The organism is Streptomyces sp. NPDC030820 (assembly GCF_055572075.1).
Genome location: NZ_JBVIEB010000007.1, coordinates 168,387 through 281,844, shown reverse-complemented (window position 1 = coordinate 281,844; position 113,458 = coordinate 168,387). Strand labels below are relative to the sequence as shown.

The window sequence follows — 113,458 nt, the reverse complement described above, 5'->3', positions numbered from 1 at the left end:
ACTCGCCCACGGCGCATTCGCCGGCACCGTACTGGTCAACATCCTGCTGCCCCTGGTCCATCCCCGGATGGGCACCCCCCTCACCAGCGCCCCCGATGTGGCGCTGCTCGAACCTCCCGGTTTCCTTATGCTCAACTACGGCCTGGTCACCCCGATCGTCACCCTCGTCGCGCACCTCGCCTACGGCGCCGTCGTTGGCGCCTTCACCTCCCTGAGCGCGTAGCCTGCCCGGGCTCGGCGTGGCCACAGCGTCGCTACGCCTCCCGACCTACGTGCCTGGCGACAACCTCAGGCCGAAGGCCTGGCGAAGACGGTGGAACACCAGCCGAGGGAATCTGCGACCGCGAGCGGCAAGCAGGGGCGCGGCTCACCGCTCGCAGGCGCCACCCCTCTGCGATTCGCCGCCCGCCGTGTCGTCGCCGCGTAGTTCGACGCAGCATGCGCCGGGCCTCGGGGCGAGTACCGCTGTGGTCTTGTCGCTTCCCAGACCGTGCAGGTAACCGGCCAGGAAAGCCTGGTTGACGGCGCAGACCAGGTCGGGGGCCTTGGCCGCCATGGGGTGGAAGGGGCAGTTACGCAGGCGCATCAGAGTGGGCCCGATGCGCTCCGGCTCGTAACCGAACTCCTCGAGTGTCTCGGCCGCTACGGTCAGTCCGCGCTCGGCGCCAAGGCGCCCGGGACGCACCCGCTCACGTTCGGCGGTGCCCAAGGCCTCCCCGCGCCGGTATGCCACGCGGAGCGCGGCCTCGCGAGCCGACTCCTCGTCCGTCTCGGTGAGCACGGCCTCGGTGAGGACGTCGGCCAGCATGCCGTAACGACGCTCGGGAATGGTCACCCCGATCGCCTCGTCCACCGCCTCGTACACCTTGGGCCTACGGCCGACCTTACGAATGCCCCCGGGCGATTCGACGCGAGCCTGGAGCAGACCGGCCGTCACCAGCTTGTCCAGGTGGAAGGCCGCAAGCTTGCGGGAGATGCCAAGGCTGTCGGCCATCTCCTCACGCGTCACCGGCCGCCGTTCTTGCCGGATCAGCTCGAACATGCGGCGCCGCGTGGCGTCGCCGAGGACGGCCAAGCTGGTCAGCGAGGCATGGTCAAGTCCCACTGAATCAGTATATCGACCATAAACATTTGCAGAACTTCTCGATGACGCTGTTGGTTTTGCGCCTCCTGTGAATTCATACGGAAATGATGTTCGTCGGAGTGCGGGTCCGGCTCGTCGGTCGTCTGAAGCTGCTGGGGACGGAGCATGACGACACCGTATTGCTCGGTACCGGTGATGAGGGGCAGGGGCCCGAATGCAGTGATGGCGTACCCGTCGGCGAGCCGGTGGTAGAGGGTGTTGGGGTGTCGGCCTGCACGATGCGGCCGTCCCGCATCACGGCGATGGTGTCGGCGAAGGCGAGTGCTTCGTCCACGTCGTGGGTGACCAGGATCGCGGTGGCGCCCGCCCGGCGCAGGGCGGCATCGGTCAGGTAGCACGTCACGTTCGATGCACGGCCAGGCTCCCCCAGGTAGGTCCGTACGGCGCTCCGGCCCTCGGAGATGGGCCCCAGCACGCCTTCAACCCGGTCGCACCTTGGTCATCTGAGGACCAGCCGCCGACCCGGTGAGGAACCGAGCCAGCCACCCGCGTAGGCCTGCGCCGGCCGAAGGACGACACTGCCGGAGTGCTCGACTCCTGGCCTATAGCGCTGAGTTATGGATTTCTGACGTCTCCCCGATGGTATGGGGATGGCCGAATACTCGTTCTTACGTGAACCGGTTACCGGAGTGCATGGCCGACGCCCCATGGCGCTGCGGTCGTTCGAGCCCTGACCACTCCTGCGACCGAGTAACAGTTTCCCCGCGCGAGTTGTCGCGCCAACCCTCACCAACCCACACATCCGGGTGCCGGCCGCATTTCGACGCTGTCCCGATCCCCGCTCCCCGTCGCCTGTCTCCGGAGGCACCATGCGCTTTCCAGCCACAACGAGACGCACGTCCCACGCAGCATCACTCGTGATCGTCCTGTCCGCCCTGCTCACCCTGATCACCCTGATCACCGGCCCCGCCCATCCCGCCCACGCGTACAACGGGAGTTCCTCGGCGTGTGCGCTCCAGGGGACGACCGGGTACACCGACGAGGGACAACAGACCGACTACACACGGTTCCAGAACCCGGTCGGCACCAAGCACGTGGCCGTGATCTACGTGGACTTCCCCGACGCCGCCGGCACCACCCTGCCCCTGACCCCCTACTACAACCAGTTGTCGGGCGCCGCCAACTGGATGTGGAACGCCTCCCACGGCAAGACATGGCTCGACCTGGAAGCCCCGTACGGCAACTGGGTCCGCATGCCGAAGAACTCCACCGACTACAACTGGGAACGCGGATTCTCCTGGACCACGCACCAGACCTATGTGGAAGACGCCCTCACCGGTGCCGCCGATGCCGGCGTCGACCTGTCCCAGTACGACATGTTCTACATCGTGCCGACCGGCACTGCGGCCGCGATCGGTCACTCCCCCACCTTCGTGCAGGACCCGGCCCAGCCGACCCAGGTGTGGAACGGGGCGACCCAGAGCTGGGTGACGATCCACTGGGCGGTGACCTTCGGCCAGGACATGTGGACCTGGGGCTACAAGGTCGCCGATCACGAGACCAGCCACACCTTCGGCCTGCCGGACCTCTACGCGTTCAGCGGCGATCAGAACCAGTACGTCGGCGGTTGGGACCTCATGGGCCTGATCTCGGGTCCGGCGCCGCAGTACCTCGGCTGGGAGGCGTGGAAGTTCGGCTGGATCACCGACTCCCAGGTCTCCTGCCTGTCCGCGGCGAACACGTACTCCACGACCCTCAACGGGGTGGAATACGGAGGCAGCGGCTACAAACTGGCGGTGATCAAGACCAGCGACACCACCGCCTACGTCGCCGAGTCCCGCAAGGCCGCGGGCAACGACTCCGGCGCCTGTGCCACCGGTGTCGTCATCTACAAGGTCGACACCTCGACCGCCACCGGCAGTGGGCCGATCCGGGTGGTCACCAACCCCGATGCCGCCGCCCCCACCGGGAACTGCACCACGCTGGACATGCAGACCTGGAAGCCCGGCCAATGGTTCGAGGACAGCACCGCCCGTATCCGGGTCTACGTCAACAGCTCCGACGCGTACAACGACACCGTCTGGACCTACAAGTGGTGACCGCCTAGCGCGAGATGCCTCCGATCGAAGGCGGTGTGGTCTGCGCATCATGCGCCGGCCGCACCGCCCCTGCGTCTCTTCGGCACGTATCGGCAGCGCTTCATGCCCCCGGGAGCAGCGTCCATAACCCGATGTTCTGGGAATCCGGGAGCTGGCCGTGTGGGCCTGGTCACGTACACCCTTGGCGCACGGCCGCAGTGAAATGTCACATCACATAGGAGTCACCGTGAGAGCACGACGTTCCGGGATGGTCATGGCTGCCGCCCTCGGACTCGTCACCGTCGCCGGCTGCGGGGGAGCCGACGGCGGCGACGGGCAGGGCGCGTCAGCGAGCAAGGGGGGCACGCTTCACGTGCTTTCCAGCCTCGACCTGGAGCACCTCGACCCCGCCCGCAACTACGTCACGTCCTCCGAGGACGTGGGCCGCCTCATCTACCGGACGCTGACGACGTACGTGGCGGCACCAGGGCCGGCCGGGGGAAAGATCGTGCCAGACCTGGCAACGGACACCGGCCGCCCGAGCGACGGGGCCCGCACCTGGACCTTCACGCTCAAGGCAGGGGTGAAGTTCGAGGACGGCCGGCCCATCGCCAGCCGGGACATCAAGTACGGGGTCGAGCGGAGCTTCGCCGCGGAACTCCCAGAAGGGCCGCCGTACGCACGCATGTGGCTTGCAGGGGGGCGGAGTTACAAGGGCCCCTACAAGGACAAGCAAGGGCTCGCCTCGATCGAGACCCCGGACGACCGGACGATCGTCTTCAAGCTCAACCGGCCGGTGGCCGACTTCGGTTCCGCGGTGTCGCTGCCGATCTTCGCCCCGGTTCCGCAGGACAAGGACACCGGGGTCCGCTACGACAGCAGGCCCTTCTCCTCCGGCCCCTACAAGATCGGGGACTTCGCACCCAAGAAGCAGCTCACACTGCTCCGCAACACCCACTGGAGCCCTGTCACCGACACCGTGCGCAAGGGGCTGCCGGACAAGATCGTGATCGATCTCAACCTCGACCCGGCCGTCGTCGACCAGCGGCTCATCGCCGCCCAGGGGCAGGACGCGGACGCCGTCGCCTTCGAGCCGGTCGGCCCGGCCTCGGTCGGGCCGGTGATGGCCAACCCCGCAGTGCGCAAGCGACTGGTCACCGGTGAGTCGATCAACACGCGGTACCTGAGCATCAACACCCGGCACAAGCCGCTCGACGACGTCCGGGTGCGGCAGGCGATCGCCTACGCGCTGGACAAGGACGCCCTGCGCACCGCCCGGGGCGGACCGATCGCCGGCCAACTGGCCACCACCCTGCTGCCGCCGTCCCTGCCCGGTGCCGTTACCGACGATCCCTTCCCCAGCCCGGACGGCAAGGGCGATCCGGCCAAGGCCAAGGCGCTGCTCGCCCAGGCAGGCCACGCCTCGGGCCTCAGCCTCACGCTCGACACCCCGGCCACCGCCGGCGGACAGGCGCAGGGCGAGGCCGTGCAGGCATCCCTGGCCAAGGCCGGGATCAAGGTGAAGATCAACGCGATCAGCTCGTCGGTGTTCTACAGCACCGTGGGCAACACCGCCCAGGAGCACGACCTGGTGATCGACGGCTGGACACCCGACTGGCCCGGCGCCTCCACCTACCTGCCCCTCGTTTTCGACGGCCGGCTGATCACCCCCGAGGGCAACAACAACCACGCCCAGTACGACTCCGCCGAGGTCAACGCCCGTATCGACGCGATCGCCCGGATGAAGGACCCGGCGGCCGCCGCGACCGCCTACGGCTCACTCGCCCAGCAGATCATGCGTGACGCTCCGGTCGTGCCGTTCCTGTGGGACAAGGCGGCGGTCCTGGTCGGCCCCCATGTCACGGGCGCCTACGGGCACATCGCCTACGTCGGCCGCCTGGACCTGGTCTCCCTGGGGCTGCGCAAGTGACCGCCACCCTCCCCGCCCCCGTGCCGTCGTCGGACACGCCACCTCGCCTCGGCCCGGACGAGACGTCCCTGCTGCGCCGGCTGCTGGCCCAGCGTTCCGCCACGGTGGCGCTGGCGGTGGTCGTGCTCCTGGTGCTCATCGCCCTCGCGGCCCCGCTGATCGCCTGGGCCGCCGGCTCATCCCCGACCGAGTTCCACTCCGACGCGGTGGATCCCGCGCTCGGCGGGCTGCCGCGGGGCACCGGAGGCGGTATCAGCGCCCAGCACTGGCTGGGCGTCGAGCCCGGCAGCGGCCGGGACATTCTCGCCCGTGTCGTCTACGGCGCCCGGGTCTCGCTGCTGATCGCCCTGCTCGCCACCGCCGTGTCGGTGGCGCTCGGAACGGCGCTCGGACTGGCCGCCGGGTTCTTCAGCGGCTGGACCGACACCGTCGTCGGCAGGCTGATGGACCTGCTCATGTCCTTTCCCGCCCTCATCTTCATGATCGCGCTGATCTCCGCGGCGCCGGGCGTGAACCGGCAGCTGCTGCTGGTCGTCGTGCTCGGCTTCTTCGGCTGGCCGTACGTCGGGCGGATCGTGCGCGGGCAGGCGATGGTGCTGGCCCGCGGCGAGTTCGTGGCCTCGGCCCGCGTGCTGGGTGCCTCCAGGCGCGCACTGCTGGTGCGGGAGGTGCTGCCCAACCTGAGTGGGCCGGTCCTCGTGGTGGCGACCATGTCGATCCCCAGTTACGTCGCCACCGAGGCGGGCCTGTCCTTCCTCGGCGTCGGGGTGCGCCCGCCGACCCCCTCGTGGGGTCAGATGATCGCCGCCGCGGTGCCGTGGTACGCCGCCGACCCCGTCTACTTCCTCATCCCAGGCGGCTTCCTGTTCGCGACCGTGCTCGCCTTCAACGTGCTGGGCGACGCGGTACGGGACGCACTCGATCCCCGGAGCCGACGCCGATGATCCTCTATGTCCTGCGCAGACTGGCCGCGACGGCGCTGATCCTGCTGGTGATCTGCGCGGCCACCTTCGCCATCTTCTATCTGATGCCCGCCGACCCGGCCCAGGGCGCCTGCGGCAAGGCGTGCAGCCCGGAGCGCATTGCCGAGATCCGCACCACGCTCGGCCTGAACCACTCGGTGGTCGTGCAGTTCCGTGACTACCTCGTCGGCATCGTGGCCGGTCGTACGTACGGCACAGGTGCGCAGGCCGTGCACTGTCCCGCTCCGTGCCTGGGATTCAGCTTCCAGACCGACCAGCCCGTGTGGCTGATGCTCACCGACCGCCTGCCGGTCAGCGTCTCCATCGCCCTCGGCGCGGCGGTGCTGTGGCTGCTGGTCGGCGTCACGGCCGGGGTGATCTCCGCGCTGCGCCGCGGCAGCCTGTGGGACCGGGCGGCGATGACGGCCGCACTCGGCGGCGTCTCGCTGCCGGTGTACTTCACCGCCCTGGTGCTGCAGTACCTGCTCGTCGTCAAGCTGGGCCTGTTGCCCTATCCGCAGGCGATCCCGCTCACCGCGGACCCGGTCGGGTGGGCTCAGTCCATGGTCATGCCGTGGATCACGCTGGCCATGCTCTACGCCGGCATCTACGCCCGGATCACCCGCGGTGAGATGCTCGACAGCCTGGGCCAGAACTACGTCCGCACCGCCCGCGCCAAGGGTCTGCCCGAGCCGACCGTGCTGCGCCGGCACGCGCTGCGGCCGGCGCTGATGCCCATCGTGACGATCTTCGGCATGGACCTCGGTGCGCTGCTCGGCGGCGCCCTCATCACCGAGTCGGTCTTCGGCCTGCCCGGCGTGGGAAAGCTCGCGGCCGACGCGATCAACAGCGCCGACCAGCCGGTGATCCTCGGCGTGACGTTGTTCGCCGCGGCGTTCGTCGTGATCGCCAACGTTGCGGTGGACCTGGTCTACGCGCTCCTTGACCCGAGAGTGAGGGCCGTGGGATGACCCTGCTGACCGTACGAGACCTGACCGTGGACTTCGCGAGCGGCGCGCGCGCCGTCGACGGACTCGAACTGGACGTGGCCGCCGGGTCGGTGCTCGGCGTGGTGGGCGAGTCCGGCAGCGGCAAGTCCGTGACAAGCCTGGCCATCATGGGTCTGCTGCCCGATGCCCGCGTCACGGGTGAAGTCCGCTTCGACGGACAGCAGTTGACCGGTCTGAGCGGGCGGGCGCTGCGCCGGCTGCGTGGTGACCGGATCGCGATGATCTTCCAGGACCCGCTGTCCTGCCTGAACCCCTACTACCCGGTGGGCTTCCAGATCGCCGAGGCCTACCGTGCACACCGCCGGGCCGGGCGCCGCGAGGGACACCGGGTCGCGGTACGGATGCTGGACCGGGTCGGCATCCCCGAGCCCGAACGGCGCGCCCGCGCCTACCCGCACGAGTTCTCCGGCGGCATGCGTCAGCGCGTGATGATCGCGATGGCCCTGTGCCTGGAGCCCGACCTGCTCATCGCCGACGAACCGACCACCGCGCTCGACGTGACCGTACAGGCCCAGATCCTGGAACTGCTGCGGGAACTACGGGAGCAGTCCGGCACCGCGATCATGCTCATCACCCATGACATGGGCGTGGTCGCCGGCCTGGCCGAGGAGGTCGTCGTGATGTACGGCGGCCGCGCGGTCGAACGAGGCCCGGTCCGCGAGGTGTTCTACCGCCCGCGCGACACCTACACCAAAGGCCTGCTCGCCTGCGTACCCCGCCTCGACGGGCCACTGCCCGATCGCCTGCCCACTCTGTCGACGCCGGAGGTGACCGCGTGAACGCGCCCCTGCTCGAAGCACGCGACCTGGTCAAGCGGTTCCCCGTACGGCACGGCCTGACCCGGCGGCTCGCCGGACACGTCAGGGCGGTCGACGGGGTGTCACTGCGAGTGGACGCGGGGGAAACGCTGGGTCTGGTCGGCGAGTCCGGCTGCGGCAAGTCCACCGTCGCCCGGCTGTTGACCCGGCTCATCGAACCCACCTCAGGAACGATCAGCATGGCCGGACGCGAACTCACCACGATGGACGAGCCGTTGCCGCGGCCCGTGCGCCGCGACCTGCAGATGATCTTCCAGGACCCGTTCTCCTCGCTGAACCCCCGCCAGACCGTCCGGCAGATCCTGACGGCCCCGTACCGCTATCAAGGGCTGACTCCCGACGAGCCGGTGGAGGATCTGCTGGTGCGGGTGGGCCTGCGGCCGGAACACGCCGCCCGCTATCCCCACGAGTTCTCCGGCGGCCAGGCGCAGCGCATCGGCATCGCCCGGGCGCTGGCACTGCGGCCGAAACTGGTGGTGTGCGACGAGCCCGTCTCGGCGCTCGACGTGTCGGTCCAGGCGCAGATCCTCAACCTGCTCAAGGACCTGCAGCAGGAGTACGGACTCGCCTACGTGTTCATCGCGCACGACCTCGGCGCGGTGCGTCAGATCAGCACGCGCGTCGCCGTGATGTACCTGGGCACGGTCGTGGAGACGGCCGACCGGGACACGCTCTACGGCAGCGCCGCGCACCCGTACACCCACGCCCTGCTCTCCGCCGTACCACTGCCCGATCCGGACGCCGAACGGGCCCGGGAACGGCTCGTGCTCCGCGGCGACCTGCCCAGTCCGCTCACCCCGCCCAGCGGCTGTCCGTTCCGCACCCGTTGCCCGAGGGCGGCCGACCGCTGCGCCACCGAACGGCCCGCGCTCAGCCCGATCGCCCCGGGCCACGAAATCGCCTGCCACTACCCCGAGCCGCTGACCGAGCAGATGTCCGTGCCGCTTTCCGAGTCGTCTGCCGAGGAAAGGACCTCATGAGCCGCAGCTACCGCCTGCCCGGCCTCGCCGTCACCGACCGCACCTTCACCGTGCCGCTCGACCACGCCGACCCTGCGGGACGCTCGATCCAGGTTTTCGCCCGGGAAGTGTCCGACCCGGCCCGCGCCGGAGAGCGTCTGCCCTGGCTGTTGTACCTGCAGGGCGGACCGGGCGGGAAGTCGCCGCGGCCCCTGAACGCCACCACCGGCTGGCTCGCCCGTGCCCTGAGGACCCACCGGGTGCTCCTGCTGGACCAGCGCGGCACGGGCCGCAGCACCCCGGTCACGGCCCGGTCGGCCGGACAGTTCTCCGATGCCCGGGAACTGGCGGCCCATCTCGCCTTCTTCCGCGCGGACTCGATCGTCGCCGACGCGGAGCTGATCCGGCACCAGCTGTGTGGCGACGAGCCATGGGAGACGCTCGGCCAGAGCTATGGGGGCTTCCTCACCCTCACCTACCTCTCCCAGGCCCCCGAAGGACTGCGTGCCTGCTACATCACCGGCGGCCTCCCCGGCCTGTACGCCACCGCCGACGACGTCTACACGGCCACCTATCCCGAGGTCAGGGAGAAGGTGACCGCCTTCTACGCCCGTTACCCCGGCGACCGGGAGCTGGTCCGGCGGATCGCCGACCTCCTCGACCGCCGCACGGTCCACCTGCCCGACGGCGACCGTCTCACCGTGCGGCGACTGCGCACCCTCGGCCTGATGCTGGGCATGGGGGACGGAGCCGAGCGCCTGCACTGGCTGCTGGACGAAGCCGTCGGTACCGACGGCGACCTCTCGGCGACCTTCCTGCAGCAGGTGATGAACCTGACGGGGTTCGTCGACAACCCCCTTTTCGCCGTTCTGCAGGAATCCATCTTCGCGCAGGGCGGCAAGCCCACCGACTGGGCCGCCGCCCGGGCGCTCACCGATCGCCCGGAGTTCGGTGAGGACGCCGACCCGCTGCTGTTCACAGGCGAGATGTTCTATCCCTGGATGTTCGAGGAGATCGCCGGGCTACGGCCGTTCCGCGATGCGGTCCGGCTGCTGGCCGAGCGAGCCGACTGGCCCGCGCTGTACGCACCGTCGCGGCTGGCGGCCAACCAGGTGCCGGTGGCCGCCGCGATCTACCACGACGACATGTACGTACCCGCAGAGCTGTCCCTGGCAACCGCGTGCTCGGTCGGCGCGCTGCGCGCCTGGGTCACCAACGAGTGGGAGCACGACGGGGTGACCGCGTCCGGCGAAGGCGTGCTGTCCCGGCTGATGGACATGGCCGTCGACCGGGCCTGACGTCCTCCCCCGCACCCACCTGCTTGACGTCCTTCCCCCCCAACCCGAAGGAGAGTAGAGGAGACATGTCCGGATCCATCAAAAGCCTCAGAGCCCTTGCCGCGGGCGCCGCAGCGACGGCGTTCCTGTCGCTCACCGCCGCCGCCCCGACCGCGACCGCGGCGCCGGCGCACAGCACCGCTCCCGCCACCGACTGTGCTCTCCCCGGCAGGACCGGCTGGACGGACGAGGGCCACGCCACCGACTACACCCAGTTCCAGCGACCTCTCGGCACCAAGCACGTGCTCATGCTGTTCGTCGACTTCCCCGACGCTCAGGCTTCCGGTTCCACGTCCGACTACTACCGGGAACTGGCCCCGGCCGGCGACTGGATGAGGAGGGACTCCTACGGCCGGACCCGGCTGGACATCACCCCGCTGGCCCGTTGGATTCGGATGCCGCAGGACTCCACCAGCTACGGCTTCCAACGCGGGATCACCTTCGAGCAACACGAGACGTACGTCCGGCAGGCGGTGGCTGCGGCAGATCCGTACGTCGACTTCTCCCAGTACGCCATGGTCTACATCGTCCCGGCCAGGTCAGCCTCCGCGATCAGCTTCTCACCGACGTACCTGTACGACCCCACCGCCGCGGGCGTCACCGCCGACGGCACGCGCATCAAGTGGGCCGTGACCTTCGGGCAGGACATGTGGCACTGGGGCTTCAAGGTCGCCGACCACGAGACCAGCCACACCTTCGGCCTGCCCGACCTCTACGCGTTCACCGGCACCGACTACCACCGCTTCGTCCGCGGCTGGGACCTCATGGGCAATATCGCCGGCGCCGCCCCGCAGCACCTCGGCTGGGAGCGGTGGAAGTTCGGCTGGATCGACGACAGCCAGGTCGCCTGTCTCCCCTCGACCGGAAGCCGCACCGCCCTCCTCAAGGCCGTCGAAAGCCCCGGCGGAACGAAGATCGCGGTGATCCGTACCGGCGAGACCACCGCCTACGTCGCGGAGTCCCGCAGGGCCGTCGACGCGGACAGCAACGCCTGTTCCACCGGCGTGCTCATCTACAAGGTGGACTCCTCCACCCAGACCGGCTACGGCCCGGTCCAGGTCGTGAACGGCAACGCCGACGCCACCCCGCCCTCGGGCTGCCAGGCCCTGGACATGGCGGCCTTCCACAGCGGGCAGTCCTTCACCGACCCCGACGCCGGCGTCCGGATCGACGTGGATGGCAGCGGTCCTCTTCACGATCGGATCACGATGACCAAGCAGTGATTCCCCGGCGGTCACAACGCCTTGCGGGCAAGCCCGTCACGGACGCCCTCCCTGGTGACGCCGAGCTTGTCGAACCTCCTGCCCAGGGGGAGAGCTGGTCGCCGTAGCCGAGGCGGCCGGGGAGCGCGCGCCGGTCGGGGCCCAGTTCGCGCAGCGCGTACCGCCGCCTCGTAGGGACGGGCCGGGGGGCAGGGTGCGCGGATGCCGTTCCATGGCACGGGCGACGTCGTGCGGCGGCCGATGCGGTGCCACAACAGGCGGGCGCTCTCGAAGGGTTCGGCCGCGGCGACCAGGCTGTTGCTCCTCGCCCAGGCACAGGTCCGGCGCAGAGCGTCCACGGTGGGCGACGCGGTCGCCCAGTTGTCCGGGTAGATGTACGCCTCGGGCAGCCGAGACCGCGCGGCGCACACCGGAGCAGGGCCATGACCGGGAAGGTCCGCTTCCGCCCCCCTCACGGTGGATGTCCCTGGACGACACGGGAGTCCATCAGGCTCGCGTCCAGCTCACAGTGCCGATCATTTCGGCACGTCACCTGCCGCGCGGTGATTCACTCGGGCAGGCGCAGCAGCTCCGGATGGCGCCCGCACCATCGTGCGTAGGCCGGAGTGCCGGCACAGGTGGCGAGATATCCCTCGGCGACCCTCCGGACGATCTCGTCGCCGTGTGCGGCCAGCGGCCCGTCATGGCGCCAGGCGAGCACGTGGCGGTACCAGAGCGGATTGCCGGCGAGCGGCCGCACGGCGACGCCGGGCACCTCGATGAAGGTCGCCTGACACAGGCTGACCGCCAGGCCCGTCCGTACGAGGTCGATCAGTTGCCGGCCTTCCGCCTCGTAGGGCGTGCACGGCTGACGGCCCGTCCGGGAGAAGACGGACGCCCAGTACTCCCGCGTGCGATCGCTGTCCGGGTGGGGCATGGCCCAGTCATCCGCGATGAGTTCCTTCAGGCTCACCTCATCACGGACGACCAGCGGGTGGGTGGACGGGAGCAGGGCGAAGACCGGCTCGGTGACGACCGGGCGCAGGACTACTCCCTCGCGGGGCGGGAGCTCGTGGCCGGGGTTGTCTCCGAGGACCGCCGCTTCCAGGCGTCCTGCCGCGAGGTCGTCGAGCAGCGGCGACGGGGAGTACTGGCATCGGGTCGTCACGTCCGAGCCAGGGACCAATTCGCTTGTGGCCAGGACGAGATCGGCGAGCAGCGGCCCGCCCACCGCTCCCAGGCGGACGCGGCCGGGGGCGCTTCCGCAGCGGGCGGCGCGGGCGGTGTCGGCCAGCAGGCCGTCGATGCCCGGCAGGATGGCCCGCGCCCGGGTGAGCACCAGCTCACCCAGCGCGGTGGGTTCGGCACCCGTCTGCCCGCGGTCGAAGATCGGCCCGCCCAACATGGCCTCGATGCGCCGCAACTGGGCGCTGAGCCCGGGCTGGGTCATGCGCAGCGTCGCGGCGGCACGGGTCAGACTTCCGGCCTCCGCGATCGCGCAGATCACTCGCAAATGCCGCACCTCCAGATCCATGGCGCGGATGGTAAGGAGCGGCACGCGCTTTCCGGCAGGGGTCGGGACCCCAGTCCCATATGAAATGTCACACATGACCTGACACCGATAGGGACACCCCGCTCAAGGCCTTGGCAGCCGCAGTGCAATGTGAAATATTACTGCCCGTGCCTACGAGAGATTCCTCGGACGTCATCGTCGTCGGAGCGGGAATGGTCGGTGCAGCCTGCGCCTACTACGCCGCCCGCGCCGGTCTTTCGGTCACCGTGATCGACCGCGGCGCCGTCGCCGGCGGAACCACCGGCGCAGGAGAGGGAAACCTCCTGGTCTCCGACAAGGAACCCGGGCCGGAACTTGAACTCGCCCTGCTGTCCGCGCGGCTGTGGCAGGAGCTGACGGCATCCCTTCCGCCGCAGATCGAGTACGAGACCAAGGGCGGCTTGGTCGTCGCGTCCGACGCGGCAGGGATGGAGGCCCTGCGGGACTTCGCGGCAGGACAGCACAAGGCCGGAGTCATGGCGGAGGAGATCCCGTGCGACCGGCTCGGCGACCTGGAGCCGCACCTCGCCCCCACACTGGCGGGCGGCTTCCACTATCCCCAGGACGCCCAGGTCCAGCCCGCCCTCGCCGCGGCTCACCTGCTTCGCGCCTCAGGTGCCCGGATCCGCCTCGGTGAGGAGGTCACACACCTCCTCACCGAGGCGGACGGCGAGGTGACCGGCGTGCGGACGGCTACCGGCACCCTCCACGCCCCGCGGGTGGTGAACGCGGCCGGCGCATGGGGCGGCGAACTTGCCCGACGTGCTGGTCTCGACCTGCCCGTCCTGCCCCGCCGCGGCTTCGTCCTGGTCACCGAACCCCTGCCGCGCATGGTGCGTCACAAGGTGTACGCGGCGGACTACGTCGCCGACGTGGCAAGCGGGTCGGCCGCCCTACAGACCTCAGCCGTGGTGGAAGGAACCCCGGCGGGTCCCGTGCTGATCGGCGCCAGCCGGGAACGGGTGGGCTTCGACCGCACCCTGTCGGTCGAAGTGCTGCGCCGCCTCGCCGCCCAGGCCACCACCCTGTTCCCCGTGCTGGCCGGGGTACGGGCGATACGGACCTACGCCGGCTTCCGCCCCTATCTCCCCGACCACCTGCCGGCGATCGGCCCCGATCCCCGCATGCCAGGACTGCTGCACGCCTGCGGCCACGAAGGCGCCGGCATCGGACTGGCCCCGGCCACCGGACTGCTCATCGCCCAGCTCCTGACCGGGAAGCAACCTGGTGTGGACGTTGGCCCGTTCAGCCCCGGCCGCTTCACATCCGTCTCCTGACCCGTCCGCTCTTCGACTCTTCGAGAGGAGGCCGAAGTGGCCCGTACCCCCCGTGAACTGGTCGGGGCACGCCCCGGCACGCCGTTCGAGATCACCGTCGACGGCCGCACCGTCACCGCGCTGCCCGGGCAGTCCATCGCCGCCGCCTTGTGGGGGGCCGGAATTCTCGCCTGGCGCACCACGCGGAACACCGGCCGCCCACGCGGTGCCTTCTGCGGCATCGGGCAGTGCTACGACTGCCTGGCCACCGTCAACGGCGAGCCCAACAGAAGAGCCTGCCTGCTGCCCGCGCGTCCCGGTGACGCGATCACGACCCAGGAGGGACACGGCCATGCCGGACTCGGCGTCTGAACCGTACGACCTGGCCGTGATCGGCGCAGGCCACGCCGGAATCGCCGGTGCCGTCGCCGCATCGGAACGGGGCTTGTCCGTCGCCCTGTTGGATGCCGCGGGACAGCTCGGCGGCCAGTTCTACCGACACCCGGCCCCGGCCCTCGGCGCCGTACGGCCGCAGGCCCTGCATCACGACTGGGCCGCCTTCGACGGCCTGCGTCGACGTCTGGAGAAGAGCGACGTAGGGCAGTTCCTCGGGCATCACGTGTGGAGCGTGGTGCGGGAGAGCGGGGAGCAGTGGGCGGTGCACGCCGTCACGGGCGCCGACGGTGGGGATGAGCGCCCGGTACGGGTGCGGGCTCGCGCGCTCCTGCTGGCGACCGGTGCGTACGAGCGGCACCTGCCCTTTCCCGGCTGGACGGTGCCCGGGGTGGTGGGTGCCGGGGGCGCCCAGGCGATGCTCAAGTCCGGGCTGGTGCTGCCGGGGAGACGGATCATCGTCGCGGGCAGCGGGCCGCTGCTGCTCGCCGTGGCCTCCTCGCTGACCGCGGCCGGGGCGCGTGTTCCCGCCGTCGTGGAGGCGTCCGGCTATCTCGGGTATGCCCGTCACCCGCATGTCCTCGCCGTCAATCCACGCAAGCTCGCCGAGGCCGCGGTACACGCTTCGGCCTTGCTGCGTCACCGCGTGCGGTTGCGTACCCGCAGCGCGGTCACCGAGGTGCACGGCACCGACCGGGTGGAGGCCGTGACCGTCGCCCGCGTCGATCCGCGGTGGCGACCGGTTCCGGGAACGGGGCGACGCATCGCGTGCGACGCGCTGGCCGTGGGACACGGGCTGGTCCCGCAGATCGATCTGGCCACGAGCCTCGGCTGCGCGACCCGGCGAACACCCGACGCCACCACGGCCCTTGTGCTGGACGACCTGCAGCAGACCTCGGTCCCCGGCATCTGGGCAGCGGGCGAGACCGGCGGCATCGGCGGTGCGCAACTGGCCGGTACGGAGGGAGAGTTGGCCGGCATCGCGGTCGCCGCCCGGCTGCACGGCAAACCGTTCCTCACCGAGCACGGACGAGTCCGCGCCCTGCGCCGTCGCCGTGACCGGATGCGTGCCTTCGCCGACGCCATGGCAGCCGCGCACACTCCCGGCCCCGGCTGGAGCGAGTGGCTGACGGACGACACGGACGTGTGCCGATGCGAGGAGGTGACCGCCGGCCGCATCCGGGAGGCGGTCACCGACTTCGGTGCCCGCGACGCCCGTACGGCGAAGCTCCTCACCCGAGCGGGCATGGGCTGGTGTCAGGGCCGCGTGTGCGGGACCGCCGTGGCCTGCCTCGCGGCACGCGGCGACGACGGCACGGTGCCGCCGTCCGTCGAGCGCCGGCCGCTTGCCGTCCCGGTGCCGCTCGGCGCACTCGCCTCGCTCGACGAGCCCGACGACTGAATCCACATGACTCCGCTCGTCACACATCATGGACTGAGCGGCCGAACAAGTAAAATGTCACACTCTACTAAAGGATCAACCGACGTGACCTCCAGTTCCTGGAACCCCGATCGCCCCTGGCGCGGCATCATGGTCGCCACCGCCCTCCCGCTGCGGCCGGACCTCTCCGTCGACTACGACGCCTATGCCGAGCACGTCCGCCGGCTGATCGCGAACGGCTGTGACGGCGTGGTCCCCAACGGCTCGCTCGGCGAGTACCAGACCCTCACCGCCGAGGAGCGCGCCCGCGTCGTGCGCACGGCCGTCGAAGCCGCCGGGGACGGCGCCCGGGTCATGCCCGGGGTCGCCGCCTACGGCAGTGCTGAGGCTCGCCGCTGGGCCGAGCAGGCGGCCGAAGCGGGCTGTGGGTCCGTGCTGCTGCTGCCTCCGAACGCCTACCGCGCCGACGAGTACGCCGTACGCGCCCACTACGCCCAGGTCGCCGAGGCAGGGCTGCCTGTCGTGGCGTACAACAACCCGATCGACACCAAGGTGGACCTCAGCCCGGCGCTGCTCGCCCGGCTGCACGGCGACGGCAGCGTGGTCGCGGTCAAGGAGTTCACCGGCGATGTGCGCAGGGCGTACGAGATCGCCGAACTCGCCCCCGAACTCGATCTCCTGATCGGGGCGGACGACGTCCTGCTGGAGCTGGCGATCGCCGGCGCCGTCGGCTGGATCGCGGGCTACCCGAACGCCTTCCCCGCCAGCTGCGCCCGGCTCTACCACGCCGCCGTCGCCGGGGACCTGGAGACGGCGCTGCCCCTTTACCGGTCGTTGCACCCGCTGCTGCGCTGGGACTCGAAGACGGAGTTCGTGCAGTCGATCAAGCTCTCCATGGACATCGTCGGCAGGCACGGCGGTCCCACCCGTCCGCCGCGTTCCCCGCTCACCGGCGAGATCGAGGCCGGGGTGCGCGCGGCCACCGAGAAAGCCATCGCCGAGGGCCATCGGTGACCGGCTCCTGACCGGACCCGAGACCCGTCCTCCATACCGATCCGCGAAAGGAGGGACGCCGGTGCGTACCCGTCACGTCTTCCATGCCGTCGACTCGCACACCGAGGGCATGCCGACGCGTGTCATCACCGGCGGCGTCGGGATGATCCCCGGCGCCACCATGGCCGAGCGCAGGCTCCACTTCATCGAGCACCTGGACCACATCCGGACGTTCCTGATGTACGAACCGCGCGGCCACGCCGCCATGAGCGGCGCGATCCTGCAACCCCCGACCCGCCCCGACGCCGACTTCGGGGTCCTGTTCATCGAGGTCTCCGGCCTGCTGCCGATGTGCGGGCACGGCACCATCGGGGTGGCCACCGTCCTGGTCGAGACCGGGATGGTACCGGTCGTCGAGCCGGTCACCACGGTGCGGCTGGACACCCCGGCCGGGCTGGTCTCCGTCGATGTACACGTCGAGGACGGCCGGGCGAAGGCGGTCACGCTCACCAACGTGCCCGCGTTCTGCGTGGGCCTGGGTCGCAAGGCCGAGGTCCCCGGGTACGGCACGGTGACGTACGACCTCGCGTTCGGCGGGAACTTCTACGCCTTCGTCGAACTCGACGCACTCGGGCTGCCCTTCGACCGGGCCCGCAAGGACGACCTTCTCGCCGCCGGCCTCGCCGTCATGGGCGCGATCAACGCCTCGCCGGACCGCCCCGTCCACCCCGAACACCCGGAGATCAGCGGCGTCAAACACGTCTACCTCGCCGCGCCGGGGTCCGACGCACACCACTCGCGGCACGCCATGGCCATCCACCCCGGCTGGTTCGACCGGTCGCCGTGCGGCACCGGCACCTCGGCCCGCATGGCCCAGCTCCACGCCCGCGGCGAGCTCGCGCTGAACCGCGACCTCGTCAACGAATCGTTCATCGGTACGCGGTTCACCGGCCGCCTGGTCGATGAGAGCCGGGTCGGCGGGGTCCCGGCCGTCATCCCCACCGTCACCGGTCGCGCCTGGATCACCGGCACCGCCCAGTACTTCCTCGATCCGGACGACCCCTTCCCCGGAGGCTTCCTCCTGTGACCGAGACTTCTCCCGTTGTCTCCCGCAATCCGGCCGACCCTTCCGATGTCGTGATGCGGATCCCGACCCCCGGCGCCTTCGGCGCGGCCGACGCGGTGGAGCGTGCCCGCGCCGCCCAGCCCGACTGGCTCACCGGCGGCGCGGCCGCCCGCTCGGCAGCCCTGACCGCGGTCGCCGAGAGCATCGAGGCCCTCGCCGAAGAACTGTCGGCACTCGCCGTACGCGAAGTGGGCAAGCCGCTCACCGAAGCACGGGCCGAGGTGGCACGCACCGCCGCGATCTGGCGCTACTACGCCCAGGCCCCCTTCGAGTCCACCGGCGCCGTCCACGAAACCGCCCATGGTGAGGGGCTGTTGCTGACCCGGTGCCGCCCACACGGCGTCGCGGGGCTGATCACACCCTGGAACTTCCCCTTCGCCATCCCCAGCTGGAAGGCAGCACCGGCGCTGGCGGCGGGCAACTCGGTCGTCCTGAAGCCGGCCCCCGAGGCCACCGCGTGCGCCCGGCGTCTGGCCGAGATCCTCCAAAAGGCCCTGCCTTCAGGGGTGTTCACGATGATCCCCGGCGGCGCCGCCGAAGGCAAGGCCGTCATCTCCACCGCCGACGTGGTGTCCTTCACCGGCTCCACCGAGGTCGGCGACGCGGTCGTCAGCGCCGCCACCGCCCGGGGCATCCCGGTCCAGGCCGAGATGGGCGGGCTCAACGCGGCCATCGTCCTGCCCGACGCCGACGTCGGCCGGGCCGCCGCGCACATCGCCTCGGCGATCGCCGGTTACGCCGGGCAGAAGTGCACCGCCACCAGCCGCGTGATCGCTGTCGGCGCCGCCCTCGACCCGATGCGCGAGGCTCTCACCGAGGCACTGCGCACGCTCCCCGTGGGCGACCCCGCCGACCCGGCCACGGTGTGCGGCCCCCTCATCAGTGAGCACGCCCGCGATCAAGTGGAGGGGGTCTCCTACGGCCTCCCGGTGCTGGTCGGCGGCCCCGCTGCCCCCGATCACGGCTGGTACACGTCACCCACCCTGGTGGAAAAGGTCCCGCCGGACCACCGGCTCCTGCGGAAGGAGGTCTTCGGTCCCATCGCGGCCCTGCTGCCCGCGGACGACCTGTCCCACGCCGTACGGATCACCAACTCCAGCCCCTACGGCCTGGTCACCTCGGTTCACACGGCCGGCCTCGACGCGGTGCTGCACGGGCTCGACCACCTCGGCACCGGCATGATCCGCGTCAACGCACCGTCCACCGGTGTCGACTTCCATCTGCCCTTCGGCGGCACGAAGGCATCCAGCCACGGCCCGAGGGAGCAGGGCAGGGCCGCCCTGGGCTTCTACACCACGAGCCGCACGTACACCCTGACACCCGGCAGAACAACGTGACATTGTACGCTGGCGCTCCGGTGAGGGCACGGAGGAAACAGCATGGGGCATCTGAATGCACGCAACCTCGTCACGGCCCACGAGCGGCTGCGCGACCAGGTCGCCCATGCCCTGCGCGCTGCCCTCATCTCAGGTGAACTGCGCCCCGGCGAGGTCTACTCGGCGCCCGCGCTCGCCGAGGACTTCGGCATCTCCGCCACCCCCGTCCGCGAGGCGATGCTCGACCTGGCCCGCGAGGGCCTGGTCGAGCCCGTCCGCAACAAGGGCTTCCGAATCACCGAGGTCAACGAGCGCGACCTCGACCAGTACACCGAGATCCGCACCCTGATCGAGGTGCCCACGGTCGGCCGGATCACGAAGACCGCGTCGAAGGCGGATCTCGAAGCACTGCGTCCGATCGCCGAGGAGATCGTGCGCGCCGCGCACGACCACGACCTCATCGGCTATCTGGAGGCCGACCGCCGTTTCCACCTCTCGCTGCTGGCGCTCGCCGGCAACGACCGCCTCGTCGAAACAGTCGGTGAGCTGCGCAAGCGATCCCGACTGTACGGCCTGACCGCCCTTGACCAGCGCGGCGAACTGATCCCCTCGGCCGAGGAACACCTGGAGCTGCTGGAGCTCATGCTCTCCGGGGACACCGAAGCCGCCGAGCAGTGCATGACCCGGCACCTGGGGCATGTGCGCTCGCTGTGGGCCGAGGGCAAGGCCGACGGGGAGCCGACCCGGCAGCAACGCTGATCTTGATTGAGGGGCCAGTGGAGAGCAGTGGCGGCAGCTGTTGCGGGCGGTGGGTGCGGGGGTGCTCGTCGGGCGTTGGTGCTGCTCGCCCACCGAGGGCGGCAGTCGATGCTCGGCATTACGCGCAACAGCGGGTCATGGTCGTGCTGCGTCGACCGCTGGGAGCCTTGGGAGCCAACCCGCTCCCCGCTGCAGTCCCGTCACATGCATCAGCCAAGGAAGCTCAGCCGCACCTGACGGCTCGGGTTGTCCCTGTTGGTGTCGACCAGGCAGACCGACTGCCAGGTGCCCAGCTCCAGGCGGCCGGCGATCACGGGGAGGGTCGCGTGGGGCGGGACGATGGCCGGAAGGACGTGGTCGCGGCCGTGGCCGGGGCTGCCGTGGCGGTGCTGCCAGCGATCGTCGGCGGGGAGCAGGGTGTGCAGGGCGGCGAGGAGGTCCTCGTCGCTGCCGGCGCCCGTCTCGATGATGGCGATTCCGGCGGTGGCGTGCGGGACGAAGATGCTGAGCAGGCCGTCGCGGCCGGCCGCCGCCTCGCGCAGGAAGTCCTCGCAGTCGGCGGTGAGGTCGACGACGCGTTCCCGGGAGCCGGTGGAGACGTGCAGCATTCGGGTGGTGAAGGCATCTGGCATGCCCCCATCCTGGCCCATACGCCGGGTTGCGCACCCTGTGGCACGAGGACGTCCTGAGACGGCGGGTCCACACGACGAGACACAAGGCCGCCGTCATCAAGGACTACCTGGCCCCGTTGGGCCGCGGCGATGCACATCGGTGCGGTGTCCGCGCCGACGACCACCAGTTACCCACGGGCCAAGGCGTCCACGGTGGAGGTGATGGCGTCGGAGTTCCGGGCGGTGGCCGGGCGGAACTGCGCCGCATGCCGTTGAAGACGGTCTTGGCCCGCCTGGTCAAGATCTGGCTCCGGTGCCATGAATCACGACCTACAGCCGGCTCCCGGGAAGATCCGCGCCCGGAGGCCGGTTGGTAGAAGCGTGAACGAATTGCGTGAGGTCGCGGTGGTCGTCATCGGCGCTGGTCAGGCCGGGCTGTCCAGCGCCTATCATCTGCGGCGCACCGGTTTCGAGCCGGACCGCGACTTCGTCGTCCTCGATCACTCCCCCGCCCCGGGCGGCGCCTGGCAGTTCCGGTGGCCCTCGCTGACGTACGGCAAGGTGCACGGGATGCACGCACTGCCCGGCATGGAGCTGACGGACGCCGATCCCATGCGGCCCTCGGCGGAGGTGATCGGTGAGTACTTCGACCGGTATGAGCGCACCTTCGACCTGCGCGTGCGACGGCCCGTCGACGTACGGGCGGTACGGGAGGGCGGCGGAGGGCGGCTGCTCGTGGAGACCTCGGACGGCACCTGGTCGACGCGTGCTCTGATCAATGCGACCGGCACCTGGGACCGGCCGTTCTGGCCGCGCTATCCCGGTCAGGAGACCTTCCGCGGGCGGCAGTTGCACACCGCGCAGTACGCCGGACCCGAGGAGTTCGCCGGCAAGCGGGTCGTGGTCGTGGGCGGTGGCGCCTCGGGCACCCAGCACCTGCTGGAGCTGGCCCCGTACGCGGCCGCGACCACCTGGGTCACCCGGCGACCTCCGGTGTTCCGCGAGGGACCCTTCGACCAGGAGGCGGGCCGCTCGGCCGTCGCGCTGGTGGAGGAGCGGGTGCGCCAGGGGCTGCCCCCGCGCAGCGTGGTCTCGGTCACCGGGCTGCCCCTCAACGACGCCATCCGGCAAGGGCTCGCGGACGGCGTCCTGGACCGGCAGCCGATGTTCGACCGGATCACCCCGGACGGCGTGGCATGGGACGACGGACGGCACATCACCGCCGATGTGATCCTCTGGGCGACCGGGTTCCGCGCCGCGCTGGACCATCTCCGTCCGCTGCGGCTGCGCGAACCGGGCGGCGGTATCCGGGTCGAGGGCACCCGGGCGGTGGCCGATCCGCGCGTCCATCTCGTCGGCTACGGCCCGTCGGCCAGCACCATCGGCGCGAACCGGGCGGGTCGCTCGGCCGTCCGGGACATCAGGCGACTGCTGGCCGAGGACCAGCCGGTCGCCGCGTGACGTCCCGCCGGCTCAGCGGACCGAGGGCCGCGCGGAGGCCGGACTCGGGCTCGGTTCCGGAGCCCTGCCCTGGTGGAGGGAGTTGAAGTCCGCCACGTTGCGCATGTGTGTCGCGTAGTCGGAGGTGAAGCGGGTGTCCCCGGGCTTGACCGTGACGAAGTACAGCCAGTTGCCCGGCGTCGGGTTGAGCGCGGCGCGCATCGCGTCCTCACCGGGGTTGTCGATCGGCGTGGGCGGCAGGCCCATGCGCTGGTAGGAGTTGTAGGGGCTCTCGATACGGGTGTCGTCCCGGCCGGTGCGGAGGGCGCTGCGGTTCAGCGCGTAGTTGATCGTCGAGTCCATCTGCAGCGGCATCCCGCGCTCCAGCCGGTTGAAGACGACGCGGGCGACCTTGCCCATGTCCGCCTTGGTCGCGGCCTCGGCCTGGACGATGCTGGCGACGGTGACGGTCTGGTAGACGTTCATCGCGTTGCGCTGCGCTCCGGCCGCGATGGGCGCCGCGTTGAACTTGCTGTCGGCGGTGTCGACCATGAAGCGCAGCAGGGATTCGGGGGTCGCTCCCTTCTCGACGGGATAGGTCGCTGGGAAGAGATAGCCTTCCGGGTTGCCCGCGGCGTCGCCCGGCAGCTTCAGACCGGCCTTCCCGACGGACTTGCGCGTGCTTCCGGGCGGCAACTGAAGGGCCTTGTCGATCGCGTCGTACACCTGGCTCGCACGCCAGCCTTCAGGGACGACCAGCGCGGCGGGCGGTGGCTGTTCGGGCCCGCTGTTCAGCGTCAGCAGCGGCACCGCCACGGCGGTACCGGCCACGACGGTGCCGGCCACGACGAGGGCGATTTTGCCCCGGCCTGTCAGTCGAATCGTGCTCCGCGGCGGATTGTTCGTCTGCATGCGGGAACGGTAATACGCATATCTCCGTAAACCCGGCATATGTTCAGTCTGTCGGCCGCAGCGTCAGCGCATCGGTCTCTGCCGCGTTCAGCTCGTCGGTTCCAGTTGCGCGTCCCGGCGAACCAGTGCGGCGTACCGCCCGTCGAGTTCCAGCAGTTCCTCGTGGCTGCCGCGTTCGGCGACCCGTCCGGAGTCGAGGACCACGATCTGGTCGGCGCCCCGGATCGTGGACAGCCGGTGGGCGATGGTGATCGTGGTCCGGTCGGCCGACAGGGCGTCGATCGCCTCCTGGACGGCGGCCTCCGTACGGGTGTCGAGCGCGCTGGTCGCCTCGTCGAGGATGAGGACCGGCGGATCGCGCAGAATGGTGCGGGCGATCGCGAGGCGCTGCTTCTCACCGCCGGAGAAGCGATGGCCGCGTTCGCCGACGACCGTGTCGTAACCGTCGGGCAGCGCGGCTATGTGGTCGTGTATCTGCGCCGCCCTGGCCGCCGCCCGCAGTTCCTCGTCCGTGGCGTCCGGCTTGGCAAAGCGGAGGTTCTCGGCGACCGAGGCGTGGAAGAGGTAGGTCTCCTGCGAGACGACGCCGACCGCGCGGGCGAGGGTGTCGAAGTCGAGGTCCCGGACGTCGACGCCGTCGATGGTGACGCGGCCGCCGCTGACGTCGTAGAGGCGGGGCACGAGATAGCCGAGCGTGGACTTGCCGGCGCCGGTGGGGCCGACGACCGCGAGGCTGCCGCCCGTCGGCACGGTGACGTCGACGCCGTGGAGGACGGGGCGGGTCCTGTCGTCGTTGTCGTAGCGGAACTCGACGTCCTCGAAGCGGACTTCGCCCTTGACCTGGTCGAGATGGACGGGCCGCTCGCGCTCGGTGATGTCGATGGGCAGGTCCAGATACTCGAAGATGCGCTGGAAGAGCGCGAGGGAGGTCTGGATCTGGACACCGGTGGCGAGCAGGCTCACGGCCGGCCGGAACAGTCCCTGCTGGAGCGAGACGAAGGCGACGATGGTGCCGAGCGAGACCTTGGGGCCGCCGAACTGCAGGGCCAGGCCTGCCGTCCAGTAGATGACGGCCGGCATCGCGGCCATGACGATCGTGATCACGGCCATGCGCCAGCGCCCGGCCATGTTCGACTTGACTTCCAGGTCGACCAGGCGCTCGGACTCCTCGGCGAAGGACGCGGTGAGCGAGTCGGAGCGGCCCATGGTACGGCCGAGCAGGATGCCGCTGACCGAGAGCGACTCGGTGACGGTGGCCGCCATCGCGGCCATCTGCTTCTGCCGCTGTGTGGTGATCTTCTTGCGTTCGTTGCCGACGCGGCGGCTGATCCAGACGAACACCGGGAGCAGGAGCAGCGAGACGATCGTGAGCCGCCAGTCGAGGGCGACCATCGCGACGACCGTGGCGACCACGCTGGTGGCGTTGGAGACCAGGGAGGTGGCCGTCGAGGTGACGGTGGCCTGCATGCCCCCGATGTCGTTGGCGATCCGGGACTGCACCTCGCCGGTACGCGTGCGCGTGAAGAAGGCGAGCGACATCCGCTGCAGCCGGCCGTAGACGGCGGTGCGCAGGTCGTGCATGACCCGCTGGCCGACGGTGGTCGAGATCAGCGTCTGGAGCACACCGAAGACGCTGGAGAGGACGGCACTGAGGATCATGCCGAGTGCGAGCAGGCTGAGCAGGCCGGTGCGGCCCCGGGGGATCGCGACGTCCAGGGTCTCCTTGAGCAGGAACGGCGTGGCCACCGAGACCAGCGAGGAGGCGCCGACCAGCAGGCCGACGATCGCGAGCCGCCCGCGGTAGGGACGGAAGAGCTTCAGGATGCGGCGCACCTGCCGGGGCTGTTCCTTGGCGTCGGCAGGCGGGGTCCAGGACGGTTCTCGGTCGGGATGCATGGGCTCCTACGGAGGTGAACGAGCGCCGGTCGGGAGGCGGCCGACGATTGACGGACGGATCGTAGCTCATTGTTACCTATACTCACAATGAACGGCATCCTGATATTGTTCCCGCATGACCACCCCCGATTCCGACGGCCTGCTCGCCGAGCAGTTGCTGCGGCTGACCCGCCGGGTGCACCGCATCCAGAAACGCCATCTGGAACGGCACGACCTGGGCGTCACCCCGGCCCAGTCCCGGCTGCTGCGCACCCTCGCGCACTACGCTTCACCCCCGCGCATGGCCGACCTCGCCGAACGTCTGGAGGTGGTGCCGCGCGCGGTGACAACACTGGTCGACGGGCTGGAGGCGAGCGGGAAGGTGCGACGGGTACCGGATCCGACGAACCGGCGGGTGACCCGGATCGCGCTCACGGACGACGGGCGTACGACCCTGCGCGAGCTGCGCGGCGCACGCCGCTCGGCGGCCGAGGAGATCCTCGCTCCGCTCACCGAGAAAGAGCGTCAGGTGCTCGGCGTGCTGCTGGACACACTCATCGAGGGGGACGGCGACAAGAGCTGCTGAGTCACACCGGCCGCGGTGCACGACAAGACGCGTACAGCGCGGAGGGCCGCACACCGATCCCGGTGCGCGGCCCTCCGCCAAGCGGTCAGCCCCGCGGGCTCCGGCTCCGGCCCCTCGTCGGGTACGAACGCGATCTCCCCGTCCAGCCATGTGAATCACCCCGCGAGCGGCGCTCTCCACATCGCCGTGCTCAACAGCGGTCGCGATCCTCCGTCAGCACTCCCTGAACCGTGGTCAGCGAGCGGTCGTAGCAACCGTCGGAGCCGTACAGCCGATAGCGCTCGCTCGACGTGCCGACCGCGTGCCGCTGGTCGCGCGGGACGTTGATGGTGTACGTCGCGTCGCCGCTGTAGGTGTCGTCGAGCCGCGACCACGCGGTGCGCCGTCCGTCCCGCAGCTCCACGACCGACGCGCGGTCGCCGAGCGTCAGCACGGTGCGCAGCCGGTCGTCCGCACCGATGGTCGTCTCACCGTTCATGGTGTACGTACGATCGGTGTGTGTCGTCCGCACGGGACCGTCGCCGCCGACGCTGACCGCCTGACCGTCGGACCAGGTCGCGTCCAGTCCGTCCGTGTTCTCGCCGTCGGTCCACCGGTGGACGGAGGTGTTGGCGAGTGTCCGGGTGACGGTGGTGGTCACGCGGCCGTGCGAGGTGTCGAGGTATCCGGACACGATGAGCCGGTGACCGGCCTCGGTGTTCACGCGGTTCTCCGACCCGGGCGTGTAGCTGGAGGAGTTGACGATGTCCGTGGCCTTGTCCTCGGTCAGCGCCCCCGTCACGTGGGCCCGGTGCGCGTCCTGCCAGACCAGGACGTTCACCGGCGCGCTCCAGCCCGACTGGCCCGCGGGCACACCGACGACGGAGACCTCGACGCGGTGCGGACGCCCGTCGTCGAGCAGGCCCGCGAAGGGGGTGAGGTCGTATTCGATCGGCCGGACGTCGAAGGCGCCCGGCGCCGGAATGACGTACCAGAGGAAGGGGTCGGACCAGCCGCCGGTCCAGACGTTCGGGAACGGCGCGGCGATTCCGGCGAGTTGGCCGTCGACGTTGATCTGCACCTCGCGGTAGGGGCCGTGGTCGGCCTTGCAGGAGTACGACGCCGGGTCGGCCACGGTCAGGTACCAGAACTCCTCGCAGCCGCCGCCCGAACCGGTCGCATAGACCTCGGCGACGATCCGCTCGCTGTTGCGCGGGGTGGTGAGGGTCGTACCGTCGGGCGTGTCGGCGAGGGTCAGCACGCGGTCGGGCGTCCGCTGTGCGGGGCGGCCCGCGTAGAAGGTCAGGGTGACGTGTACGTCGATGACGCCGGTGTAGGTGTCGTTCACGACGTTGCCGATCAGCATCTCGACGTCCTGCGGGCTGCGGAAGGTGTCGCTGTAGCGGGTGACGTCCTTCTCGACGTGCCATTCGATGCCGTCGGGCGAGGGCTCCGGAGTGGAGGTGCGCAGGATCTCGACCCCGCCGACGTGCAGATAGCCGAGGCGATCGTACTGACGGCCCTTCACCTTGCCGTCGAGCCGCAGGACGACCTTGCTCCAGTGGTCGCCGCAGCCCTCGGGCGGGGTGTACCCACCCCGGTACGGCGTGAAGTCGCGGAACTGGGCGTCGGCGAGGGTGACCTGGCACGACTTGGAGTGCGGCCGCTCGACGGGCGGCGCCGCGGTGACCGGGTCGTGCCAGTCGGTACCGAACTCGGCCGGGACGTCGGCCGCTTGGGCTGCAGCGGCTCCGGTGCCGAACAGCGCACTCGCCAGGAGAGCCGCTCCGGCAAGCATGGACATGACTATCCGTCTTCTCATGGCCGGTGTTCTACGGCCAGTCGGGGCGGACCCGCAATGACGCCTCGGGGAGAACGGCGCGATCGGACGTCGGGCGGGCCGTGCCGAGTCGCCCCTTCGGGGCGTCGATATCGCGATCGGGTTCGGCTTGTCATGGCCGCCGGACCGCTTCCGTGTCGGTGCGTCAGGCGCGTGGTTCCGCCCGGTCTCCCATCACCATGACCGGATGCCGGCCCGGGTCGAGCGTGCGCAGCAGGAACTCCATGGCGTCCTCGACACGCTGACGCACACGGACGTCGACTGGACTGCGCTCATCGCCCAGGTGACGGTCCGTGCTCCAGCCGTTCCTGCCGTTGTGCGCAAGCCAGCTGGTCACCGGCCGCCACTCCGGGCCCTCCCGCGCGTACAGCACGACTGGAGTAGGCCGAGTCCTCACCCTCGCCGTAGACCACGACGAACTGGCCGGAGTCACGGGAGATCTGGCCGCGGGAGCCGGTCGCCCCGCCGACGCGGGCCGGCCGGAGATGCCGGTTGCGCACGCCGCCAGCGTCGCCACAAGAGTTACAAGGGCCGTCACCGCCGGCCCGGATGCACGCGGTCGACCTGCCGGTCACCTGCCCGATCAGAGCCGGCCGCGGCCACCCAGGCCGACACCGGGCCTACGGCCAGTGGCCGGAAGCCGGTGGATTTCGCTGCTCCGTCAGAAAAACCGTTTGAAATTCACCACTCAGCGACGCGAACCTTTCACGGCTTGTCACCGCTTTTCGCCGCCTCCCCACTTCACCCCGATCCTCCCACCATCCCTCCCCTCCTGACACGAGCCACTGGGACGTCATGCAGATTCAAGACCTTCCATACTCCGATCCGGGCGTCCCGGACGCACGTTCGGGCCCCCGATTCCTGTGGTGGCTCGGGCGGAACCAGCTGGGCGGACAACTGAAGTCGCTCGCCTGGGGCCTGTTGCACTTCGTCTCCGTCTCCGCGCTGCCCTTCTGTGTCGGCCGTGCCGTAGACGCCGTCGTCGAGCGCTCCGGCACCGAACTCGCCCTGACGGGTGGTCTGATGCTGCTGTGCGGCACGGGCATCGCGGTCGGCGACACCTTCCTGCACCGGGCCGCCGTCACCAACTGGATCACGGCCGCCGCCCGCGTCCAGCAACTGCTGGCCCGCAAAGCCGCCCATTTGGGCTCCGCCCTGACTCGGCGGGTCGCCGCCGGCGAGGTGGTGGCGGTCTCCACCGGCGACGTGGAGAAGATCGGCTGGTTCGTCGAGGCGGTCTCCCGGTTCACCGCGGCCGCGCTCACAGTCCTCGTGGTCTGTGTCGGCCTCCTCGTCTACCAGCCCGCCCTGGGCGTGGTCGTCGCCGTCGGACTGCCCGTCGTGGCGCTCGCGGTGCTGCCGCTGCTGCCCCGGGCGACGCGCCGCGCCGATGTACAGCGCGAGAAGGCGGGCCGGGCCACCGAGCTGGCCTCGGACACGGTCGCCGGGCTGCGGGTGCTGCGCGGCATCGGCGGCGAGGAGCTGTTCCTCGACCGCTACCGCCGCGCATCGCAGGAGGTACGGCACGCCGCGGTGCGCAGCGCCCGGATGTGGTCGCTGATCTCCGCAGTCCAGGTGCTGCAGCCCGGGCTGCTGCTCATCGCCGTCGTCTGGCACGGCATCCACCTGGCCCGCCAGGGCCGAATCACCGTCGGCGAACTCGTCACCGTCTACAGCGCCGTAATGGTCCTCAATTATCCGTTGCGCCATTTCGAAGAGATCGCGATGGCCTACTCCTTCTCCCGTCCCTCGGCCAAACGGGCGGCCCGCGTGCTGTCGCTGGAGCGGTCCACGGCCACCGACGGCACCCGCGAGGTGGAGGCGCCGGGCGGCGACCTGTACGACCCCGCCACCGGTCTGCTGGCTCCGGTCGGCCGTCTCACCGCCGTGGTCTGCGGCGACCCGGACGCGGCGGGCAGGCTCGCGGAGAGGCTGGGCGGCCATCCCACCGAGCCGGGCCGCTCGGTGCTGCTCGGCGGGGTCGCCCTGGACGACCTCCCCCTGGACAGCGCGCGCACCGCCGTCCTCGTCCAGGACAAAGACCCGGTGCTGCTGTCCGGCACCCTGCGCCAGCTGCTCGACGTGCCCGCCTCGGGAGCCGTACGGGCCGCGGACGCACTGGCCGCGGCGCAGTGCGACGACGTCCTGGACGCCCTCGTCCAGGGATCACTGGACGCCGCCGACCCGATGGACGCCCGCATCACCGAGCGCGGACGGTCCCTGTCCGGCGGCCAGCGCCAGCGGCTCGCGCTGGCCCGGTCGCTGATCACCGACCCCGAGGTGCTGGTGCTCGACGAACCGACCTCCGCCGTCGACTCGCACACCGAGGCACGGATTGCGGACGGACTGCGCCGGCTGCGTTCGGGACGCACGACCGTGGTGTTCACCTCCTCGCCGCTGCTGCTCGACCACGCGGACCGGGTCGCCCTGGTCCACGAGGGCGAGGTCGTGGCGGTCGGTGTGCACCGCGAACTGGTCGACAGCGAGCCGCGATACCGGGCCGTGGTGACCCGGGAGACGGACGACGAACTGGCCGGCGCCGACGAGACCGCCCTGGTGGGCGCGCGTCCGGAGCTGGAAGAGATCGAGGAGAGCGCATGATCGGCGTTGCGCCACCGGCGTACGACCCGGCGGCCCCGACGACCGCCACCACCCTGCCCGTCGGCGCGGCCGCGACCGTGCGCGCCTACGTCGCCGAGCTGTTCCGCCGGCACCGCCGGGCGTTCCTGCTGCTCATCGGCGTCAACACAGTGGCCGTGATCGCCTCCATGGTGGGTCCGTACCTGCTCGGCGGCCTGGTCGAGCGGGTGTCCGACCGGTCGCGGGAGCTGCATCTGGGCCTGACCGCCGGGTTGTTCCTGCTCGCGCTGGCCGTGCAGGCCGTGTTCACCTGGCAGGTGCGGCTGCGGGGCGCGATGCTCGGCGAGCGGATGCTGGCCGACCTGCGCGAGGACTTCCTCATCCGGTCGGTCGGGCTGCCGCCTGGCGTGCTGGAACGGGCGGGCACCGGCGATCTGCTCTCCCGCATCACCACCGACATCGACCGCCTGGCCAACGCGATGCGCGAGGCCGTGCCGCAGCTGGCGATCGGTGTGGTGTGGGCCCTGCTGCTGCTCGGCGGGCTCGTCGTGACAGCTCCGCCGCTGGCTGCCGCGGTGCTGCTGGCAGTGCCGGTACTGGTGGCCGGGTGCCGCTGGTACTTCAAGCGGGCGCCCTCCGGCTACCGCTCCGAGGCCGCCGGGTACGCCGCGGTCGCCGCCGCGCTCGCCGAGACGGTGGACGCGGGTCACACCATCGAGGCGCACCGGCTCGGCGCCCGCCGCGTCGCCCTGTCGGAGCGGCGGATCAAGGAGTGGACCGCCTGGGAGCGCTACACGCTCTGGCTGAGGTCCGTGCTCTTCCCGGTCATCAACGCCGTGCACGTCATCGTGCTCGGCTCGGTCCTCATGGTCGGCGGGGCGTTCGTCCTGAACGGCTGGATCGGGGTGGGGCAGCTGACCACGGGCTCCCTCATCGCGCAGATGCTCGTCGACCCGGTGAACCTGATCCTGCGCTGGTACGACGAGGTGCAGGTCGCCCAGGTGTCGCTGGCTCGCCTGGTCGGCGTGCGGGACATCGAGCCGGACGCCGGGGACACCTCGCTGGCGCCGGACGGACGGGACGTACGGGCCGACCGGGTCCACTTCGGCTACCGCGAGGGCGTCGACGTGCTGCGCAAGGTGTCCCTGGAGGTCTCCCCGGGCACCCGGCTGGCCCTGGTCGGCCCCTCGGGCGCGGGCAAGTCCACCCTGGGCAGACTGCTCGCCGGGATCTACGCACCCCGCGACGGCCGGATCACCCTGGGCGGCGCCGAGCTGTCCCGGATGCCCGCGGAACGCGTCCGCTCGCACGTCGCCCTGGTCAACCAGGAACACCACGTCTTCGTCGGCTCCCTGCGCGACAACCTCCTGCTGGCCCGCACCGTCGCGACAGACGCCGAGCTGTGGGCGGCGCTGGGCGCGGTCGACGCGGACGGCTGGGCACGGGCGCTGGACGACGGCCTGGACACCGAGGTCGGCTCCGGCGGTCTTGCGCTGACCCCGGCGCAGGCCCAGCAGATCGCGCTGGCCCGGCTGGTGCTCGCCGATCCGCACACGCTGGTCCTGGACGAGGCGACCTCGCTGCTGGACCCGCGCGCGGCCCGGCATCTGGAACGCTCCCTGGCCCGGGTGCTGGACGGCCGCACGGTGGTCGCCATCGCGCACCGCCTGCACACCGCCCATGACGCGGACGTGATCGCCGTCGTGGAGGACGGCCGCATCAGCGAGCTGGGCAGTCATGACGAGCTGGTCGCGGCGGACGGCGCGTACGCGGCGCTGTGGCGGTCCTGGCACGGGTGAGGATCCGGCGAGCGCACGGGCGACCGGTCCTGCGGCGCAGTGCCTACGGGCAAGGCCGGTCCCCGCGATCGCGGCGGCGCTGCCCACGGTGACCCGGGGAGCACCGCCGGGTGCCCTGGCCACGGCTGTCGGTTCCCGCGACGACCTGTCCCCCGTGGACGGGCGCCCGGCGGGGAACCGGGACGCGGTGAGCGAGCGCTCTGTGCTGATCCGGGTCGCGGCGAGTGGGCACTCTGTGGAGTAGGACCCGTGCCGGTACCCGGGCGCGGGCACTGACCGGTGCTCGTGCCGTTGCGCGGTCCCGAGCAGGGGTGGAAGTCTGGAGAACGGCACCGGTGCGGGGAACGCCCCGGAACCACCCGGTTCGCGATATGTGACCCTCGTACCAGGCGTGCCGGCGGCCCGCCGCCCATTGCGGTGGCACCCGGCCGTCCTCACCATCTGGAGGTACTCGTGGACAGCGTCGACGGCTGGGGGGACGACGTCTACCAGCCCGATCCCTCGGAGATCCGGGAGGACTCGGGGGTGCTCGACGTCGAGGACACACTGGATTTCGATGGCGTCAACGACCCGCTCGACCGTGGCTGGTCCCCGCCCGAGCGCCCCTGGGCGGTGGAGCACACAGGGGTGACGGCGGCCGAACGCCAGGCGGGCGAGACCCTCGACCAGCGGCTCGCCGAGGAGCAGCCCGACCTCGTCGCCCGCGACGGTGACGACATCGGTGACCACGACACCGACGGGGAACTCCTCGACAACGAGGTCGGCAACCTCCGCTCCGGCCGCCTGGTGGCACCGGACGAAGGGGCGCACGAGGATGAGGAGGCCGCCCTCGTCGCCAACGATGTCGGCATCGACGGAGCCGCCGCCTCCGCCGAGGAGGCCGCGATGCACATCGTCGACGAGGACTCCCTGCCAGGCTGACCCGACCGCTCCGCACGAGGAGCCCCCATGCAGCGGGACAAGCACCCCGAGTACCACCCCGTGGTCTTCCGTGACCGCGCCGCCTGCTGCGCGTTCCTGACCCGCTCGACCGCGCGGCGCGCGCAGACCATCGAGTGGGACGACGGTCATACCTACCCGGTGATCGACGTGGAGATCATCGCCCGCTTCGAGCGCCGGTACGGCGGGGCGGAGGCCGGCGAGGCGACCTGAGCCACCGCTCAGCCGACCGATCAGGGGCAGGCGGCTCGGCCGACCGACCCAGGGCGGGCGCCTCAGATCACGTTGAGGGCCGCGGCGCAGCCCACCCCGCCGAGCAGCATGAACACGGGCATCAGCACCTTCAGCTCCACCCAGCTCCCGGCCCGGAACCGCATCACCTTCGGCGGCCCCACGGGGTACCAGCGCTTGCGGCCCAAGGGGATCGGCCACAGGATCGGGCAGCCGGACACCGTCAGCGCGTCCCCGATGTCGTGCACCAGCGCACCGAGCACGATCGGCAGCCCCAGCCAGAGATACTCCTGGCCCGGTGCCGTGAACAGCCAGTCGGAGCCGTTGCCCGGCTTGTCCAGGACGCCGGCGAGAATCCACGCGGTGGTCGCTGCCAACAGCCAGACCAGGACATCGCTGCTGGAGCCACGCGCCGCCCGCCACAGCAGCCCCTCGATGGCCAGCACCATGTGCACGAAAAGGATCGCCAGCACTGCCCAGCGGCCCCCCGCGATCGCCGCCCCCGAGCACCCGGCGCCGATCAGGACCGCCCACAGCCAGGTGTGCGTCAGCGTCCGGTGACCTCCGGAGCGACGCGGGTCGCCCTTCATCCGGGTCGCCTTGTAGACGGCGTACGACAGCTTGTCCACGATCTCGCAGATCCAGCGCGAGATCGGCCCGAAGGCCCGCGAGATCGTGGCCGCCTTGTGGTCGAGGTCCGGGGCAAGCGCGGCGCCGGCGCAGATCAGGGCGCCGACGAGGAGGACCGGCCAGGGCATCGGGTGACCTGCCGCGGCGGCTGCCGCTCCGACGCCGAGCCAGGCCGCGGCCCCCGACAGTGAGTGTGCTGGTCCCATCATGGCCGCTTCCCGCCCCATTCCTCGTGTTCCGCTGTCCAGTTGACCTGGTGCGCTGACCAGTCGTCGGCGCCACAGCGTAGCGGTCGTGATCTTCCTGCCCGCAGCCGATTCCCCTCTCGGGGTCGAGGCCAGGCAAGATGGGTGCGTGACCCTCATCGATCAGCTGCCGCCGACCGCCGACCCCGACGCCCTGTACGAAGCCTTCGAGTCGTGGGCGCAGGAGCGCGGCCTCACCCTCTACCCCCACCAGGAGGAGGCGCTGATCGAGGTGGTCTCCGGGGCGAACGTGATCGTCTCGACGCCCACCGGCTCCGGCAAGAGCATGATCGCCGCGGGCGCGCACTTCGCCGCGCTGGCCCGGGACGAGGTCACCTTCTACACGGCCCCGATCAAGGCCCTGGTGTCGGAGAAGTTCTTCGAGCTGTGCAAGCTGTTCGGCACCGAGAACGTCGGCATGCTCACCGGCGACGCCTCCGTGAACGCCGACGCGCCCGTGATCTGCTGCACCGCCGAGGTCCTGGCGTCGATCGCGCTGCGCGACGGCAAGGACGCGGACGTCGGCCAGGTCGTCATGGACGAGTTCCACTTCTACGCCGAGGGCGACCGCGGCTGGGCCTGGCAGATCCCGCTGCTGGAGCTCCCCCAGGCGCAGTTCATCCTGATGTCGGCCACTTTGGGCGATGTGTCGTTCTTCGAGAAGGACCTCACGCGCCGCACCGGCCGCCCCACGTCGGTGGTCCGCTCGGCGACCCGCCCGGTGCCCCTCTCCTACGAGTACAAGCTCACCCCGCTCACCGAGACGCTCACCGACCTGCTGGAGACCAAGCAGGCCCCGGTGTACATCGTGCACTTCACACAGGCGCAGGCCGTGGAGCGGGCGCAGGCGCTGATGAGCATCAACATGTGCTCGCGCGAGGAGAAGGACCAGATCGCCGAGCTGATCGGAAACTTCCGCTTCACCACCAAGTTCGGCCGCAACCTCTCCCGTTACGTACGGCACGGCATCGGCGTCCACCACGCCGGCATGCTGCCCAAGTACCGCCGCTTGGTGGAGAAGCTCGCCCAGGCGGGCCTGCTCAAGGTCATCTGCGGCACGGACACGCTCGGCGTGGGCGTCAACGTGCCCATTCGCACGGTGCTGTTCACGGCTCTCACCAAGTACGACGGCAGCCGGGTGCGCACACTGCGCGCCCGGGAGTTCCACCAGATCGCGGGCCGGGCCGGCCGGGCCGGTTTCGACACGGCGGGGCTCGTCGTGGCTCAGGCGCCGGAGCACGTCATCGAGAACGAGAAAGCGCTGGCCAAGGCGGGCGACGACCCGAAGAAGCGGCGCAAGGTGGTGCGCAAGAAGGCGCCGGAGGGCTTTGTCGGCTGGACGGACAACACCTTCCAGAAACTGATCGAGTCGGAACCGGAACCGCTGACCTCGCGTTTCCGGGTGACGCACACGATGCTGCTGTCGGTGATCGCCCGCCCGGGCAACGCGTTCGAGGCGATGCGCCACCTCCTGGAGGACAACCACGAGCCGCGCAGGCAGCAGCTGAGGCACATCCGACGGGCGATCGCGATCTACCGGTCGCTGCTCGACGGCGGGATCGTGGAGAAGCTCGACAAGCCCGACGCCGAGGGCCGGATCATCCGGCTCACGGTCGACCTGCAGCAGGACTTCGCGCTCAACCAGCCGCTGTCCACGTTCGCGCTGGCCGCGTTCGAACTCCTCGACCCCGAGTCGCCGTCCTACGCCCTCGACATGGTCTCCGTCGTCGAATCCACTCTGGACGACCCGCGGCAGATCCTCGTCGCCCAGCAGAACAAGGCGCGCGGCGAGGCCGTCGCCGCGATGAAGGCGGACGGGGTCGAGTACGAGGAGCGCATGGAGCGCCTCCAGGACATCACCTACCCGAAGCCGCTGGAGGAGCTGCTCTTCCACGCGTACAACACCTACCGCAAGAGCCACCCCTGGGTCGGCGACCACCCGCTGTCGCCGAAGTCGGTCATCCGGGACATGTACGAACGGGCGCTGTCCTTCACCGAGTTGGTGTCCTTCTACGAACTGGCGCGCACCGAGGGCATCGTGCTGCGCTACCTGGCCAGCGCCTACAAGACCCTCGACCACACCATCCCGGACGACCTGAAGTCCGAGGATCTGCAGGACCTGATCGAGTGGCTCGGCGAGATGGTGCGGCAGGTGGACTCCAGCCTGCTGGACGAATGGGAGCAGCTGGCGAACCCGGAGGAGATGACCGCCGAGGAGGCCCAGGAGAAGGCCGACGAGGTCAAGCCGGTCACCACCAACGCGCGCGCCTTCCGCGTCCTCGTCCGCAACGCCATGTTCCGTCGCGTGGAGCTGGCCGCCCTCGACCAGGTCGAGGAGCTCGGCGAGATGGACGCCGACTCCGGATGGGACGCGCAGGCCTGGGGCGAGGCGATGGACAAGTACTGGGACGAGTACGACGACCTTGGCACCGGCCCCGATGCCCGTGGCCCCAAGCTGCTGGTCATCAACGAGGAGCCGGAGAACGGCATCTGGCGCGTCCGCCAGATCTTCGACGACCCGAACGACGACCACGACTGGGGCATCAGCGCCGAGGTCGATCTCGCGGCCTCGGACGCCGAGGGCCGTGCGGTCGTCCGCGTCACCGACGTGGGCCAGCTGTGAGCGGTTTTCGACCAGTTGTGGCCCAAGGCGTGAGCCAAGGAGAATCCCACCGATGACGAACCCGGCCGAGCGACTGGTCGACCTCCTCGACCTGGATCAGATCGAGGTCAACATCTTCCGTGGCCGAAGCCCGCAGGAGTCGCTCCAGCGGGTCTTCGGCGGCCAGGTGGCGGGCCAGGCACTGGTCGCCGCCGGCCGCACCACGGACGGCGACCGCCCGGTGCACTCGCTGCATGCGTATTTCTTGCGCCCGGGCCGCCCCGGCGTGCCCATCGTGTACCAGGTCGAGCGGGTCCGCGACGGCCGGTCGTTCACCACGCGCCGGGTCACGGCCGTGCAGCAGGGCCGCACGATCTTCAATCTGACCGCCTCCTTTCACAAGCCCGAGGAAGGACCGTTCGAGCACCAGCTGCCGCCGGCCCGGGAGGTGCCCGACCCGGAATCTCTGCCGACGGTCTCCGAGGAGATCCGCAAGCACCTGGGCGCGCTGCCGGAGCAGTTGGAGCGGATGGCGCGCCGCCAGCCCTTCGACATCCGCTACGTCGACCGGCTGCGCTGGAACACCGAGGAGGTCAAGGGGGCCGAGCCGCGCAGCGCCGTGTGGATGCGTGCGGTCGGACCACTCGGTGACGACCCGCTGGTGCACACGTGCGCGCTGACCTACGCCAGTGACATGACCCTCCTGGACGCGGTCCGCATCCCCGTCGAACCGCTGTGGGGGCCGCGGAACTTCGACATGGCCTCGCTGGATCACGCCATGTGGTTCCACCGGCCGTTCCGCGCGGACGAGTGGTTCCTGTACGACCAGGAGTCGCCGATCGCCACCGGTGGCCGAGGCCTGGCCCGCGGGCGCATCTACGACCTGCAGGGGCGTCTGCTCGTCTCGGTTGTCCAGGAGGGCCTGTTCAGGTCCCTATAGCGAGCCGCCGGCAGGCACTGCGGCCGGTGGGTCAGGCCCGCGCGGTCCGGGGGCTTCTCCGCCGCAGCCAGGCACGCAGGCCGCGGTCGGTCCGCGTCCGGGCTTGCTCGGCCCGGCGGTGTCCCCGGCGCGTCGACGACGACGCGGCCGCCGGCACCGTCGGCGTGCGGTGCCACTCGAAGGCTCGGACCACGGGCTCGTCCTTCGGCTCAGGCGGCCCGGGCAGCAGGCCGCCGTTCGCGCCGGACGCCGCTGTCACCCGCCCGCTGACCGGCTCGGGCGGTCCGAGCAGTGTCTCGCGAGTCCGGGCCACGGTCGGCTCCGCTCCAGGCACCGTCGGCTCCGTGGGCCGCGTGACCGTGCGGGCCATGGGCGGGACGGGCCGTGCCACAGCTCGCATGGTCGGCGCGGCGCGCCGGGCGGCCGGGCGCGGGGCCGGCGAGAGGGCGCGCGCCTCTTCGAGCACCCGGGCCAGTTCGCTGCGGAGCCACTCGATCTCGTCCGCGTCCTGCGCGATCGCGATTCGCTCGGCAAGGTGCGCGGCAGGCGATCCCGGAGTGCCGGGGGGCGCGGGCCGGAACCGATGCAGATAGGCACGGTCGTACGGATCCTTGACGAGATCGGCGATCTCGACGGGCGAGAGGAAGGCCGCCACGGCGCCGGCCCGGACCCACGGATCCTCTGCTCGCCGCAGCAGGAACCCCAGGTGGCGTCCGCGCCAGTTGCGGGCGCGCAGGTCCACCCCGGCCTCCAACTGGCCCCGCAGATTCTCGGGGGTGCGCCCCTTGAGCAGGTGGGCGTTCTCGGCTTCCGAGATGAAGTTCCGCAGGTCTTCGGCCAGATACAGCCAGACCACGGCTCGGTACCGGTTCAAATACCACTTCACCGGCACGAACAGACCCAGGCGGGCGAGGCGGGTGAACCGCCCGGCCGGGATCTTCATGAGCGAGGCTCCCTCGGTGGTGCCGACCACCCGCACACGCTCGTGGAGGGTGTCCGGGTAGCCCTCCTGCGCGCGGAGGCGGTCGATCTCCGCGCGCTCCACCCTGCGACCTCCTCCCCCGCCCTCGTCGGGCACGGTCCGGATGTGGCCGAGGTGCACGGCGAGGTCGAACTCGCTTCGTTTGAGGCCCAGTTCCCGGGCGGCTTGGCTCGGGGTGCAGATGGTGGGCCGGGGCGGGCTGAAGGTGGTTGCCGACATGGTCGCACTCCCCCGTGGAGTCGTTGGCTCACGCCCTGTGCGTTCGCCGTGCACACACCGTAGCCAATTCGGTCCAGGGCGTGGTGGCCCTGTGGATAACTCCGCGACGCGAGAAGAAACCGCAGGTCATGCGTCAGCGAGAGGGGGGCGCTCCGGTTTCCTGGCCTCCACGCCGAGGTGCTCGCCGACGCGGTTGACGAGCAGGGTCATCTCGTAGGCGATCTGGCCGATGTCGGCCTCCGCGCCGCTGAGCACGCACAGGCTGCTGCCGGTGCCTGCCGCGGTCACGAACAGCACCGCGTCGTCGTACTCGATCATGGTCTGGCGTACCCTGCCGGCGCCGAAGTGGCGTCCCGATCCCTTGGCCAGGCTGTGCAACCCGGATGCCACGGCGGCCAGATGCTCGGCGTCCTCGCGGCGTAGACCCGTGCTCGCGCCCGTGACCAGTCCGTCGTTCGACAGGACCAGCGCGTGCCGCACGTCGTCCACTCGCTCGGTCAGATCGTCCAGGAGCCAGCCGAGTCCCTGGTTCTGCGCCATCTCCGTCTCCCCGTGTGGTGTCTCCCCCCTGACTGGAGGAACTCCCCGTCAGCCTTCCCCACGTCCGGCGTACGGGCAAGGAGGATGGGCGCATGGCACAGAAGATGACCGACGAGGAATGGCGGGTGTTCGTCTCGCACGGCACCCGGACCGGCAAGCTGTCCACCGTTCGCGCCGATGGGAGCCCTCATGTGGCCCCCATCTGGTTTCTGCTGGACGGGGACGACCTGGTCTTCAACACGGGCAAGGACACGGTGAAGGGGCGCAATCTCGCCCGGGACGGGCGGGTCGCCCTGTGTGTGGACGACGATCGGCCGCCGTTCCACTTCGTGGTGCTGAACGGCCGGGCACGGCTGTCTGAGGACCTGGACGAGGTGCGTCACTGGGCCACCCGGATCGCCGCCCGGTACATGGGGGAGGACCGCGCCGAGGAGTACGGCGCCCGCAACGGCGTTCCGGGCGAGCTGCTGGTCCGGGTCCCGGTCGACCAGGTGGTGGCCGTGAAGGATCTGGCGGCCTGAGCGGCGGGGTCAGCCGACCGAGTCCAGGAGCCGGGCGGTGTGCATCCGCCCGGCGTACTCGACGAGCCGGATCAGGACTTCCTTGCCGGAGTCCCGGTCACGGGCGTCGCACAGCACCACGGGGGTGCCGCGGTCGAGGTCGAGGGCACGTGAGACGTCGTGGGCGCCGTAGGTGCGGGCGCCCGCGAAACAGTTGACGGCCACCACGAACGGGATGCGCCGGTGCTCGAAGTAGTCGACCGCGGGGAAGCAGTCCTCCAGACGCCGGGTGTCGGCGAGGACGACGGCGCCGAGGGCGCCCTGGGACAACTCGTCCCAGAGAAACCAGAAGCGGTCCTGTCCCGGTGTGCCGAAGAGGTAGAGAGACAGGCCGGAGCGGATGGTGATGCGGCCGAAGTCCATGGCGACGGTGGTGGTGACCTTCTGGTCCACGCCGTCGGTGTCGTCCACCAGCTGCCCTGCCTCGCTGAGGAGTTCCTCGGTGCGCAGCGGCCGGATCTCGCTGACGGCCCCGACCAGGGTCGTCTTGCCGACGCCGAACCCACCGGCGACCAGTATCTTCAGCGCCAGGGCGGCGGTGTCGTCGACGGCTTCGGAGTGCTCGGTGGCCATGATCACTTCTCTCGGGAGGGCCGGCTGCGGTCGGCGTCCGTCTGCGGGCGCGAAGGCAGCATGATGACAACGGAGTGGCACCTCCGGGCTGTTGGACCGGAATGCACCTGATGTGACTGACTTGCGTCCGGTCGGAGGCGGAACCCGTACGGATCGGGACGCTGCGCGGCGTACGGCGGCTTGGGAACGTTCATCTACAGCGCTCGCAGTCCCTCGATGACCTCGCGCAGAATCCGCTCGTCGGGCAGGTGGGCCGGCGGCACGGGACGGCTGATGACCACGCAGCCGAGTTCCAGGAGGTCGCCGAGGAGCACCCTGATGACGCCGACGGGAAGGTCGGCGTCCGCCGCGAGTTCGGCGACGGACTGTGTCTCCGTGCGGCACAGCTCGATCAGGGTCCGGTGCTCGGGGCCGAGCGCGGCGTCCTCGAGCGCCGGTGCCGCGGGGTCGAGGGTGACGAGGGCGATCAGGTCGAAGCGCACCCCGGTGGGACCCGGCTGGGTGCGCCCGCCCGTCATCGCGTACGGGCGCACGAGTGGTCCGGCCTCGCCGTCGTACCACTGGCTGCCCGGCTCCCACGGACCGGCGCTCTGGTTCTCGGTCATCTGCGCCGCCTGTTCCGGGTCATCCGGCTGCGGGCGGCTGTGCGGCGACCCGCGGGGGCGTGTACAGGTGCTCGCCGACCCGTTTGACCAGGCGCGCCATCTCGTAGGCGACCAACCCGATGTCGGCGGTGACGGCGGTGAGCACCGCGAGGCAGGAACCGTCACCGGCTGCGGCCACGAAGAGGAACGCGTCGTCCATCTCGACCATGGTCTGCCGCACGCCGCCCGCTCCGAAGTGCCGTCCCGCGCCCTTGGCGAGGCTGTTGAACCCGGAGGCCACGGCGGCGAGGTGCTCGGCGTCCTCCCGCGCGAGGCCGGTGGAGGCGCCGACGGCCAGGCCGTCGTTGGAGAGCACGACGGCGTGCCGTACCTCGCTCACGCGCATCACCAGGTCGTCGAGCAACCAGTCCAGTTCGCCGGAGCGCTGACCGGCACTCGTGTTCGGGTCCTGGATCATGCCGGGTCTCCTTCGCTGCTGTCACTGCCCGTTTCGGGTTCCGGGGCGGCGCCGCGCCCGGGCTGTCTGCCGCCGCCGCGCGTCCAGCCGTCGCGGTAGGCGGCCATGCGGTCCCGCACCAGTTCGGGGGTGCGCCGTTCGTCGTCGTGCCGTGCGGTGTCCCCCGTAGGCGCTTCGGGACGCTGCTGCCGGAGCTGGGGCGCGAGGCTCGCCTGGCGCACACGGCGTGGGAGGTTGTCGGATCTCTCGGAGTCGTTCGGCGGTCGGTGCAGCCTCAAGGCGGTGACTCCGGGGGGTGGGGTTTCGTCTCCGGTTCCATGGGAGGCCGGCTCGTCGACGGCGCCGTGCGGGCCGGGTCCGGTGGCCGCGAGGGCCGGCCGGTCCGACCGCGGGGCGACGGCCTCTTGATGTGGACTTGTCCCGGGCACGCGCGCGTACTCGCGTTCCGGCTCCTGACGGGACTGCTCGCCTTGCTGGGATGGACGTTCCGCCGCGCCACCGTGCAGCAGGGCGGTGGGCAGCAGGACGACTGCGGTGGTGCCTCCGTAGGGGGAGGTCCGCAGATGCACCTTCACGTCATGCCGGGAGGCGAGCCGGCTGACCACGAACAGTCCGAGCCGGTCGCTGTCGAACAGGTCGAGGGCCTCGGACTGTTCGATGCGGCGGTTGGCCTTTGCGAGGGTCTCGGTGCCCATGCCGAGTCCCCGGTCCTCGATCTCCAAGGCGTAGCCGTTGCCGACGGGTTCGCCGGTGACGCGCACCCGCGTGTGGGGCGGCGAGAACTGGGCGGCGTTCTCGACGAGTTCGGCAAGCAGGTGGGTGAGGTCGGCGACGGCGGCGCCGATGACACGGGCCTCGGGGAGCTGACGCACCTCCACGCGCGCGTAGTCCTCGACTTCCGACACGGCGGCCCGTACGACGTTGGTCAGGGACACCGGCATGCGCCAGGCCCGGCCGGGGGCGGCGCCGGAGAGGATGATCAGGCTCTCGGCGTGCCGCCGCATGCGCGTGGTGAGGTGATCCAGGCGGAAGAGGTCGCTCAGTTCGTTGGGGTCGTCCGAGCGGCGCTCCATGCTGTCCAGGAGGCTGAGCTGGCGGTGGACCAGTACCTGGCTGCGGCGGGCCAGGTTGACGAAGACGCCGGAGATTCCGCTGGCGAGTTCGGCCCGTTCCACGGCGGCGCGCAGGGCGGCGCGGTGGACGGTGGTCAGCGCTTCCGAGACCTGCCCCGTCTCGTCCTCGGCGGGTGGTCCAGCGGGCGCCTCCGCCTGGATGTCGATCTCCTCGCCCGCGCGCAGTCTGCGCATCGCTTCCGGGAGTTTGCGGCGGGCGATCTCCAGGGCGTCGTTGCGCAGGCTCACGAGTTCGACCACGAGACCGCGTCCGATGCGGACGGAGATGACGAGTGAGGCGGCGACTGCGGCCAGGCCGAGCAGCACGGCCGCGCCCGCCGGGCTGAGCAGGCCGCGGGTGAACGGGTCGGCCCGGCCCGCGACGGCCCGGCCCGTGTCCGCCGCGATGCCCTGCATGCCGTCCTGCACACGCGCGTGGGCGGCGTTCCAGGCGGCCTGCGGTGCCGCGTCAGCCGGCTTGCCGCCGGGCCCGACCGCGATGATCTTGTCCTCGGTGGCACCGAGGGCGGTGTAGCTGTCGCTGTGGGCCAGATCCTGCCAGGCGGTGCGCTGGGCGGCGGGCAGATCGGCGACCGCGGCCTCGGTGAGGGTACGGCGCGCGGCGACCGCGGCGCCGAACAACCGCAGGCGCTCGCCCTGCAGTTGCCCGGCGGTGCGTGTGCTGCCGAGCAGGGTGTCCTCCTGGGCCAGTGCCTCGGCGGCCCGGCTGAATTCGAGCAGCACGCGCGCGTCCGAGCCGACGTCGTCCCGCTGGATGCCGGTGAGGGCGCCGTCCACGGCGAAGGCCGCGCCGATGGTCTTGGTGTACTGCGCGTACACCGTGTCCCAGCCGGTCTTGCGGTCGAGTACGGCCGTGCGCAGGGCGCTCAGGTGCTCGGCACCGGTGACGAAGGTGTCGAGGCGCCCGGAGACACCGGTCGGCAGTTCCTCGCTGTCGGCGACGGTGTTCCTGTCGCCGAGCCGCAGTTCGGCCACCGCGCGGTCGGTGCGGGCGGCCAGGCTTCGCAGGTCGGTGCCGTCGCCCGCACCCGGCGTGGTGGCGTAGCGCACGGCTGCGGTGCGCTCGGCCTGAAGGGCGGTGACGGCCGCGGCCAACGGGGTGCGTATTTCGGCGTCGACCCGCTGGGACTGCCGTAGCCGGGCCACGTCCTGGGCGGTGGTGACGGTGGCGTACGCCCACAGGGCGAGCAAGGAGACGACCGGCACCATCAGCAGGCTGACCACCTTGGCGCGCACGGTACGGGGGCGCAGGTGCCGGCGTTTGCCACGCGCGCGTGCCTTGACCGGTGGGGTGCCGAGGGGGCGGTCGGCCTCCTCGGCGGCGGGCGGTCCGGCGTGTGCGCGGCGGCCGCGCCGCGGATGCGCGGGAGTGCCGGCTTTCGGGGTGGTACGGGGTGGGCGCATGGCCTCCTCGCTCGGAATGTGGGTCGGGGCGCTCGGGCCGGGCTCCCGCTAGCGGGCGATGCTCTCGACGGGCCGCTGGGCGAAGGCGGATGCCTCTCGCTCGTCGGCCGTGGGCGAGAGGGCGACGAAGGCCGAGGTGATGAACAGGTAGGACCCGAGGCCGACGGCGAGGGGGAAGATGAACTGCATCGCCGTGGCCCCGGGCAGGGTCTCGCCGGAGGGGTTCACATGCACGCTCACCGCGAACATCCCGGTGTAGTGCATGCTGCTGACGGCCGCTCCCATGACGAGCGAGGCGACGGTGACCGCGAGGGGCGACTTGATGTTGAGCCCGGCCCACAGGGCAGCGGTCGCCGCCACGACGGCGATCAGCACCGACACTCCGACGAGGACGGGGTCGTACCTGATGTCTCCGTGCAGCCGGACCGCCACCATGCCCAGGTAGTGCATGCTGGCGACGCCCACCCCGGTGGTGAGGCCGCCGAGCAGGAGCGCCCGGTTGCGGTCGCGGCTGTAACCGACGGCGAAGACGCCGGCGCAGACGACGACCATGGCGACGAGGAGGCTGAGGATGGTCAGCGGCACGTTGTAGCGGATGTCGGTGCCGCTGACGCGGAAGCCGAGCATGGCCACGAAGTGCATGGTCCAGATGCCCGTCCCGATGGCGGAGGCCGCGGTGACGAGCCAGTTGCGGCGCGAACGGCCGGTGGTGGCGAGCGCGCGGACGGTACAGCGCAGTCCGAGCGCGGCGCCCACGCAGGCCATCACGTACGACAGCACGGGGGTCAGCCAGCCGAAGGCGGCGTGGTCCAGGTGTCCCATGGCCAAGGGACGCTAGGGGGCACGGTCGCACAAAGGGGGCGCATTTCGAAAGGTGATGGAATATGACACACAGATGCGACGGAACGATCGCGTCCGGCTCGAACATGTGCGCCTAGGTATCCCCCACGACGGTGAGGAATCATGCGGAACATGAGCGACGACCACACACACGTTCAGGATTTCTTCACCGCCCGCGCGGCCGACTGGGACAGCAGGTTCCCCGACGACGGTCCCGCCTACGCGGCCGCTGTGTCCGGTCTCGGACTGCGGCCGGGCGACCGGGTGTTGGACGCGGGCTGCGGCACGGGGCGCGCCCTGCCGCCGCTGCGGGCCGCCGTGGGACCCTCCGGTGTGGTGCTGGGCGCCGATCTGACGCCGGCGATGCTCGAGGCCGCGGTGCGGGCGGGGCGCGACCGGAACGGGCACCTGCTGCTCGCGGACGTCGCCGCGCTGCCGCTGCGGTCCGGGGCGCTGGACGCCGTGTTCGCGGCCGGCCTGATCGCCCATCTGCCACGCCCGGAGGAGAACCTGCGGGAGCTGGTCCGGGTGGTGCGGCCCGGCGGCATGCTCGCGCTGTTCCACCCCATCGGTCGCGCGGCCCTGGCGGCACGTCAGGGCCGGCGGATCACAGCCGACGACCTGCGCGCCGAGGCCAACCTCGGTCCGCTGCTGGCCCGGTCGGGGTGGAACATGACGTCGTACGTCGACGAGGACGCCCGTTTCCTCGCGCTCGCGGTGCGCGAGCACGAGCGCGAGAACTGAACGTCGTATTCAAGCCAGCGAGTTTCTCCTACGCCGGCGACCGGCCGCTGCGCGCCGAGGAACTGGACGACCCGTTCCGGCGTGGTGGCCTCACCATCGCGTGTGTCACGAGCCGGGCCGAACCGGCGTGGCTGCCGGGGACCCTCGCCTCACTCGACGACGTCAGCCGCTGAGGTGTCCCGGCGCCGCACGGGGCAGCCGCGCAGCCCGGGCACCGGGCGGGTGCCCAGGTCCGCCACCCGGTAGCCGTCCGGGTAGCCCTTGATCTCCCGGTTCTGGCGGGCGAAGTGCGGGGCACGGCGCGGCGGCAGCAGCCGGACGAGCCGGCCACGCGCGCGTACGGCCCGACGCACGAACGCCGAGGTGGCCGCGCCGGGCGGGGAGTAATCGAAGGCGCGCAACAGCGGCTCGTCGAGCAGAGCGAGCGTCGCGGTGCGCAGCAATGGCGCCAGAGGCCGCGGATACCAGGACGCCATCAGGTCGAGTGTGGCGTCGGAGACCCGCCGGAACTGCTCGTCCCAGCCGAAGTGTTCCTCCTCGTACGCGTCGAGGAGCGCCTCGAACTGCTCGTACGTCTCGGGAATGCCGGGAATCCCCATGTGCCGGCCGAGGGTGCGGTAGTACTCGGTGGCGGCGACGATCTCGTGACGCGACAGCCGCCGCCAGCCGTAGGCGTCGATCCAGCGCCTCGGCATCACGACGAAGGTGCTCAGTACGTACCGCATGTCGTCGTCGCTGATGTCGTAGCTGCGGTGCATCTGGTTGATGCGGCGGATCGCGGTACGGCCTTCCTCAGTGGCGAAACCGTGCTCGACGACGGTGTCGAGGAGTAGCACGGTGTCGTCGTACCGCTTCTGCGGGCGCTCGGTCAGCTCCGCCGTCCGCGCGAGCAGCCGCCCGATGCTCGGCACGGCGTACGTGCGGTACAGGGCCAGCTCCAGGGCGCGGGTGTAGTCCCAGGGGAACTCGAACGCCACACTGAGCCGGTAGATCTCCAGGGCGTCCGCCACCGGGTCCAGCCGGCGGATCTGGCCGAGCCGCTCGAAACGCTTCACCGCGTCGTCCCCCTTCTGCCGCAGAAAGTCCAACTCTACGTTGAAATAGAGCAGATGAACGATCGATGATGACCCCGTTCGGGGGAAGGGTAGTCCGCATGTTCGGTCAGATACGCAAGTACGCCGCCAGACTCCGCACCTCCACGCACCCGCAGCCGACAGGCGCTCCGGAGAGACGTGCGCACAACTTGTTCGAAGCGGCGGCCACTTATGTCGCGGCGCGTGCGGAGGACGATCAGGACCGCATGGAGGAGGCGGCGGCCTGGGTGTCGCCGGAGGCGCTGTCGTTCGGGGTGAGCGAACTCGCCTGCCGGGCCGTCCTCGCGTTGGCCCGCGAGCGCGACGAGTCGCCCGCGGCGGTGGCCCGTGATCTCCTCGGGCTGCGCACGGGCTGAGCGGACGCTCCCCGTGCGCCGTGGTCGTTTCGCCCCCGTCCAGGCGGAAACCTGCAGGTCCGCGTGGTGTGAGCAGTCGTGACAAGCGGCTTCCGCTCGCACTAGGGTGCGCGCCGTTGGACGAACCACTGGGAGGCTGGGATGGCCGGAACCGACGACGAGGCCGTCGCCGCCGCAGACGATGCGCTGTACGTGCTGACGGCGGTGCTGCTGACGCCGGCGCAGTTTCCGAGCGTGCTGGGCGACGACTATCCGGAGGCGTGTGCGGCGCTGGGACTCGCCCCCCTCGCCGACGGGTACGGCCTGGTGCTGGGCCAGGACGGCGGCGGTGCGCGCTGGACGGTCGTGATCGACGACGTCTCGCTGGTCGCCGTGGCGATCGCGTCCTGGGACTGCGGCATGGAGTACGAGCTGTCCCCGGACGAGCGCGCCGTCGTGGCCGCTCTGCCGGGCTGGCCGCTGGCGGTCGCCGTCGCGGCTCCCGGTGTGCCCGCCCCGCACGACCCCGATCCCGAGGTGGCGAACCGGCCCGCGCTGAGCCCGCCGGACACCAGCTCCTGGGGACCGGCCCAGCGCCGCCTGGGCGCCGACGAGATAGCCCTGCAGTGGGCGACGTGGCGGGCGCAGATCAACGACGAGGAATTCTCCATGCCCGACGGGCAGGCGAAACCGGACGGGCCTGAGAAGCCTGCCGAGCCGGAGAAGGCCGAGGAGCCGTCGCCGCAGGGCGGGCAGGGCGTGCCGCAGGGCGGCCACCGGGGAATCAGGCGCGTGCTCGCGGAGGCTCGTGCCTACGTCGAGTCGCCGCCGCCACTCGGCCGGGTGCGCTCGTCGTTCGCCCCCGGTGACGCCCGTACGCTGCGCGCCGACGGCCCGGGCTGGTCGATCGTGGCACGCACCGACGACATCGCCTTCGTCCTGCTCGACGACGAGCCCGGCGAGGTCCTTCCGGTGGGCCGGGGCCCCGAGCTGCCGGGCCTGCTGGAGGCACTCGACAAGATGGCCGTACGGCCCATCTGAGGCCGGACGGCGGCGGGACCGGCACGACGAGGCGGGGCACGCCCCTACGACCCACCACCTGATGCCGTGCCTTCCCACGGCCTGCCGCCTGTCGCCTGTCGCCTGTCGCGCATACCGTCGCCGCTTGGGGGGGCAACAAGCGGCGGCAAGCGCGCCATCCAGGCCCGGACGACCGCAGGCCCGCCACCACCCGAGTCTCGATGCCTGCACCGCGCAAGCGGTGTCCAGAGTCGGACGACCACCGCACCGCCCACGCGAGGACTCGGGGCGGCCCGGACCGCCGCCCAGCCTCCGCCGTTCCGCGACGGCCGTATGGCCGGTGCTGAGCCCTGGGTGGCCGCGCGCGGTGCGAGGCCCCCGGCACGTACGCAACGCCGCCTCGGGGGCCGGGTGCGCCCCGAGGCCCGTCCGGCCTCCGCGGTCAGCTCCGCGCGCCTCCTGACGGCGTCCGCGGGCGGGAAGCCGGCGGCTCTGGCATCTCAGCGGCCGGATCCGTCCGCGGCGCGCGCGGTCCCGTCAGCGGCCGAGTTCCTTGCGCGTGACCCTGCGGAGCCTGCGCCGCTGTGAGGGGTCCAGCGCCAGATACGCGGCCACCGGAACCCCGACCACGATCAGGAACGCCACCCACCAGGGCAACCAGATCAGCAGGATCAGCCCGACCGCCACACCCCCGACAGCGATCTTCGCGTTGTTCGACATGAGCGTCGCCTCCTTCGCGGCCACTGCCGCTCTCTGCTCTGAAAACGGCCCCCCGCTCGCCGCAGTTCCAGAGCCGGACCCTGAGACATCCCTGAGCCCCACCCCTAGTGGATGAGGTTCACTGCCGTCGTGAACCGACCCGTGGCCTCACCGACGCCGTTCAGGACCGTGATAGCACTCCATGCCCCATCGTGCTCCTGGGCGGGAGAGTTCCCCGGCGTGCAGTGCCCACGAGCGCCACGATCATTGGCCACCACTCGAACAGATTGTGAAGTGGCCCCGATCACGACGCCAGGGTGCCGGGGCGGCCTTCGGCGTGCTGTACCCTCGGCGGCTCCGACCAAGTAGTCAAATTTGAGGAGTGCGGCAGAGCTGTGCAGACCATTCCCACGGCACCACCCTCCCAACTCTCCGAACTGGCCCACTGCTGCGCCGTGCTCCTGCCGGCCGACCCGGCGCGCACCGGCCGGATCGCCTTCTGGCGACCGGACGGCGAGGCCCCTCCCGCCGTAGCCGGTCCCGGCGGCACCGACGGCTCATCGGTGGTGGAACTGGACATAGTGCTGCCCACGACGGACGGCGGCGTCGAGCCGGTCCGTACGCCCGCGCTCCTGCTGCCCGTGCATCGCGCCCTGCCGTTGCTCACACGCGCGCGTGTACTGCGCCAAGGGCATCGCTCGACCGGCTTCTGGGGCGCCGCCCACCACCTGGCCCTGCATTTCCTGGCGCGCGGTCTGCTGCTGCCGGGACTCTCCCCCGGCGATCACGACGCCTGGCGGGTGGGCCCGCTGTCCGCGCGGGACGCGGAGCTGGTCCGCGAACTCGCCGCCGCCATGCCCCCGGAGGCCCATGCGGTACCGCTCGCAGCCCAAGGGCGGCCCCGCCTGCCGGACCTGGAGTGGCTGCTGCGCGCTTTCCTGGACGCTGTCGCCGACGTGCTCCCGCGCTCCCCCGCGGCCGAGGCGGTGACCGGTGGCCCCGCTTACGCGGCGCCCGAGCCGCAGCGGTTGCCCGCGCTGCGGGCATGGGCCGACGACATCGCCGCCGGCCACGACGCGGGCATGCGGCTGTCGCTGCGCGTGGAGGCCCCCGGGCTCCACGAAGCCCAGCAGGACGACACGCTCGTCCGGTTCCGTGCGGTGCTGCAGGTGCACGGCGTGAGCGGAACGGCGGACGTCGTGGATGCCGCCGCCCTGTGGACAAGCCCGGGAGACGTCCACGCATCGGTCGGTCCACGCGCGCGTGCCGACGCGTTGCTGGCGCTGCGCCGCGCCGCCCACGCCTGGCCGCCGTTGACTCCGCTGCTCTCGGCCGCCGTACCCGACGCCGTGGACCTCGCCGACGACGAGATCGCCGAGTTGTCGGGCGAGGGCGCACGGTCCCTGGCGGCGGTGGGAGTCGAGGTGCACTGGCCGAAGGAACTGTCGCGCGGCCTCACGATGCACGCGACCGTCGGCCCGCCCGACGGCGGTTCGGCCGCCCCGCGGGACGCGGCGGCACCCGCGTCTCTGCTCTCGTCGGACGCCATGGTCTCCTTCAGCTGGTGGTTCGCACTGGGCGGGCGGGAGCTGTCCCGTGCGGAGCTGGACCGGCTCGCGGAGGCCAAGCGCCCCCTGGTCAGGCTGCACGACGGGTGGGTCCTGGTCGATCCGCGGCAGGCGCACCGCGCCCGGACCCGTGAGGACCGCGCGCTTACCCCCGTCCAGGCGCTGGCCGCCGCTCTGACGGGTTCCGCGGAGGTCGACGGCCACCAGGTGGACGTACGCTCCTCCGGGTGGCTGGACACGCTCCGGGAACGGCTCACGGACACCGGTACGGCACGCAGCATCGGGCAGCCGCCCGGGCTGGCCGCCACGCTGCGCGACTATCAGCGCCGCGGTCTCGACTGGCTGGCCGGCATGACGTCCCTCGGCCTGGGCGGCTGTCTGGCCGACGATATGGGCCTCGGCAAGACGGTCACGCTGATCGCGCTGCATCTGCACCGGCAGACGGACTCCTCAACGGCCGGTCCCACGCTCGTCGTCTGCCCTGCATCGCTGCTCGGGAACTGGCAGCGCGAGATCGAGCGGTTCGCTCCCGGTGTGCCGGTGCGCAGGTTCCACGGTCCCGGACGCGCTCTCGGCGCCGTCGCGGACGGGGAGTTCGTCCTGACCACGTACGGCACGATGCGCCTGGACGCCGAGCGGCTCGCCGCACTGTCCTGGGGCATGGTGGTGGCCGACGAGGCGCAGCATGTGAAGAACCCCTACTCGGCGACCGCGCGGGCCCTGCGTTCCATCGGAGCACGCGCGCGTGTGGCGCTCACCGGCACCCCGGTGGAGAACAACCTCACCGAACTGTGGGCCGTCCTGGACTGGACGACTCCCGGCCTGCTCGGCGGCCTCGGCACGTTCCGCGCGCGCTATGCGCAGCCGGTCGAGGGCGGCCTCGACCCGGCCGCCGCACAGCGGCTCGCGAGGCTCGTCCGGCCGTTCCTGCTGCGGAGGCGCAAGTCGGACCCCGGTATCGCCCCCGAGCTGCCACCCAAGACCGAGAGCGATCACCCGGTGGCCCTCACCTCCGAACAGGCGGGGCTGTACGAGGCGCTGGTCCGCCAGACGCTGGACCGGATCGCGGCGGCGGACGCCATGGCCCGCCGCGGCCTGATCGTGCAGTTGCTGACCGGCCTGAAGCAGATCTGCAATCACCCGGCGCAGTTCCTCAAGGAGGACGAACCCCGGCTCGCGGGGCGCTCGGGGAAGCTGGAGCTGCTCGACGAACTTCTCGGCACCATTCTCGCGGAGGGTTCGGGTGTACTCGTCTTCACCCAGTACGTGCGCATGGCCCGGTTGCTCGAACGACATCTGACGGCCCGTGGGGTGCCGTCGCTGCTCCTGCACGGCGGCACTCCGGTCATCGTGCGCGAGGAACTGGTTCGGCGTTTCCAAGGCGGCGAGGTACCGGTGTTCCTGCTGTCCCTGAAGGCCGCCGGGACGGGCCTGAACCTCACCCGGGCCGAGCATGTCGTGCACTACGACCGCTGGTGGAATCCGGCGGTCGAGGCCCAGGCCACCGACCGCGCGTACCGCATCGGGCAGACCCGCCCGGTGCAGGTCCACCGGCTGATCGCCGAGGGAACCCTGGAGGACCGCATCGCGCATCTGCTCGGCCGCAAGCGGGAGCTGGCGGACGCGGTGCTCGGCACCGGCGAGGCGGCACTGACGGAACTGAGTGACGCGGAACTGGCCGCACTGGTGGAACTGCACGGGGAGGCACGATGAGCCGCTACGACGACGAGCGTGGGCAAGGCCGTGAGGCGGGGCGCACATTCGCCGCACTGCCACCGGCACGCGGGCGTGCGTTCACCCAGAGCTGGTGGGGCCGCGCCTGGCTGCGAGCCCTGGAGGACGCCGCCCTGGACGCGGCGGCGGTCAAGGCGGGCCGCCGACTCGCGCGGGCGGGCGGAGTGGGCGCGGTGACCGTGCGGCCGGGCCGGGTCACCGCCGTCGTGCGTGACCGCGGCGGCGCGGCCCACCGGGCCGACGTCCTCGTGCCGGCGCTTTCCGAGCAGGAGTGGGGACGGTTCCTGGACGTGACCGTGGAGCAGGCCGGGCACATGGCCGCGCTGCTCGACGGTGAGCTGCCGACGCATCTGATCGAGGACGCCGCGGTCGTCGGTGTCGAGCTTCTGCCGGGCCTGGGTGATCTAGAGCCCGAGTGCGACTGCGGATCGTGGGACCACTGCGGTCACACCGCCGCACTGTGTCACCAGGTGGCGCGGCTGCTGGACGCGGACCCGTTTCTGCTTCTGCTGCTGCGCGGGCGCGCGAAGGACGCCTTCCTGACGGAGCTGCATGTGCGCAGTACGGCGCCCCGCTCGGAGCCCTCCACGCCCGCCGTCGGGGGCGTGGACGCGGCGGAGGCGTGGGCGGCCGGGCACATCCTGCCTCCGCTGCCCGAGCTGCCGGGTCTCCCGCGGACGCCGGGGACGCCGCCGTCCCTCGCCGCAGGGACGGCACCGGCGCCCGGTATCGACCCGTTGGCGCTGGAGCACCTTGCGGGCCGCACCGCGGTGGAGGCGTACCGGCTCCTTACGGAGGTCCTCGGCTCGGATCCTGGGGACGGCAGTGCTCTGACGTCCGCCCAGGACGCCGTGCGGCTCGCGTGCGAAGCACCCTCCGGCGCCGTGACCGAGCGGCTCGCGGAGAGGTCGGGCCGCGGTCGCGAGGGACTGGTGAGGGCTGTCCGCGCATGATGTGCCGGGGGCGTGGCGGCGCTGGCGGTGCTCGACGAGGAGTGGCGGGTGGAGGGCGTGTTGTTCGCACGCGCGCGTGCGGCGCTCGAAGCTGCCTGGGAGGAGGACGAGCGGCCGCCGTTCGACACACGCGGCAATCGGTGGACGGTTCCGGGCGAAGGGGTCCAGCTACGCCTCGGCCGGGACGGCCGCTGGTGGCCGTATCGCGACGAATCCGGTCAGTGGGTTCCTGCGGGCGGGCCGGACGGTGATCCGGCGACGGCACTGGCGGCGGCACGGATCTGCGCCGAATCGGAGGTCGCAGATCGCATCTGACGACCCGTCATCACCGAAGACCATCGCGATCCGATGAGCGGCGGACGCCGGCTGTTCACCCCGGGGTCGTACGGCGTTCCTCATGGGGCCCAACTCTGGCCGCTGTCAACGAAGTTGTTCCCAGGAGGCCAGATGTCCCCGCATGATGCCGGCCGGCGCCGCGTCCACCGTTCCGTCGCGACGGGCCTGCCGCTGGCCCTGGCGGCCGCTCTCGTGGCCGCGGGTACAGCCACGGCTGCGCCGGCCCGGGACGCCCGCGTCATCCGTACGGCGACGCTCGGCGAGATCCCGCTCGGCGCGTTCAGCAACGCACTGCTGCCCGGCAGCGTCGACGACGACCACGGGGTGAAGCTCGGCGGCATCGGCAGTGACATCTATCCGGCGGGCCGCACGGGCGAGTACTGGACGGTGACCGACCGCGGCCCCAACGGGCAGATCAAGGTGGACGGCAAGAAGCGCCGCACCTTCCCGGTGCCGGGATTCGACCCCGCGATCGTGAAGATCCGGGTCTGCGGAGACACGGTCCAGGTCATCGACGCGATCCCGCTGACCACCTCCTCCGGGAAGGCCGTCACCGGGCTGCCCGATCAGCAGAGCCGCGACGAGGCGCCGTACACCTACGATGCGAAGACGCCGCTCTCGTACAACCCGAACGGGCTCGACACCGAGGGCGTCGTGCGCGCCGCAGACGGTACGTTCTGGGTCGTCGACGAGTACGGCCCCTCGCTGATCCACGTCTCCGCGCGCGGGCAGGTGCTCACCCGGTACGTGCCCAAGGGGCTCGGCCTGACGGGTGCCGACTACCCGGTGGTGGAGGCACTGCCGTCGATCTTCCTGCACCGCAAGGTCAACCGCGGTTTCGAGGGGCTGGCGCAGCTTCCCGACGGTGACCTGGTGATGGCCCTGCAGAGCCCGCTGTCGCTGCCGGACGCGGACGCCGGGAACGCCTCGCGCACCACCCGGCTGCTGCGCTTCTCGCCACGCGAGCAGGCGGTCACCGCCGAGTACGCCTACCGGTTCGACCCGGTGAACGTGGTCGACCCGAGCGAGGACGACACCGCCGAACTCAAGATCTCCTCGATCGTCGCAGTGGGCGGTGACCGGCTGCTCGTCGAGGAGCGCACGGACAAGGCGGCCCGGCTGCAACTGGTCCGGCTGGGGCGCGAGTCGAGCATTCTCGGCGGACCCTGGGACGCCGACACGACCTCGCCGTCCCTGGAGCAGTTGGCCGATCCGGTCGCCGCCGGCGTGCCGGTGCCGGCCAAGCGGCTCGTGGTCGACCTGAACAAGGTCGACGGCGTGCAGCAGAAGATCGAGGGAATCGCGCGCGTGGACCACGACACGCTCGCCCTGATCAACGACAACGACTTCGGGATGACCGACGGCCCGGGCGCTTTCGACGCACAAGGCCGACTGGTCGACAGCGGGATCAAGACGACCGTCGTGTACGTCCGGCTGCCCGAGGCACTGTGAGGTTCCTCGACCAGACAGTCCGGAAAATGGACTGACGGAGGGCCGGGGGGGGGGGGGGGGGAGCCCCCCCCCCCCCCCCGGCCCTCCGTGCGTTCAGCCCCGCGCGCCCAGCAGGTGGTCCATCGCGAGCTGGTCGAGACGCTCGAACGCCATACCGCGCGCGGCAGCGGCCTCGACATCGAACTCCTCGAAGGCCGAACTGTCCGCGAGCAGCGCCTGCAGGCCGTCCGCCGCGGTCGGCTGGGCCAGCTGGTCCAGCCGCGACGCACGCAGCGCCTCCTGGACCTCCGGATCGGCGCGGAAGGCCGCGGCGCGCTCCTTGAGGATGAGGTAGTTGCGCATGCAGCCGGCCGCCGAGGCCCAGACCCCGTCGAGGTCCTCGGTCCGCGGCGGCTTGAAGTCGAAGTGCCGCGGACCGTCGTAGCCGGCACTCTCCAGCAGGTCGACCAGCCAGAACGCCGCCCGCAGGTCGCCGGCGCCGAACCGCAGGTCCTGGTCGTACTTGATGCCGGACTGGCCGTTGAGGTCGATGTGGAACAGCTTGCCCGCCCACAACGCCTGCGCGATGCCGTGCGGGAAGTTCAGGCCAGCCATCTGCTCGTGGCCCACCTCGGGGTTGACGCCGTACAGCTCGGGGCGCTCCAGGCGCTCGATGAACGCGAGCGCGTGGCCGACGGTGGGCAGCAGGATGTCGCCGCGCGGCTCGTTCGGCTTCGGCTCGATCGCGAACTTCAGGTCGTAACCCTGCGCGGTGACGTACTCGCCGAGCAGGTCGAAGGCCTCCTTCATCCGGTCCAGCGCTGCGCGCACGTCCTTGGCGGCGCCCGACTCGGCTCCCTCGCGGCCGCCCCAGGCGACGTACGTCTTCGCGCCCAGCTCGACGGCGAGGTCGATGTTTCGGATGGTCTTGCGGAGTGCGTAGCGGCGCACGTCGCGGTCGTTGGCGGTGAACGCCCCGTCCTTGAACACCGGGTGCGTGAACAGGTTGGTGGTGGCCATCGGCACGGTCATGCCGGTGGCGTCCAGGGCCTGGCGGAACCGCTTGATGTGCGACTCGCGCTCGGTCTCCGACGACCCGAACGGGATCAGGTCGTCGTCGTGGAAGGTCACCCCGTAAGCCCCCAGCCCGGCCAGGCGCTGCACCGTCTCGACCGGGTCCAGGGCGCGGCGGGTGGCGTCGCCGAACGGATCCCTTCCCTGCCAGCCGACGGTCCACAGGCCGAAGGTGAACCTGTCCTCGGGGGTGGGCTGGTAGTTCATGCCGCGGCTCCTTGCTGCGTTGCGACTATTTCGTCATGGCCGTTTACAAATTAGTATGCGCTCGCGCCTCTGGGAAGAGACAAGATGTCTTTGTCCCGCAGAGTCGCGGAAAGTCACGGAAATCGCGGAACGTCGCGGAAAAGGGAGAGCCCGATGTCAGCAGCCGAGGGTCCGCTCGTCGTCGGCGTGGACACATCCACCCAGTCCACGAAGGCACTGGTCGTCGACGCGGCCACCGGCCAGGTGGTGGCGAGCGGCCAGGCACCGCACACCGTGTCCGCCGGCGCGGGCCGCGAGAGCGACCCGCGTCAGTGGTGGGATGCGCTGTGCGAGGCACTCAGCCAGTGCGGTGACGCGGCGCACGAGGCGGCCGCGGTGTCGATCGGCGGCCAGCAGCACGGCCTGGTCACCCTGGACGAGCGAGGCGAGCCGGTGCGTCCGGCACTCCTGTGGAACGACGTCCGCTCGGCGCCGCAGGCCCGCAGGCTGGTGGAGGAACTGGGCGGGCCTAAGGCCTGGGCGGAGCGCACGGGCAGCGTGCCCGGGGCGTCCTTCACGGTCACGAAGTGGGCCTGGCTGGCCGAGCACGAGCCGGAGTCGGTCCGCGCGACCAAGGCCGTACGGCTCCCCCACGACTACCTCACCGAGCGCCTGACCGGGCAGGGCACGACCGATCGCGGCGACGCGTCCGGCACCGGCTGGTGGGCGTCCGGCACGGAGACGTACGACGCGGAGACCCTCGCGCACGTCGGTCTCGACCCGGCGCTGCTGCCCCGGGTGGTGCGGCCGGGCGAGGTCGCCGGCACCGTGCGCGACAGCCATGACCTGCCGTTCTCCAAGGGCACGCTGGTCGCCCCCGGCACCGGCGACAACGCGGCGGCGGCGCTCGGTCTCGGCCTGCGGCCCGGTACCCCGGTGCTCAGCCTCGGCACGTCCGGCACGGTGTACGCCGTCTCCCGGCACCGCCCGGCCGATCCGACCGGCACGGTGGCCGGGTTCGCCGACGCGCACGGGGCCTGGCTGCCGCTGGCCTGCACCCTGAACTGCACGCTCGCCGTGGACCGCGTCGCGACGCTGCTGGGCCTGGACCGCGAGGCGGTGGAGCCCGGCGGCTCCGTGACCCTGCTGCCGTACCTGGACGGCGAGCGCACCCCGAACCTGCCGAACGCCTCCGGCCTGCTGCACGGCCTGCGCCACGACACCACCGCCGGGCAGCTGCTGCAGGCCGCGTACGACGGTGCCGTGCACGCGCTGCTGGGCGCGCTCGACCTGGTACTGGACGAGGACGCGGACCGCAGCACCCCGCTGCTGCTGATCGGTGGCGGGGCACGCGGGACGGCCTGGCAGCAGACGGTACGGCGGCTGTCCGGGCGGCCGGTCCAGGTCCCCGAGGCCCGGGAACTGGTCGCCCTCGGGGCCGCGGCGCAGGCCGCCGGCCTGCTGACCGGCGAGGACCCGGCCGCGGTGGCCCGCCGCTGGAACACGGCCGCGGGGCCGGTGCTGGACGCCGTGGAGCGGGACCAGGAGACGCTGGAGCGGATCACCGGGGTACTCTCCGACGCGGCCCCGCTGCTGGAGCGGGGGACCGAGACCACCCCGCGCGCATGAGCCGGGCGGCAGACACCGAGGACTGACTTCAGGCATGACCGCACCGCTGCACGAGGCCCGCCCGCCGGGCGCCGGCCGCGCCCTGCCGGACACCCAGCAGGGCATGCGCCGGCGCAACCTGGCCCGTGTGATGCACGCCGTCAGCGCGGAGGGTTCGCTGTCGCGGGCCGCGGTCGCCTCACGCATCGGGCTGACGCGGGCGGCCGTGTCGACGCTGGTGGACGAGCTGATCCGGTGGGGTCTGCTGGAGGAACTGGGTCCGGAGCGGCCGGGCCGGGTGGGCCGGCCGGGGTCGGCGCTCGCGGTGAGCGGCCGCGGGCCGGCGGGAATCGGCGCCGAGATCGGCGTCGACCACCTCGCGGTGTGCGCGGTCGATCTGCGCGGGGCGGTCCGGGCGCGGGCCCTGCGGCACGGGGTGAACCGGGGCCGGGCGCCCGCACCGGTGGTCGAGGAACTGACCGAGCTGGTGCACCGGGTCGTCGCTCAGGCGGAGCGGGAGGCGCTCTGGCCCGCCGGGCTCGCGGTCGCCGTGCCCGGACTCGTGGCGCGGGACGGCCGTACGGTCGTACGCGCCCCGAACCTCGACTGGCACGACACCGACCTCGGAACCCTGCTGCCCGACGTGTGGCCGCTGGCCGTGGACAACGAGGCCAACTTCGGTGCGCTCGCCGAGCTGTGGCTCGGCGAGGGCACTCCGCGCGACTTCCTGCACGTGTCGGCCGAGATCGGCATCGGCGCCGCGGTCGTCGTGGACGGCGGTCTGCTGCGCGGCACCCGCGGCTTCGCGGGCGAGCTGGGTCATGTACCGGTGCGGCCGGACGGGCCGCCCTGTCCGTGCGGTGGCCGGGGCTGCCTGGAGCAGTACGCGGGCGAGGAAGCGGTGCTGCGCGCGGCGGGGCTGGAGCCGCGCGAGGACCTGGTGGGCCTGCTCGCGGGGCGCGCCGAGCAGGGCGACGTCAGCGTACGGACGGCCCTGCGGGAGGCCGGTACGGCGCTCGGTATCGCCCTCACCGGGGCGGTGAACCTCCTCGACCCCGAGACGGTGGTCCTGGGCGGTGCCCTGGCGGGCCTCTCCCCCTGGCTGCTGCCGTCCCTGGAGACGGAGCTGACGAGCCGCACGGCGGGCCCGCCGTGCCCGGTGACGGTCTCCCGGCTGGGCCCGGAGGGTCCCCTGCTGGGCGCGGCGCACTCGGTCGTCCGGGGTGTGCTGGACGATCCGGCGGTGGTGGCGGAACGTTCCTGACGGCTCGGAGCGACTCGCCAGGGGCTCCCGCTGCCGGGAATCGGGGCGTCGGGGCTGCCGGTGTTCGCCCGATCGGGTGGCCGGGTTTTCCACAAGTCGAGGCTTCTCCACAGATGTGGTGTGCGCTCTTCTGCCCAACCCACCCGCGCCGTACCGTGATTCACGCGAGGCACGGCCGACGGGGCGTCAAGGTCGTCGGGGTGCCGAACGGTTCACGGTATTTCACACGCGTCCGGGTGACAGTGGGCTGACAGGCATCGGGGGACACACATGCACGAGGAGAGGACCGGGGCGCTGCGGCGCGACGCCGTCGGGCTGCGCGAGGTGCTGTTCCAGAGCGTCACGGCGATGGCGCCGGCGGCCGCCGTGGCCGCGTCGATCCCGGCCGGTGCCGCCTTCGCGGGCGGCAGCCTGCCGCTGGCGGTGCTGATCGCCCTGGTGGCCTGTCTGTTCACGGCGTCGTGCGTGGCCGAGCTGGCCCGTGAGCTGCCGGCCGCGGGCTCGGTGGCCACCTATGCGGCGCGGGGGCTGCACCCCGCCGTCGGGTTTCTCGTCGGCTGGGGTTACGTCTTCGTGGAGATGCTGGTCCCCCCGCTATTGCTCCTGCAACTGGGCTTCACGGCGGCGGGCACACTGCACGAGGAGTGGTCCTCGTATCCGGCGGACCTGTGGTGGCCGTGGTCCCTGGCGGGCGCCGGCGTCATCGCCGTCGCCGGTTACCTGGGGGTACGCGCATCAGCTCGCTTCGGCACCGTCCTCGGCGTCTTCGAGATCCTCGTCTTCCTGGTGTTCGCGGTCCTGCTCATCGGCAAGGCGGGCGACGCCAACACCCTGTCCGTCTTCGGCACTTCGCACACCGCCGACGGTTACGCCGGAATCAGTGGTGTGTTCGCCGGGTCCGTGTACACGGTGCTGGCGTTCGCAGGGTTCGAGGCCGCGGCGCCGCTCGCCGAGGAGACACGCGATCCCCGGCGGACGATGCACCGCGCGGTCCTCGGCGCGGCCCTGGGCATCGGGCTGTTCTATGTGATCACGACGTATGCGATGACCGTCTACTTCGGCCCGGACCGCTTCGCGAAATTCGGCGCCTCGGGCGAGGCCTCCTGGGACGGCGTCGCCCGGTCCTCCTCCGGCCTCTTCTGGGTGCTGGTCTTCCTGGCGGTGATCAACTCCACCATCGCCAACGCCAACGCGTGCGCCAACGTGTCGACCCGTACGGCCTTCGCCCTGGCCCGTATCCGGGTCCTGCCCCGTCTGCTCGCCACGCTCCACCCTCGGCACCGCTCCCCCGTGGCCGGTATCGCACTGCAGACCCTCGTGGCGGTGGGGGCGGTCCTGGGGCTCGGTTTCGGCTACGACCCCATGACCGCGTTCCTGTTGCTGGCCACGGTGATCGTCACGGTCGTCGTCGGTGTCTACATCGTCGTGAACCTCTCCTGCGCGGGCTACTTCCTGCGGGCCGGCCGGGCCGCCCTCAAGCCGGTAAGGCATCTGCTGTTCCCCGTGCTCGGCATCGCGGCCTTCGTCCCCGCGCTGCTGACGGCCGCCGGCCTCCCGGTCTTCGACTTCGTCACCGAACTGACGGCCCCGGTGTCCTACGCCGGCCCGATCGTCGGCGTCTGGATGGCGGCCGGGGTGGTGGTGCTGCTCCTGCTGATACGGCGGCACCCCGAGCGCATAGCCGAGACCGCTCGGGTGCATCTCGACACGCACGAACCGGCCGGTCCCCGGCAGGACGGGACCGTACTCCGCTGACCCGCCGCGCCGCGCGGAGGGCCACCCCGCCGGCCTGCGCAAGCCCCCTTCCCACGACCGCTCCCGTCAGAAGGGACCACCTCCACGATGACCGACCCCCGGATCCTCACCGTGCGCCCGGAACCGGACGACTACGCCTGGACGTTCGGCGGCGCACCGCCGGTGGCGCGGATCGCACCCGGCACGGTTCTCGACCTGTACACGGAGGACTGCTTCGCCGGCCGGGTGCGCTCCGAGAAGGACCTCGTCTCCGAGGTCTGCGAGTTCCCTTTCCTGAATCCGCAGACCGGCCCCTTCCACATCGAGGGCGCCGAGCCCGGCGACACGGTGGCCGTGCACTTCGTGTCGATCGAACCGGCCCGCGACTGGGCGGCGTCGACGACGGTCCCGCTCTTCGGCGCGCTCACCTCCACGCACACCACGGCCACCCTGCAGCCCCCGCTGCCCGAACGCGTCTGGATCTGGCAGCTGGACCGCGCGCGGCGCACCGCCCTCTTCCAGGCGCAGGACAGCGACATCGAGGTGGAGCTGCCCATGGACCCCATGCACGGCACGGTGGGCGTGGCCCCCGCCAATCTCGAGGTGCGCTCGGCCCTGGTGCCGGACGCGCACGGCGGGAACATGGACACACCCGAGATGCGTGCCGGCGTCACCTGCTATCTGGGCGTCAACGTCGAAGGTGCTCTGCTCAGCCTCGGCGACGGGCATGCCCGGCAGGGCGAGGGCGAGACCTGCGGCGTGGCCGTGGAGTGCGCGATGAACACCGTGGTGGTCGTCGAGCTCCTCAAGGACCTCGCCACGCCCTGGCCCCGGCTGGAATCGGACACCCACATCATCTCGACCGGCTCTGCCCGCCCGCTGGAGGACGCCTTCCGGATATCGCAACTGGACCTGGTGCGGTGGCTGGCGCGTGACTACGGGTTCAGTGAGCCGGACGCGTACCAATTCGCAACCCAGGCGGTGGAATCCCCGTTGGCCAACGTGTGCGACACGAACTACACGTGCGTGGCCAAGCTCCGCAAGGAGTGGCTGCCGGCCCGCGAGACGTACCGGGGCGTACACGCGCGGCTGCGGGAAACCGCGCGGGCCCTGCGGGCCTGACAGCGACCACGCCCCGGAGACGTACTCCGGACTTGTGGCGTCCCCACTCCCCCAACAACTCCTGAAACCCCCCACACCGAAAGGCACCCGCCGATGGACATGGACATGGACCCGGCCGGACCTGCACGGCGAAGAGAACCGGTGCACCCGGTGAGCCAGGGCAAGCCGCGCCTGAGCAGACGACGGCTGCTGAAAGGTGCGGCGCTCGCCGCCGTCCCCTATGCGCTGCTCCCCGACCCACGCGCCGGTGCACAGGCCGAGACCGTCGACTACCCGCCCGCCGAGTGGCAGTCGGCGAGCCCCTCCAACTACACCGCGTCCGACCGCCCCGGCAGCTACGCCATCGACCGTGTGATCATCCACGTCACGCAGGAGACCTACGCCAACACGGTGGCGATCTTCGCCAACCCGCAGAAGAACGTGTCCGCGCACTATCTGGTCCGCTCGGCGGACGGACATGTCGCCCAGTGCGTGCACGAGGCCGACATCGCCTGGCACGCGGGCAACTGGGACTACAACACCCGCAGCATCGGCATCGAGCACGAGGGATGGGTGGACCGGCCGGCCTACTTCACCTACGCCCTCTACGAGCAGTCGGCGCAGCTCACGGCGGCGATCTGCGACAAGTACGGCATCCCGAAGGTCAGGGAGCACATCATCGGCCACTACCAGGTGCCCGGCACCGATCACACCGATCCGGGTCCGTACTGGGACTGGGTCCGCTACCTGAGGCTGGTCAACTTCGCCTAGCCGGAAGACGATGGTCGCGGGACCGATGTCACTGTTTCATCGTCCGGGAGGCCGAGTTGACCGATCCGTGGGTGGCCCTGGAGCCGGGGGCCGACCCCGCCGAGCGGGTCCGTGTGCTGCGCCGGGCGCACGAGACGTTCACCACGGCGGGCACGGTGCCGCGTCCGGTGCGGTCGGTGGTGGCGGAGTCGTGGCGGCGCAGCGCGCGGGCCGGTGTCGGGCCGGACGGCACCGCCAGCGTGGAGCTGACCGACGGTGACCTCGGCGCGTACCGGGCGGAGCACCCGCTGGCGAGGGTGATGCCGCTGTTCCGGGAACTGCTCGGCACGTTCGCCGCCGACGGCGAGCATCTGCTGGCGGTGTGCGACGCGCACGGCAGGCTGCTGTGGGTCGAGGGGCACCGGGCGACCCGGCGCCGGGCGGACGGGATGAACTTCGTACCCGGAGCGCGCTGGTCGGAGAGCGCGGTCGGGACCAACGCGCCGGGGACCGCGGTCGCCGTGGACCGGCCGGTGCAGGTGTTCGCCGCGGAGCACTTCATACGGCGGGTCCAGCCGTGGACGTGCGCGGCGGCACCGGTGCACGATCCGCGCACCGGGCGGGTCCTGGGCGCGGTGGACATCACCGGCGGGGACGGGTTGGCGCATCCGCACAGCCTCGGGTTCGTGCAGGCGGTGGCGCGGGCCGCGGAGGCGCAGCTCGCGCTGCTCGATCCACCGGGGAGCGCGGTGGACACGCCGCTGCTCGGCGCGCTGGGCCGGGACGAGGCCGAGTTCGTCCTGGACGGCAACCGGATCCGGCTCAGCCGCCGGCACAGCGAGATTCTTGTGCTGCTGGCCCGGCATCCCGAGGGGCTGAGCGGTGACGAGCTGCTGTGCGCGCTGTACGCGGACGAGTCGGTGACGCCGGTGACCCTGCGTGCCGAACTGGCGCGGCTGCGCAGGTTGTTGGGTCCCGGCCTGCTCGCCTCGCGGCCGTACCGGCTGACGGCCGCGGTCGAGTCGGACGTCACCGTGGTGGAGCGGCGGCTCAGGGCGGGCGCGGTCACGGCGGCGGCGGAGGCGTACACCGGTCCGCTGCTGCCCGGTTCACAGGCGCCGGCGATCGTACGGCTGCGAAACCGCCTCGCCGCCGAGCTGCGGACGGCACTCGTCGCCCACCGCGACCCGGACCTGCTGGCGGACTGGGCGCACGCGCCCTGGGGCGAGGACGACCTGGAGGTGTGGCGGGCGCTGGCAGCGGTGCGGCCCACCGCGCCGGTTCAGTCGCGGCTCGCCGCGCTGGAGGCCGAGCTGGCGGCCTCGGTCGGCCGGACGCGGGGGCGGGCCCGTGGCGCAACGTGGTTGCAACGTCCGCCCGCCTAGCCTCGCGCCCGAGAGCTGCCCAACGGCGGGCAGCGCTGCACCGGGAGGCAGACCAGCATGACTCGTTACGCGGCGCCGGGCACCGAAGGCGCGATCGTCTCCTACCAGGCGCGCTACGACCACTTCATCGGCGGGGAATACGTGCCGCCGCTGCGCGGGCAGTACTTCGAGAATCCGTCGCCGGTCAACGGACAGCCGTTCACCGAGATCGCGCGCGGCACCGCGGAGGACGTCGAGCGGGCGCTGGACGCGGCGCACGAGGCCGCTCCGGCATGGGGCCGTACGCCGGTGGCGGAGCGCAGCGACATCCTGCTGAAGATCGCCGACCGCATGGCGGCCAACCTCGAAGCCCTCGCGGTGGCCGAGAGCTGGGAGAACGGCAAGCCGGTCCGCGAGACGCTGGCGGCCGACATCCCGCTGGCGATCGACCACTTCCGTTACTTCGCGGGCGCGATCCGCGCGCAGGAGGGGTCGCTCGGCGAGATCGACGACGATACGGTGGCCTATCACTTCCACGAGCCGCTCGGGGTCGTCGCGCAGATCATCCCGTGGAACTTCCCGATCCTCATGGCGGCGTGGAAACTCGCGCCTGCGCTGGCCGCGGGCAACGCCGTCGTCCTGAAGCCGGCCGAGCAGACCCCGGCCTCGATCCACTACTGGGTCGGCCTGATCGCGGACCTGCTGCCGCCCGGTGTGCTGAACATCGTCAACGGCTTCGGGGTGGAGGCGGGCAAGCCACTGGCATCCAGTCCGCGTGTGGCGAAGGTGGCGTTCACCGGGGAGACGACGACCGGGCGGCTGATCATGCAGTACGCCTCCGAGAACATCAAGCCCGTCACCCTGGAGCTCGGCGGCAAGTCGCCCAACATCTTCTTCGACGACGTGTGGGCCCACGACGACGACTTCCGCGACAAGGCGCTCGAGGGCTTCACCATGTTCGCGCTCAACCAGGGCGAGGTCTGCACCTGCCCGTCCCGGGCGCTGATCCAGCGCGGTCACTACGCGGAGTTCCTCCAGGCGGCGGTCGAACGCACCCGGCAGATCAAGCCGGGCCACCCGCTCGACACCGACACGATGATCGGCGCCCAGGCCTCCAACGACCAGCTGGAGAAGATCCTCTCCTACCTGGACATCGGCCGGCAGGAGGGCGCGAAGGTCCTCACCGGCGGTGAGCGCATCGAGTACGACGGCGAGCTGAAGGGCGGCTACTACGTCCAGCCGACCATCTTCGAGGGCGACAACCGCATGCGGATCTTCCAGGAGGAGATCTTCGGCCCGGTCGTCTCGGTGGCCTCCTTCGACGACTTCGACGACGCCATCAAGATCGCCAATGACACGCTGTACGGCCTCGGCGCGGGCGTGTGGACCCGGGACGCCAACACCGCCTACCGCGCGGGCCGCGCGATCCAGGCGGGCCGGGTGTGGACCAACTGCTATCACGCCTACCCCGCGCACGCGGCGTTCGGCGGCTACAAGCAGTCCGGGATCGGCCGGGAGACGCACAAGATGATGCTGGAGCACTACCAGCAGACCAAGAACCTGCTGGTGTCGTACTCGCCGAAGAAGCTGGGCTTCTTCTAGACGCGAGAAAAGGGCGCCTGACCAGGGCAAGTGCCCGGCAGGCGCCCTTGCCGTACGCGCCCTGGGCGCGAGACGAAACATCTGTGCTTCGGGGTGGAGGCGCACACCGTCACCGGCTGCGTCCCGCGCCCCCGTTCAAGCTCAGTCTGCCGCCGCGACCGCGTCCCTGATGAGGCGGCGGGCGGCCGCGTCGGTACGGGCGACGTCATGGGTCACCAGGCGGTCCTGGCACAGACCGCGCAGACCGGAGACGAGGAGCGTGGCCCCTGTCCGCGCCTGCTGTGGCGGGTGACCCAGCCGGACGTAGGCCGCGGCGATGGGGCCGATCATGACCTCGACGGTCTCGGCCGCGATGTCGCCGTACTGCTCGGGATCGGTGGCGGCCAGGCTGAGCAGCTGCAGCAGCATGCGGACCGGGCCGGACTGCTCCCCGACGGTCATCGCTTCCCACAGGGTATGAGCCGCCTTGCGCAGTCCCGCGCTGTCCTGGACGTCGTCGAACATCGCGTGCGCGTCGGGACGGCAAGCGGCCAGTGCCTGGGCCAGCAGGTTCTCACGGCTGCCGAAGTAGTACAGAAGCATGCGCTTGGTGGTGCCGATCGACTCGGCGAGCGGAGTCAGCGACATCTGCGCGACGCCGTGGTGCTGCAGGTGGTGCACCACCTGCTTCAGCAGCTCGGCACGCTTCTCGGCATTGACGGGGCGCGGCACCCTTTGACTGTACCGCTCGGTACACGTAAGGTCCAGGCAGACGTAGATGTGCCGATCGGTACATTAATCGAGTGGCGCCATGGCGACGGTCGGGCGCGGTGCAGCCGAGAGGGGCGCTGTGAAACTGGTTGGACCGCGATCAGTGAAGGATCACCGGTACCGGAGTGGCGGCCATGGGGTTACCGGGCATCCGGTCGGCCGTGTGCCGCGCGGCCTCTGCGGCATGGCTCGCCGTGGCGGCCAAGGGGTGGTCCTGTGAAACACCGGATCGAGCGCCCCCGGGGCATATCCGTGGCCAGAGTCCTCGTCGAGACCCTCACGATCCCGGCACTGCTCTTCCTCGGCCTGCTCTTCTGCTTCCCCATGGCCTTTCACCAGCCTCAACCCCACCACGCCAAGCTCGTGATCGCCGATCCCGCAGTGGAACGCAACATCGACACCGCCCTGCAGCGGCAGCATCCCGGCTGGTTCGACGTCACCGCCGTCACAGACGCCCGAGAAGCCCGCCGGGCGGTGCTGGACCGGGAGGCCGTGGCAGGCTTCGCCGCCCAGGGCGGGCATGCCGTGCTGTACGTGGCGAAGGCCAACGGCGCGGCCCTCGAGCAGGCGCTGACCAAGGGCTTCACCCAGCTTGCGGCGCACAACCACCAGAAGCTCACCGTCACGGACGTGGCCCCCACGGTCGGCAAGGACGGGCCTGGCACGATCCTGGTCTACTTCGGGATCGCCTGGAACGTCCCCGGCTACATACTCGCCACGACCCTGCTGCGGGCGGTGACCTTCAACCGGCGCAAGAAGCTCATCACGATCGCGGGCGTCACAGGCCTCTTCAGCTCCGTGGGTTTCCTCGTCGGCGCGGGACTGGGCTTCTTCCCCAACGGCCCCATGGCCCTGGCGATCGCCTTCCTGCTCACCACGGCCGTGGCCACGTTCTCCCTCGGCATGGCGCCCTTCGTCAAGCACTTCTTCCCACTGGCGGGTCTGGGCCTGTTCGTCGTGCTGAGCGTTCCCTCCAGCGGCCTGCTCCCCGTCCAGCTGCTGCCGGGGTTCTTCCAAGCCCTGCACGCCGTCATGCCGCTGGGCAATGCGGTCGACGCGCTGAGAGGAGTGCTGTACTTCGACGGCGCCGGGGTGGTGAAGCCGGTCCTCGTGCTGTGCGGGTGGATCACCGCGGGTGCGGCACTGCTGGGCCTCGACGCCTGGCACCACCACATGGCCGTACGACGGGGAGCGCAGGACGAGCCGCAGGACGTTCCCGAACCTCCTGTCGAGGACCCCTCCGTGGAGGCGCCCACACCCACCGCGCTCCCGGTCCACCCGCACCACTTCGGCGAGCCGTTGCCGATGCTGGAGGGCTCCGTCCGCGACGGCGAACAGCAGCCCGTCCGCCATGCCGCGGTGACCGTCATGGACACCGGCGGCCGGCAGTTGGTGCGGACCGCGACGAACGCGCGGGGCGAGTACGCCGTGACCGGTCTGCCCGAGGGATACATCAGCGTCGTCGTCTCGCACCCCGGCCGAGACCCCCTGGTCCACCAGAAGCTGCTGCAGTCCGGTGTGGCCGTCCGGGCCGACTTCACTCTGCATGACCGGCGCAGCGGGACGTAGGTTCGCGCGGGCGTTCAACGCCTCGATCCCGGACACGCGAGACACGGATCTTGAGACGCGCGGCCTGCTTCGAGTGGCGGCCGCCGGCGGTCCACAGAACGCTCGATGAACTTCCGTGGAAGTATGAAGCGGATTATTACTCTCCGGTATAGGAGGCGGCTATAAGAACCCTGTGAGCATCTCCCGTAGACGACTGATCATCGGAGCCGCAGCCGCGACGGCGACCGCCCCCCTCGTCACGGAAGGTCTGGCCGACGCCGGTCAGACCTTCCCCTCCACGCGGCAAGCGCCCTCCCTTCCCGCACCGGAGGACTCCGGCATCGACCACATCGTGGTCGTGATGATGGAGAACCGTTCCTTCGACCACTACCTGGGCTGGCTGCCCGGCGCCGACGGCAAGCAGGCCGGGCTGACGTACACCGATCGCGACGGCGTCGCACACTCCACTCACCACCTGGACACCGCCCAGGGCTGCCAGTACAACGACCCCGACCACAGCTACGAGGGCGGCCGGATCGAGTACAACGACGGCGCCTGCGACGGCTGGCTGCGCGCCGGGACCAACGACGTGTTCTCGATCGGCTACTACCTGCCGGAGGACCTCGACTTCTACGGCAAGGCGGCGCCCGCCTGGACGGTCTGCGACCGCTACTTCTCGGCGATCATGGCCGAGACGTACCCCAACCGCTTCTACCAGCACGCCGCGCAGACCGACCGCATCCACAACTCCACGGACACATCGACGCTCCCCACCATCTGGGACCGTCTCGCCGACGCGGGTCTGCAGGGCAAGTACTACTTCTCCGACGTACCGTTCACGGCGCTGTGGAGCACCAAGCACCTCGGCATCTCGCACCCGTACACGGAGTTCCTCGCCGACTGCGCCGCCGGCGCCCTGCCCCAGGTCTCCTTCGTCGACCCCAAGTTCCTTGACGAGGGCAGCGGCACCTCCGCCGACGACCACCCGCACGCCGACATCCGCGCCGGCCAGCACTTCCTCAACGAGGTCTACCACGCCGTCACCACGGGCCCCGCCTGGGAGCGGACCCTCCTGGTCATCAACTACGACGAGTGGGGCGGCTTCTTCGACCACGTGGCCCCCACCACCGCCCCCGACGCCCACCCCGACTGGGGCCTGCGCGGCTTCCGCACCCCGTGCCTGGTGATCTCCCCGCGGGCGAAGCGCGGCCATGTCGCGCACGGCGTGTACGACCACACCTCGGTCCTCAAGGCCATGGAGTGGCGCTGGAACCTGCCCGCCCTCACGCCCCGGGACGCCGCGGCGAACAACATCGTCGAGGTGCTCGACTTCACCAACCCGCCGAACACCGACGCCCCGCAGTGGTCGGTGCCCGGCGTCGTCGGACTGCCCTGCCCGCCCGCCGTACTCCCCGACTACGAGCAGTGGCACGCGCTGCGCGACCTCGCCCTCTCCCTCGGATGGAAGCTCCCCTCGTCATGAAGCACCGTCTCCTGCGCGGCAGGCGCCGTCTGACGATCCTCGCCGCCGCCTTCATCACCCTCGTGGCGGGCGGCGGCACGCTGCTGGCGCTGCAGGCCGAGGCCGCGCCCGCCGCGGACCCGCACCACGTCTTCGTGATCAACCTGGAGAACAAGGGGTACGACGAGACCTGGGGAGCCGGCTCCAAGGCGCCGTATCTGAGCCAGACGCTGCGATCCCAGGGCGTGCTGCTGTCGCAGTACTACGGCATCGGCCACAACAGCCTGGACAACTACATCGCGCAGGTCTCCGGACAGGCCCCGAACCCGGACACCCAGTCCGACTGCCAGACCTTCGCGCCGTTCGTCCAGGCCGGAACCGTCTCCCCCGGCCAGGCCGTCGGCCAGGGCTGCGTCTATCCCTCCGGCGTGCAGACGCTGGCCGACCAGATGGGCGCCTCGGGGCACACCTGGAAGGGGTACATGGAGGACATGGGCACCCCGTGCCGTCACCCCGCGGTCGGAGCGGTGGACGACACCCAGAAGGCCAGGACCGGCGACGAGTACGCCACGCGCCACAACCCGTTCATGTACTTCCACTCGATCATCGACCAGCCGGAAAGCTGTGCCGAGCACGTCGTCGACCTCTCGGCGCTCAGCACCGACCTGCGGAGCACCACCTCAACCCCCGATCTGAGCTACATCACGCCCAACCTGTGCGACGACGGCCACGACTCCCCGTGCGTGGACGGCCGTCCGGGCGGGCTGGTCTCCGCCGACGCCTGGCTGAAGCGATGGGTCCCGGTCATCACGTCGTCCCCGGCCTTCAAGAAGGACGGCATGCTGGTGATCACCTTCGACGAGTCCGACGGCCCGCAGGAGGACGCGAGCGCCTGCTGCGGCGAGGGCCCGGCCCCGAACACGCCGCTGCCCGGCATCACCGGCCTCGGCGGCGGCCGTACGGGGGCGCTCGTACTGTCTCCCTTCACCAAGGGCGGCACCTGGAGTACGACGCCGTACAACCACTACTCGCTGCTGGCCAGCATCGAGGACCGGTTCGCACTGCCGTACCTGGGCTACGCCGGGCAGAAGGGCCTGAGCCGCTTCGGCACCGACGTGTTCAACGCGGGGATCTGACGACCCCTGGCCGGAACCCCGCGTTTCGGTGGCAACGCTTTCCATCACCACATGCCACGGGAAACGCGCGAGAATTGAAGAGTCACACCACACCGACTCCGTGAAGGGAGGAGGGGGATGGCCAAGACAGCGGAGACACCGCAACAGCAAACCCATGAGGGCGACGGCGCGGGTCTGCACCTGCGTATGCGCACGCTGCATCCTCCGGTGCCGATTCCGTACCTCAGCAAGGAGGAGATGACGAGCACGGCCCGGGCGGCGACGGCCCGCATGCCCGGTACGCCCACAATGAAGGATCTCGCCTTCTACGGCGGCCTCGGCGCACTGGCTGTGGCGGGGGCTCTGGAATGGCCCGTCGCCCTCGCCGTCGGCGGAGCCACCTGGCTGGTACGCAGCGGGCGGAAGGAGAAGAAGGAGGAGGAGCAGCAGGCGGCAGGCGCCCAGACATAGGCGTCCAGGCGTGGGGTAGTGCGCGGTGGCGTGAGCGCTGCCGGGTGGAGGGGGGTTATGCGGTCGGCGCTGAGGCCCTGCGCAGATACGGTGAGTAAGCGGACAGGAGCTGCCACACGAGGCGCAGGACGAGCGCCTCGACGAGCCCGACGAGGATCTTCGTTGCCACGGCTGCCAGTATCTCGGCCATGTTGGCTGACTTTCTGTTCTGGATACGGATGTCCGAAACCAGACAATGCAGCCTTTTCCTGCGCCGCGGGTGCCGTCGGGACGTACTTTCGATGGATCCCAAGTGAACATACGGTGCCCTGGCCGGAACCCGTCCCGAAGGGGTGCCGTCACGGGCGGGGCGGCACGCCAGGCCCGGGTGCAAACCGGCTGAGGCGGGACAGCGCGCCGCTCAGCCAAGCGAGCGGGACCGCGGCGAGGGCGCCAGTGGCCGACGGCAGCGGCGCTGACTCCTTGTTCTCGTCGACGCCATCGGCCATGGAAGGGAGCCGGCCCGTGGCGGCCAGGCGGCACGAGAGCGGCTTCAGCGCCGGGTGGAGGAGGGTGGCGGTGGTGATGGCCGCCAGGACGATGCCCCAGCCGATGGGGCCGAGAGGTGTGGAGCCGAAGAACTGGCTGACGCCCGGGGTCTGAATGACGCCGACGAGCACGGCGGCCGATCCGAAAGTGGCGGCGAGCACCTGGCGGTCCGCGCCACCACTGGTGAGTGTCTGAGCGAGCTGGGTTCCCACCACGGCGGCCAGCGCGGCGGTCGCGGCGCGGCGTTGGGTGCCGGTGAAACGGGCGGCCGTCCAGGCCAGCCCCGCGCCGAGGGCGGTGGTGAGCCCGCGTTGCAGCATCTCCTCGGTCAGTGCGGTGCCCAGCGACTGGTGGGGGCCTTCCTGGAGCAGCTGTTCCCCGGTGCTCTCGGCCGGAGTGCGTACGGCGATGGAGAGCGCGGGGGCGAGGTCGGTGAGGAGGTTGACCAACATGATCTGCCGGGCGCTCAACGGTGAACTGCCGGCCAGCGCGGAGGCGACGACGCTGAAGGTGACCTCTCCGAGGTTGCCGCCGATCAGGATGGCCAGCGCGGTCCGGACGGAGGTCCACATCGCCCGGCCTTCGGTCAGGGCGGTGACGATCGTCTCCAGACGGTCGTCACCGATGACCAGATCGGCCGCGGCCGTGGCCGCGGGGGTGCCACGCCGCCCCAGGGCGATGCCGACGTCGGCGAGGCGGATGGCGGGGGCGTCGTTGGCGCCGTCGCCGGTCATCGCCACGACCCGGCCCAGCCGCTGGAGTGCCTCGACGATGCGGACCTTGTGGCGCGGAGTGCACCGGGCGACCACACTCACCGTCGGTAGCAGCGCGTCGAGTGCGTCGTCGTCGAGTTCGTCCAGCTCCGGCCCGGTGCACACGGTCTGGTCCGGGTCGCCGGTGACCGAGGCCGCGATGGCCTCGGCGGTGGCGGCATGGTCCCCGGTGAGCAGAAGCGTGTGCACCCCGGCCGCGCGCAGCTGGGCGGTGGCCGGCGCCGCCCCGGGGCGCACCGGGTCGGCGAGCACGAGGAAACCGGTGAAGACCAGGTCCTGCACCGTGTCATCGGCAAGTTCCTCGCCGGGACGCAGGGTTCGTTCGGCGATGGCGAGGACGCGGCGGCCGGCCGCGGCGAGCTCCTCGGTCGCCAGGGTGAGCGCCTTGTGCCCGGCGTCGTCCAGCACGGTCTCCGCCCCGTTCAGGCGTCTGCGGCCGCAGCGGGCCAGCACCGTCTCGGGTGCGCCCTTGACGCTGAGCAGGGTGGAGCCTGCGGTGCGGCCCGTCGTGGCGTGGTAGGCGCGGGACGGGTCGAAGGGCAAGGTGCCGGTGCGCCGCCAGCGGGGCGCACCGCGGCCGGGCGACACCCGTGCCCGGCGGGCCCCCTCGTCCACCGCCCGGTCGGTCTGGTGGGCCAGGGGTTCGGATTCCCGGGCAGCGGGGGTGGCACGGAGCGCCGCGGCCAGGACCGCCTTGTGCCCTGGACCGAGCCGGTCGAGGGGGAGGGTCCGCTCCCCGTCACCGACGGCGACGAGCCGGAGATGGCCTTCGGTGAGGGTGCCGGTCTTGTCGAAGCACAGCACATCGGCCCGGCCCAGCGCCTCGATCGTGCGCGGATTGCGCACCAGCGCGCCGTGCTCGGCCAAACGCCGCGCGGAGGCCAGCTGGGCCGCGTTGACCAGAAAGGGCAGCCCCTCGGGGACCGAGGCGACGGCCAGGTTGACCGCAGAAGTCAGGCTCTCCGCCAGCGGGCGCCCGTGCAGCAGCCCGGCCCCGGCCACCGCTGCCGCGGAGGCCGCCGCCACGGGCAGACTGGCCCTGGTCAGCGACGACAACCGTGCCTCGACACCGGTCACCGGTGCCGACTCCCGCGCACTGGCCATGGTGCGCCCGACCTCGGTGGCTGCCCCGGTGGCCACGACCACGGCGACCGCCTTGCCGGCCGAGACGGTGGTGCCCTCGTAGAGCATCGAGCGGCGGCCGGTGAGCTGCGCGGCGACCACCGGAGCCGGGTCCTTGGGCACGGGCAGGGACTCGCCGGTCAGTGACGACTCGTCGACCTCCAGTCCCTCGGCCTCCAGCAGGCGGCAGTCGGCGGGCACCACGTCCTCGGGCCCGAGCAGGACGACGTCCCCCGGCACCAGTTCCTCGGCGGTGACCAGCCGTACCCCTCCCCCGCGTCGCACCCGTGCCCCGACCGCGGAGCGGGCGGTCAACTCGGCGAGAGCGCGCTCGGTCCTCACCCGCTGAACTCCGCCGACCAGCGCCGAGGCCCCGGTGATCAAGGCGACCAGCGCTGCGTCCGCCCTGGATCCCACGGCGGCCGCCAGGGCCGCCCCGCCGGCGAGAACGGGGGTCAGCGGGTTGGCCAGCTCTTCGATGAACGCCGACGGCAGGGTGGTCTGCGGTGCGGCGGCTTGCCACGGACTCTTGGCCCGTGCAGCCACCTCCTTCTCCGTCAGCCCGTCGCTGCTGGAGCGCAGGCGGTCCAGGACCCGCGCGGGTGGCATCAGATGCCAGGGCACGGTCTCCACGGACGGAGTGACGGGGCGCGAGCACAGCTGCCGGGCGCGCCAGGCCCCCAGGCAGAAGGCGATCCCCCCGGCGGTGTTGCACGCAGTCTGTCCCCGCGAGCAGGCCTCGGCGGCCGGTGCCCGCAGCGCCGCGACCGCGCCGATGCCGCTGCCGCCGGCGGCCAGCAGCGCACTGTCCCGGTCGACCTGGCGGGCCACGCCGACTCCGGTGAGGATCAGCGCGACCGTGTCCAGGTCGGTTCCGACGAGCAGGTGTGCGCCCCAGGCGGGCGGCTCCCCCTCTGCGTGGACCCCGATGCCGCAGTCGGACGCCCCCAGGGCACGGCGGTTCCCCGACACCAGCAGCACCACAGCGCCGTCCGCCTGCAACGCGCGCACCGACGCCACCAGGTGGCCGCCCGCGGGCACCATCGCGTCGACGAATCCGAGCTCCGGACAGGGCTGGTCGCCGGCGAGGACCACACGGAGACCCGAACGGCGGGCTGCCGCCGCCAGAGCCTGGGCGCCCGGAAGTGTCTGCATCACCACCCCCGCCACGGCAACCAGGCGGCGCCGGACGGCCAGGCCCAGTACCCGTTCACTGCCCCGGTGCCGCAGCCTTTCCGCGGCCCGGCGCCCGGTGCGGCCGGTCAGATCCAGGTCCTCCAGCGGGCCGAGCACCCAGCCTTCGCCGTCGCGGTGGACCTGCGCCGACGCGGCCGGGTCGAACAGGGTGAAGAGCCGGTCGGACACCTGCTCGGGTCCGGCGCCGTCGAGCAGCACCAGTTCGGTCAGCTCGTAGCGGCGGCTGCGCAGCACGTCCGCGTCCAGGAGCACGGTGTCCACCTGCCCCAGGCGGCGCAGCGCGCTGCGGTCCATGGCCACGGCGCCACGCAAGGCGAGGTACCGGCCCAGGCTGGTGGCGAAGCCTTCCCGTCCGGCGTGCGGCGCCTTCGGCATGCTGGACAAGGCCACCGCGAGCGCGCGCCGCGGCCCCGCGTACGGCACGGTCAGGGCGCCCACGGCCATGCCGGCCCCCATGGCCTGTCTGGCATAGCGCACCGTCACGTCCTCGTGGGCCTGCGGCCGTTCCACCACGATCGGCTCGGCCTGCGCATGCTCCGGCCCCGGCACCAGCCGCGGCTCGGCCCGGGACCATGCCTCGAGGGCCGCGTTCGCCTCCCGCCACTGCGCCACGCGCTGCACGACGTCGAGCACCAGCCCTCCGCCGCGCGTGGTCACGCCCTGGATCACCGCGTTCAGTACCGGCAGCACGGGCTCCGTGCGCTCATGCCCGGTGAGTGCCGATGTCGCCAGTCTGCGCAGCCACGGTTGGCTCACGGCAGCACTGGCCAGCGCCCCCACCTCCGCCGGCAGCGGCGTCCACGGCGACAGGCGCGTGGCCGCCGTGAGCAGGAGCCCGGCGATGTCCGCGGCCAGGACCGGAACCGCCGACCGCCGGCGCGGACCCTCGCACGGATGGTGCGGTTGGGGGCACGGTTCGTCGAACGCTCCCGGCTCGGTGGGAGCGGCGGCCTCATGGGCCTCCGACCGGGCGATGATCTCGATCAGCTCCCGCTGTGGCGGTGGCGGTGCGGCCAGCTCCACGACGACCCGCTCCGCCGCGGCATTCACTCGCGCCCACAGCACACCGGGATGTTCCTCGAGTGCGCGCTCGATGCTCCGGCCCACCCCCATCCCGCGGGGACCCCCGACCCCCCGCACCTCGATGTGGCAGCGCCCCGGACGGGACCACGCGTCCCGGCGCTCCAGTCCGAGCAGCATGGCGGCCACATCCGCGGCCGCGCGCGCACCGGCGGTCACCCGGCCCCCCACGCTCCTGGTGAGCGGCGCCGAGAGCGGCAGCGGCAGACGCACGTCTGACAGCAGCGACATCCGCTTTGCCACCTCCGGAGCAGGCCGATCCCTCGTCCTTTGCGCTCATCCTCACCCGCCCCGGCCCCACCCGCCCGGCGGGCTGATCCGAACGGCGTCCTGTGGCTCGCAGGGGCATGTGCCCGCCGGTAGCGTTTGCCGTGCTGGGGGGCCGAAGTCCAGGACCCACGAACGGATATGAACCGTGACCACCCCGAAGACCGCTGGGAAACGCCCGAGCACGCGGGCCACAGAGCCGTCGCGCCCCGCCCCCCGGACCAAGGCGACGCGGCGGTCCGACGCCGAGCCGGCCACGAAACGACCGCAGAAGACCTCCGCCGCGGTGTCGGGCGGACGGACGATCACCATCACCCTGCCGGCGCTCGGCGAGGCGGCCACCAGGGTGGTGACCGCTGCGACGGTCCCCCTGGCCACCGCCCGCCGTCTGCTGCCCGCCAAAGGCGGCCTGCCCCTGTACGCCGGCCTTGGTGTTCTGGCGGTCGCGGGCGCCCTGGAATGGCCGGTCGCGGTGGGCGCCGGCATCGGCTACGCCGTCCTGCGGTCCAACGGCCTGCTCACACGGCCCGAACCCACCGGGTGAGGTGCCGCGCGGCACCTCATATGATCCTCAGTCACCGCGGTCCTGGCACCAGTCGCACACCGGGCCGATTCTCAGCGCCCGTCCCCTTAGCCGATGATCTCCTTGAAGAACAGCACGGCCGTGGCTGCGGTGCCGCAGCCGAGACTCACGGCGACCGGCCACACGTCGCCGGCCAGGGCTGACAGCACGGTGGCGCCGACACCGGCCAGCGCGGCCAGCAGGAACACGATCGCCGCACGCTGGGTCAGGAGCGGCCCGTCCCCCTCGGGCCGCTCGCGTTCGCTCCGGCTCACGCTCGCCACCTACCGGGCGTCGCGGGCCGGCACGGCCACCGGTTCGAGGTCCGCCACGACCACGCCGTCGTGCCCGGGCACGTCCCACGGATCCTCGGCAGGACGCAGGAGCGTGAACCGGATCCGGCCGTCCGCGTCGACCCGGACGCCGTGCACCGCGGGTTCGGGAAGGCTGTTGTAGTGGAACGGCGTCGAGAAGTAGTAGGCGCCGGTGTCCGGTACGACGACGAGGTCGCCGGGCTCGAGCAGCGGCAGCGCGCGGTCGCCGGCCAGCAGGTCCCCGGCGAAGCAGGCGGGACCCGCGACGTCCTGGCGCACGAGCGGCCCCCGCTTGGCTCGGCCGGACGCGTCATGCGCCTCGATCCGCAGTGGCCAGGCGTCCGGCGCGAACACGGTCCGGGTGGCGACCTGGACACCGGCGTGGGTGAGGGCGATCGGCCGGTCACCGGAGGTCTTGGTGTACTCGACGTACGCGGCCATGAACCCGTTCTTCGCCAGCACGGATCGCCCGAACTCGGTGACGATCCGGTAGCGGCGGTCAGCGAAGAGCCGGGGCACTGACGCCTTCAGCTGCTCGGCATACGCGGCGAACGACGGCGTGACCTCATCACCGGCGAAGTTCACCGGGAGCCCGCCGCCGATGTCGATGCCGACAATCCGGCCGGCTCCGTACCTCGCGTCCACCTGCTCGGCGAACCCGACCGCCTGCGCCACCCCCTCCGCGATCAGAGGGAGCGGGCAGCCCTGCGAGCCGGTGTGCGCGTGCACCCAGGTCAGCCACGGGTGCTCGCCGAACGCCCGCACCAGCCGCTCGCGGCTGCCCGGGTCCGCCAGCGGCACACCGAACTTGGAGGTGCTCGTGGCCGTGCTCATCGCGGCGATGCTGCCACCACCCACCTGCGGGTTCACCCGCACCCCGATCTGCGAGCGGGAAGGGCGGCGTCCGAGGATCCGGTCGATCCGCTCCAGCTCCTGGAAGCTGTCCACGTTGACGGCCACCCCGAGCGCCAGCGCCCGCCGAAGCTCGTCGTTCGTCTTGGCGGGCGAGTCGAACACGATCCGCTCGGGCCGGAATCCGGCCGCCAGCGCCCGGGCCAGCTCCCCGGCGGTGGCGACCTCGCAGCCCATACCGAGACCGTTCAGCTCCCTCAGCACCGGCACCAGGCAGTTGGCCTTCGCGGCGAAGGCGTGCAGGGCGCCGGGCGAGTCGGCGAAGGCGTTGTACAGGTCCGAAACGGTCGCGGCGACACCGTCGAGGTCGACGAACGCGACGAGCCGGGACGCCTCGGGGTCCAACAGCCCCTGCTGCACGGCCTGCTGGAGGATGCGTTCGCGCCGTGCGGCGGCGGAGGAGGACACAGCGGTCATGACGAGCCTTCCGGAGTCGGTCACGGAGTCCGGGCGGGGCCCGGCTGATGTCCAGGCTGCTCGTCGCGCACCGGCCGTGTCTTCGTCGCGTCGGCAGGAACAGGGCCGCCGCCACGGCGGCCGGGCCGGTCGATCGCACGTTCCGGGCCGCGTCGTTGTGCGTGCTCACGAAAGGGGCGCCCCACGATGGTGCGCGCACACGAAGGCGGCGTCCGCAGTGGTGCACGCGCGCACGGGTGGCAGCGGGGCGCCGCCTTCACTCCTTCCCCGTGCCGTGCTCCTGCAGCCGTAACTCCAGCTGAGCCAGCAGACGTGCGTCCGCACTGCCCAGGTCGAGCCCGCAGACCTCGGTGATCCGGCGCAGCCGGTAGCGCAGGCTGTTGGGGTGGATTGCGAGCGCACGAGAGGCGGCGGCCACGTCACCGAAGTGGTCCAGGTAGGCGCGCAGCGTCTCCACCAGTCGCCCACCGCTCTCCGCGTCGTGCGCGGCCAGCCGCGCCACCGACGTCCCCCGCGCCAACGCCACGTCCCGCAGTGCCTCCAGGACCTGCATGACGCCGACCGTGTCCGCGACGTCCGCGGTCCGGCCAACGGCACGCGGCCCCCGGGCGTACGTCAAGGCCCGTAGGGCCAGCTCGGCCGACCGGCGGGACTCGGCCGCCCGCGCCAGCCCTGGCACCACCTCGCCGAGCCCCACGCGCAGTTGCGTGCCGGTGGCCGCCGAGGCCCGCGCGACCAGCGAGGTGCCCAGCCGCTCCACCTCGCTGTCGGCCCGCTCCGGGTCGGGGTCGAGCGAGCTGACCAGCACCAGCAGCCGGCCGCCCGCCGGTACCACCACGGCCCGGTGCCCGAACGCGGCGCAGTGCAGCCCGAGCAACGCGTGCCACCGGGACGGGTCGCCGTCCGTGGCCGCAGCGGCCACGGCCAGGGCGGCGCACGGCGCCTGGGCCGTCAGCGCGGCCCGCTCCGCCAGCACCTCGGGCGATCCGCGGCCCTCCAGCAGAGCGCGCGCCGCGTCCTCCACCAATCGGCTGTCCGCACCGCGGGTGCGATGGTGAAGCAGGTGCCCGGCGGCAGTCCGGGCAGCCGCGCGCAGCACCTCGGACGCGTCCGGGGCCAGGGGCCGGCCCATGACCGCGGCCACCCACAAAGACCCCAGGACCTCACCGCCCGCCCGCACGGCGCACACCAGGCGCTCGGGATCCTCCCCCTGGGCCCGTCGGTACAGGACGTCGTCCGTCCCCCACAGGGCGGCGAAGAACCCCGCCTCCCGCATCGCCGACACGCGCCAGGGCGGCACACGGCGGCCGAGGATGGTCAGCCGGCGGATGTCGTCCACATCCTCCTCGGTCGAGGAGTACGCCAGCACGCGTGACTCGGTGTCCTCGACGGTCACCGCGCCACCGACGAGCGCGGCCACCGCGTCGGCGAGCCCGTTGAGGTCACCCGGGGCCAGGTCCGGGGCGGCGGGCAGCGGCGGCACCCCGGCCGAGGCGAGCCCGGCCCGCAGCACACCGACCAGCTGGGCCCAGGAGCACCAGGGGGTGCGGAACAGCACCGCCGTACCGGTCTCCCCGGCGGCCGAGCGCAGCGCCTCCGCGGCCCCACCGCGTCGGTCCGGCCCGAACACCACACCCGCGGCGCCGGCCTCACCGGCCCGGCGCAGCACGTCCACCGCATGGGCCGAGTCCGCGTCCACACCGACGGCGAGCAGCAGTTCGCGCGGCCGGACACCGGGGTCCAACGCATCAAGTACGGCGACACCCGTGACGGCCGCCGAGAGTCCGCCGGGTGCCGTGTCCAGTTCCACGGCGCCGGAGCCGACGACGGACAGCAACTGCTCCAAGGTCACCCGTAACTCGGCGGCGGCGCTCCACCCCGAGGACGCCCGAAGATCCGGCACGGTCCCCCCTTTCCCGCGCGCGTCCGCGCACGGACCGGCACACGCTGTCGGGAGGTACGACACCACACACCAGGTCTGCGCTCAACAGCGCACGCAGGCACGGGCAGGGGAACGGGCGCCCGTGCCCACCGCTACCCACACTGCGCCACGCCCTTGGTCCGAGGGCGACCGGGTGGGGCGTCAGATCACGGGACCACCGCCAACGGTTCCGGCTCCGGCCGGGGGTTCAGGCGGCCGGATCGTGCGAGCAGCGCGACACAGCCGGCGCAGAGCGCACCCGTCGACGCCAGCACCCACCACGTCAGCTCCGGGTGACCGAGGCGATGGGAGGCGTCCCACACCGCGCCTGTCGTCAGGTTCCCCACGGTGATGCCGAGCCCCGAGACGGTGTTGTAGAGCCCGTAGTGCGTGGCGACGAGCCGGCCGCCGGCGAGCGAGACGACGGTGTCCATCTCGAACGGGTACACCACGGCCGTGCCCAGCCCGAGCAGGGCCACCGCGGTGAACAGCGGCACCAGCGCCAGGGTCCGGTCCAGGAGGCCGGACCTGCTGCCCACCACCATGTCCGTCAGCACCAGGGGCAAGAAGGCCGCGCCCATGACAGCGATGCCGTAGACGATCGCACGCTGCGGGTGCCAGCGGCCCCGGGCCCATGCGGTGATCCTCAGCTGTCCGGCCACGGCCACGGCGGCGGACACCGCGAACAGAGCCGTGGTCACCGCGTCGCCGCTGCCCGGCGCCACCCGGTGAGCCTGGAGCGGCAGCGCCAGATAGACCTGGAAGGACAGGACGTAGGAGCCGATCATGGCCAGCGAGAACAGCAGGAAGGGACGGTTGCGGACGACGGTGCGCCAGTTGGCGAGCACTCCGCCCGGTTCGTCCGACGCGGTGGCCCTGCGGCCGGGCAGGAAGCGCAGCTGGACGACCGTCAGGGCGAGGAACAGCGTCGCCGCCACCGAGCAGACCAGCCGGAAGTCGGTGGCCAGCAGTGCCAGCCCGACGAGGGGGCCGACGAACATGCCGGCCTGGTAGAAGACATTGAAGGCGGCGAACGCCTCGAGCCGCCGCTCCCCCGCTTCCTGGGCGAGATAGGCCCGTACGGCGGGGTTGAACAGCGCCCCCGCGAATCCGGTCGCGGCCGAGGCCACGACGAGTGCGGGCAGGGCGTCGACGAAACCGAGGAGGCCGAAACCGGCGGTGCGCAGCAGGCACCCGGCGATGATCGTGGGCTTGTAGCCGAGCCGGTCGGCGAGCGTGCCGCCGACGAGGAACATGCCCTGCTGGGTGAAGTTGCGCACCCCCAGCACCAGGCCGACCGCCCAGGCGGCCATGCCCAGTCCGTCCGCCAGATGCACGGCCAGGTAGGGCATGAGCATGTAGAAGCCGGTGTTGATGGTGAACTGCTGGACCATCAACAGCCGGACGCACCCGTTGAAGGAGCGGAACTGCGTGACGAGGAGCCTCATCGGGCGACTCCCTCCGGCACCGTGACGTTCGTGCACCGGGTCCACCGCTCGACCACCCGGTCACCGCTGTGCGCGATCTCGTCCGGGTCGGCTGCCGGCCGGCTCCCCAGCAGGTCACGGGCGCGGCAGTAGTCGTCGCTGTAGACGGTGTTCCAGTAGCGGTGCACACCGTCGGGGAAGATCGCCACGATGCGGGTGTGCTCCGGCTGCGTACGGGCGATCCAGTTCGCCACGAGGGCGACCGCTCCCACGCTCCAGCCGCCGCTGGCGTAGTGGCCGCGGGCCAACCGGCGGCAGGTCCACACTGCCTCGCCGGGGCTCACCCAGTGCGCCTCGTCGAAGGCCGCGTGGTCGACGTTCCCGGGATGGATGCTGCTGCCCAGACCGCGCATGAGGCGCGGGCCGGCAGGCTGGCCGAACACGGTGGAGTGCACCGAGTCGACGCCGACGAGCCTCAGCTGCGGGTTGAACGTCCGCAGCGTGCGGGCGATGCCGGCCGAGTGGCCGCCGGTGCCGACGGCGGCCACCAGGACGTCGACCCGGCCGAGCTGGACGATCAGTTCGAGGGCGAGGGCGGCGTACGCGGCAACGTTGTCGGGGTTGTTGTACTGGTCGGGGCACCAGGCCGCGGGGGTGCGCGCGAGCAGTGCGCGGACCCGCTGCCGGCGCGCCTCCTGCCAGCCGCCCACCGGGTGCGGCTCGGTGACCGCCTCGACACGCGCCCCGAGCGCGCCCAGCTGGTGCACCATCAGCGGCTCCATGCCGGGGTCGGTGACCAGGGTGACCGGATGACCGTAGGTGATGCCGGCCAGGGCGAGACCGAGGCCGAGCGTGCCGCTGGTGGACTCGATCACGGGTGCGCCCGGTGCGAGATCGCCGCGCTTGCGGGCGGCGGCGACCATGTTGAGGGCCGCGCGGTCCTTGAGGCCGCCGGGGTTGGCGCTCTCCAGCTTGGCCCAGAAGCCGCGTCCGGGCGGATTGAAGGGCTCGCCCACCCACAGGACGGGGGTGTTGCCGACCATGCCCGCAGGCGACCGGCGCGGGGCTCCGGCCGGTTCGGGGAGTTCGTGCGCTGCGAGGAAGGAGCTGATGTCGCGCGAGGAGATGCCGCGCAGAGCTGTGCTCATGGAGTCGTCCTTCTGCGGCCCGTGGTTGCCATGGACCGTCGTGTGTGCCGTACGGAGCATGCGCAGAGCCCGGCGGCGTGGCACTTCCGGGGGTCACCCTCGGGGCACGGCCGGGGCGGCTCTGTCAGGTACGGCTGACGCAGACGAGGCGCAGCAGGTGCAGTCCGCCGGAATGCGGCGGGGGTTCTGGGCCCGACCTGCCCGGCGGTGCGCCGGGCAGCAGAAGGTCGCCCGCGCGGCCGGCCCGTGCGAGGACGAGCAGCAGCATCGCCAGGATCAGGGCCGCCGAGGGTCCCCGCAGGTCGGCCGGCCGGTCGGCCGGGTCGCAGCAGGCGGTGCCGTGGCCGGGGTGTTCGCCGGCGTCGTGGTCCGCGGAACAGGCCGCAGCGTCGGATCCGAGCGGCGGGACGCGGACGCTCGGCGCCGCACTCGTCATCGCCATGGTCTCCGCCACGGTATGCGAGTGGGCGTCAGCGTGGTGCAGGGCGCAGGAGACGACGTGGGCCATGAGCATCAGCGCCAGGCCCACGAGGAGAGCAAGGGCCGGCGAACGCCTCTCCAGACGGCCGGCCGATTCCTGCGGCATGCGAAAGATCGTAGGCAGCTCGACACGGTATGGCAGCTTTCGGCGACGTTCGGGTGAATTCTCGGAGTTCCTGGTGAGGCGGAACCCGAACTGGCCACCGCACTGTGTCCGCGTCCGACCCCGGCTAGGGCCGGTAGACCATCCCCGGCTGGGCCTTGGCCGGGGCGAGCAGCTGCGACACCGTGACGATCGTGTAGCCGCGCTGTTCGAGCGCCTTGAGGATCCCCGGGACGGCGGGCACGGTGCCCTTGTGCAGGTCGTGCAGCAGGATGATGCCGTCGCGGTGAGTCTGGTCGAGCACCCGCTTGGTGATCAGGGCCGAGTCGGTCGTCTCGTAGTCCTTGGCCGTGACGCTCCACAGCACCTGTGCGAGGCCCAACTCCTTGCAGATCTTGGCCACCTCACGATTGGTGCGGCCCTGCGGCGGACGCATGAGGGTGGGCCTGCTGCCGGTGATCTTCTCGATGGCGTCCTGCGTGCGGGTCAGCTCCTGACGGGCGTCGTCCGTGTCGATCTGCGTGAGGATCTTGTGGTTCCAGGTGTGGTTGCCGATTTCGTGCCCCTCGTCCGAGATACGGCGGAGGATCTCGGGGTACTTCCCGATGTGCCCCTCGCCCTGCACGAAGAACGTCGCGTGCAGATGCTCCCGCTTCAGGATGTCCAGCAGCCTGGGCGTCGTCGGGCTGGGGCCACCGTCGAAGGTGAGGGCCACGCACTTCGCCTTGCGGCAGTCGACCGCTCCGGCCGCCACCGATCCCGATGCCTTGTCCCGGGCGGCGCGCGGCGACGTGTGATCGTACGTCGTGATCGTCAGGGCGATCGTCACCGCGACGATCAGGACGACGGTCACGGCCGTCACGAGAGCGAGGATTATGCGCGACCGCCGCCTTCGATACCAGGGCACGGGAAGCCTTTCACTGGATCAGGTGAATACCGACGTGCTTAGTGACGGGTTTTCCGATCCTTTGGTTCATCAGCCGGCAAGGTTGCACGGGGCGGGCGACGCGCTGAGGAAGACGCTGGAGGACGCCGCCGGCCACAACCCGGCCATCGAGATCAACGACCAGCAGGCATCCGGGACGACTTCAGCAGCACGATCAGCTCGGCGCTTGGGGGGCGTCGACACGGTGGCCATGTCGGTCGCGGAACGCCGTCGCGAGATCGGCGTGCTGCGGGCGATCGGCATGGACCGCGGAGGCGTCAAGCGCATGGTCCAGCACGACTCTGGCATCGGGACATGTGGCGGTGGTGTACGCCGGCCGGGCCCACGACGACCCGGGTCGGTTGCCGTGTGCGGGCGGCCGGCGTAGCGGCGCACGACCCCGCCGGGGACCCGACGGGGCCCGGCGATCCGCTGCTCGGCCCGCCGGGCCGCCCAGGGGAACGGAGCGGAGCGGGTCAGCGGCGCCGGGGCGGGCGTTTTCGCAGTGGCCGGGCGATGCTTATGAGCGAGCAGCCCTGCGAGCAGGCCGGGAGGCGCGGCCAGGTGATAGCCGTCAATCCGCTGAACAGTGCCTCGGTGCTGGCCGCCTTCGGCGCGATCGGCGTCCTGGCGGTGATCTTCGCGGAGTCCGGTCTGCTGGTCGTCGGCTTCGTCCTGCCCGGTGACACCCTGCTGTTCCCGGCCGGTGTGCTGTGCGCCGGCAGTGCGGATCAGCCGCCCCGGCTGGCGTTGTGGCAGGTGCTGCTGTGCGCGGCGGTCGGGGCGGTGGCGGGCGGGCAGGTCGGGTATCTGATCGGGCGGCACGGCGGACGGGCGCTGCTGGCCCGCACCTCCAGCGGGCGGGTGAAGGCGGCGGCCGCCCGCGCCGAGGAGCTGCTGGCCCGCTACGGCTACGGGAAGGCGCTGGTCATCGGCCGGTTCGTGCCGTTACTGCGGACGGTGCTGCACCCCGTGGCCGGTGTGCTCGGGGTACCTGTGCGGACCTTCACCCTCTGGCAGACCGTGGGCGGGGTGCTGTGGTCGCAGCTGCTCGTCCTCGCCGGTTACACCCTCGGTACGTCGGTCCCGCATATCGACGACTATCTGCTGCCGCTGGTCGCCGTGGTCGTCGCCCTGTCGATGCTGCCGCTCCTGTTCGAGGCCCGCCGGGCCCGCCGCGAAGGGCGTGCCCGCCGCTGAGCGCTCCGCTGAGAGTGCCACGCTGTCCCGTCCAGATCGGTGTCGGCCACCCTCGGCGGATCGTCGGGCAGGACCGTGAACGTCCCGCACCGAGCCCTTCTGGTACACGGACGGGCCTGATCGTGTCCTCCGCGGGCTCACACCTCGCCGAGGAAGCCGGGGTCGGCCGGGCCCAGCTGCCGGGCGGAGTCGGCGGCCATGCCGAGGACTTCCCGCATCGGCACCGCACGCCGGGTGGTCGCGTCGAGATCCTCGTGCGCTTCCTTGGTCCACAGGGGCGGAAAGACGGCGATGCCCTGATCGAGGTCGAGGGCCGCCGCCTCCTCGCGCCGGCCCGGCCGGCGCAGCCCGTCGTAGAACGTCTCCAGCCGACCGGACAGCAGCCACCACACCCAGGCGGAGTGCCCCATGTCCAGCGCCTCCCACTCCAGGGTGTCGGGCGCGAAGTACGTCATCTGTCCGGGCGCGCCGGGGCGGCCGGCGCGGGCCGGGTCGTGGCCGTTGAGGCAGAACACGCCGCCGAGCACGTCGTGGCCGACGACGAGCCCGTCCGCCGGGTACCAGCCGGGGTCGGGCTGCTCGGGGAAGGCGTTGACCCGGCCGAGGCTCGGCAGCCCGCTCGCGGCCGAGCCCGCGCCGTACACCCGTACCCATCCCTCGTCCAGGAGGAGCCCGCCGCAGTGCAGGGTCAGCGCGCCGAGCACCGAGCGCGCGGTGACCTGGAGCTGCAGCAGACAGCGGCGGCCCTCGTCGGGATCGGCGGGCAGGACCCGGACGGGTACGGCGCTCGCGGCGAAGGCCTGCCGGAGTTCCGGCCAGGCGGGATCGTTCACCTGGACCAGTTCGTCGATCTCTCGCATCCGAGGATGCTCTCAGGCCGGGTCCGGCGACCCGGCACCGGGCACATCAACGGGGCTTGCGGCGCTTGCGGTTCGGGCGGCGGGGGCGGTGGACCGTGTCCATCTCCCCTATCCCGGCGCGGACATGGGCCGGATCGCCGGGCCGGGAACTCCCGGCGCACCACCAGGACGCGCGTCCGGCGTCCTCGGTCACGTGCATCCCGAGCCCGTGCAGGGTGCACACGGGCCAGGCCTGCCACAGGCGCTCCATGACCGTCTCCTGCGCGGCCTCGGCCACGACCCGGAGGGCTCCGGCGGCGGAACCGGCCGGCCACAGGGGGTTGCCGTGCGAGTAGCCGTCCGCGAAGGCGACGTGGCACCGCTCCGCCTCGTCGTCCTCCGCGAAGCCCGGGTACGCGACGAGACGCAGCGGCTGCTGCTCGGGCAGGGTCACGGCCAGGTCCCGGTTGACGGCGGCCAGCGCCTCGTCCCAGAGCGGATGTTCGCCGGCCGTGACGAAGCGCGGCTCGGGCAGGCCGAAGGGCGAAGGATGCATGGGCCCATCCTCTCAGCCGGTCACAGGGCTACTCTGGCGTCTCCCGCACCAGCCGACCGACCAGCGGAGCCGCGAGATGCCTGTACGCCGTGTGGTGCCCGTTCTCCAGTCGACCGCGCTGCCGCAGAGCGCCGCGTTCTATGGGGTGCTGGGGTTGGAGGAGGTCATGAACCACGGCTGGATCATGACGCTGGCCTCCGCCGAGAACCCGGCCGTGCAGCTCAGCCTGATGACCGAGGACCGCACCGCACCCGTCGCCCCGGACCTGAGCATCGAGGTCGAGGACGTCGACGCGGCTTACGCGGCGATGCGGGACCGCGGCGCGGAGATCGTGCACCCGCTGACGGACGAGGAGTGGGGCGTGCGACGGTTCTTCGTGCGCGATCCGGGCGGCCGGGTGGTGAACGTGCTCAGCCATCGCTGACCCCGGCCGGGCGGGCCGACGAGGCGTTCTGGACGGGCCGGTGACGATCCGTGAGACTGGGCCGGGTCCCACGTTCCGCGCCCCGGCCCTTCAGGAGGGTGACCCATGGATGAGGAAGCCCCGCGCGTCGAACTCACTCCCGAGGCCGCGGACCTGGTGCGGCGGCTGCACACCGAGCACGGTCCGCTGATGTTCCACCAGTCCGGCGGCTGCTGCGACGGCAGCGCGCCCATGTGCTATCCGGACGGCGAGTTCCGCACCGGCGGCTCTGACGTGCTGCTGGCGGAGCTGACGGTCGACGGTGTCGCCGAGCCCGTCACCTTCTGGATGTCCCGGAGCCAGTACGAGGCCTGGAGCCACACCCGGCTGATCGTGGACGTGGTACCCGGACGGGGCAGCGGCTTCTCGCTGGAAGCACCCGAGGGGGTGCGTTTTCTCACCCGTTCTCGCGTAGTCGACGCCTAGTCGGCCCGGCGGTCGCCGCCCTCTGGTCCACTGCCCCGTAACCGTACGACGACCCGTACGGCACGGACAGTTGACGAGACATCAGGGGGCACGGTGATCAGACGTCACAGGCGTTCGGCAGCGGGCAGAGCGGTTCTCACGGTTGTCACGGCGTTCGGCGTGCTGGCCGGTGCGGCCCTGGCGGGGGCGGCACCGGCCGGTGCCGTCCCGGACGGCAAGCGGATCGCGCCCGGTGTCACCTACCGGCAGTTCGACGTCGACGCGGCCGCGGGCCCGGCACACGCCCATCTGCTCACGGTCGACCTGGCCGATCCGCACGTCCGCGTGGACCTGCTGTACCCCGGCGCGGTGGCGGCCCGGGCCACCGTCTCCCGGATGGCGGACTCGGCCGGGGCGGTCGCGGGGGTCAACGGTGACTTCTTCAACATCACCGAGACCCAGCACCCGGGCGTGGCGGCCACCGGCGCGAGCGTGGGACCGGCGATCGCGGACGGGCAGGTGCTCAAGGCGGCGGTGCCGATGGGCCAGCGCTTCGGGCCAGCGCTGCCGCCGGGCACGAGCACACGGGACGTCTTCGGTGTGGGCATCGACCGGCGGGCCCGGCTGGACCGCCTGTCCCTCGCCGGCAGCGTGGACACGCCGGACGGCACGTTCCCGCTGAAGGGCCTCAACCAGTACGCGCTCCCGGAGAACTCCGTCGGCGCCTTCACCGCACGGTGGGGCAGCGTCTCCCGGATGCGTGCCGTGTGCGGCACCGACACCCAGCGGTCGGCGCCGTGCAGCACCGACACCTACGAGGTGAGGGTGCGGGGCGGCCGGGTGGTCTCCGCCTCCGACAGCCCGGGCAGCGGGCCGATCCCGGCGGGCACCACGGTCCTGGTGGGCCGCGAGGAGGGTGCGCGGCGGCTGCGCAAGCTCTCCGTCGGGGATGCCGTGAGCGTGACGCACAGGCTGGTGGCGGCCTCGTCCGGGGTGCCGTACGCCTTCGCGATCGGCGGCTTCCCGGTCGTCGAGAACGGCGAGGCGCTGTCCGGCCTGGACAACACCACCTCGGCGGTGCGCACGGTCGTGGGCTTCAAGGGCGGCGGACGGCGACTGCTGATCCTGGCGCTCGACGGAGCCGCCGAGTACCGCACCGGTATGACGGTCGCGGAGGAGGCCGACACCATGCGCTCGCTGGGTGCGTCCACCGCGTTCAACCTCGACGGCGGCGGCTCGACAGAGCTCGTCACCCGCGACGACGGGGCGAGCGCCGTGACGGTCCGCAACCACCCGAGCGGCGGCGCCGAGCGCCCTGTCGCCAACGGCATCGGGGTCTTCTCGGCCGGCTGATCTCAGGGCCGCAGACCACTCACCAGGTCGGCCGTCGTCATGAGCCCGCTGTGGATGGTGGGCGCCATGCTCGTGCCGGCCAGGAAGAAGCCGAGCAGCATGCAGACCAGAGCGTGGGAGATCTTCAGCGAGCAGTTGCGAATGAAGATCACGGCCAGGATCAGGAGCAGCACGACCGCAGAGACGGGAATGACCACCAGGAACCTCCTCCGCCACGCCCCTTGAGTGGCGTTTCGGCCGCAAGTGTGGCGTAGCGGAGGGTTCGTCCGGGCGGCTGACGCGTCCCCCAAACGGGTGATGTTATGCGGCGGGGCGGGCGTCGAGGAAGTTCTCCAGGCCCGCCAGGTCGTCGGTGTTGAGGTAGTCGACACCGGCGGCGAGCAGTTCCGTCCACAGGGCGTCGCGGGCGGGGCCCGCGACGTCCGGGGTGGCCCAGAACCGCACCTGCTGCCCGCGCGCGTGCGCGGCGGTGGTGATGCTCCGCAGCTTCTGCCGCTCGGCGTCGGGGAACGCGCCCGCGCCCGACCAGGTGAAGTTCTGCGACCAGTTGTCGCTGATCAGCGAGATGAAGGTGGCCGGGGCGGTGCCGCCGAGGTCGGTGAGCCGGCCGTCGTAGAAGGCGCGCCGCTCGTCCTGCGCCTGCATGGGGATGCGGGCGGCGCGGTCGCCGGAGATGACGGCGGTGACCGGCCCGGGGTGCACGCGGCCGTGCGCGTACCGGGTGAACAGGTGCGGGTAGCGGCGCAGATGGCGGTCGAGCTCGAGGTACGTCGAGGAGCCCTCGGTCTTGATGTCGATCAGAAGCTGCAGCGGCCTGCGCCAACCCCGGTACACCGAGCCGTGATTGGCCCGGACCCGGGCGGCGAGCGGGTCGAGGTAGAGGGATTCGAGGGTGCGGGAGGGGTCCAGCTCGGAGCTGTCGTGCCCGATCAGGAGCTGGTCACCGACGAGGAAGATGTCGGCCTCGACGCTGTTGAAGCGGTGGTCGAGCGCGTCGAACAGCGGCCGGGGATGCTCGTAGTCGTTGTGGGCGTGTGCGTTCCACAGCGGGTGCGGACCGCGCTGTGCGGGGCCCGCCCAGACCTGCGAGGCGGGCAGGGCGACCGCGCCGGCGAGGGCGGCGCCGAGGGTGGTGAGGGCTCTGCGACGGGTGGTGAGGGCCATGCTCTGCCTCCCTTGAGGTGCCGGATGGGACCGAAGGGAGTATGCGTGGCCGCGCCGTCGAAGAGGCCTTGTCCCGCGGGGAGTTGGCGCGTTGTTCACTTCTGCGGAGCATGCGCACGGAAAAGCCCGCCCCAGGTGGGGCGGGCTTCACACGGGTTGTGTCAGGGTGCCTGGAGGTCGACCAGTTCGGCCAGCGCCTCCCGGTGGGCACCGGTCGTGCCGTAGGCGATCGAGTCCGCCTTGGCCCGCTTCAGATACAGGTGGATCGGGTGTTCCCAGGTCATCCCGATGCCGCCGTGCAGCTGCAGCGCCTCCTCGGCGGCGTGGACGGCGACCGGGGCGGCGTAGGCCTGGGCGACGGCGACCGACACATCCGTGTCCGTGCCGGAGGCCAGCGCGTCGGCCGCGGCACGCGCGGCCGCCCGTAGGTTGACGACCTCCAGCCACAGCTGCGCGAGCCGGTGCTTGAGCGCCTGGAAGCCACCGACCGGCCGGTTGAACTGCTTGCGCTCCTTGAGATAGCGCACGGTCTCGGTCAACGCCCAGTCGGCGACGCCGAGTTGCTCGGCGGCGAGCAGTCCGGCGGCGGCGCGCAGGGCGCGTCGTACGGCGGGTTCGGCGGCGCCGATACGACGGCCGGACGCGCCCTCCAGCCGTACCGTCGCCAGCGGCCGGGTCAGGTCGAAGGAGATCTGCGGGGTGACGGTCGCGGCGTCCGCGGCCACGGCGTACAGGCCGCCGTCCTCGGCCGGGACGAGCAGGACGTCGGCGACGGCCGCGTCGGCGATGCCGGTCAGCTCCCCGTGCAGAGTGCCGTTTTCCAGTCGCACGGCCTTGAACGCGGCGCCCGGAGCCGAGTGCAGGCCGACCGCGAGGGCGCCGATGGTGCGCCCGGAGGCCAGCTGTGCCAGCAGTTCCTCGTCACCGCAGGCCAGCAGGGCCTCGGTGGCGACGACGGCGCTGGTGAGGTACGGCACGGGAGCGACCGCTCGCCCCAGCTCCTCCAGGACGACGGCGACTTCGCGGGCGGAGGCGCCCTGGCCGCCCTGTTCCTCGGGCACCAGGAGCCCGGCCAGGCCCATGCCTTCGGCGAGGGACTTCCACAGGGCGAGGTCGTGCGGGGTGTCCGACTCGGTGCGGGCGATGACGTCCGCCGGCGGGCAGTGGTCCGTGAGGAGGTCGCGGACGGCGGCGCGCAGCGCCTCTTCCTCCTCGGAGTACAGCAGGTCCGGCGCTTTTGTCATCGGGCCAGGTCCTTCCATGCGACGTCCTTGTCGGTGCGCGGCTCGGCGGGCAGGCCGAGGACCCGCTCGGCGACGATGTTCAACAGGACCTCGCTGGTCCCGCCCTCGATGCTGTTGCCCTTGGAGCGCAGATAGCGGTAGCCGGCGTCGCGGCCGGTGAAGTCGACCAGCTCGGGACGGCGCATGGTCCAGTCGTCGTACAGCAGGCCCTCCTCGCCACGGAGTTCGACCTCCAGGCCGCTGATCTCCTGGTTGAGGCGGGCGAAGGCGAGCTTCATGCCGGAGCCCTCGTAGCCGGGCTGGCCGGCGACGAGCTGCTGGCGCAGGCGTTCGGCGGTGAGCCGGGAGACCTCGGCCTCGACCCACAGCTTCAGCAGGCGCTGGTGCAGTTCGTGGGTGCGCAGCTCGGGACGCTCGCGCCAGGTCCTGGCGACCGGGCCGATCATGCCGCCCTCGCGGGGCAGCCGCATGCCGCCGATGGCCACGCGTTCGTTGTTGAGCGTGGTCTGGGCGACCCGCCAGCCGTTGCCGACCTCGCCGAGCCGGCAGGCGTCCGGGATGCGGACGTCGGTGAGGAAGACCTCGTTGAACTCGGCCTCGCCGGTGATCTGGCGCAGCGGCCGGACCTCGACGCCGGGGTCGGTCATGTCGCAGAGGAAGTAGGTGATGCCGGCGTGCTTGGGCGCGCTCGGGTCGGTGCGGGCGATGAGGATGGCCCAGCGGGCGTTGTGCGCGCCGGACGTCCACACCTTCTGCCCGTTGACGACCCAGGTGTCGCCTTCCCGCACGGCCCGGGTGCCGAGGGCGGCCAGGTCGGAGCCGGCGCCGGGCTCGCTGAACAGCTGGCACCAGACCTCCTCCCCCGTCCACAGCGGCCGCAGATAGCGCTGCTTCTGCTCCTCCGTGCCGTACTTCAGGATGGTCGGCGCGGCCATGCCGAGCCCGATGCCGTTGCGGCGCGAGTCGTTGTCGGGGGCGCCCGCGGCCTCCAGCTCGGCGTCCACGACGGCCTGGAGGTGGCGGGGCGCGCCCAGTCCGCCGAGGCCCTCCGGGTAGTGCACCCAGGCGAGGCCGGCGTCGAAGCGGGCCCTGAGGAAGTCCAGGCGGTCGGTGCTCGCCGGGGGATGCTGGGTCAGCAACTCCCGTGTGCGGCGGCGCAGTTCTTCGGCGTCGGTCATGCTGCTCCCTCCATCACGACGGCGATCCGGCCGATGGAGCGACCGTCCGCCACCTTCTGCACGGCCGCGGCCGCCTCGCTCAGCGGCACCCGCTCGCTCACCAGTGGCCTGATCGCGCCCCGGGCGGCCAGCTCGGTCAGTTCCTCGTGGCAGCGCAGGATGAGCTTCGGGTTCTTGGTGGCGTACAGGCCCCAGTGCAGGCCGAGGATCGAGTAGTTCTTCACCAGCGCGTGGTTGAGGGCCGGGCTGGGGATGGTGCCGCTCGCGAAGCCGACCACGACGATCCGGCCCTCGAAGGCGACGAGCTTGGCGGACTGGGCGTAGGCCTCGCCGCCCACGGGGTCGTAGATCACGTCGGCGCCCCGGCCGCCGGTGGCCTCCTTCACGGCCGCGATCACGTCCTCGGAGCGGCGGTCGACCACCACGTCACAGCCCAGCTCGCGGGCCACGGCGGCCTTGTCCGCGCCGCCGACGACTCCGATCACGGTGGCCCCGGCCGCCTTGCCCAGCTGGACGGCGGCGCTGCCGACTCCTCCGGCGGCGGCGTGCACCAGCAGGGTCTCGCCCGCCTCCAGGCGGGCCCGGCGGTGCAGGCCGAACCAGCCGGTCTGGTAGCCGATGTGCAGCGCGGCGGCCTCGGCGTCGTCCAGCGCCTCGGGCGCGGGCAGCAGGGCACGGGCGTCGGCGAGGGCGTATTCGGCGAAGCCGCCGTAGGGCAGCGCGGGGTTGGCGATCACCCGGCGGCCGTCCTCGGTCTCGCCGCAGATCTCCACGCCGGGCGTGAACGGCAGCGGCGGGCGTGCCTGGTACTGCCCCCGGCACAGCAGCGCGTCCGGGAAGTTGATGTTGGCGGCACGCACGCGCAAGCGCACCTGGCCGTCGCCCGGCGTGGGCGGCTCCACCTGCGTCAGGCGCATCACCTCACTCGGCTCGCCGTTCTCGTGCACTTGCCATGCCTGCATGCGGGGCCTCCAGGGACTGCTTCGTCTGACCGGGTCCGATCGCATACTAAGCGGTCGCTTGCCGATCAGGGAACAGTCGGCCGCGTCACTTCCGCCTGGGCCGTGCCCGCACGTGCATCCGCTCGCCCTGCGGCCCGAACAGACTGAGGAACTCCACCGGCCCCTGGCCCGTCGACCCGAACCAGTGCGGCACGCGCGTGTCGAACTCTGCGGCCTCCCCCGCCGACAGCACGACGTCGTGCTCACCGAGGACCAGCCGCAGCCGGCCGGAGAGCACATACAGCCACTCGTAGCCCTCGTGGGTGCGCGGGTCCGGCTCCTGCTTCCGCTGCGGTTCCAGCACCTTGAAGGCCTGCAGGCCGCCCGGCTGGCGGGTCAGCGGCCAGTGGGTGCGCCCGCCCCGCACGATCGGCTCGGACCGCACCCGCGGGTCCCCCACCGGTGGCGCGCCGACCAGCTCGTCCAGCGGCACCTGGTGGGCCTGCGCGATCGGCAGCAGCAGTTCGAGGCTGGGCTTGCGCAGGCCGGACTCCAGCCGGGAGAGGGTGCTGACCGAGATGCCGGTGGCCTCGGACAGCGCGGCCAGGGTCACCTCCCGCTCCTTGCGGATGCGTCGCAGCCGGGCGCCCACTTCGGCCAGTACGTCGTCTGTGCTCATGGCGACCATTGCAGGAACGGCAAATACGTTTGTCAATGCCGCAGCAGCCGAGCGACCGTCGCGGCATGACCCGGAACACCGAGAACAACAGGTACGAAGCAGTCGTCGTCGGCGGCGGGGCCGCCGGTCTGTCCGCCGCGCTGGTCCTCGGCCGCGCCCGGCGCCGCACGCTGGTCGTGGACACGGGCGAGCCGCGCAACGCGCCGTCCGCGTACATGCGGGGCTATCTCTCCCGGGACGGCATGTCCCCGGCCGAGTTCCTGGCCATCGGCCGCGAGGAGATCGCCCGCTACGGAGTGGAGCTGGTGCGGGACCGGGTCGTGGACGCGGCCAGGGACGAGGACTTCACCGTCGTACTCGCGAGCGGAGGGACGGTCCGGGCCCGGCAGTTGGTGATCGCCACGGGGCTGAAGGACGAGCTGCCGGACGTCCCGGGGCTGGCCGAGCGGTTCGGCCGGGACGTGGTGCACTGCCCGTACTGCCACGGCTGGGAGGCCCGCGACCTGCCGACCGGGGTGCTCGCGACCTCGCCGCTGAGCGTGCACCAGGCGCTGATGGTCACCCAGTGGTCCAAGGACGTGCGGTTCTTCCTGCACGAGGTGAGCGAGTCGCAGCTGACGGACGACGACCTGCGCCGGCTGGCCGCCGCCGGGGTCGCGGTCGTACCCGGCAAGGTCGCGGAAGTCCTCGTCGCCGGCGACCGGCTCACCGGGGTCCGGCTCGAAGACGGCACGGTCCACGACCGAGAGGTGATGTACGCCGCCCCACGCGCCGTACCGAACAACCACCTGCTGGTGCGGCTGGGCGCCGAGCTGCGCGAGACGCCGTTCGGCGCCTATCCGGTGATCGACGAGCGGGGCCTGACGACCGTGCCCGGCCTGTGGGCGGCGGGCAACGCGAGCGGATTCGCCGAACAGGTGATCAACGCGGCGAGCCGGGGGTACCGGGCAGGGGCGGCGATCAACGGGGAGCTGCTGATGGCCGACCTCGACTCCGTCCGGGTGTAGCCGCCGCTCCCCCGGTGCACGATGACTGCATGCTGCTGACCCGGCTCGCCCAGGTGTCCCGGGAGGTCGCCGCGACGGCGGCCCGGTCCCGCAAGACGGCGCTGCTCGCCGAGTTGTTCCGGGAGGCGGAGGCGGACGACGTGCCGATCGTCATTCCGTACCTGGCCGGACGGCTGCCGCAGGGCCGGCTCGGCGTCGGCTGGAAGGTGCTCAGCCGCCCGGTGCCGCCGGCCGGCGCGCCCACGCTCACGGTCCGGGAGGTCGACGCCCTGCTCAGCGAGCTGGGCAAGGTGTCGGGGCCGGGCTCGCAGGCACAGCGGGTCCGGCTCGTCGGCGAGCTGATGGGCGCGGCCACCGAGGAGGAGCAGCGTTTTCTGCTCGGCCTGCTCACCGGCGAGGTGCGGCAGGGCGCGCTGGACGCGGTCGCCGTGGAGGGCCTCGCGCAAGCGACCGGTGCCGACCCGACCGCGGTACGCCGTGCGGTGATGCTCGCCGGGTCGCTGCAGACGGTCGCGCAGGCCCTGCTCGCGGAGGGGCCCGGGGCGCTGGAGCGGTTCCGGCTCACCGTGGGCCGCCCGGTGCTGCCGATGCTGGCGCACAGCGCGTCCTCGGTGGCCGAGGCCGTGGAGAAGCTGGGCGCCTGCGCGGTGGAGGAGAAGCTGGACGGCATCCGGGTGCAGGTCCACCGGGACGGCGACCTGGTCCGGGTGCACACCCGGACCCTGGACGACATCACCGACCGGCTGCCCGAAGTGACCTCCGCCGCACGGGAGTTGCGGGGCGAGCGGTTCATCCTGGACGGCGAGGTGATCTCCTTCGACGCGGCCGGGCGGCCCCGGTCCTTCCAGGAGACGGCGGGCCGGGTCGGCTCCCGCACGGATGTGGCGAAGGCCGCCGGGCAGACCCCGGTCTCCCCCGTCTTCTTCGACGTCCTGTCGGTCGACGGCACCGATCTGCTGGACCTGCCCTTCGCCGAGCGGCACGCGGAGCTGGCCCGGCTGGTGCCCGAGCCGATGCGGGTGCGCCGGACGGTCGCCTCGGGGCCGGGGGACATCGCGGAGGCGGAACGGTTCCTCGCCGAGACCCTGGCCCGCGGGCACGAGGGCGTGGTGGTCAAGGCGCTGGACGCGCCGTACAGCGCAGGCCGGCGCGGCGCCGCCTGGCTGAAGGTCAAGCCCGTGCACACCCTCGACCTGGTGGTGCTGGCCGCCGAGTGGGGCCACGGCCGCCGCAAGGGCAAGCTCTCCAACCTCCACCTGGGTGCCCGCAACCCCGACGGCAGCTTCGCCATGCTGGGCAAGACCTTCAAGGGCATGACCGACGCGATGCTCGCCTGGCAGACCGAGCGGCTGCAGGAGCTGGCGGTCGAGGACAACGGCTGGGTGGTCCGGGTCCGCCCCGAACTCGTCGTGGAGATCGCCTACGACGGACTCCAGCGCTCCTCCCGCTACCCGGCCGGCGTCACCCTCCGCTTCGCCCGCGTGGTCCGCTACCGCGAGGACAAACGGCCCGAGGAGGCCGATACCGTGGAGGCCCTGCTGGCGGCCCACCCGGAGGTCAGGCCATGACGGTGCGCGCGACGAAGCGCAGCGCGGGACTGCTGTTGTTCCGGCATACCGATGAGGGACTGGAGGTATTGCTCGGCCATATGGGTGGTCCGCTCTGGGCGAAGAAGGACGCCGGTGCGTGGACCGTCCCCAAGGGCGAGTACGAGCCCGACGAGCCCGCCTGGGAGGCCGCCCGGCGCGAGTTCCAGGAGGAGCTGGGGGTGGCGCCGCCCGACGGGAAGGCCGTACCGCTGGGCGAGGTGGCGCAGCGCAACGGCAAGGTCGTCACGGCGTGGGCCGTCGAGGCGGACCCGGACCTGAGCGGCTTCAGCCCCGGCACCTTCACCATGGAGTGGCCGCCGCGGTCCGGCCGGATGCAGGAGTTCCCGGAACTGGACCGCGTGGCGTGGCTCGGCCTGGACCGGGCCCGGGAGCTGATCATCACGGCGCAGACCGCGTTTCTCGACCGGCTGGCGGAGCACTCGGCCTGAAGGGACGCCACGCGTTGCGTACGGCCGTACCGCGCGCGAAGGTCTAAGCAAGCCCGCTCCCAGGGAGGTCAGCCATGCCCATCGCGACGGTGAACCCGGCGAACGGCGAGACGCTCAAGACGTACGAGCCCATGGGCGAGGAAGAGCTGGAACGCCGGCTCCAGCTCGCCGAGGCCACGTTCCGCACCTACCGGACGATGTCGTTCGTCGACCGTGGCCGGCTGCTGCTGAGGGCCGCCGATCTGCTGGACGAGGACCGGCAGGAGGTCGCCAGGGTGATGACCACCGAGATGGGCAAGCCGATCAAGCAGGCCCGCGCGGAGGCCGCGAAGTGCGCCAAGGCGATGCGCTGGTACGCCGAACGCGCCGAGGGACTGCTGGCCGACGAGGAGCCCGCCGAGGCGGACGTGACGGACTCCGGCGCGTCCCGGGTCCGGGTGCGGTACCGGCCGCTGGGACCCGTCCTCGCGGTGATGCCCTGGAACTTCCCGCTCTGGCAGGTGATCCGGTTCGCCGCGCCCGCGCTGATGGCGGGCAACGTGGGCCTGCTCAAGCACGCCTCCAACGTCCCCCAGACGGCGCTGTACCTGGAGGACCTGTTCCACCGGGCGGGCTTCACGGAGGGCTGTTTCCAGACGCTGCTGATCGGCGCGGGCGCGGTGGACGACATCCTGCGCGACGAGCGGGTGAAGGCGGCGACGCTCACCGGCAGCGAGCCGGCGGGCCGGGCGGTGGCCTCCACCTGCGGGGAGATGATCAAGAAGACGGTGCTGGAGCTGGGCGGCAGCGACCCGTACGTCGTGCTGCCCTCCGCCGACCTGGACCGGGCGGCCGAGGTGGCGGTCACCGCGCGCGTGCAGAACAACGGGCAGTCCTGCATCGCCGCCAAGCGGTTCATCGTGCACACCGATGTCTACGACGCCTTCGCCGAGAAGTTCGTCGCGGGTATGAGGGCGCTCAAGGTCGGTGATCCGCTGGAGGAGGACACCGAGGTCGGGCCGCTCTCCAGCGAGCAGGGGCGAAAGGATCTGGAGGAGCTGGTCGACGACGCACGGCGCAGCGGGGCCGAGGTGATGTGCGGCGGCGAGCGGCCGGACGGGCCGGGCTGGTACTACCCGCCGACCGTGCTGGCCGGGATCACCCGCGAGATGCGCATCCACCGGGAGGAGGCGTTCGGGCCGGTCGCCACCCTGTACCGGGCCGGCGACCTGGACGAGGCGCTGCTCATCGCCAACGACTCGTTGTTCGGGTTGAGTTCCAATGTGTGGACACGGGACGAGAGCGAGGTGGAGCGGTTCACACGCGACCTGGAGGCCGGTTCGGTGTTCGTCAACGGGATGACGGCCTCGCATCCGGCGTTCCCGTTCGGCGGGGTCAAGCGGTCCGGGTACGGGCGTGAGCTGTCCGGGCACGGGATCCGCGAGTTCTGCAACATCACCACGGTTTGGCAGGGTGCGTGAGCGCTGCGCGGCTACCATCCCCTTTTGTGACCCGCGAAGTGACCCTGCCTCTGATCGTCGACGACCGCGGTACCTTGCAGGTGTCTGCGGCCGACGTGAGTAAGTTGCTGCGGACCGTGGGCGGGCGGTGGCTGCGGCTTGTCGAGGCCGGGGAGCCGGGGTTGGACGAGGACACGGTTGCTGCGCTGACCATCGAGCTGGCCAAGCTGGCCGATCGCATTGATGTGGCGTGCATTGCGCACAGCAGTGGGGCGCCTTAGCCCGACGGAGTCCAGAACATTCCCTCGTATGCCTGAAGCAGGCTTCCGTAGGTACGGCGGGGCGAAGAGGTCGAAGAAGGCGCACGCGGCGGCACCGAAGCCGTAGCGATGCGGAGGCGGGGTAGACCTGGCAGCCCGCCAGGGGGACATACGTCCGGAAGCCGTCCTCGGCCACGCCGCCGGCCCGGGCGAAGCCGGTCAGGTCCCGTGCCGCCGATTCCACGGCCGCCGCGGCCGGCTCGGCGCGCTGGGCCAGATGCCCGGACGAGTCGACTGCTGATCCAGGGCTGGACGGGCCGGCGTCCGCCGCAAGCCCGTCGCGACGCGGAGGCGGGGTAAACCACGCCGTCGGCCCGGGCGAAGCCGGTCAGGTCCCGTGCCGCCGATTCCACGCCCGCCGCGGCCGGCTCGGCGCACTGGGCCAGATGCCCGAACGAGTGGCGGTCGGCGGAGATCACCCACTGCTGATCCAGGGCCGGCCGGGCCGGCGTCCGCCGCAGGCCCGCCGCGACGCGGAGGCAGGTAGACCTGGCAGCCCGCCAGAGGGACATACGTCCGGAAGCGGTCCTCGGCCACGCCGCCGGCCCGGGCGAAGACGGTCAGGTCCCGTGCCGCCGATTCCACGCCCGCCGCGGCCCGCTCGGCGCGCTGGGCCAGATGCCCGAACCAGTCGACTGCCGATCCCAGGGCGGGACGGGCCGGCGTCCGCCGCAGGCGCCTCGCCGCGTTCCACAGGGGGAACGAAGGGGTTGGCCGCGGGGACGGGGGCGAGTGCCCTGGAGGGGGTTCTGCAGCAGATCCTCGGCCGATGCCGTCATGGTGTTCTCCCTCCCGCGGACGTGCGGTTTCCTACGCGCCCCTGACGCCGGGTCCCCGGTCTGGAGTAGTTCGGCGCGAGATCGTCGCCAGGTCGAGTGATCGTGGGTGGACCACCTCCTGAGGTGAACGACCCTCTGACCGGCGGGCGCAGGCCTTCCGGAAGGCTGAAAGCAGGCACGGTTCATGGCGACTTTGTGCAGACCAACGGTGTCGGTGCCGGAGCACGTGATCACGATGGAGGAGACGCTGGAACTGGCGCGGTCGCGTCACGCGGACCACCCCCAACTGCCGCTCGCACTGCGGCTGATCGAGAACACGGGTGTGAAGACGCGGCACATAGTGCAGCCCATCGAGGAGACCCTCAAGCACCCCGGGTTCGAGGAGCGCAACAAGCTCTACGAGGCCGAGGCCAAGGCCCGGGTCCCCGCGGTGATCCAGCGCGCGCTCGACGACGCGGAACTCCTGACCACCGACATCGACGTGATCATCTACGTCTCGTGCACGGGCTTCATGATGCCCTCGCTCACGGCGTGGCTGATCAACGAGATGGACTTCGACTCGACCACCCGACAGCTTCCCGTAGCCCAGCTGGGCTGTGCGGCCGGCGGCGCGGCGATCAACCGCGCGCACGACTTCTGCACGGCCTACCCGGACGCCAACGCGCTGATCGTGGCCTGCGAGTTCTGCTCGCTGTGCTACCAGCCCACCGACCTGGGCGTGGGCTCGCTGCTCTCCAACGGCCTGTTCGGTGACGGCATAGCCGCCGCCGTGGTCCGCGGCAAGGGCGGCACCGGCGTCGAGCTGGAACGCAACGGCTCGTACCTGATCCCGAAGACCGAGGAGTGGATCATGTACGACGTCCGGGCGACCGGCTTCCACTTCCTGCTCGACAAGCGGGTGCCGGCCACCATGGAGCCGCTGGCCCCGGCGCTGCAGGACCTCGCGGGCATGCACGGCTGGGACGCCTCCGACCTGGACTTCTACATCGTCCACGCGGGCGGGCCGCGCATCCTCGACGACCTCAGCAAGTTCCTCCAGGTCGACCCGCACGCCTTCCGGTTCAGCCGGGCCACCCTCACCGAGTACGGCAACATCGCCTCCGGCGTCGTGCTGGACGCGCTGCGACGGATGTTCGACGAGGGCGGCACCCAGCACCGGGCGCGCGGGCTCCTCGCCGGGTTCGGACCCGGCATCACCGCGGAAATGACGCTGGGCCGCTGGCGCAGCTGAACACCGAGAGACGGCTTGAGTACGGCATGACCGAAGAGACGCTCACCGAGACCCTGCCCCCGATCCGGCACTGGCCGGCGCTCGACCTGACCGGGACGGACTTCGACCCGGTGCTGAGAGAGCTCATGCGCGAAGGACCGGTCACCCGCATCCAGCTGCCCAACGGCGAGGGCTGGGCCTGGCTGGTGACCCGGATGGACGACGTGCGCATGGTGACCAACGACCCCCGCTTCAGCCGAGAGGAGGTGATGAAGAAGCCGGTCACCCGGCTGGCCCCGCACTTCATCCCCGATCCGGGCGCGGTCGGCTTCCTCGACCCGCCCGACCACACCCGGCTGCGCCGCTCGGTGGCGGCCGCCTTCACCGCGAAGGGCGTGGAACGGGTACGGGAGAAGGCACGCGCCATGCTGGAGGAGCTGGTCGACGAACTCCTCCAGGACGGCCCGCCCGCCGATCTCACGGCGACGATCCTCAGCCCGTTCCCGATCGCGGTGATCTGCGAAATGATGGGCGTCCCGGCCGCCGACCGGCACACCATGCACACCTGGACCCAGCTCATCCTGTCCTCCTCCAACGGCAAGGAGATCAGCGAGAAGGCCAAACGGGAGATGGCCGCCTACTTCTCCGACCTGATCGGGCTGCGCGAGAACAGCACGGGCGAGGACGTCACCTCGCTGCTCGGCGCCGCTGTCGGCCGGGGCGAGGTCACCCTGGAGGAGGCCGTCGGACTGGCCGGTCTCCTCCAGATCGGCGGCGAGGCGGTCACCAACAACAGCGGGCAGATGTTCTATCTGCTGCTGACCCGACCCGACCTGGTGGAGCGGCTGCGCGCGCAGCCGGAGATCCGCCCCAGGGCGATCGACGAGCTCCTGCGCTGGATCCCGCACCGCAACGCGGTCGGCCTGTCCCGGATCGCCCTGGAGGACGTGGAGATCCGGGGCGTGCGGATCCGCGCCGGCGACGCGGTGTACAACTCCTACCTGGCCGCCAACCGCGACCCGGACGTCTTCCCCGACCCGGAGACCATCGACTTCTCCCGCAGCCCGAACCCGCACGTCTCCTTCGGCTTCGGCCCACACTTCTGCCCCGGCAACATGCTGGCCCGGCTGGAGGAGGAACTCATGGTGGACGCCCTGCTGGACCGGATTCCCGGCCTGAGGCTGGCCGTGGCGCCGGAGAAGGTGCCCTTCAAGAAGGGCGCGCTGATCCGGGGTCCCGAGGCCCTTCCGGTGACCTGGTGAGTGCGCGATGACGGAGACCGAGGGACTGTACGTACCGCCGGGCCACGGCCGTGTCGTCGAGACACCGGCTCAGCGGGTGACGTTCAAGGTCACCGGCACGCACTCGAGGATGGCCTCCACCTTCGAGGTGGAGGTCCCGCCTGGCTTCGACGTGGGCGCGCATGTGCACACGCGCAGCGAGGAGCTGTTCTACGTCCTGGAGGGCGAACTGGACGTCCTCGCCTTCGAGCCGCTCGTCCGCACCCCCGACAACTGGCAGAGGTGGGAGTCGAGTTCGGGCAACCGCGCGGTGCGGGCGACTCCGGGCACGGTCATCGTCGTACCCCCCGGGTGCCCGCACGCGTTCGCGAACCCGACGGACACGCCCGCGAAGATGTTCTTCCAGGCGAGTCCGCCACCGGATCACGAACGCTACTTCGAGGAGCTGCTGGAGATCCTCGGCACCGGGGGTCCGCCGGACCAGGAGGCCATCGAGGCCCTGCGGACCAAGTACGACATCGAGCAGCTGACGCCGCTCAGGCATCGTTAGCGGATGGGCATGCCCGAGAGAGTGCGGGAGATCACCAACCGCTGGATCTCGCTCGTGCCCTCGAAGATCGTGTAGATGGCGCTGTCCCGGTGCATCCGCTCGACCGGGTACTCACGGGTGTACCCGTTGCCGCCCAGGATCTGGATGGCCTGGGCGGTCACCTTCTTCGCGGTCTCACTCGCGAACAGCTTGGACATCGACCCCTCGGCCGCGGTGAACGGCTTGCCGTTGACCGCCATCCACGACGCACGCCAGACCAGCAGCCGCGCCGCGTCGATCTGCGTCCGCATGTCCGCCAGCTGGAAGGCCACGCCCTGGTTGTCGATGATCGGCCGGCCGAACTGCTCCCGGGTCTTCGCGTAGTCGAGGGCGACCTCGTACGCGGCCCGGGCGGTGCCGACCGCCATGGCGCCGACGGCCGGACGGGACGCCTCGAACGTGGCCATCGCCGCGTTCTTGACGCGGTCGCCGCCCTTCGCGGCCTTCTCCCGGGCCCGGGCCAGCCGCTCGTCCAGCTTCTCCTTGCCGCCGAGCAGACAGGAACCGGGGACGCGGACGTTGTCGAGGACGACCTCGGCGGTGTGCGAGGCGCGGATGCCGTGCTTCTTGAACTTCTGGCCCTGGGCCAGGCCCGGCGTGCCCGGCGGGACGATGAAGGAGGCGTGGCCCTTGGAGCCCAGCTCCGCATCGACGCTGGCGACGACGACGTGGACGTTGGCTATGCCGCCGTTGGTCGCCCAGGTCTTCGTGCCGTTGATCACCCACTCGTCCTTGGCCTCGTCGTACACGGCACGCGTGCGCATGGAGGCGACGTCGGAGCCGGCGTCGGGCTCGGAGGAGCAGAACGCGGCGACCTTGACGTCGTTGACGTCGCCGTACATCTGCGGGATCCAGGTGCCGATCTGTTCCTCGGTTCCGTTGGCGAGAACGCCCACGGCGGCGAGGCCGGTGCCCACAATGGACAGGGCGATGCCCGCGTCGCCCCAGAACAGCTCCTCCATGGCCATCGGGATGCCGAGGCCGGTGGGGTCGAAGTACTGCTGCGCATAGAAGTCGAGGGAGTAGATGCCGACCTTCGCGGCCTCCTGGATGACCGGCCAGGGAGTCTCCTCGCGCTCGTCCCACTCTGCGGCCGCGGGGCGGATCACGTCGGCGGCGAAGCCATGGAGCCAGTCCCGGACTTCCTTCTGTTCGTCGTTCAGCTCCATGGTGAACTCGGCCATGTCCCCTCCAGCGGCGGCAGTGCGATGTTACTAGCGGTAACACGAGTCTGTTACCGGCGGGTAGGAAAAGTCAACCGGTGATGACGTCTCGGCATCCCGTTCGATGTCAGGGGCACAGTCAGTGTTAGTTTGCGCAGGCGTCACCGAATCAGCACGGGTGGGGAGAGCTCATGGACACCACACAGCGGACCGATCAGCAGCGGTCCGCCGACCGCCGACGGCGCGAGCTGCTGGAGGCCGCCGACCGGGTGGTGCTGCGCGACGGCCCGCAGGCGTCGATGAACGCGATCGCCGCGGAAGCCGGTATCACGAAGCCGATCCTTTACCGCCACTTCGGCGACAAGGGTGGCCTTTACGCCGCCTTGGCCAAGCGGCACACGGATGCTCTGCTCGATTCGCTGCGGGCGGCGCTGGACGCTCCGGCCGAGCGGCGGGAGCGGGTGGAGTCGACGCTGGACACCTATCTCGCCGCGATCGAGGCACGGCCTCAGGTGTACCGGTTCCTGATGCATCCGGCGGAGGGAAGCGGGGGTGCCGACCAGGGCTTCGACGTCGGTAAGCATTCGGCGCCGTTGCTCCGCAGGATGGGCGAGGAGTTGGCTCAGGTCATCGAGGAGCGGGTGGATCTCGGGCCGGAGAGTCAGCAGCTGGCCCGGGTGTGGGGGCATGGGATCGTCGGGATGATGCATGCGGCGGGAGATTGGTGGCTGGGGGAACGCCCTTGTTCCCGGGGTGAGTTGGTGCGGTCTCTTGCGGATTTGTTGTGGGGTCGTCTCGCGGCAGCAGGGGACAAAATGGGGGGGCCGGGGTTCTGAGGGTCGTTTTTCGACCGCGGGTGCGTGGGGGCTGGTCGCGCAGTTCCCCGCGCCCCTTTGGGTAGATCCCCCTCACCGGTGCCAGGAAGCTCTGGAAATCTGCCTCACCAGTCTCCGCTTTCGCCAACCCGTCAGGCGGTCCGCATAAACCCCGCCCTCCAAATGGTCGTACTCGTGCTGCAGGCACCGTGCGAAGAACCCCGTGCCATGCACGGTGACCGGCTCCCCCGTCACCGTGCAGCCCTCGACCACCGCATGGTCGTAGCGCTCGGTGCCCGCCTCCAGGCCCGGCAGGGACAGGCAGCCCTCCGGGCCCCGGATCACCACCCCGTCCGCCTCCACCAGTCGCGGGTTCACCACATGTCCCAGATGCCGGACATCGTCGTCGTCCGGGCAGTCGTACACGAACACCCGCAGGGGCACCCCCACCTGATTCGCCGCCAGACCGACCCCCTGCGCCGCGTACATCGTGGCGAACAGGTCCTCCACGAGGGCCGCCAGTTCGGGGCCGAATTCGGTGACTTCCCGGCATTGTTCGCGCAAAGCCGCGTCGCCGAGCAGGGTGAGAGGCCGGACGCGCCCGTGGGCGCCCGGAATGGAACCGTGTCGCATGGCGGCAAGGGTACGGTTCGTTCAGCCCATGCCCGCCGCTCAAGGCGTGGGCCGGGATTCGGGTGTGCGAACGGATCTCGATAGGCTGAGGTCACACCACGCTGCCGGATGGCCCCAGGCGCGGCGCGTACGCAAGGAGGATCGAGAACTGATGGCAGGCAACTCGGACCCGCTCACGCCGCGGGCCAAGCTGGCCGTGACCGCGGGCAAGGCGGTCGCTGCGGCATCGCGCGCCGCGGGGCGCGGCAGCGGATCGGTGATCGGTGGCCGGGTCGCGCTGAAACTCGACCCCGACCTGCTCGCGCGGCTCGCGCAGAACCTGGACGTCATCCTGGTGTCCGCCACCAACGGCAAGACGACGACCACCCGGCTGATCGCCGAGGCGCTGCGCGCCGCGGGCCCGGTCGTGTCGAACGCGCTGGGCGCCAACATGCCGGCCGGTATCACCTCCGCGCTCGCCGGCGGCTCGGACGCGAAGTTCGGTGTCATAGAGGTCGACGAGAAGTACCTGGCCGGTGTGGCCCGGGACACCGACCCGAAGTGCATCGCCCTGCTCAACCTCTCCCGCGACCAGCTCGACCGTGCCGCCGAGACCCGGATGCTCGCCGAGAACTGGCGCGAGGGTCTGGCCGGGTCCAAGGCCGTGGTCGTGGCCAACTGCGACGACCCGCTGGTGGTGTGGGCCGCCTCCTCGTCCCCGAATGTCATCTGGGTCGCGGCCGGGCAGATGTGGAAGGACGACGCCTGGTCCTGCCCGTCCTGCGGTGGTGTGATGCAGCGCCCCGGCGACGACTGGTTCTGCGGTGAGTGCGGGTTCCGGCGGCCGACGCCGACCTGGGCGCTGTCCGGGGACCACGTGCTGGATCCGCACGGGTCCGCCTGGCCCATCCATCTGCAGCTGCCGGGCCGCGCCAACAAGGCGAACGCCGCCTCCTCCGCGGCCGTCGCCGCCGTCTTCGGGGTGCCGCCGCAGGTCGCCCTGGAGCGGATGTACCAGGTGCAGGCCGTCGCGGGACGCTATGACGTCGTGCAGTTCCAGAACCGCGATCTGCGGCTGCTGCTGGCCAAGAACCCCGCCGGCTGGCTGGAGACGTTCTCCCTGATCGACCCGCCGCCCGCCCCGGTGATCCTGTCCGTGAACGCGCGCGGCGCCGACGGTACCGACACCTCCTGGCTGTGGGACGTCGACTACACCCGGCTGACCGGCCACCCGATCTTCGTCATCGGCGACCGGAAGCTGGACCTCGCCGTCCGCCTGGAGGTCGCGAACCAGCACTTCCAGGTCTGCGAGAACCTCGACCAGGCCGTGCAGATGTGCCCGCCGGGCCGGATCGAGGTCATCGCGAACTACACCGCGTTCCAGGACCTGCGCCGCCGCGTCGGCAACTGATCTTCGAAGGGCGATCACCTCATGAGCGACAACCAACTGCGGCTGGTGTGGATCTACCCGGACCTGCTGAGCACCTACGGCGACCAGGGCAACGCCCTCGTCGTGGAGCGCCGGGCCCGGCAGCGCGGCCTGGACGTGGCCCGGCTCGACGTGCGCAGCGACCAGCCGATCCCGACCTCCGGCGACATCTACCTGATCGGCGGCGGCGAGGACCGCCCGCAGCGGCTCGCGGCCGAGCGGCTGCGCCGGGACGGGCATCTGCACCGGGCGGTGGAGAACGGCGCGATCGTCTTCTCCGTCTGCGCGGGCTACCAGATCCTCGGCCACGAGTTCATCAACGACCTCGGCCAGCGCGAGCCGGGTCTCGGCCTGCTCGACGTGGTGTCCGTGCGCGGCGAGGGCGAGCGGTGCGTCGGTGACGTGCTCGCCGACATCGACCCGCAACTGGGCCTGCCACAGCTGACCGGCTTCGAGAACCACCAGGGCGTCACCCACCTCGGCCCCACCGCCCGCCCCTTCGCGCGGGTGAAGATCGGCAACGGCAACGGCACCGGGGACGGCACGGAGGGCGCGTACAACGGGACCGTCTTCGGCACGTACATGCACGGCCCGGTCCTCGCCCGCAACCCGCTGATCGCCGACCTGCTGCTGAAGCTGGCGCTCGACGTCAACGCACTGCCGCCGACCGACGACCGCTGGTACGAGGCGCTCCGCAACGAGCGCATCGCTGCTGCGCAGCAGCCTGCTTGAGCGGCGCGAGAGCAAGACTTCAGCAACATCTCAGCGCGTTCCGGCAGCCTCGTAACGGGCCCGCCTGACGGCCCGTCCGCTCACATGTGCGGGCGCGTCCAGCAGGCGGACGCCCGCTACGGAGCCACCCCCTGACGCCGGTAGGGTGGCCGGGAATCCGCCGGACAACGTGGTCCGGTTACCCGGCCCACGTTGAGAAGGTAATTCGGGCTATGCGCATTGGTGTCCTCACGTCCGGCGGCGACTGCCCCGGCCTGAACGCCGTCATCCGGTCCGTCGTGCACCGTGCCGTCGCCGACCACGGCGACGAGGTCATCGGTTTCCGGGACGGCTGGAAGGGCCTCCTGGAGTGCGACTATCTCAAGCTCGACCTCGATGCCGTGGGCGGCATCCTGGCACGCGGCGGCACCATCCTCGGCTCCTCCCGGGTCCGCCCGGAGCATCTGCGGGACGGTGTCGAGCGGGCCAGGGGGCATGTCGCGGAGCTCGGCCTCGACGCGATCATCCCGATCGGCGGTGAGGGCACGCTGAAGGCGGCCCGGCTGCTGTCGGACAATGGGCTGCCGATCGTGGGCGTGCCCAAGACCATCGACAACGACATCGCTGTCACGGACGTCACCTTCGGCTTCGACACGGCCGTCACCGTGGCGACGGAGGCCCTGGACCGGCTGAAGACCACGGCCGAGTCCCACCAGCGCGTGCTGATCGTGGAGGTCATGGGCCGGCACACGGGCTGGATCGCGCTGCACTCCGGCATGGCGGCCGGCGCCCACGCCATCGTCGTCCCGGAACGGCCCTTCGACATCGAGGAGTTGACGCAGAAGGTCGGCGAGCGGTTCGAGGCGGGCAAGCGGTTCGCCATCGTCGTCGCGGCCGAGGGCGCCAAGCCGAAGGCCGGCACGATGGACTTCGACGAGGGCGGCAAGGACATCTACGGCCACGAGCGCTTCGCCGGGATCGCCCGGCAGCTGTCGGTCGAGCTGGAGCACCGGCTCGGCAAGGAGGCGCGGCCGGTGATCCTGGGTCATGTGCAGCGGGGTGGCACGCCGACGGCGTACGACCGGGTGCTGGCGACCCGTTTCGGCTGGCACGCCGTGGAGGCCGTGCATCGGGGTGAGTTCGGGCAGATGACGGCTCTGCGCGGGACGGACATCGTGATGGTCTCGCTGGCGGAGGCCGTCGAGACCCTGAAGACCGTTCCGGTGGAGCGGTACGACGAGGCGGAGTGCGTCCTGTAGTTCACCCGAGGACAACCCGCCCCCGGTCACGGCCGTGACCGGGGGCGGTTCTACTCTTGGGGCGGACAACTCGCACAACCCCCACGAATCAGGAGCCGCCGGATGGATCACAGCGGACACGGCATGATGATGGATCTGCCGCCGTTCACGCTGGGACGGGGGCTGGAGTGGTCCGCCGACCCGTTCTTCCTCGTGGCCTGTCTGGCGGGGCTCGCCCTGTACGGCTGGGGTGTGGTACGGCTGCGGCGGCGCGGGGACGCCTGGCCGGTCGGCCGTACCGTGGCGTACGTCGTCGGTGTGCTGACCGTCGCCCTGGTGATGTGCACGAAGCTGAACGACTACGGCATGGTGATGTTCAGCGTGCACATGGTGCAGCACATGGTGATCAGCATGCTGTCGCCGATCCTGATCCTGCTCGGCGCGCCGGTCACGCTGGCGCTGCGCGCGCTGCCGACCGCCGGCCGGGGCCGCAAGGGCCCGCGCGAGCTGCTGCTGGCGTTGCTGCACAGCCGCTACATGCGGATCGTCACGCACCCGGCGTTCACTATCCCGATGTTCATCGCGAGCCTGTACGTCCTGTACTTCACCCCGCTGTTCGACTTCCTGATGGGGTCGAAGGCCGGGCACATCGCGATGATGGTGCACTTCTTCGCCGTGGGCATGGTGTTCTTCTGGCCGATCATGGGCGTCGACCCGGGTCCGCACCGGCCCGGATACGTGATGCGGATGCTGGAGCTGTTCGCGGGCATGCCGTTCCACGCCTTCTTCGGTATCGCGCTGATGATGGCCACGGCGCCGATGGTGAGCACCTTCGAGCACCCGCCCGCCTCGCTCGGCATCGACGCGCTGTCCGACCAGAACGCGGCCGGCGGCATCGCCTGGGCGTTCAGCGAGATCCCGTCCGTGCTGGTGCTGATCGCGCTGCTGTTCCAGTGGTACGGCTCCGAGCAGCGGCAGGCCAGGCGCAAGGACCGGGCCGCGGACCGGGACGGTGACAAGGAGCTGGAGGCGTACAACGCCTATCTGGCCTCGCTCAACGCACGCGAGAGCTGAGCCGCACGCGAGAGTCGGCCGGAGCGGTCCCGTCCGGGCGGGAACCGGGGCACCATGGTCATGGACGGACCAAGAGGAGGGTGTCGCGATGCCCGGTTCCACGAACGGTTCCACCAAGGCGATGGGGGCTCTCACGGTCGGCGGGCTCGTCGTCGTGACCGCCTACACGGTCGCGCTCGGCAGCAACGGCTGGCTGTGGTTCGGATGGGTGGTGCTGGGGCTGCTGACGCTCGCCATGGTCGTCACCCAGTCGTGAGGCGAGCTGTCCGGCGGGGCTGACTACAGTGCCCGCATGAACAGCAGGACACCCTCGTTCGACGACCTCGACCGCAAGATCATCACCGCGCTGATGGTGAACGCCCGGACCAGCTTCGCCGAGATCGGCGCGGGCGTCGGGCTGTCCGCGACCGCGGTCAAGCGGCGCGTGGACCGGCTCCGGGAGACCGGGGTGATCACCGGGTTCACGGCGACGGTCAAGCCCTCGGCACTGGGCTGGCGCACCGAGGCGTACGTCGAGGTGTACTGCGAGGGTGCGGCCCCGCCCCGGCGGCTGGCCGAGGTCGTGCGCAACCATCCCGAGATCACCGCGGCCATGACGGTCACCGGCGGCGCCGACGCGCTGCTGCACGTGCGGGCGCGGGACGTGGAGCACTTCGAGGAGGTGCTGGAGCGGATCCGGGTCGAGCCGTTCATCCGGAAGACGATCAGCGTGATGGTGCTGTCCCACCTGCTCCCGGAAAGCCCGGAAGCGGGCGCGACTCACGCTGCACCGGAATGAGGCGAGGCATGCGCAGGAATCGTGCGTATTGACCTCGAACAACGCAGCGATGCTGCGCATCTACGCAGCCTTCTTTTCTTGTCCGCCGTCTGCCTCTCTTTCTACCGTGGTGTGCATCCCCTAGTGACACACAGCAAAGCGGAGGAAACCCTCTGTGTCCGAAAGCCGTGTACAGCGTCCTCGGCGCTTTCTCGTCTGCGAACCCAGACACTTCGCCGTGCAGTACGCGATCAATCCCTGGATGCACCCCGACAAGCCGGTCGACGTGGACCTCGCCCGGGAGCAGTGGCAGACGCTCATCCGCACCTACCGCGCCCACGGTCACACCGTCGAGTCGGTCGAGCCCGTCCCTGGCCTGCCCGACATGGTCTTCGCCGCCAACGCGGCCTTCGTGGTCGGTGGCCGGGTCTTCGGCTCCCTGTTCCACGCCCCGGAACGGCGCCCGGAGTCGCTGCACTACGACACCTGGTTCAAGGCCGCGGGCTACGACGTGTACCGCCCGGAGTCGGTGAGCGAGGGCGAGGGCGACCTGGTGTGGACGGGCCGGTACGTGCTCGCCGGCACCGGGTTCCGCACCACCCGTGAGGCGCACCGGGAGGCGCAGGAGTTCCTCGGCCACCCGGTGATCGGCCTGACCCTGGTGGACCCGTACTTCTACCACCTGGACACGGCGCTGTTCGTCCTCGACGACGACAACATCTGCTACTACCCCGAGGCGTTCTCGGCGGGCAGCCGCGAGGTGCTCCGCCGGCTGTACCCGGACGCGGTGCTCGCCACCCGCGAGGATGCGATGGCGTTCGGCCTCAACTCCGTCTCCGACGGCCGGAACGTCTTCATCGCCCCCCAGGCCGAGGCGCTCGCCGAGCGCCTGGCCGACCACGGTTACGCCCCCGTCCCCGTCGACCTGTCCGAGTTCCACAAGGCCGGCGGCGGCATCAAGTGCTGCACCCAGGAGATCCGCTGATGACCGCACCCGCGCGCACGCGTACGTCCGACGACCTGATCCGAGCGGAGGAGCCGGTCCTCGCGCACAACTACCACCCGCTGCCCGTGGTGGTCGCCCGCGCCGAGGGCACCTGGGTGGAGGACGTCGAGGGCAACCGCTACCTGGACATGCTCGCCGGGTACTCGGCGCTGAACTTCGGCCATCGGCACCCCGCGCTGATCGAGGCCGCGCACCGCCAGCTCGACCAGCTGACGCTGACCTCCCGCGCCTTCCACAACGACCGGCTCGCCGGGTTCGCGGCGCAGCTCGCGGAGCTGACCGGCCTCGACATGGTGCTGCCGATGAACACCGGCGCGGAGGCGGTGGAGAGCGGCATCAAGGTGGCCCGCAAGTGGGCGTACGACGTGAAGGGCGTCCCCGCCGACCGGGCGACGATCGTGGTCGCGGCGGAGAACTTCCACGGCCGTACGACGACCATCGTCAGCTTCTCCACCGACGAGACGGCCCGCGCCGGCTTCGGTCCCTTCACGCCCGGATTCAAGATCGTGCCGTACGACGACCTGGCCGCGCTGGAGGAGGCCGTCGACGAGACCACGGCGGCCGTGCTGATCGAGCCCATCCAGGGCGAGGCGGGCGTGATCATCCCGAGCGAGGGCTATCTCGCCGGGGTGCGGGAGCTGACCCGCCGCAAGGGCTGCCTGTTCATCGCGGACGAGATCCAGTCGGGCCTCGGCCGCACCGGCCGCACCTTCGCCGTCGAGCACGAGGACGTCGTACCGGACATGCTGCTGCTCGGCAAGGCGCTGGGTGGCGGGATCGTGCCGGTGTCGGCGGTGGTGGCCCGGCGCGAGGTGCTGGGGGTGCTGCACCCGGGCGAGCACGGCTCCACGTTCGGCGGCAACCCGCTCGCGGCGGCGGTCGGCACGGCCGTGGTCGAGCTGCTTCGGACGGGCGAGTTCCAGCGGCGGGCCACCGAGCTGGGCGTGCTCCTGCGGGACGGGCTGACCGAGCTGGCCGGCCGGGGTGTGGTCGGCTTCCGCTCCCGTGGCCTGTGGGCGGGCGTCGACATCGACCCGGCGATCGGCACCGGCCGCGAGGTGAGCGAGCGGCTGATGCGGGAGGGAATCCTGGTGAAGGACACCCACGGTTCCACGATCCGGCTGGCACCGCCGCTGACCATCACGGCGGAGGAGCTGCGGTCCGCGCTGGCGGCACTGGAGAAGGTGCTGGGTTCGTGATGTCGGTGTGGGGCGACCGAGGCCGCCCCACACCTTCGCGCGTTTGCCCGAAGGGTGAAGATTGAGCCAGGAGGGGGTAGACCACTCTCAGCTACAGAGAGGTCGGCCGTGAGCACTCACGAGGAGCAGGACGTCGCCGGGCGGCGGTTCGACGTGGCCGACGCCGCGCCCCTGCTGCTCGACGCCCGGGGCGTGGTGACGAGCTGGACGCAGGGCGCCCAGCGCCTGCTGGAGTACACGGCCGCCGAGGTGGTGGGCACCAGAGTGACCGGCCTGCTGTCCGCCGAGGACGCCACGCGGGTGCCCGAACTGGCCGAGCGGTGCCGCAGGGAGGGCGGCTGGGCAGGACTGCTGACCGCTCGGCGCAAGGACGGGCAGTCGATACGGGTGATGGTGCGGATCACCCCGGCGATGGAGCACGGCGGGGCACCGCACTGGCTGGTTCTGGTCTCCGACGTCGCCGGAGAACGCGGCTGGGACATGAGCCGTGGGGTGCTGGAGCAGATGGTGACCGCCTCCCCCATCGGCATCGCGATCGTGGACACCGATCTGCGGTGCGTCTGGTCGAACGCGGCCCTGGAGCGGTACGGCGGCGGCTCCCCGCGGGAGCGGCTCGGGCGGCGGCTCGCGGAGATCCAGCCGGGGCTCGACTCCGCGGGCATCGAGGCGCAGATGCGGGAGGTGCTGGAGACGGGCCGGCCCGTGGTCGGCTACGAGCACGTGGGCCAGGTGCGGTCCGCGCCGCACCGGGAGACGGCCCACATGATGTCGTTCACCCGCCTCGAGGACGACCAGGGCCACCCGATGGGCGTGTACTACACGGTCGTCGACATCACCGACCGGCACCGCGCCCGGCAGCGACTGGCCCTGCTCGACCGGGCCGGCGAGCAGATCGGCCGCAGCCTGGACATCATGCGGACGGCGCAGGAACTGGCCGACGTTGCCGTGCAGGACTTCGCCGACTTCGTCGCCGTGGACCTGCTGGAGTCCGTGCTGCGGGGTGCGGAGCCCG

General features: G+C 71.4%; 103 protein-coding genes and 2 pseudogenes (2 of these 105 only partly in view). 67 read left to right on the top strand and 38 right to left on the bottom strand.

Going from position 1 to position 113,458, the window contains the following annotated elements:
* Nucleotides 1-223, top strand: partial view of a hypothetical protein gene (locus ACZ418_RS21340; protein WP_468365037.1) — the end only. Its footprint begins 260 nt before the window's first position; 223 of the gene's 483 nt are visible here — the last part of the coding sequence; its start codon lies beyond the left edge, outside the window; its stop codon occupies nt 221-223.
* Nucleotides 224-367: 144 nt separating this feature from the next.
* On the opposite strand, the gene ACZ418_RS21335 is transcribed toward ACZ418_RS21340, so the two are convergent.
* Complete coding sequence (locus ACZ418_RS21335) at nt 368-1,105, bottom strand: helix-turn-helix transcriptional regulator (protein ID WP_468365034.1); 738 nt, start codon at nt 1,103-1,105, stop codon at nt 368-370.
* An 896-nt stretch (nt 1,106-2,001) separates the two neighbouring features.
* Between ACZ418_RS21335 and ACZ418_RS21330 the strand changes: the two genes are divergently transcribed.
* The 8 genes from ACZ418_RS21330 (at nt 2,002) to ACZ418_RS21295 (ending at nt 11,401) form a co-directional block, all read left to right on the top strand.
* The gene (locus tag ACZ418_RS21330) at nt 2,002-3,183 is read left to right on the top strand and encodes a metallopeptidase domain-containing protein (RefSeq protein WP_468365032.1); all 1,182 of its coding nucleotides are present in this window, start codon (nt 2,002-2,004) and stop codon (nt 3,181-3,183) included.
* Between the two features lie 226 nt (nt 3,184-3,409).
* Entirely contained in the window at nt 3,410-5,092 is a 1,683-nt protein-coding gene (locus ACZ418_RS21325; protein ID WP_468365029.1) for an ABC transporter substrate-binding protein, read from the top strand.
* Entirely contained in the window at nt 5,089-6,036 is a 948-nt protein-coding gene (locus tag ACZ418_RS21320) for an ABC transporter permease (RefSeq protein ID WP_468365027.1), read from the top strand. The genes ACZ418_RS21325 and ACZ418_RS21320 overlap by 4 nt, the downstream gene beginning before the upstream one ends.
* On the top strand, nt 6,033-7,025 hold the full coding sequence (locus tag ACZ418_RS21315; RefSeq protein ID WP_468365024.1) for an ABC transporter permease: 993 nt from the start codon (nt 6,033-6,035) through the stop codon (nt 7,023-7,025). Before ACZ418_RS21320 ends, ACZ418_RS21315 begins: the two co-directional genes overlap by 4 nt.
* On the top strand, nt 7,022-7,843 hold the full coding sequence (locus tag ACZ418_RS21310; RefSeq protein WP_468365022.1) for an ABC transporter ATP-binding protein: 822 nt from the start codon (nt 7,022-7,024) through the stop codon (nt 7,841-7,843). Before ACZ418_RS21315 ends, ACZ418_RS21310 begins: the two co-directional genes overlap by 4 nt.
* Complete coding sequence (locus ACZ418_RS21305; protein WP_468365019.1) at nt 7,840-8,862, top strand: ABC transporter ATP-binding protein; 1,023 nt, start codon at nt 7,840-7,842, stop codon at nt 8,860-8,862. Before ACZ418_RS21310 ends, ACZ418_RS21305 begins: the two co-directional genes overlap by 4 nt.
* Entirely contained in the window at nt 8,859-10,139 is a 1,281-nt protein-coding gene (locus tag ACZ418_RS21300; protein WP_468365017.1) for an alpha/beta fold hydrolase, read from the top strand. Before ACZ418_RS21305 ends, ACZ418_RS21300 begins: the two co-directional genes overlap by 4 nt.
* A gap of 65 nt (nt 10,140-10,204) precedes the next feature.
* Nucleotides 10,205-11,401, top strand: coding sequence for a M6 family metalloprotease domain-containing protein (locus ACZ418_RS21295; RefSeq protein WP_468365014.1), 1,197 nt, complete (start codon nt 10,205-10,207; stop codon nt 11,399-11,401).
* Nucleotides 11,402-11,948: 547 nt separating this feature from the next.
* On the opposite strand, the gene ACZ418_RS21290 is transcribed toward ACZ418_RS21295, so the two are convergent.
* Entirely contained in the window at nt 11,949-12,914 is a 966-nt protein-coding gene (locus ACZ418_RS21290; protein WP_468365012.1) for a LysR family transcriptional regulator, read from the bottom strand.
* A 146-nt stretch (nt 12,915-13,060) separates the two neighbouring features.
* Here ACZ418_RS21290 and ACZ418_RS21285 point away from each other — a divergent pair, with 146 nt between their 5' ends.
* From ACZ418_RS21285 to ACZ418_RS21255, 7 genes are all read left to right on the top strand, one after another.
* On the top strand, nt 13,061-14,209 hold the full coding sequence (locus ACZ418_RS21285) for an NAD(P)/FAD-dependent oxidoreductase (RefSeq protein WP_468365010.1): 1,149 nt from the start codon (nt 13,061-13,063) through the stop codon (nt 14,207-14,209).
* Nucleotides 14,210-14,245: 36 nt separating this feature from the next.
* On the top strand, nt 14,246-14,560 hold the full coding sequence (locus tag ACZ418_RS21280; RefSeq protein ID WP_468365008.1) for a (2Fe-2S)-binding protein: 315 nt from the start codon (nt 14,246-14,248) through the stop codon (nt 14,558-14,560).
* Complete coding sequence (locus ACZ418_RS21275; RefSeq protein ID WP_468365006.1) at nt 14,541-15,983, top strand: FAD/NAD(P)-dependent oxidoreductase; 1,443 nt, start codon at nt 14,541-14,543, stop codon at nt 15,981-15,983. Before ACZ418_RS21280 ends, ACZ418_RS21275 begins: the two co-directional genes overlap by 20 nt.
* A 129-nt stretch (nt 15,984-16,112) precedes the next feature.
* On the top strand, nt 16,113-16,976 hold the full coding sequence (locus ACZ418_RS21270) for a dihydrodipicolinate synthase family protein (protein WP_468365488.1): 864 nt from the start codon (nt 16,113-16,115) through the stop codon (nt 16,974-16,976).
* 61 nt (nt 16,977-17,037) lie between these two features.
* Nucleotides 17,038-18,042: a proline racemase family protein gene (locus ACZ418_RS21265; protein WP_468365004.1), complete on the top strand. Its 1,005-nt coding sequence runs from the start codon at nt 17,038-17,040 to the stop codon at nt 18,040-18,042.
* 53 nt (nt 18,043-18,095) lie between these two features.
* Nucleotides 18,096-19,418, top strand: a complete 1,323-nt coding sequence (locus tag ACZ418_RS21260) for an aldehyde dehydrogenase family protein (RefSeq protein ID WP_468365485.1) — start codon at nt 18,096-18,098, stop codon at nt 19,416-19,418.
* Between the two features lie 42 nt (nt 19,419-19,460).
* Nucleotides 19,461-20,156 (top strand): GntR family transcriptional regulator, encoded by a 696-nt coding sequence (locus ACZ418_RS21255; RefSeq protein ID WP_468365001.1) that lies wholly within the window; start codon nt 19,461-19,463, stop codon nt 20,154-20,156.
* Between the two features lie 209 nt (nt 20,157-20,365).
* Here the strand turns inward: ACZ418_RS21255 and ACZ418_RS21250 are convergent, their stop codons facing one another.
* Complete coding sequence (locus tag ACZ418_RS21250; protein WP_468364998.1) at nt 20,366-20,788, bottom strand: secondary thiamine-phosphate synthase enzyme YjbQ; 423 nt, start codon at nt 20,786-20,788, stop codon at nt 20,366-20,368.
* A gap of 360 nt (nt 20,789-21,148) precedes the next feature.
* Between ACZ418_RS21250 and ACZ418_RS21245 the strand changes: the two genes are divergently transcribed.
* Nucleotides 21,149-22,228 carry an NAD(P)-binding domain-containing protein gene (locus ACZ418_RS21245; protein ID WP_468364995.1) on the top strand — a complete coding sequence of 360 codons (1,080 nt, stop codon included), beginning with the start codon at nt 21,149-21,151 and terminating at the stop codon, nt 22,226-22,228.
* A 12-nt stretch (nt 22,229-22,240) separates the two neighbouring features.
* On the opposite strand, the gene mltG is transcribed toward ACZ418_RS21245, so the two are convergent.
* Nucleotides 22,241-23,119: an endolytic transglycosylase MltG gene (gene mltG / locus ACZ418_RS21240; protein ID WP_468364992.1), complete on the bottom strand. Its 879-nt coding sequence runs from the start codon at nt 23,117-23,119 to the stop codon at nt 22,241-22,243.
* 87 nt (nt 23,120-23,206) lie between these two features.
* Nucleotides 23,207-25,015: an ABC transporter ATP-binding protein gene (locus ACZ418_RS21235; protein ID WP_468364989.1), complete on the bottom strand. Its 1,809-nt coding sequence runs from the start codon at nt 25,013-25,015 to the stop codon at nt 23,207-23,209.
* Between the two features lie 115 nt (nt 25,016-25,130).
* Here ACZ418_RS21235 and ACZ418_RS21230 point away from each other — a divergent pair, with 115 nt between their 5' ends.
* A complete protein-coding gene (locus tag ACZ418_RS21230) occupies nt 25,131-25,580 on the top strand; it encodes a MarR family winged helix-turn-helix transcriptional regulator (protein WP_468364986.1) in 450 nt (149 codons plus the stop codon).
* Nucleotides 25,581-25,770: 190 nt separating this feature from the next.
* On the opposite strand, the gene ACZ418_RS21225 is transcribed toward ACZ418_RS21230, so the two are convergent.
* Entirely contained in the window at nt 25,771-27,381 is a 1,611-nt protein-coding gene (locus ACZ418_RS21225) for a peptide-N4-asparagine amidase (RefSeq protein ID WP_468364983.1), read from the bottom strand.
* 163 nt (nt 27,382-27,544) lie between these two features.
* On the bottom strand, nt 27,545-27,772 hold the full coding sequence (locus tag ACZ418_RS21220) for a hypothetical protein (protein WP_468364980.1): 228 nt from the start codon (nt 27,770-27,772) through the stop codon (nt 27,545-27,547).
* A 422-nt stretch (nt 27,773-28,194) separates the two neighbouring features.
* Here ACZ418_RS21220 and ACZ418_RS21215 point away from each other — a divergent pair, with 422 nt between their 5' ends.
* From ACZ418_RS21215 to ACZ418_RS21200, 4 genes are all read left to right on the top strand, one after another.
* Entirely contained in the window at nt 28,195-30,000 is a 1,806-nt protein-coding gene (locus ACZ418_RS21215; RefSeq protein WP_468364977.1) for an ABC transporter transmembrane domain-containing protein, read from the top strand.
* The gene (locus ACZ418_RS21210; RefSeq protein ID WP_468364975.1) at nt 29,997-31,778 is read left to right on the top strand and encodes an ABC transporter ATP-binding protein; all 1,782 of its coding nucleotides are present in this window, start codon (nt 29,997-29,999) and stop codon (nt 31,776-31,778) included. The genes ACZ418_RS21215 and ACZ418_RS21210 overlap by 4 nt, the downstream gene beginning before the upstream one ends.
* A 453-nt stretch (nt 31,779-32,231) precedes the next feature.
* On the top strand, nt 32,232-32,699 hold the full coding sequence (locus ACZ418_RS21205; protein ID WP_468364972.1) for a DUF5709 domain-containing protein: 468 nt from the start codon (nt 32,232-32,234) through the stop codon (nt 32,697-32,699).
* Nucleotides 32,700-32,726: 27 nt separating this feature from the next.
* Nucleotides 32,727-32,930, top strand: coding sequence for a 50S ribosomal protein L31 (locus ACZ418_RS21200; protein WP_468364969.1), 204 nt, complete (start codon nt 32,727-32,729; stop codon nt 32,928-32,930).
* Nucleotides 32,931-32,992: 62 nt separating this feature from the next.
* On the opposite strand, the gene ACZ418_RS21195 is transcribed toward ACZ418_RS21200, so the two are convergent.
* Nucleotides 32,993-33,787: a metal-dependent hydrolase gene (locus ACZ418_RS21195; protein WP_468364967.1), complete on the bottom strand. Its 795-nt coding sequence runs from the start codon at nt 33,785-33,787 to the stop codon at nt 32,993-32,995.
* Nucleotides 33,788-33,932: 145 nt separating this feature from the next.
* Here ACZ418_RS21195 and ACZ418_RS21190 point away from each other — a divergent pair, with 145 nt between their 5' ends.
* Together ACZ418_RS21190 and ACZ418_RS21185 are read left to right on the top strand one after the other, a co-directional pair.
* Nucleotides 33,933-36,446, top strand: a complete 2,514-nt coding sequence (locus tag ACZ418_RS21190) for a DEAD/DEAH box helicase (protein WP_468364965.1) — start codon at nt 33,933-33,935, stop codon at nt 36,444-36,446.
* A 52-nt stretch (nt 36,447-36,498) separates the two neighbouring features.
* Nucleotides 36,499-37,365, top strand: a complete 867-nt coding sequence (locus ACZ418_RS21185) for an acyl-CoA thioesterase (RefSeq protein ID WP_468364963.1) — start codon at nt 36,499-36,501, stop codon at nt 37,363-37,365.
* A 31-nt stretch (nt 37,366-37,396) separates the two neighbouring features.
* On the opposite strand, the gene ACZ418_RS21180 is transcribed toward ACZ418_RS21185, so the two are convergent.
* A complete protein-coding gene (locus ACZ418_RS21180; RefSeq protein ID WP_468364961.1) occupies nt 37,397-38,566 on the bottom strand; it encodes a DUF6397 family protein in 1,170 nt (389 codons plus the stop codon).
* A 126-nt stretch (nt 38,567-38,692) separates the two neighbouring features.
* Nucleotides 38,693-39,106: a roadblock/LC7 domain-containing protein gene (locus tag ACZ418_RS21175; protein WP_468364959.1), complete on the bottom strand. Its 414-nt coding sequence runs from the start codon at nt 39,104-39,106 to the stop codon at nt 38,693-38,695.
* 92 nt (nt 39,107-39,198) lie between these two features.
* On the opposite strand from ACZ418_RS21175, the gene ACZ418_RS21170 reads away from it, so the two are divergent.
* A complete protein-coding gene (locus ACZ418_RS21170; RefSeq protein ID WP_468364957.1) occupies nt 39,199-39,627 on the top strand; it encodes a PPOX class F420-dependent oxidoreductase in 429 nt (142 codons plus the stop codon).
* A gap of 9 nt (nt 39,628-39,636) precedes the next feature.
* Here ACZ418_RS21170 and ACZ418_RS21165 read toward each other — a convergent pair whose 3' ends face one another.
* The 5 genes from ACZ418_RS21165 to ACZ418_RS21145 form a co-directional block, all read right to left on the bottom strand.
* Nucleotides 39,637-40,239 (bottom strand): GTP-binding protein, encoded by a 603-nt coding sequence (locus ACZ418_RS21165; RefSeq protein WP_468364954.1) that lies wholly within the window; start codon nt 40,237-40,239, stop codon nt 39,637-39,639.
* A 194-nt stretch (nt 40,240-40,433) separates the two neighbouring features.
* A complete protein-coding gene (locus tag ACZ418_RS21160) occupies nt 40,434-40,844 on the bottom strand; it encodes a DUF742 domain-containing protein (protein WP_468364951.1) in 411 nt (136 codons plus the stop codon).
* Between the two features lie 19 nt (nt 40,845-40,863).
* Nucleotides 40,864-41,301 carry a roadblock/LC7 domain-containing protein gene (locus ACZ418_RS21155; RefSeq protein WP_451006295.1) on the bottom strand — a complete coding sequence of 146 codons (438 nt, stop codon included), beginning with the start codon at nt 41,299-41,301 and terminating at the stop codon, nt 40,864-40,866.
* Nucleotides 41,298-43,838 carry a sensor histidine kinase gene (locus ACZ418_RS21150; RefSeq protein WP_468364949.1) on the bottom strand — a complete coding sequence of 847 codons (2,541 nt, stop codon included), beginning with the start codon at nt 43,836-43,838 and terminating at the stop codon, nt 41,298-41,300. The genes ACZ418_RS21155 and ACZ418_RS21150 overlap by 4 nt, the downstream gene beginning before the upstream one ends.
* A gap of 48 nt (nt 43,839-43,886) precedes the next feature.
* Nucleotides 43,887-44,660 (bottom strand): MHYT domain-containing protein, encoded by a 774-nt coding sequence (locus ACZ418_RS21145; RefSeq protein WP_468364946.1) that lies wholly within the window; start codon nt 44,658-44,660, stop codon nt 43,887-43,889.
* A 150-nt stretch (nt 44,661-44,810) separates the two neighbouring features.
* Here ACZ418_RS21145 and ACZ418_RS21140 point away from each other — a divergent pair, with 150 nt between their 5' ends.
* Together ACZ418_RS21140 and ACZ418_RS21135 are read left to right on the top strand one after the other, a co-directional pair.
* On the top strand, nt 44,811-45,422 hold the full coding sequence (locus ACZ418_RS21140; RefSeq protein ID WP_468364944.1) for a class I SAM-dependent methyltransferase: 612 nt from the start codon (nt 44,811-44,813) through the stop codon (nt 45,420-45,422).
* 11 nt (nt 45,423-45,433) lie between these two features.
* Nucleotides 45,434-45,595 (top strand): annotated as a pseudogene (locus ACZ418_RS21135) (PadR family transcriptional regulator); the annotation flags it as partial.
* Here ACZ418_RS21135 and ACZ418_RS21130 read toward each other — a convergent pair.
* On the bottom strand, nt 45,572-46,477 hold the full coding sequence (locus ACZ418_RS21130; RefSeq protein ID WP_468364942.1) for an oxygenase MpaB family protein: 906 nt from the start codon (nt 46,475-46,477) through the stop codon (nt 45,572-45,574). The pseudogene ACZ418_RS21135 and the gene ACZ418_RS21130 overlap by 24 nt on opposite strands.
* Nucleotides 46,478-46,575: 98 nt before the next feature.
* Between ACZ418_RS21130 and ACZ418_RS21125 the strand changes: the two genes are divergently transcribed.
* Nucleotides 46,576-46,872 carry a hypothetical protein gene (locus ACZ418_RS21125; RefSeq protein WP_468364939.1) on the top strand — a complete coding sequence of 99 codons (297 nt, stop codon included), beginning with the start codon at nt 46,576-46,578 and terminating at the stop codon, nt 46,870-46,872.
* Between the two features lie 141 nt (nt 46,873-47,013).
* Nucleotides 47,014-47,892, top strand: a complete 879-nt coding sequence (locus tag ACZ418_RS21120) for a hypothetical protein (protein WP_468364937.1) — start codon at nt 47,014-47,016, stop codon at nt 47,890-47,892.
* A 516-nt stretch (nt 47,893-48,408) separates the two neighbouring features.
* On the opposite strand, the gene ACZ418_RS21115 is transcribed toward ACZ418_RS21120, so the two are convergent.
* The gene (locus tag ACZ418_RS21115) at nt 48,409-48,591 is read right to left on the bottom strand and encodes a hypothetical protein (protein WP_031226809.1); all 183 of its coding nucleotides are present in this window, start codon (nt 48,589-48,591) and stop codon (nt 48,409-48,411) included.
* Between the two features lie 374 nt (nt 48,592-48,965).
* Between ACZ418_RS21115 and ACZ418_RS21110 the strand changes: the two genes are divergently transcribed.
* From ACZ418_RS21110 to ACZ418_RS21100, 3 genes and pseudogenes are all read left to right on the top strand, one after another.
* The gene (locus ACZ418_RS21110) at nt 48,966-51,851 is read left to right on the top strand and encodes a DEAD/DEAH box helicase (RefSeq protein WP_468364935.1); all 2,886 of its coding nucleotides are present in this window, start codon (nt 48,966-48,968) and stop codon (nt 51,849-51,851) included.
* Nucleotides 51,848-53,140, top strand: a pseudogene (locus tag ACZ418_RS21105) (SWIM zinc finger family protein). Before ACZ418_RS21110 ends, ACZ418_RS21105 begins: the two are co-directional and overlap by 4 nt.
* A 132-nt stretch (nt 53,141-53,272) precedes the next feature.
* Complete coding sequence (locus ACZ418_RS21100) at nt 53,273-54,613, top strand: esterase-like activity of phytase family protein (RefSeq protein WP_468364932.1); 1,341 nt, start codon at nt 53,273-53,275, stop codon at nt 54,611-54,613.
* 93 nt (nt 54,614-54,706) lie between these two features.
* On the opposite strand, the gene xylA is transcribed toward ACZ418_RS21100, so the two are convergent.
* The gene (xylA, locus tag ACZ418_RS21095) at nt 54,707-55,873 is read right to left on the bottom strand and encodes a xylose isomerase (protein ID WP_468364930.1); all 1,167 of its coding nucleotides are present in this window, start codon (nt 55,871-55,873) and stop codon (nt 54,707-54,709) included.
* Nucleotides 55,874-56,026: 153 nt separating this feature from the next.
* On the opposite strand from xylA, the gene xylB reads away from it, so the two are divergent.
* The 7 genes from xylB (at nt 56,027) to adh (ending at nt 65,275) form a co-directional block, all read left to right on the top strand.
* Nucleotides 56,027-57,481 (top strand): xylulokinase, encoded by a 1,455-nt coding sequence (xylB, locus tag ACZ418_RS21090; RefSeq protein WP_468364927.1) that lies wholly within the window; start codon nt 56,027-56,029, stop codon nt 57,479-57,481.
* Nucleotides 57,482-57,515: 34 nt separating this feature from the next.
* On the top strand, nt 57,516-58,724 hold the full coding sequence (locus ACZ418_RS21085) for an ROK family protein (protein WP_468364925.1): 1,209 nt from the start codon (nt 57,516-57,518) through the stop codon (nt 58,722-58,724).
* A 270-nt stretch (nt 58,725-58,994) separates the two neighbouring features.
* The gene (locus ACZ418_RS21080) at nt 58,995-60,479 is read left to right on the top strand and encodes an APC family permease (RefSeq protein WP_468364922.1); all 1,485 of its coding nucleotides are present in this window, start codon (nt 58,995-58,997) and stop codon (nt 60,477-60,479) included.
* Nucleotides 60,480-60,566: 87 nt separating this feature from the next.
* Complete coding sequence (locus ACZ418_RS21075; RefSeq protein WP_468364919.1) at nt 60,567-61,580, top strand: acetamidase/formamidase family protein; 1,014 nt, start codon at nt 60,567-60,569, stop codon at nt 61,578-61,580.
* Nucleotides 61,581-61,685: 105 nt separating this feature from the next.
* Complete coding sequence (locus tag ACZ418_RS21070) at nt 61,686-62,330, top strand: N-acetylmuramoyl-L-alanine amidase (protein ID WP_468365483.1); 645 nt, start codon at nt 61,686-61,688, stop codon at nt 62,328-62,330.
* Between the two features lie 56 nt (nt 62,331-62,386).
* Nucleotides 62,387-63,694: a GAF domain-containing protein gene (locus ACZ418_RS21065; protein WP_468364916.1), complete on the top strand. Its 1,308-nt coding sequence runs from the start codon at nt 62,387-62,389 to the stop codon at nt 63,692-63,694.
* Nucleotides 63,695-63,751: 57 nt separating this feature from the next.
* Entirely contained in the window at nt 63,752-65,275 is a 1,524-nt protein-coding gene (gene adh / locus ACZ418_RS21060) for an aldehyde dehydrogenase (RefSeq protein WP_468364913.1), read from the top strand.
* Nucleotides 65,276-65,416: 141 nt separating this feature from the next.
* Here adh and ACZ418_RS21055 read toward each other — a convergent pair whose 3' ends face one another.
* On the bottom strand, nt 65,417-65,986 hold the full coding sequence (locus ACZ418_RS21055) for a TetR/AcrR family transcriptional regulator (RefSeq protein ID WP_468364911.1): 570 nt from the start codon (nt 65,984-65,986) through the stop codon (nt 65,417-65,419).
* 255 nt (nt 65,987-66,241) lie between these two features.
* On the opposite strand from ACZ418_RS21055, the gene ACZ418_RS21050 reads away from it, so the two are divergent.
* The 4 genes from ACZ418_RS21050 to ACZ418_RS21035 all read left to right on the top strand — a co-directional run bounded on the left by ACZ418_RS21050 (nt 66,242) and on the right by ACZ418_RS21035 (nt 70,621).
* Complete coding sequence (locus ACZ418_RS21050) at nt 66,242-67,594, top strand: carboxypeptidase regulatory-like domain-containing protein (RefSeq protein ID WP_468364908.1); 1,353 nt, start codon at nt 66,242-66,244, stop codon at nt 67,592-67,594.
* 172 nt (nt 67,595-67,766) lie between these two features.
* Nucleotides 67,767-69,056, top strand: coding sequence for an alkaline phosphatase family protein (locus tag ACZ418_RS21045; RefSeq protein ID WP_468364906.1), 1,290 nt, complete (start codon nt 67,767-67,769; stop codon nt 69,054-69,056).
* Nucleotides 69,053-70,171 (top strand): alkaline phosphatase family protein, encoded by a 1,119-nt coding sequence (locus ACZ418_RS21040; RefSeq protein ID WP_468364903.1) that lies wholly within the window; start codon nt 69,053-69,055, stop codon nt 70,169-70,171. The genes ACZ418_RS21045 and ACZ418_RS21040 overlap by 4 nt, the downstream gene beginning before the upstream one ends.
* A 117-nt stretch (nt 70,172-70,288) precedes the next feature.
* Entirely contained in the window at nt 70,289-70,621 is a 333-nt protein-coding gene (locus tag ACZ418_RS21035) for a hypothetical protein (protein WP_468364900.1), read from the top strand.
* Between the two features lie 55 nt (nt 70,622-70,676).
* Here the strand turns inward: ACZ418_RS21035 and ACZ418_RS21030 are convergent, their stop codons facing one another.
* Together ACZ418_RS21030 and ACZ418_RS21025 are read right to left on the bottom strand one after the other, a co-directional pair.
* The gene (locus ACZ418_RS21030; RefSeq protein WP_468364897.1) at nt 70,677-70,811 is read right to left on the bottom strand and encodes a hypothetical protein; all 135 of its coding nucleotides are present in this window, start codon (nt 70,809-70,811) and stop codon (nt 70,677-70,679) included.
* A 148-nt stretch (nt 70,812-70,959) separates the two neighbouring features.
* Nucleotides 70,960-75,552: a cation-translocating P-type ATPase gene (locus tag ACZ418_RS21025; protein ID WP_468364895.1), complete on the bottom strand. Its 4,593-nt coding sequence runs from the start codon at nt 75,550-75,552 to the stop codon at nt 70,960-70,962.
* Between the two features lie 184 nt (nt 75,553-75,736).
* On the opposite strand from ACZ418_RS21025, the gene ACZ418_RS21020 reads away from it, so the two are divergent.
* Complete coding sequence (locus ACZ418_RS21020; protein WP_468364893.1) at nt 75,737-76,132, top strand: hypothetical protein; 396 nt, start codon at nt 75,737-75,739, stop codon at nt 76,130-76,132.
* An 86-nt stretch (nt 76,133-76,218) separates the two neighbouring features.
* Here ACZ418_RS21020 and ACZ418_RS21015 read toward each other — a convergent pair whose 3' ends face one another.
* The 7 genes from ACZ418_RS21015 to ACZ418_RS20985 form a co-directional block, all read right to left on the bottom strand.
* Nucleotides 76,219-76,425 carry a hypothetical protein gene (locus ACZ418_RS21015; RefSeq protein ID WP_468364891.1) on the bottom strand — a complete coding sequence of 69 codons (207 nt, stop codon included), beginning with the start codon at nt 76,423-76,425 and terminating at the stop codon, nt 76,219-76,221.
* Between the two features lie 9 nt (nt 76,426-76,434).
* The gene (locus ACZ418_RS21010) at nt 76,435-77,793 is read right to left on the bottom strand and encodes a type III PLP-dependent enzyme domain-containing protein (RefSeq protein WP_468364889.1); all 1,359 of its coding nucleotides are present in this window, start codon (nt 77,791-77,793) and stop codon (nt 76,435-76,437) included.
* A 256-nt stretch (nt 77,794-78,049) separates the two neighbouring features.
* Nucleotides 78,050-79,696: a helix-turn-helix domain-containing protein gene (locus ACZ418_RS21005; protein ID WP_468364886.1), complete on the bottom strand. Its 1,647-nt coding sequence runs from the start codon at nt 79,694-79,696 to the stop codon at nt 78,050-78,052.
* 185 nt (nt 79,697-79,881) lie between these two features.
* Complete coding sequence (locus ACZ418_RS21000; protein WP_468364884.1) at nt 79,882-81,162, bottom strand: MDR family MFS transporter; 1,281 nt, start codon at nt 81,160-81,162, stop codon at nt 79,882-79,884.
* On the bottom strand, nt 81,159-82,289 hold the full coding sequence (locus tag ACZ418_RS20995; protein WP_468364882.1) for a PLP-dependent cysteine synthase family protein: 1,131 nt from the start codon (nt 82,287-82,289) through the stop codon (nt 81,159-81,161). Before ACZ418_RS20995 ends, ACZ418_RS21000 begins: the two co-directional genes overlap by 4 nt.
* Nucleotides 82,290-82,413: 124 nt before the next feature.
* On the bottom strand, nt 82,414-82,875 hold the full coding sequence (locus ACZ418_RS20990) for a hypothetical protein (RefSeq protein WP_468364880.1): 462 nt from the start codon (nt 82,873-82,875) through the stop codon (nt 82,414-82,416).
* A 124-nt stretch (nt 82,876-82,999) separates the two neighbouring features.
* A complete protein-coding gene (locus tag ACZ418_RS20985; protein ID WP_468364877.1) occupies nt 83,000-83,734 on the bottom strand; it encodes a polysaccharide deacetylase family protein in 735 nt (244 codons plus the stop codon).
* 67 nt (nt 83,735-83,801) lie between these two features.
* Here ACZ418_RS20985 and ACZ418_RS20980 point away from each other — a divergent pair, with 67 nt between their 5' ends.
* Both ACZ418_RS20980 and ACZ418_RS20975 read left to right on the top strand, forming a co-directional pair.
* Nucleotides 83,802-84,185, top strand: a complete 384-nt coding sequence (locus ACZ418_RS20980) for a hypothetical protein (RefSeq protein ID WP_468364875.1) — start codon at nt 83,802-83,804, stop codon at nt 84,183-84,185.
* A 176-nt stretch (nt 84,186-84,361) separates the two neighbouring features.
* Nucleotides 84,362-84,997 (top strand): DedA family protein, encoded by a 636-nt coding sequence (locus ACZ418_RS20975; RefSeq protein WP_468365481.1) that lies wholly within the window; start codon nt 84,362-84,364, stop codon nt 84,995-84,997.
* A gap of 137 nt (nt 84,998-85,134) precedes the next feature.
* Here the strand turns inward: ACZ418_RS20975 and ACZ418_RS20970 are convergent, their stop codons facing one another.
* Nucleotides 85,135-85,857, bottom strand: a complete 723-nt coding sequence (locus tag ACZ418_RS20970; RefSeq protein WP_468364873.1) for a DUF2625 domain-containing protein — start codon at nt 85,855-85,857, stop codon at nt 85,135-85,137.
* A 46-nt stretch (nt 85,858-85,903) separates the two neighbouring features.
* Nucleotides 85,904-86,392, bottom strand: coding sequence for a hypothetical protein (locus tag ACZ418_RS20965; protein ID WP_468364871.1), 489 nt, complete (start codon nt 86,390-86,392; stop codon nt 85,904-85,906).
* Nucleotides 86,393-86,468: 76 nt separating this feature from the next.
* On the opposite strand from ACZ418_RS20965, the gene ACZ418_RS20960 reads away from it, so the two are divergent.
* The 3 genes from ACZ418_RS20960 to ACZ418_RS20950 all read left to right on the top strand — a co-directional run bounded on the left by ACZ418_RS20960 (nt 86,469) and on the right by ACZ418_RS20950 (nt 88,613).
* Nucleotides 86,469-86,816: a VOC family protein gene (locus ACZ418_RS20960; protein WP_468364869.1), complete on the top strand. Its 348-nt coding sequence runs from the start codon at nt 86,469-86,471 to the stop codon at nt 86,814-86,816.
* 105 nt (nt 86,817-86,921) lie between these two features.
* Nucleotides 86,922-87,281 carry a DUF779 domain-containing protein gene (locus tag ACZ418_RS20955; RefSeq protein ID WP_468364867.1) on the top strand — a complete coding sequence of 120 codons (360 nt, stop codon included), beginning with the start codon at nt 86,922-86,924 and terminating at the stop codon, nt 87,279-87,281.
* Nucleotides 87,282-87,440: 159 nt separating this feature from the next.
* Nucleotides 87,441-88,613 (top strand): phosphodiester glycosidase family protein, encoded by a 1,173-nt coding sequence (locus ACZ418_RS20950; RefSeq protein WP_468364865.1) that lies wholly within the window; start codon nt 87,441-87,443, stop codon nt 88,611-88,613.
* Nucleotides 88,614-88,615: 2 nt separating this feature from the next.
* On the opposite strand, the gene ACZ418_RS20945 is transcribed toward ACZ418_RS20950, so the two are convergent.
* From ACZ418_RS20945 to ACZ418_RS20920, 6 genes are all read right to left on the bottom strand, one after another.
* Nucleotides 88,616-88,804, bottom strand: a complete 189-nt coding sequence (locus tag ACZ418_RS20945) for a hypothetical protein (protein WP_388632984.1) — start codon at nt 88,802-88,804, stop codon at nt 88,616-88,618.
* A 109-nt stretch (nt 88,805-88,913) separates the two neighbouring features.
* Entirely contained in the window at nt 88,914-89,777 is an 864-nt protein-coding gene (locus tag ACZ418_RS20940) for a phosphatidylinositol-specific phospholipase C/glycerophosphodiester phosphodiesterase family protein (RefSeq protein ID WP_468364863.1), read from the bottom strand.
* Nucleotides 89,778-89,938: 161 nt separating this feature from the next.
* Nucleotides 89,939-91,021, bottom strand: a complete 1,083-nt coding sequence (locus ACZ418_RS20935; RefSeq protein ID WP_468364860.1) for an acyl-CoA dehydrogenase family protein — start codon at nt 91,019-91,021, stop codon at nt 89,939-89,941.
* A complete protein-coding gene (locus ACZ418_RS20930; protein WP_468364858.1) occupies nt 91,018-92,199 on the bottom strand; it encodes an acyl-CoA dehydrogenase family protein in 1,182 nt (393 codons plus the stop codon). The genes ACZ418_RS20935 and ACZ418_RS20930 overlap by 4 nt, the downstream gene beginning before the upstream one ends.
* Entirely contained in the window at nt 92,196-93,161 is a 966-nt protein-coding gene (locus tag ACZ418_RS20925) for an NADPH:quinone oxidoreductase family protein (protein ID WP_468364856.1), read from the bottom strand. Before ACZ418_RS20925 ends, ACZ418_RS20930 begins: the two co-directional genes overlap by 4 nt.
* An 85-nt stretch (nt 93,162-93,246) precedes the next feature.
* Complete coding sequence (locus ACZ418_RS20920; RefSeq protein WP_468364854.1) at nt 93,247-93,819, bottom strand: helix-turn-helix domain-containing protein; 573 nt, start codon at nt 93,817-93,819, stop codon at nt 93,247-93,249.
* A 65-nt stretch (nt 93,820-93,884) separates the two neighbouring features.
* Between ACZ418_RS20920 and ACZ418_RS20915 the strand changes: the two genes are divergently transcribed.
* The 8 genes from ACZ418_RS20915 to ACZ418_RS20880 all read left to right on the top strand — a co-directional run bounded on the left by ACZ418_RS20915 (nt 93,885) and on the right by ACZ418_RS20880 (nt 102,403).
* Nucleotides 93,885-94,826 (top strand): NAD(P)/FAD-dependent oxidoreductase, encoded by a 942-nt coding sequence (locus ACZ418_RS20915; protein ID WP_468364852.1) that lies wholly within the window; start codon nt 93,885-93,887, stop codon nt 94,824-94,826.
* Nucleotides 94,827-94,855: 29 nt separating this feature from the next.
* Complete coding sequence (locus ACZ418_RS20910) at nt 94,856-96,394, top strand: ATP-dependent DNA ligase (RefSeq protein WP_468364849.1); 1,539 nt, start codon at nt 94,856-94,858, stop codon at nt 96,392-96,394.
* Nucleotides 96,391-96,864, top strand: a complete 474-nt coding sequence (locus tag ACZ418_RS20905; protein WP_468364846.1) for an NUDIX hydrolase — start codon at nt 96,391-96,393, stop codon at nt 96,862-96,864. The genes ACZ418_RS20910 and ACZ418_RS20905 overlap by 4 nt, the downstream gene beginning before the upstream one ends.
* A gap of 74 nt (nt 96,865-96,938) precedes the next feature.
* Nucleotides 96,939-98,324, top strand: a complete 1,386-nt coding sequence (locus ACZ418_RS20900) for an NADP-dependent succinic semialdehyde dehydrogenase (protein WP_468364845.1) — start codon at nt 96,939-96,941, stop codon at nt 98,322-98,324.
* Nucleotides 98,325-98,350: 26 nt separating this feature from the next.
* On the top strand, nt 98,351-98,584 hold the full coding sequence (locus ACZ418_RS20895) for a DUF6213 family protein (RefSeq protein ID WP_388632819.1): 234 nt from the start codon (nt 98,351-98,353) through the stop codon (nt 98,582-98,584).
* A 1,002-nt stretch (nt 98,585-99,586) separates the two neighbouring features.
* Complete coding sequence (locus ACZ418_RS20890; protein WP_468364843.1) at nt 99,587-100,633, top strand: type III polyketide synthase; 1,047 nt, start codon at nt 99,587-99,589, stop codon at nt 100,631-100,633.
* A 26-nt stretch (nt 100,634-100,659) separates the two neighbouring features.
* A complete protein-coding gene (locus ACZ418_RS20885; RefSeq protein WP_468364841.1) occupies nt 100,660-101,874 on the top strand; it encodes a cytochrome P450 in 1,215 nt (404 codons plus the stop codon).
* A gap of 7 nt (nt 101,875-101,881) precedes the next feature.
* Complete coding sequence (locus tag ACZ418_RS20880; RefSeq protein ID WP_468364838.1) at nt 101,882-102,403, top strand: cupin domain-containing protein; 522 nt, start codon at nt 101,882-101,884, stop codon at nt 102,401-102,403.
* Here ACZ418_RS20880 and ACZ418_RS20875 read toward each other — a convergent pair.
* Nucleotides 102,400-103,626, bottom strand: coding sequence for an acyl-CoA dehydrogenase family protein (locus ACZ418_RS20875; protein ID WP_468364836.1), 1,227 nt, complete (start codon nt 103,624-103,626; stop codon nt 102,400-102,402). The two genes, ACZ418_RS20880 and ACZ418_RS20875, sit on opposite strands and share 4 nt — an antisense overlap.
* A gap of 170 nt (nt 103,627-103,796) precedes the next feature.
* Between ACZ418_RS20875 and ACZ418_RS20870 the strand changes: the two genes are divergently transcribed.
* Complete coding sequence (locus tag ACZ418_RS20870) at nt 103,797-104,441, top strand: TetR/AcrR family transcriptional regulator (RefSeq protein ID WP_468364833.1); 645 nt, start codon at nt 103,797-103,799, stop codon at nt 104,439-104,441.
* 72 nt (nt 104,442-104,513) lie between these two features.
* Here the strand turns inward: ACZ418_RS20870 and def are convergent, their stop codons facing one another.
* Nucleotides 104,514-105,053 carry a peptide deformylase gene (gene def, locus ACZ418_RS20865; protein ID WP_468364831.1) on the bottom strand — a complete coding sequence of 180 codons (540 nt, stop codon included), beginning with the start codon at nt 105,051-105,053 and terminating at the stop codon, nt 104,514-104,516.
* 151 nt (nt 105,054-105,204) lie between these two features.
* Between def and ACZ418_RS20860 the strand changes: the two genes are divergently transcribed.
* The 9 genes from ACZ418_RS20860 to ACZ418_RS20820 all read left to right on the top strand — a co-directional run.
* Nucleotides 105,205-106,443: a DUF1727 domain-containing protein gene (locus ACZ418_RS20860; RefSeq protein WP_468364828.1), complete on the top strand. Its 1,239-nt coding sequence runs from the start codon at nt 105,205-105,207 to the stop codon at nt 106,441-106,443.
* A gap of 21 nt (nt 106,444-106,464) precedes the next feature.
* Nucleotides 106,465-107,193, top strand: coding sequence for a type 1 glutamine amidotransferase (locus ACZ418_RS20855; RefSeq protein WP_468364825.1), 729 nt, complete (start codon nt 106,465-106,467; stop codon nt 107,191-107,193).
* A gap of 212 nt (nt 107,194-107,405) precedes the next feature.
* A complete protein-coding gene (locus ACZ418_RS20850) occupies nt 107,406-108,431 on the top strand; it encodes a 6-phosphofructokinase (protein ID WP_468364822.1) in 1,026 nt (341 codons plus the stop codon).
* A 102-nt stretch (nt 108,432-108,533) separates the two neighbouring features.
* Nucleotides 108,534-109,484 carry a cytochrome c oxidase assembly protein gene (locus ACZ418_RS20845; protein WP_468364820.1) on the top strand — a complete coding sequence of 317 codons (951 nt, stop codon included), beginning with the start codon at nt 108,534-108,536 and terminating at the stop codon, nt 109,482-109,484.
* 88 nt (nt 109,485-109,572) lie between these two features.
* Nucleotides 109,573-109,740 carry a hypothetical protein gene (locus ACZ418_RS20840; protein ID WP_107093214.1) on the top strand — a complete coding sequence of 56 codons (168 nt, stop codon included), beginning with the start codon at nt 109,573-109,575 and terminating at the stop codon, nt 109,738-109,740.
* 36 nt (nt 109,741-109,776) lie between these two features.
* Nucleotides 109,777-110,262: an Lrp/AsnC family transcriptional regulator gene (locus tag ACZ418_RS20835; protein ID WP_468364818.1), complete on the top strand. Its 486-nt coding sequence runs from the start codon at nt 109,777-109,779 to the stop codon at nt 110,260-110,262.
* 154 nt (nt 110,263-110,416) lie between these two features.
* Complete coding sequence (ddaH, locus tag ACZ418_RS20830; RefSeq protein WP_468364816.1) at nt 110,417-111,226, top strand: dimethylargininase; 810 nt, start codon at nt 110,417-110,419, stop codon at nt 111,224-111,226.
* On the top strand, nt 111,226-112,446 hold the full coding sequence (gene rocD, locus ACZ418_RS20825) for an ornithine--oxo-acid transaminase (RefSeq protein WP_468364813.1): 1,221 nt from the start codon (nt 111,226-111,228) through the stop codon (nt 112,444-112,446). The genes ddaH and rocD overlap by 1 nt, the downstream gene beginning before the upstream one ends.
* Before the next feature lie 108 nt (nt 112,447-112,554).
* Nucleotides 112,555-113,458, top strand: the 5' end (the start) of a protein-coding gene (locus tag ACZ418_RS20820) for a SpoIIE family protein phosphatase (RefSeq protein WP_468364809.1). Its footprint extends 1,565 nt past the window's final position; only the first 904 of its 2,469 coding nucleotides appear in the window; the start codon lies at nt 112,555-112,557; the stop codon falls past the right edge of the window.

Excerpts from the sequence above, each read along its gene's own strand:
- ACZ418_RS21315 (WP_468365024.1), top strand. The coding sequence starts at position 6,033 with ATGATCCTCTATGTCCTGCGCAGACTGGCCGCGACGGCGCTGATCCTG.
- ACZ418_RS21310 (WP_468365022.1), top strand. The coding sequence starts at position 7,022 with ATGACCCTGCTGACCGTACGAGACCTGACCGTGGACTTCGCGAGCGGC.
- ACZ418_RS21300 (WP_468365017.1), top strand. The coding sequence starts at position 8,859 with ATGAGCCGCAGCTACCGCCTGCCCGGCCTCGCCGTCACCGACCGCACC.
- ACZ418_RS21295 (WP_468365014.1), top strand. The coding sequence starts at position 10,205 with ATGTCCGGATCCATCAAAAGCCTCAGAGCCCTTGCCGCGGGCGCCGCA.
- ACZ418_RS21290 (WP_468365012.1), bottom strand. The coding sequence starts at position 12,914 with ATGGATCTGGAGGTGCGGCATTTGCGAGTGATCTGCGCGATCGCGGAG.
- ACZ418_RS21275 (WP_468365006.1), top strand. The coding sequence starts at position 14,541 with ATGCCGGACTCGGCGTCTGAACCGTACGACCTGGCCGTGATCGGCGCA.
- ACZ418_RS21270 (WP_468365488.1), top strand. The coding sequence starts at position 16,113 with ATGGTCGCCACCGCCCTCCCGCTGCGGCCGGACCTCTCCGTCGACTAC.
- ACZ418_RS21260 (WP_468365485.1), top strand. The coding sequence starts at position 18,096 with ATGCGGATCCCGACCCCCGGCGCCTTCGGCGCGGCCGACGCGGTGGAG.
- ACZ418_RS21255 (WP_468365001.1), top strand. The coding sequence starts at position 19,461 with ATGGGGCATCTGAATGCACGCAACCTCGTCACGGCCCACGAGCGGCTG.
- ACZ418_RS21250 (WP_468364998.1), bottom strand. The coding sequence starts at position 20,788 with ATGCCAGATGCCTTCACCACCCGAATGCTGCACGTCTCCACCGGCTCC.
- mltG (WP_468364992.1), bottom strand. The coding sequence starts at position 23,119 with ATGCAGACGAACAATCCGCCGCGGAGCACGATTCGACTGACAGGCCGG.
- ACZ418_RS21235 (WP_468364989.1), bottom strand. The coding sequence starts at position 25,015 with ATGCATCCCGACCGAGAACCGTCCTGGACCCCGCCTGCCGACGCCAAG.
- ACZ418_RS21230 (WP_468364986.1), top strand. The coding sequence starts at position 25,131 with ATGACCACCCCCGATTCCGACGGCCTGCTCGCCGAGCAGTTGCTGCGG.
- ACZ418_RS21225 (WP_468364983.1), bottom strand. The coding sequence starts at position 27,381 with ATGAGAAGACGGATAGTCATGTCCATGCTTGCCGGAGCGGCTCTCCTG.
- ACZ418_RS21215 (WP_468364977.1), top strand. The coding sequence starts at position 28,195 with ATGCAGATTCAAGACCTTCCATACTCCGATCCGGGCGTCCCGGACGCA.
- ACZ418_RS21210 (WP_468364975.1), top strand. The coding sequence starts at position 29,997 with ATGATCGGCGTTGCGCCACCGGCGTACGACCCGGCGGCCCCGACGACC.
- ACZ418_RS21200 (WP_468364969.1), top strand. The coding sequence starts at position 32,727 with ATGCAGCGGGACAAGCACCCCGAGTACCACCCCGTGGTCTTCCGTGAC.
- ACZ418_RS21195 (WP_468364967.1), bottom strand. The coding sequence starts at position 33,787 with ATGATGGGACCAGCACACTCACTGTCGGGGGCCGCGGCCTGGCTCGGC.
- ACZ418_RS21185 (WP_468364963.1), top strand. The coding sequence starts at position 36,499 with ATGACGAACCCGGCCGAGCGACTGGTCGACCTCCTCGACCTGGATCAG.
- ACZ418_RS21180 (WP_468364961.1), bottom strand. The coding sequence starts at position 38,566 with ATGTCGGCAACCACCTTCAGCCCGCCCCGGCCCACCATCTGCACCCCG.
- ACZ418_RS21175 (WP_468364959.1), bottom strand. The coding sequence starts at position 39,106 with ATGGCGCAGAACCAGGGACTCGGCTGGCTCCTGGACGATCTGACCGAG.
- ACZ418_RS21170 (WP_468364957.1), top strand. The coding sequence starts at position 39,199 with ATGGCACAGAAGATGACCGACGAGGAATGGCGGGTGTTCGTCTCGCAC.
- ACZ418_RS21165 (WP_468364954.1), bottom strand. The coding sequence starts at position 40,239 with ATGGCCACCGAGCACTCCGAAGCCGTCGACGACACCGCCGCCCTGGCG.
- ACZ418_RS21160 (WP_468364951.1), bottom strand. The coding sequence starts at position 40,844 with ATGACCGAGAACCAGAGCGCCGGTCCGTGGGAGCCGGGCAGCCAGTGG.
- ACZ418_RS21155 (WP_451006295.1), bottom strand. The coding sequence starts at position 41,301 with ATGATCCAGGACCCGAACACGAGTGCCGGTCAGCGCTCCGGCGAACTG.
- ACZ418_RS21150 (WP_468364949.1), bottom strand. The coding sequence starts at position 43,838 with ATGCGCCCACCCCGTACCACCCCGAAAGCCGGCACTCCCGCGCATCCG.
- ACZ418_RS21145 (WP_468364946.1), bottom strand. The coding sequence starts at position 44,660 with ATGGGACACCTGGACCACGCCGCCTTCGGCTGGCTGACCCCCGTGCTG.
- ACZ418_RS21140 (WP_468364944.1), top strand. The coding sequence starts at position 44,811 with ATGAGCGACGACCACACACACGTTCAGGATTTCTTCACCGCCCGCGCG.
- ACZ418_RS21125 (WP_468364939.1), top strand. The coding sequence starts at position 46,576 with ATGTTCGGTCAGATACGCAAGTACGCCGCCAGACTCCGCACCTCCACG.
- ACZ418_RS21120 (WP_468364937.1), top strand. The coding sequence starts at position 47,014 with ATGGCCGGAACCGACGACGAGGCCGTCGCCGCCGCAGACGATGCGCTG.
- ACZ418_RS21115 (WP_031226809.1), bottom strand. The coding sequence starts at position 48,591 with ATGTCGAACAACGCGAAGATCGCTGTCGGGGGTGTGGCGGTCGGGCTG.
- ACZ418_RS21100 (WP_468364932.1), top strand. The coding sequence starts at position 53,273 with ATGTCCCCGCATGATGCCGGCCGGCGCCGCGTCCACCGTTCCGTCGCG.
- xylA (WP_468364930.1), bottom strand. The coding sequence starts at position 55,873 with ATGAACTACCAGCCCACCCCCGAGGACAGGTTCACCTTCGGCCTGTGG.
- xylB (WP_468364927.1), top strand. The coding sequence starts at position 56,027 with ATGTCAGCAGCCGAGGGTCCGCTCGTCGTCGGCGTGGACACATCCACC.
- ACZ418_RS21085 (WP_468364925.1), top strand. The coding sequence starts at position 57,516 with ATGACCGCACCGCTGCACGAGGCCCGCCCGCCGGGCGCCGGCCGCGCC.
- ACZ418_RS21080 (WP_468364922.1), top strand. The coding sequence starts at position 58,995 with ATGCACGAGGAGAGGACCGGGGCGCTGCGGCGCGACGCCGTCGGGCTG.
- ACZ418_RS21075 (WP_468364919.1), top strand. The coding sequence starts at position 60,567 with ATGACCGACCCCCGGATCCTCACCGTGCGCCCGGAACCGGACGACTAC.
- ACZ418_RS21070 (WP_468365483.1), top strand. The coding sequence starts at position 61,686 with ATGGACCCGGCCGGACCTGCACGGCGAAGAGAACCGGTGCACCCGGTG.
- adh (WP_468364913.1), top strand. The coding sequence starts at position 63,752 with ATGACTCGTTACGCGGCGCCGGGCACCGAAGGCGCGATCGTCTCCTAC.
- ACZ418_RS21040 (WP_468364903.1), top strand. The coding sequence starts at position 69,053 with ATGAAGCACCGTCTCCTGCGCGGCAGGCGCCGTCTGACGATCCTCGCC.
- ACZ418_RS21035 (WP_468364900.1), top strand. The coding sequence starts at position 70,289 with ATGGCCAAGACAGCGGAGACACCGCAACAGCAAACCCATGAGGGCGAC.
- ACZ418_RS21030 (WP_468364897.1), bottom strand. The coding sequence starts at position 70,811 with ATGGCCGAGATACTGGCAGCCGTGGCAACGAAGATCCTCGTCGGGCTC.
- ACZ418_RS21025 (WP_468364895.1), bottom strand. The coding sequence starts at position 75,552 with ATGTCGCTGCTGTCAGACGTGCGTCTGCCGCTGCCGCTCTCGGCGCCG.
- ACZ418_RS21010 (WP_468364889.1), bottom strand. The coding sequence starts at position 77,793 with ATGACCGCTGTGTCCTCCTCCGCCGCCGCACGGCGCGAACGCATCCTC.
- ACZ418_RS21000 (WP_468364884.1), bottom strand. The coding sequence starts at position 81,162 with ATGAGGCTCCTCGTCACGCAGTTCCGCTCCTTCAACGGGTGCGTCCGG.
- ACZ418_RS20995 (WP_468364882.1), bottom strand. The coding sequence starts at position 82,289 with ATGAGCACAGCTCTGCGCGGCATCTCCTCGCGCGACATCAGCTCCTTC.
- ACZ418_RS20990 (WP_468364880.1), bottom strand. The coding sequence starts at position 82,875 with ATGCCGCAGGAATCGGCCGGCCGTCTGGAGAGGCGTTCGCCGGCCCTT.
- ACZ418_RS20970 (WP_468364873.1), bottom strand. The coding sequence starts at position 85,857 with ATGCGAGAGATCGACGAACTGGTCCAGGTGAACGATCCCGCCTGGCCG.
- ACZ418_RS20965 (WP_468364871.1), bottom strand. The coding sequence starts at position 86,392 with ATGCATCCTTCGCCCTTCGGCCTGCCCGAGCCGCGCTTCGTCACGGCC.
- ACZ418_RS20960 (WP_468364869.1), top strand. The coding sequence starts at position 86,469 with ATGCCTGTACGCCGTGTGGTGCCCGTTCTCCAGTCGACCGCGCTGCCG.
- ACZ418_RS20955 (WP_468364867.1), top strand. The coding sequence starts at position 86,922 with ATGGATGAGGAAGCCCCGCGCGTCGAACTCACTCCCGAGGCCGCGGAC.
- ACZ418_RS20940 (WP_468364863.1), bottom strand. The coding sequence starts at position 89,777 with ATGGCCCTCACCACCCGTCGCAGAGCCCTCACCACCCTCGGCGCCGCC.
- ACZ418_RS20935 (WP_468364860.1), bottom strand. The coding sequence starts at position 91,021 with ATGACAAAAGCGCCGGACCTGCTGTACTCCGAGGAGGAAGAGGCGCTG.
- ACZ418_RS20930 (WP_468364858.1), bottom strand. The coding sequence starts at position 92,199 with ATGACCGACGCCGAAGAACTGCGCCGCCGCACACGGGAGTTGCTGACC.
- ACZ418_RS20925 (WP_468364856.1), bottom strand. The coding sequence starts at position 93,161 with ATGCAGGCATGGCAAGTGCACGAGAACGGCGAGCCGAGTGAGGTGATG.
- ACZ418_RS20920 (WP_468364854.1), bottom strand. The coding sequence starts at position 93,819 with ATGAGCACAGACGACGTACTGGCCGAAGTGGGCGCCCGGCTGCGACGC.
- ACZ418_RS20915 (WP_468364852.1), top strand. The coding sequence starts at position 93,885 with ATGACCCGGAACACCGAGAACAACAGGTACGAAGCAGTCGTCGTCGGC.
- ACZ418_RS20910 (WP_468364849.1), top strand. The coding sequence starts at position 94,856 with ATGCTGCTGACCCGGCTCGCCCAGGTGTCCCGGGAGGTCGCCGCGACG.
- ACZ418_RS20905 (WP_468364846.1), top strand. The coding sequence starts at position 96,391 with ATGACGGTGCGCGCGACGAAGCGCAGCGCGGGACTGCTGTTGTTCCGG.
- ACZ418_RS20900 (WP_468364845.1), top strand. The coding sequence starts at position 96,939 with ATGCCCATCGCGACGGTGAACCCGGCGAACGGCGAGACGCTCAAGACG.
- ACZ418_RS20890 (WP_468364843.1), top strand. The coding sequence starts at position 99,587 with ATGGCGACTTTGTGCAGACCAACGGTGTCGGTGCCGGAGCACGTGATC.
- ACZ418_RS20885 (WP_468364841.1), top strand. The coding sequence starts at position 100,660 with ATGACCGAAGAGACGCTCACCGAGACCCTGCCCCCGATCCGGCACTGG.
- ACZ418_RS20880 (WP_468364838.1), top strand. The coding sequence starts at position 101,882 with ATGACGGAGACCGAGGGACTGTACGTACCGCCGGGCCACGGCCGTGTC.
- ACZ418_RS20875 (WP_468364836.1), bottom strand. The coding sequence starts at position 103,626 with ATGGCCGAGTTCACCATGGAGCTGAACGACGAACAGAAGGAAGTCCGG.
- ACZ418_RS20870 (WP_468364833.1), top strand. The coding sequence starts at position 103,797 with ATGGACACCACACAGCGGACCGATCAGCAGCGGTCCGCCGACCGCCGA.
- def (WP_468364831.1), bottom strand. The coding sequence starts at position 105,053 with ATGCGACACGGTTCCATTCCGGGCGCCCACGGGCGCGTCCGGCCTCTC.
- ACZ418_RS20860 (WP_468364828.1), top strand. The coding sequence starts at position 105,205 with ATGGCAGGCAACTCGGACCCGCTCACGCCGCGGGCCAAGCTGGCCGTG.
- ACZ418_RS20855 (WP_468364825.1), top strand. The coding sequence starts at position 106,465 with ATGAGCGACAACCAACTGCGGCTGGTGTGGATCTACCCGGACCTGCTG.
- ACZ418_RS20850 (WP_468364822.1), top strand. The coding sequence starts at position 107,406 with ATGCGCATTGGTGTCCTCACGTCCGGCGGCGACTGCCCCGGCCTGAAC.
- ACZ418_RS20845 (WP_468364820.1), top strand. The coding sequence starts at position 108,534 with ATGGATCACAGCGGACACGGCATGATGATGGATCTGCCGCCGTTCACG.
- ACZ418_RS20840 (WP_107093214.1), top strand. The coding sequence starts at position 109,573 with ATGCCCGGTTCCACGAACGGTTCCACCAAGGCGATGGGGGCTCTCACG.
- ACZ418_RS20835 (WP_468364818.1), top strand. The coding sequence starts at position 109,777 with ATGAACAGCAGGACACCCTCGTTCGACGACCTCGACCGCAAGATCATC.
- rocD (WP_468364813.1), top strand. The coding sequence starts at position 111,226 with ATGACCGCACCCGCGCGCACGCGTACGTCCGACGACCTGATCCGAGCG.